We start from the raw sequence: 115,343 nt of genomic DNA on the forward strand, positions 1-115,343 counted from the left end.
ATACTAATCTTCAAGAATCTACAGCATCATAAGGTATTTCATTCGTTTTTTTAAGTAATCATTCAATATTCTGCACGTCTATGATTTTTTTAAAATACGTATTATGAAATTGATTCAATTAGGAATTATAAATATCTACTTCAATTGGATTTCATACAGCTCCACACGAACCACGTTCTTTATCAAACTACGTAATATGATTATTTATTTTTTACAAAAGGAAAGAATGATTGATTAGATGAATAGCATCTCTCCTATCTATAACTTTACATATTCTAGATTATAGAAAGGGGGAAATTTAATATGGGAAATGAAGTTTATGGTACAGACTATGGCAAACATGATAATTTATCATTCGCTCTAATCGTTGTCCTATTTATTCTTTTAATTATTGTCGGCGCTAGTTTCATGCATAATTAACACCTTCATTATTGGCAACAATCAATAATCTCTATTACTCCTTCTACAAACTATCATAATAATAGTATAATGCTTTTCTATAACCTTTATACACTGTTGTTATGACCAAAGGGTCGTCCTCCACCCTGGTGACCCTTTTATTAGTTTCTTTCCTCACATGCATACTTAGTCACAACTCATTGAACATTTTCTTTCAAAGATTCACTTCTTCCACCTACGCAATTTACTAATGTGCTCTAGTTCTTTCCCAATGTTTTTTAATTGCCTTTACGTCTTGCATCCTCTGCATTTTTTAGTAGGATCATAAGCTTTATGTTTCGAACAGATAGAAAATATGGTCCTGTTGATTTATCAATTTTGCTCGCTGTTGTCTAACTTCTTTTCGTGCATCTTTCAGGCACCTCATTCAATCGGTACCTCAGCTCTTGGTTGCTCCGAATAAAACTTCCAAACGTTCATTTCAACAATCTGCTAATCATTATGCCATATGGTTTTGCTCATGCCATCCTTAATACCCTTAATCAAGTTGTCGAGATCAGGCTTTGTTAAGGGAAGTACTTCACCACTCGCTATTAGTTTTCTCTTTGGCCCTGTGTGGTATTTCTTTGGTCATATGAGATAAATATCAGCTTGATACTCCTGAAACAATTTATAAAGTGTATGCACATTCATTTGAAAAAAAGAAGTTCAAGCATCAAATCTTTTGGATGAAATTATTAGCCTAAACTCATTTTAGAAACTGAAAATAACGAAATTGGGGTACAATTTGGGTTACATACTTTTAACTCCCTCCTCCATCAGGATGGCGTTAAAAATTACAACTTTTCGATTTACTACAAACGTTAATATTTCAATGTTCTCGAACAAAAAAACACTCGTGTTTTAAACGAGTGTTTCGTGATTTTTATGATAACCATTTCGGTGGTGTGTTCTTTTCCCAGTAAATATCGCCTAAGTTATTATGTGCCATAAAGTCGTCTTCGGCACTGTGGTAGTGAAAATTATAATAATAACCTTCTTGAGGTCGTTTCTCCGTACGTACATGGAAGCGGATTAAATCCGATCCTGTTTGACTGTTAGTAATATTGAAAATTTTTTCACCATAGTTGCCACTTGGTCTTTCTGTGATTGATAGAGACGATCCATCGTCTAAGCTTGCCACTGTCATAGCTATCGCTTCTTCCATTTTCGGAAAGATAATGGCATCAAATTCATTGCTAATTTTCGGCCCAATCTTTGTGCCAAACTTTATGTACGATTGCTCTTTTGCTGCATCAATTAGTAATGCACCGTAGTCAATCGCTTCTTGATATAATTCGGTATCTTCTTCTTGATTTGAATCTGGTTCAGCAGCTACAGCAGTGCTTGTACCAGATGACGGCCCGATAGCGGCACGATTTGACGAATTTTGGTCGAATGCATCCCATATTTCATGTGTTGGCGTAATTAATCCAAATGTTAAAAACGCAACCATGATTACGATACTTTTTTGAACCCACTTTTTCATTAATTAACACCTTCTCTTTATGTACAATTTGGTAATTATTCTATCTATATATACGTTTAGCCCAATAAAAGGTTTCATATTTCTATAATTCATTGTACAATATTTATGTATAAATGTGTCGTTTTTTAAAGGAGGTACAAAGCATGTCAATCGCAATGGGTATTGGACTTTTAATAATGTTAGGTTATTTATCATCTTTATGCTTCACGGACTAATTCATTTTCACTAAAAGACCGCGATCTTCACAGAGCTCGCGGTCTTTTCATTTTTATGTCCAATGTTGTGGTGTATTATCCCAATTTTTGAAAAATTCATCTTCCTTCACCATTTCATTATAAATTGGCCATAGAAGTGTTTGGATACGCTTCATAACTTCTTCAAACTTTAATGGCTTTTGTCCAATAAAAGCTAGCCAGGCTTTATTTCGTTGGGTATCTAGATAAAAATGCTTGGAAAATACCGGATGATCTTTTTCTAAAGTTGTTCTATGGTTATCAAATGTTTCTGCAATAGCTTCCTGCAATACACGTCCCTCAATTTTTTGCGTAGTTGACAGCATATAAATATCATAAAAATCTTTCATTCGACAATCTGAAGCTGGCAAACTAGTCATTTTTTCAAACTTTTCTGCAATAATGAAGGCTGTTGGATACACTAAAATCATTGGTGATGGCATATCCAATAATGATGGAAACGCCATTATTTTTGGTGTCAGTAGAAGACTGTCTCCAAAGCTAATGCTTACTTGTATGTATGTTTTGGTTTGAGCGAGTGTAACCGGCATATTAACTTGAATCTCTTCATTTTCCCAGGTAAACTCGAATTTATCTTCAAGAAAGTGAATACCGTCTTCGTGGGAGTGAATCGAACAAATTTCAATAATCGCTTGCTTGATAATCGTCATATCCTTAGGCATTTGTTTTGCTGCCAGAGCCATCTCTCGGGATGTTTTTACTGCGCCATTTGTTAATGCAAATAACAACACATCATCTTTTAGCAAAAATCGTTCTTGATATGGGGATACAGATAATCTATATAACAATCTTTCTTGAACATAAAGTCCTAGCAGTGCATCAAGACTCTCGCCTTTTTCTGTAGCCAATGTTTCCAAATGCTGTAATACCTCACTTGATGTAGTCTTCACATTTTCCATATTCCAGCCCCACCTTTATAGCAAAAATTTGATTTTTTCTAACATTCTATATTTTATTATTACGTAAATTTTAAATGGCGTAAACGGTAATATAATCCAATCGCTTTATGGTAATTATCATCTATTCTTAATGATAGCGTCGACATATGATTGACAATGCAAAAAAGCATCTTTTAGTCAAAAATCAACTTAGAGATGCTTGATCAATACCTCATATTAAATTCTTCTTTACTGAGCTTATTTGATGAACCCATGAATTGTATTATTGCAAGATAAATTAGGCAAGGGGCAGCCCCGCTATAAGCGAAGCCACCCCTTTAGTATTTAATAGGTAACATTTTTGTAAATTATAAAGTCTCAACCCAATCATCTGGGGAATAATATCTAGAAACGTCATTGTTTCCTTACCGCGGTAAAATTCCACTGTGTGCCTTCTAACTTAAGCAACGCAAACCCAACCTTCTTTTGCGTCCTTGCAGCCCCAAAGCATGCGCCAGTGTGAATAAGTATCCTAAAAAACAAAAAGCAGAATGCCAGATTACAGAAATTCGCTACCTAAAATAGCACCAAATCATTGTATCATAACATTTAAGAAAAGTAAAATTATATTTAAAATACTGCAAAGAACTTTTAAAACTCTTTGTGACTACTGTACTTTCGCTCTATCCATCACGTTATTTTCCATGTTAAAAATTCCTTATAGCGTCTATCCATCACTTCTTTGACTTTTTTGTAATTCACCTCTGAATACATTACACCATAAAACCTATCATCCATGTCTGGTAAATGCTCAAAATCGAGGTGACTATAGTCACTTAAATAATGGCCAAAGTTATTTTTGTCCTCATAATAATGATTCGCAAAATCCGCACCCGAATCATTCAAATCCTCATCTAACAATACTCCGTCTAAAAACTCAAATAGGAAATTCAAAACACTATATTGCCCTGCTTTTATCAGGTTTATCTCTTCCTTTGCATCCTCGAATAATTCATCACTAGCAAAATCATTCTCTAGCATCCAGCGATAAAAAAAGGCGATATGAACCCCTCCCTGCGTAATAGCCAGATTACTCGGAAAATCCTCTGCATCGAAATGCCATTTTGCTTTATCATATGCCATCAAAATCGACCCTTCCATTTGAGAATTAGTTTTTTGGATCTAATAAATTATTAGTAACTCCTTACTCATTCTTCTTCCAGTTGTATCAAACCTAAAAATTCTAAACTGAAAGTCCCTCATAATACTCATCATATAGTAAAATGATTGTATTATAGGCTGTTGGCAGGTCATTTCCTACCTTGCTTATCATTAGCTTTTTAAACTGTTCTGCATAGGAAAAATCATCATGTATTAATTGATCAAGTTTATTTGAAGCTATTGCATAACAGACTGCCTCACGAAAATCCTCTTCAAAGGTTAAGCCAAAATCTTAGGCAAACTGATTGTAAAATTCATCATAGAGCTCTCTAAATTCTCGTTCATAAGGTCGCTTTTGATTTCCGACCACGAAGAGTTGTGCTAACTTTTTCGCGAAATCCTCATCATGCTCTCCCTCAACTTGATATACTGTTTCGAGATAATCATTGATTTAACTGTTCATTATCGCTAAAATTGCCAAGCCAAATCGATACATATCCACTATTTTCTTGGTAATAATCGTAGATCATTTTGCCACTTACCTTTCTAATCCCAACTCCAATAGCTCTCAGGTAAGGATTTTATTGCAATACTATTCAACGAGAGAGGACAAAAGATTTTTATTCAAGGTTAAAATTGTTTTATATTACCATAATTCATATTTTTCATAATTAAAAGAGGGTTAGTTGCAAAGAACCTCCCCCCTTATCATTCCTATAAAAAATTATATATAAAATCCTAATCGCTCATACAGACGTCTAGCAGAACTTCCTTGTAAGACATTAAAAGATACACATTTGCCATGGACTTCATTTTGTGAAAATCAGGGCTTTAGATAAAAATGCTCAATAATCAAGCTCAGTCGTTGGTTTAAATGCCACACATTCAGCGAATGAAGTGTCTATTTCTATAATCCACTTATAGGACAAATCGAAAGCATAGCGAACGTTGCCTTATCTTCACTTCATCATGTGTGCACAATCTTGTTTAATCATCTCAGTACCTCTGCCCTTAATTCTGCAATTACTTCAACATCTACATTAAGAGATTGACGAAGCATCAATTGATTTTTTATATGTAAACCACCGTTCCTATTGTCTAAAACTTTCAGGCCTCAAGAACCCCATAATGGAATTTCGCGGTTATCCTCGTTAACTGTTGAAAACCATATGTTTCAAACCATTCCGAACGAAAATGCGCTTTTAGCACTACACGCTTTTTAGCCACACGTCTTGCTTCACTTACCCACTCTTCGGTTAATGTTAAATGCTCTCCAGCCGATCGTAATGCTTGAAAATTATTAGCCTCTTCAATGATTTCTTCAAACATCGGATCCATATATACAACATCGAATGCATTATCTGGTAATGATCTCAAATAGGTTACCGCTTCCGCCTGTACGACTTCTATTTGTCGCATACAAGCTGTTAATGGTAACTCAGACGTATCATAGGTCTGCATGCCCTGTTCCACAATAAAGGCTATGTTCGGATTTGCTTCAGTCCCAATTACACGGCCCGCACCTCCCACCGTGTAAGCCGCAAGCATTGCATCAGCCGCAAGACCAAGCGTACAATCTAGCACCGAATCCCCTGTTATAAGCTGCATTGCCTCTAAAAACGGGTCAGTCTCTCCACGAGCCACACGCTTTAAACGAAAAGCTGCGGAATTCGGATGAAAGAAAAACGGCTCACTCGCTTCAAACGCATAATAGTCATAACGATTTTTCCCAGCGACGATCACATTGGCCTGCATTTCGTGCGAAATTTTTCGCACAGAGCGCTTTTTGCGAGGTTCAAAGGAGATATTTAAATTTTTGCACGCAAAAGCAGCGAGCGCCATCGACACGTCGCCTGGTCTGCCCGCTGTAGTGACAATTGTTGTTATTTCTCGCATGTTTGCTCTAAAACACCCGTCAAATGCGCTGTAATTTGCTCCACTGGGAAGCCTTCAATTTGCTCACGTGCAATAAAGTAAGCTAATTCGCCATCTTTTAAAATCGCCATCGATGGTGAGCTAGGCGGTACATCCTCAAAGAAACCACGCATTGTTGCAGTTGCTTCAGGATCTTGTCCTGCAAACACCGTTACTAAATTATCTGGCTTCACTGCCGCAACTGCTTCACGCGCTGCTGGTCGTGCTAATCCAGCTGCACAACCACACACTGAATTAATAACCACTAATGACGTGCCCTTAGCCTCCGCCATAAATTCATTCACTGCATCTGCAGTCGTAAGCTCACTAAACCCTGCCCCCACTAATTCCTCACGCATCGGTTTTACCACTTGCTTCATATATTCATCGTAAGCGTTCATCTTTTTACCCTCTTTCATATGTATTCGCAAAGCCTATTATAGCAAGGTTTTATGTGGTTGTATAATGTTTCGATTTCACCGAAATTCACTTGCATTCAGATTTTTGGTTGCTTTTTTGTTGCTTTGGTTGCTTTTAATTCTTAGTGAAATGCATTATAAATAACCTTCACAGACAACAAATATAATAGATAGAAGAAAATCACTCATTTTTTTATGAGTGACTTTTTAAGTGTTCCAATATTATCTTAGTCTTTTCAAAACTAAACCCTTTAAACGATACTGTTCTTAGAGAGCCTGTGTTAGTTTTCTCTAGATGTTGAACCTTACAATTTAAATTTGGTTCCAACCAAGTCGTATTGCGGTCAACCTTTGTTGTAATTTGTTTGGCTATTTGACGAAAAGCTTCCTTTTCTCCAGGTTTGAATCCAAACTCGACATTAGCGAGTGGCTTGTATTTACCTTTGCTCAATTGTTTTCCTACCAGCATTGTAATAGGATTTTCTTACAAAATGATTTATGTACCTTTCTGCCCATATGAAAATGAAGGCATTAGTCCGGCAAAGTCTCCTGCCAAACTAGCAAGCGGCTTCCACTTATCGATAGCTATTTTATAGTTTCCTGCATAGATTGCTTCATCTATTTGGACACATTCAACTTTTCCAAGCACTAGATAATCTCCACCGACAGGAATAATTTGGTCTAACTTAAGTTCTATTGAGATTGGCGCTTCTAGCACTGCTGGTACATTCAAAAGTTTACCATTCCGAACAGTCACTCCTGCAAGCTCAAACTCATTTTTCTCTGGCTCTACACTAGCCGATGAACGATGCATCGCTTCCCCAAGCGGCTCAGGTACCATATTAATTATATATTCTTTCACTTCGCGAATGTTCGTTAACGTATCCTTAATGCTTCCCTTTCGTTCATTAACGCCCGGTCCTATTGAGATCAAAAGTGTTGGTGGATTTCGAGAAGCCACAGTAAAAAAACTGAATGGCGCTAAATTTAAAATGCCATCCTTACTTTTTGATGAAACCCATGCAATCGGTCTTGGTATCACAGAGCCAATTAACAATTTATACATCTCATCCTCGCTCAAATCATTTGTATTAAATATGAGTTTCTGTTCTTTAGACATCTATTCATTCTCCTTCAACTATATTTGATTAAGTAATATGTCGAATCTATAATAGAATTATTATAGAATTCTGAAATACTCATGAACCCATCCTAAATTATAAACTCGAATACAAATAAAACTAGTATGCACTTTTTTGTTAGATACTTACTTAAAGGAGAGTGATGTTATTGCCGGAATCAAGTAATAATTTTATGAAGCGCAACAAACAAAGACCATTTGACTTCACATTATCGTTAATCGGTGGCAAGTGGAAAATGAAAATAATGTATGAATTATCTTCCGATACGATTTTACGTTATGGAGAGTTAAAGCGGAAAATTCCTGCTATCACTCACAAAATGTTAAGTTCTCAGTTAAGCGAACTAGAGAACTCTGGAATTGTTCACAGAAAAGAATACCCTCAAATCCCTCCAAAAGTGGAATACTCCTTAACGCCAAAAGGAAAGAGTTTAATGCCAATATTAGAGGAAATGTGCAAATGGGGCGTGGCAAATCAAATATGAACTTAATTTTATAAGGAGTAAAAAGTGCTATGTAAATAATTTTTAGTGATAGATCGTAAAGTAATTATTAAACTGAACATGTTGATTAAAAAAGATATTGTAGCAGAAACCCCTTTAGACAAAACATATCTAAAGGGGCAATTAAACTATCTTGGTTATTTATTTTGGTAACTTAATAATAATTTTTCCACCTGCGTTTTCAATGCCATAAATAAGTAAACACTTGATCATCGCCAGCTGTGGCAACAACGAGATCGCTAAAGTATTCATCAGTCTTTTCCCAACGCACTACTCTAATTTTATCTTTGGCCAACAATGTCTTAGCGTTGTAACATTCTTGTGATATGTCGTCTAAAAGCTTATCAAGTATAGGCAAATATACTTTGCTCATTTTAAGGTTTTCAATCACCTTATAGTCTCGCTGTAAAGATTGAACGGCCATATCATAAACCACAAATTTATGAAGTAGTCGCCTTTGTTCAAAGCTAATCATACTACTTTACGCTTTTTATGAAGGACTGGAACAACCGCTAAAACATTATTGATAGTAAATGTACGCTTTGCATGTCTTGTAAAACAGAACGCTTGAAACGAATCACCGACGACTTTTATTATTTTGACTCGTCTTTTTGTGATTTCGCCACATTTTGATACATACATCATGTTAACTAATTGATTACGTTGCATTAGTTGTTCTTTCAACCTCTACACTCCCTTAACAAAATTAATTGAGTACTTGGGCATTTTTGTTATGTACATACATGATTAAATTTCTTAAAATGGAAAATAGTTCATCAAAAGTTAAGGAGGGGAAATTATGAAAAATTGCCCTAACTGTTTTGCCACAAATTCATATAAAAAAGTTTATAAGGAAGACAAGAATATATACGTATGTGAATATTGTGGGTCAGTATCGGAAGATTACACGATAAGGACAGAAAAAATTATTAAGGAATATGTTCCTGTAGAAACAATGTTAGAAACAGAAAAAAAAACCTATTATTATAGAGAGGTTACCCCATCAAAATGGCCAAAAAAATTAGCATTAATTTTGATTAGTATGTTAGGAGTATGGATATTTGGACAATCTATGGTATTGATTTTTTCAGAAGAAGAGAAGCCAACAAAACAGATCTCAACCATTACGCCAGAAGAATTTCAAAAGCTTAAAATAGGAATGAGTGAAGAAACCGTAATAAATATCGTAGGAGGTGCTCCATTGAACTCGGATAGAGACAAACGTAATTATAAAGGAGAAAACGGTGTAGAAGAAAATTCCAGGGTACTTTTAGAATTTTATTATGGAAAGTTAAAAGCTAAATATGAATTCGGATTGATTACAAAAAAGAAGTATGAATAGGGTTATACATAAATCATTTTTTACAATACAATACTCTAAAAAAAACTTTTTTAAAATTTGGACCAAGACGGCAATTAAGCTATTCTTGGTCTTTTTCTTGGTCTTTTTTATAATGTTCGTTTAACCACCGAAATCAGCAATCCTGACGCTTCGACATCTGTCATTGAGCCTACTCTATCACTGTGATTTACTTTTAAAATCCCTTGCTTATAAGTCTCTTTTAATAACCTCTTAAATCCTCTTTAGCTGTCGAAGTTAGTGTGTTTGTCACTTGTGGTTCCTCCTTTGGTTGTGTTGGCATTGTTGGCTCCATAGCCTGTTCAATTCGTTTCAAGAAGCTATTCCAGCGGCCCTCGGCTCTGATGCGGTGAGGACAATTCTTTTTAAACCAATCGTAGTGTTGTTTTACTCGGTCAATTCCCCAACCATACTCCTTGAGTAATTTTGCAATATACTGCACTGCATTTTCTTCAGCTATCTCATATCGGGCTCCGTCACTTTTGCTGTAGCAAATTTCAACACCGATTGACTTCTTATTTCCCGACCCTCTAGAAGCATCAATATTCATAGCTTCTTCTAAATAGCGTTGAATATTTGCTACAAATGGTTGGGCATTATCTAAAATGGCATTTAGTTCTTCACCTTGCAATCTCCCTGCTGCCATTGCTTGAGTCAATTGAAGCATGACTGAATTAACACCTTCAACTAAAGTACCAGCAATCGAAAATGTTTTGTTAATCTGCTCTGCAAAAGCTATGATCTCCGTAGTGTTAGCAAATGCTCCTGATGCTTACATCCCTAATTTACCTACCATATCTGCTGTTGATTGATAGGATGTAAAAGTACGTTGCGCGGAATCGAAAATCATATCTTGTAACTCTGCTGTTGTCATTAACATATTATTAATGCTACCAGCGGCTTCTGCATTTTTATGATAAGTACCATTCATTAGCTCTAATCGAGCTTGTGTATTAATCATTTCATCAGATAAAGCTACAATATTTTTTCCAGTTTGAAACGATAAGTAAGCTGCAGCAATACCTATTATTTTGCTTAGTAATCCATCAGCGGCGGTTGTTCCATCCCTGATATTATTATTAAAACCTCGTTGAGCATCACCTGCATTTCGAACTTCATCTTCCATTCGATTAAATTCATCTGCTGCACTTGCTAACTCTCGTCTTGCCCTAATAATTAGGATTTGATAAATACCAAGGGAGGAAACCTTTACCGCCCGTTCCTACCTCCAAGTTTACATTACCGTATGCAGAAAATAGAAGCTTTGGAACATCTAGAACATTTGTAACATATGTATCAGACATTATGTTGTCTCTCTATTTAGTTTGAATTTTTTTTATAAAACTCCATAGCTTCTTTTAAAAATTCTTGCTCCTTTTCTGTAAAAGGATTAGGAAATGAAAATGATTCTGTGGATGGTAGCTTTTCTTCAACCAAATCCAAATTTCCCTTCAAGGTTTCATCCATAAGCAATAGCAGTGTTTCAATAGTTTCTTGCGTTTCTTTCGAAGACGGTACAGCATCAGTAAACGTTAAATGTTTGATTTCAGATAAAACTTTAGTCCATTTTTTATCTAAATCGATTTCTTCGGATTTATTTATATTAAATAATTCATCAGTTATATCTTTAGAAAAGTGCTCTTTAAACCATTTTTCTGTATCTTCTTCAAACATTAATTTTTGAAGCATAGCACAAAATATTTCAATATTGATGATTTCCTCATCTTCTATTGTTTCAATAAGATGGTTTAAATCTGATAATATATTAATAATCTCAAGTTTTTTTGCTTCAAATAACTGCTTTTGGTATTTTAAAGATTTTAATATTGCCTCGCCTTTAACAGTGTTTTTTTGAAGCATGATTTTAATATCTTTTAGGGATAATCCAAGAAACTGCAAGGATTTAATGTTTTGTAGAATAGTTAAATCCTCTTTTGAATATAGTCTATGTCCACCCTCTGTATAATCACTTGGTTTAAGTAGGCCTATACTGTCATAATATCTAAGTGTTCTAATGCTAACACCAGACTTTTGCACAAGTTCCCCAATAGTAAATATACCTTTTCCCGACATATTACCCTCTCCTCTTGTTCCTATATTGAAACTTAAAAACCCTTGATTTTTCAGACTTTAAAGTAACGTATAACTGGGTAAGAAAACTTTTTTCCTCTTAAAGTATAAATTGCTGCAATTATAATTAATATTGTTTCAAGTATAATAAGTGCAAAAGAAAGAACGGCAGCCGCGCTCCATTTTTTAGAAATAAAAGTTAGTAACAAAAAGACTGGGAAGAAAGTAAAATGAAGGTTCATTCCTTCTTTTGCATGGTCGGAAAAATATTTATTTCTATTCTTTGATACCAAGTATACTAATATAGGTAAAACAAAAGTTAGTAATAGCGAGAACAAATGCATTAAACTTGCCAATCCCCTATTTAATAGACTCTCTTTTTTCATAATACTGTGCCTCCAATAGCGTAAATTATTTAGTTGTTACCTTTTAATTAAGTAACTAAATTCATCATAAAAGGTGACGCTACTAGAGATTCAAGTACAAAATTAATTTAATCCAATTAATCTTTATTTAACCACTTCTTTGTGGTTAGAAGTTAGATGTGCCAATAAAAAGACTCCGAAGATCACTTCAACATCATGTCTAAAATACGCTCGCGTATGCGTTGTACGCATGTATGGCTCATATTAAGCTTTGCTCCAATCCATCGGAAAGGGATGCCTTCTAACAACCAGTAAAGCACCTCTTGCTCAATGTCACCATAAACCTTGTCGATTAGATTTTGCACCACAATCAATTCATTTTTAGCTCTAATTTGAACATGTGCATGCACTGGATCACTGTTACCTCCAACAGCTTTTGGCATAGTTGCTTCAATTCCGTATGCAGCTGTAGATGCACCAACAGTCAATGAATCTAATTCATCCTTCATTCTGATGTACTTACACATGTTGTCATGATACTTCTTGATTGCCTTGTCCAACTGATAACGATTTAATTCTGTTTGCCCTTGTTTGCCCGTTTGCCCTCCTAAGTTGTGGTATGATGATGTTGTACGTACCATCAAAGGGCATGAACCAATTCTGGGCTGTAGCGTGTGGAGACGCTGCGGCTTTTTCATTTTCAAAGGCATACAAACCTATTCGAAACCTTTTCCATTTTCATCCGTAAATAAATTTGAACAGTTTTCCTTTATAAATATCAGGAGGTTTCCAATGAATACTTTTGCTTTAGTAGCTTTTACATTTGCGGCAGCTGCGTTTGCATTTGCATCATCAGCTGATGGTAAGATTAAAAAGCTAGAAAAACGTATCGAAGAACTTGAAAGAAACAAGTAATTTCTTTAATACATAATAGATTTATAGAGCGATGTTTTATTCGCTCTTTTTTCGTTTAATCCTCATATTGTGCAGTAACGTTTGACCACGCTGCGGCTTTTTTGTGTTACAATTTACATAAAATACATAATGAGGTGAAAATACGGAATTTGTCAGGAAATATATCTATATCATCTACTTCGTATCTCTGTTTTTAACCTTATTGGTTTGGGATTATTTCAGAGACCTTTATTTTCAGTAAATCTTCAAACAAACTCGATTCTAGTAAGCCTGTATCATAACCTTTTTTCACGGCAGCGTTCGTTAAAAAGGCTGGGTGTACTTTCTCGTTAACAAATCGCTTTTCAAATTCACCGTCAACAGTGACAATTTCCACTTCTTTTAATTCGAACTTTTGAATTTTCATATGATTATCCTCCATCTATTCAAAAATAAAAACACCTCAGTATAAGTGTTGGTTGGAATAAAGTTTGATTAAAGGTAATTCTAAAGATCATGTTTTATAGTAAATGAAATGAAAGCATTTTGAATAAAAGTTGATCAACATGCTTTCTTTTTGGTAATTTAGTATTAAGTTTTTATAAAAAAGTTTGACGATTTTTTAGTAGCTCTTTTTCAACTAAAGCACCCTATAGTTTAAGTATATTTGTTCACAATGTTATTCTTTTCCCACTTCATTTAATACAAGAACGCTGCCCCTTTAGCTACATAACAAAAGGACTCCTCTTTTTCAAGGAAAGCCCCTAAGTACAATACTGCTTTAGTAAATTAACAAATGTTTTAATTATTCATTAGAGATCTCATAATACGTATCATAAAGGTTTTTATAGTTACCTTTTAGCTTATTAATATTAGTGGAGTCATTTGAAATAATATCAATAACATCACTACTTACATATAATAAATATTCATTGGAATAGAATGAAATATATGCTCCTATTAATCTTCTTTTAACATTAAAACAGTAATTATATACATCTAAAGGATCTAAGTTTTTTATAGAAGCATAAATTACTCCATCATTTGTATCGCCTTCTAATACTACATCCTCTTTCCAATTTTTCAAATGAATAATTTGACCAATCTTTGTTTTGGCTGACTTACGTTTTTTATTGAAAATATATTCAGAAACAAAGATAGCATTAATATCTTTATTCCCATTAAATATTTGATTAATAATTAATTGTAGGTTAACACTACTTAGCTCCTCAATATCAAATCGTATCCGATTGTCTTCATGGACTTGAAAAAAAGGTGTCACTTGAGTACAGTCAAAATCAATATTAAAGTCTTTTAATTTTACCAAATTGTATCAATCTCCTATTCTATTTAATTCGGCATCATAGGTTCCTGAACGTGTTTTCTTTGAACCTAAATTTTTTATAGAGTCGGCGCCTTTCCATACTCCTCCATTATGACCATCTTGATCTATTGAAATATATTTAGGTTTTCCTTTTTTATTATAAAATATATCAATAGAATTACCATATTTATCATCTAATTTGGCACTTACTGTTATAGTATCTGTATCTTCATTAAACTCTAACATACTAATAATAGTAATTTCTTCTGTATTTAAACTAGATTCAACGTATTCAGTGTCGACTTCTATAAAATAATTATGTTTTACTATTGCACTATTAGAAACTAAATTATTCTCTTCAGTATTAAGTTGAACTAGTTCTGGCCCTTCATTTTCAATCGATATTGCATACCCTACACCACCATAAGCTATAAATAATGACACAGAAAGTAGTATCGCTATGAATTTTTTCATTATTTTTCCCCCTTATATTGTATTAACCCTTTCCCATAAATACTTGTAAGACCAAGTTCTAATGCTGTTCCATTTAAAAACTGGTTAAGAGAATAGACTGTAGTCAACACCACCAACATATGTCGAAAAGGAAAGATTTGTTGTTTTCATAAATATTTTTCATCAATAAAATTTATAAGAGATATCCTATTTTCATAAATCTGCTGCGTTAGTTTAAGTACATTTCTTCCCAAAATTGAAAATCACCTCTAACTAAAAAAACTGCAATAGGCGGTGCTCATTAAGGTGTATCTGGTTCAGATTTTTCAACTAACGCTCCTGTGAAGTTTGTATGCCAAGTTTCCGCAATTTCTGGATCTTCTAACTCAGCTGTAATCGCCTCATAGTAGAATTGGCCATGTGTATCAGCAACTGCACTAAATGCTAGTTCAAGCATCGCTAACTCTTCTTGTGACGTATCAATGTTGATGGTAAATCCACCCGCATTAGAATGCAAATGCTCAAACTCAAGTTTTTAATGAAAGTATTTATCAAGATGTCGATGTCACGGAAAATCCTCGGAAAATACAAATTATTAAATATTTAGCAAATGACTCCATTTCTAGCAGTCAAATGATTTTAAATTATTCAAATGCAAATTTAGACTTTGGTAATGCAAAATTTATAGATATTAACGATGATAAGAACAAATACACATCTATTACAATTCCTGTCATTGGAGATAAATATAGTTTGTTAAGTAACGTAACTTTAGTTTTTGATTCAAATACGATTGTCGTTAAGGTAGTTGATAACTACGGTGCAAAAGCAAGCAAGACGATAACTTGATGCTAAACTTACCGCAAAACAGAAAACCAGAGTTAATCTACAAAATGTAGAATCAACTCTGGTGACGAAGAAAGTAGAAAGTAACCTTACTTTTATTTGTGGTATATTATTATTTTATTAATTGTCTCATGATAATTTCTTCGCCGATACGTCCTATTAATCTCTCATTTGTATCTTCAAATCCTACTTTTAAATATAGTTTTTGTGCTGGTATATTATCTTTGTCTACAACTAAAACAATTTCATCGCAATTAGGAAATTCTGTTTTAACAAACTCAACTAGTAATGTCATTCCTTGTTTTGCGTAACCTTTTCCTTGTTCAGTATGATTAATTGATAGTGCAGTTAATAACATAGCATTCAAATTATTAGAGTATTTCTTTACTCTTTCATTTGAATTTAGGAGAAAGAAACCAACGGGTGTATTATCGCTTAAAATTACAATACGATACTGTCCTTCATTAATTTCCTCAAATTTGCTTGGAAGTGCAGAAAATTGTTTTTGTTCTTCTGTAAGTACAAAAGAGTTCAATTCTTTCATATATTCATTTGAAAAATGCTTTAATTCAACCCTTTTCAATTTTTCCATAACATAATTCTCCATTCATTTTTTCTATACTTTACCACCTAATTAGCTTTTGGTCATTCATTTGTTTGAAATTTCAAAAATATATTATCGACTTAAATATTTTGCTTTTTCAAAAGTCTATTGCTCCGTTAATTTAAAAACAAATAGGGGCACTACGCCCCCATCAATTCCTCAATCTCACGATGACTCATCTTTACTTTAGTTTGACGTCCTTTTAACACTTGCCCTTGTTTTTTGTTGCCTAATCCCTTTTGCACCAGCCTGTTTGCAAGGCTCTCACTATCCCATCCCTTTAAATATAAAAAGAGGCACCGACAAAACAGGTGCATTACCTGTCTGTAAGTGCCTCCGGTATTTTCCGTAAAGGCTGCTATTGAATTGTTGCTATAAGCCTTCTATCCATTTTATTCTGCTATAAAGTTCGAAGTAAAAAAAATTTTCTTCCCCAAAAGATTGTTTTGTCATTACTCCTGTTCTATTTAAAGAAAATACATCTTCTAAATAAATGATAAAATCCTTTTAAAAGCTACATCTGCAGCATTAATGGTTCTATCAATATCATTTATTGAATGGGCAGTCGATATAAATATACTTTCATATTGAGATGGAGGTAAAAGTATACCTTGTTTAAGCATTTCTACATAGAAACGCCGAAACATCTCAGCATCTATTTTTCGAGTATCATCAAAATTTTGTAAGGGATTTTCTATGAATGAGAAACCAATCATCGTTCCAGCTTTAGTTGTTTGAAGTGGGATATTATACTTAGTAGCGACTGTTGATAATCCTTGAATAAGTCTGTCTGCTAGCTCTTCTATATACTTGTAACTGCCATGATCTAATTTATTTATTGTGGTATAGCCAGCTACCATAGCTATTGGATTGCCCGATAAAGTTCCAGCTTGATAAATATCACCTTCAGGCGCAATTAGATTCATAATCTCTTTTCTTCCTCCATATGCACCAACAGGCATCCCTCCACCAATTATCTTTCCTAAACAAGTTAAGTCTGGTTTAATGTTATAAAGCCCTTGAGCGGAGTGGTAATCTATACGGAAACCAGTCATTACCTCGTCAAGAATAAATATCCCACCATATTTTTTAGTTAATAAACGTATAGCTTGTAAGAATTCGGGGTCAGCAGGTATTCCTGCCATATTACCAGCAAAGGGTTCTACTATAACTGCTGCAATTTCTGACCCAAATTTTTCAAATATTTTATTAAGTGCTTCAATATTGTTATATTGAACTGATAAGGTATTTTTTGTTATCTCTAAAGGTACACCAGGACTATCTGGAAGGCCTAATGTAGCAATTCCTGAACCTGCCTTTACCAATAGATCGTCACTGTGTCCATGATAATTTCCATCAAATTTAACAATAATGTTTTTGCCAGTAAAACCTCTAGCCAGCCTAATAGCACTCATTGTTGCTTCTGTACCCGAGTTAACCATTCTAATCTTCTCTATGGAAGGAATCCGAGTTGTTATTAATTTTGCTAGTTTATTTTCTTGCAACGTAGGCAACCCAAAACTTGTCCCACTATTTATTGCTTTAAGTAGTGCACTTGAAACCTCTTTATCTGCATGGCCATGAATTAATGGTCCCCAGGAAAGAACATAATCTATATAACTATTACCATCAATATCATATATTTTCGAACCTATCCCATGGCTAATAAAAATTGGTTCGATACCAACAGATTTAAATGCTCTTACTGGGCTATTTACTCCACCTGGCATAAGTTTGTTTGCTAATTTGAAGGCTTCTGTTGATTTGATTGTATTTATTTTAAAAACCACCTTTATTATTTAGATGTTTTGGAACGATGAAGTAATTTTTTGTCTAACAATCTTCTTCCTTACAGTTGCATACTGTCTTCAACTAAATAGACTAATATATGATGCCCCCTCTTTGTTCTTTGCCAGTTCTATGAAATGAACGCTCTAATCATAACGAATTAAGGATTGATAAAAAACATCCAAAAACATATTTTTCAGCAGTCCATAATTGGATTCATACTTTTCTCGTTTACAATCCACTTACCGGAAAATAGAACCTAAAGTATAAGAAAGTGAGAAAAGACGATTATTTTTACACATAAAGAAAAGCCACTCAATTGAGTGACCCAAAAATTAAACCTTTTGAATGTAAACTACACTTAGTATAGGTGCACTAAAAATCATGTCCCCATTTGTATCATATAAAAAGTATGCCTCATCTTCCACTACGATTTCATCTACACCATTTACAATTTTTTTAATTAAACCTTCATTCCCATAAGCAACTGCCACTTCATAATTCACTAGTATGCCCCCTAACTCACTTATAAAATAAAGTAAATTATACCATTTATTATATAACTAGGTAAATATCTTGCTCTGAAAATGATACCTAAATCTTTAAATGCTGTACTTGGTATATATCTGACGACGATAATCAAAAGATGAAAGTATCATTTTTGGCAGTGGTCGGTCGCTGGTCTGTCCTTCTCCAAATATTTTGGTTTTTATAAATACCAATGGAAGAAAACTTTCCACACCACTTACCTCAAACTATCGTACATGTATACCATCTGTTCCTTTTAGCCTTAGCCCATTGATATCTTTCCTTTATCTTTCAATACGATTATTAACATATATAGGCTAAATAATAGAAAGATTGCAATTGTTATTGCAAAAGAGTATGTATCGTTCATCTTAAAGTAAAAAGTATTTATAGAATTTAATAGACCAAGTATTACTAAAAATCCCCAAAAAGTGTTTTGTCTTTTGGAGTTATCTCTTTTTGATTTATTCATATAACTAGCAGAAAGCCAGATAAAGAAAGGTAGATAACATACAATTGCAAAAGTAAGAATAATCCATCCACTAAACGTCATAGTATACACCTCCTTGAACCTTCTTTATTTTATACGAATAGCAAGTTCAATAGTTTCATTTTATTATTCTAAAAAAACGAATTCACTCTTCGACTACTTCATATATTGCCTCTCACCTTGAATATTATCGTACTTGATAGTTTCATGTACTTGCCAATAGCTCGCATGCTATTCCTTTTAAGGAGTCAGTGAAGTCTCTCTATCCCTACGTATAACCGATACGCTATTGTAACTCAGCAACCTTAAATTCATATTTAAGAATGCGTTTGTTACTTGAATACACTCGTCGTTGTACCTCAATAAAAACTGGTCATGCGTACGAAATATTGCCTTTATTCCATACACCGCATAGAAAATGACTCCGGCACAATACCGAAGTCATTTAATTGCAGCTTAAACTATTAAGGTAGCTTTTATTAAACTATCCATCCAATGGATTAAGTGTGTTGCCTATCATCTCTTTAGGTATCATATGATAGATATTTGCACAGTGGCACCTCTACTATTGAAACTTAAACTTTCGTATACGCTTAAACATATAATTATTGTACTTCTACTGTATATGTCCCGTTTTCATTATCGAATTTATAAATACATAAATAATACTTTCCTGGTTCCGCTTTATAGTTAGCTTTTATAATATTTCCATCTTCCTGTCCATATGATGCGTAATTTTGCATATCAGACTCATGGAAAAGGACCCATGTCATGCCAATTTGATTTTCATTTACGACTGAAATATCTATGTCTTTTGGAGACGTAACATCGAATGTGTATACATCCGTTTCATCAGCATCAATCAAACTACCTTTGAGGAGCAGATTAAATGGAATCATATTCGCTTCTTCTGGACGATTATTTGGTTCTATCTCTGTTTGTGCTCCATTCCGTACATTTACTGTATATGTTCCGTTTTCATTATCAAATTTATAAATATATAAATAATACTTTCCTGGTTCCGCATTAAATTTACCTTTTATAGTATTTCCATCTTCCTGTCCATAGGTTGCGTAATTTTGCATATCAGACTCATGATAAAGCACCCATGTCATGCCAATTTGATTTTCATTTAAGACAGAAATATCTATTTCTTCTGGAGACGTAACATCGAATTGATATACATCCGTATTATCATCAACCAAACTACCTTTTAGGGGCATATTAAATGGAATTATCTTCGCCTCTTCTGGATGATGTGCTCCCTTCCGTACAGTTACAATTGCTTGATCTTTACTTTCTATTCCCATATCATCTTTCACTGTTAATGTAACATTATATGTTCCTTCTTTTTCGTATACATGAGTAGGGTTTGCCTCATCACTTGTTTTTCCATCACCAAAATCCCAAAGGTAAGAAACTATTTCCCCATCCTCATCTTTTGAACCATCGCTTTTGAACTGGATTGTTTCATTTTCGATTCCAGCATATGGACCATTTACATTGACAATAGGTGCTTGATTTTCTCCCTCATCCGTTGCAACGCCGTGGAAAACAATATCATATTCAAACTGGTTTGCTGCATTCACACGGTAGTTTACAAAATACGCTGTCAATGTTTTATAGCCGCTCCACTCTTTTTGCGATAGTTGCTCCAGTACTTGGTTCACTTGTTTACTCATCGTTTTCCAATCGTTTGATTCACCGTTTGTTTCACTTCCTACATAGGTACCTTCGACTGTAAATGTATCAAAAAATTGAGAGTTATGTTTTGTAATTTTTGCATCTTTTACGTTAGCAACATCGGCAATTTCTTGCTGCACTTCGTTTAACGCTTTCGGTTTATGTTCCACTAAATAATCTTCTGATACTTGTGGCACCTCGTATTTTTCTTGATTATCAATCAATTGCTGCATATAGGCTTGGTACTCCGTATTCAGTTGTGAATCTTTACTTAAAGCGTCACGATACGCATCATAATTTTTCACATCGTTCGCACGAATTAAATCTTGAATCCTATCAAATGTATCAAATTGATGATTATACATATAAGACTGTAGTGCAAATGAATAATTATAAAAATCCCATGATCCATATTTTGCAAACATTGTTTGCTCAGCTGTATAGCGTTGTGATGGTTCATCTGATAATCCACTAATAATGCTCTTACGTGGAACAACGTCATTTGTACGTGTTGATCCTGCAAAGAATTCTGCATTTCCTTCTTGGAACCATGTTAGTCGTTCATTTTGATACATATCTCCTGTTCCAAATAAACCAGGAACCTCATACCTTCCCTGTAAATAATGTGTAAATTCATGGCGGAACAACTCTTCTAAACTATAAATACTTTGCTCAGGCGTACGTTCATATGTAAAGAACGTTCCCTTCTCTTCAATATAAATACCACCATTATTTGTTTCATACCCGTACAATTGACGGTTTAATTGATATTGATCTGGAGAGTCATAAATTACAACTGTTAATACATCGTCAGCATTGCCTTGTTCTAATGCTTTATCATTCCCAATTACACGGTGATATTGTGCCTTTACTTCTTTTGCAGCCCAGTATAATCTTTGAATTTTGTCTTCTGTTACTTTATCTCCCGTCTTAAATACAATTGATCCATCATCAAATGTATATGTTTTCGGTAAATACTGCTTCTTTCCTTCTTCACGTATTTTCTGTAAATCTACTGTATTTCCACTATAGTCTTTTCCACCATAATTTGTTGTAATTTGCTCTACTGCTACAAAATAAGCTTCACTTAAATAAGGATACATATGCATCGCTTGTGTAACCACTTCTAAACCTTTATCCGGATTACTATGGAATCCTCCTAAACGTCCTGCATAATAAATGCCATTATTGATTAACCAACTATTGTCATCTGTCACATTATGCATAAGAGCAATTGTATTAACTTCATCTATGAAGCTATCAATCTTTCCATACCACATCGTCGTATTAGCTTCTTTACCTGTCTCATACAAATACGACTGCAAGTCATAATCAATCCCTTGCATTAAATCATATATAGCTTGTCCTTTTAAAGGATCGCTTTCATATGTAGGGAGATTTTCGTTATACTGTTTTAAAATCTTCGCAGCATACTGAACTGTTGCTGCATCACTTGAGGCATTACCTATTAATTTTCCATAGGCGGATACCACTTTATCTTGCTCAGCTGTACCAAGTTTAAAGCTTGGATTCTTAGCCATGTCCGTTAATGCTGATAAACACTTATCGTGAAAACTTCTGTCGTTTAAATAACCTAGTTCGTTATTATAAAATGCTACATAAAAAGCAGAACGTAATAGCTCAACAAATGTCTCAATACCCTTTGAATCATCTTTCGTAAAAGTACTTCCTCTTTTCCCTAACTCATTGATGATCACTTGCATGCGCTCTTCATTTTGATAAAAAACTTTTGTTTCCTCACTGAATTGGAATAAGTCTGTAATTTGATGCCAACGAATATTTCCTAGCGTATCAATTAGCTCACTATCGCTCATGCTATTAAGCTCTGCCATCGAGTACTGTTGCTGCAATTGCTTCATATCAGCACGTTCTATAATTGGAGCTGGATGTTGCGAAAAATCGCCAATTTCCAATCGTTTTTCAAATGATAATGTTTCATCAGCCTTTGTAGAATGTACAATTTCATCTTTCGTAGTTTCTATGCCAACAGGTTTCATTTGTAATACATTATAAGGCGTTTTTTCTGCTGCTGATACTTCTGCTTGTAACCCTCCTAAAGATAGTGCCATTGTACTGATCCCAATTAACACTTTATTGAATTTTAATTTTTTATTCATAACAAGTCCTCCTTTAGCACCACATTAGTCATTTGGCACTACATTCATTATTCGGTAATATATTAATTATTTGGTACTATATTACTCCTCTAAAAATAACATATTATGTGAATAAAACAATATAAAATGTTATATTTAGTAAAATTTTCTTGTATAATTTGAACGCTAAGACACAATTAGACCATATACATAAAAAAAGAATCCGAAATTCAGATTCTTTTTTTTTGTTAAAGCGAACTTTATAGCATTTTGATGAAAAATATGTAGAAAAATTTTAATATTATTCGAATAAGAGTCCTGTTTTATACATTGTACTGCTACTTCCAAGAGTTAAATGTTCATAGACGTCTAGCACTTAATAGAGCTTTCAATTCTATGGACTTGGCTTATATATACTTCATCTACATCCTTTTTAGATTAGTAGTATTAGTAGGTCAAAGTTTTATAGTTTTTACGCACCAGAACCAAGATTTCTTTTATATTTAATTGTTGTTGATTTTACAAGCTCTATCACTTTGTTATACCAATATTTAAAAAACAGGATTAACGAATACATTGAGGTATATAACACAAGAAGATATCTATGGGACTTAAAGGAAATGACTCCGGCACAATACCGAAGCCATTTAATTGCAGCTTAAACTGCACAGGTAGCTTTTATTAAACTGTCCATTTTTTTAGGGCGCAGTTCAATTAGCCACTTTATGGAGGTTTTTTTATATGAAGTTATACTAAATTTGTTTGCAGAGGTAACCTTTACGGTTGTTAATACGAATTACTTGGTCTATCCATATCTTACATTGTCCGAACAATTTAGACTATCTGTATCTTGTGAAGAAGCTATTGCGCTTGTTGAAAATAAATTCGCTGTAGCAGTTCTTGGATGGCCTGTTGATAGTGTTTTTTAAATAGCTAAATACATTTCTTTTACATTCTTGAATACTCATTTTGCCAATTTTCATTTGAGTCCTCGATATTATTTAATTCTATAGAATCCCCATTTGCGAATGTAGCTTTTAGATAATGTTCTTCATTTGAAAAATGAGGGATTTGAATTTCTTTCGTAACGACTCCGCTTTGATTGTAATGACAAACAAAGCTATTTTGGTTAACGAGCACTCTCAATATTCCTTTAGAACTAAAATAAAATAACTCAGTCTGTTTTTGATTTAAAAGATTCTTGGCATAAAAAGCTTTTATATCTTCTCCTAAAAGATCGTCTATGTATTTAATTACTTTATTAAGCGTAACTCGATCATCAAGTATGCCCTCAACTACATTTTTTCTAAAATCTTGGTATTCCATCTCCTTCACCTCTAACTCAATCATAATCCGAGAGGGACTAGATTGGAACAATTTTCTACAATAAAATAACCTCCATCCCCGCTCAGGATAAAGGCTCGTCTATTGTGGTAAACCTATTTAATTGACGATAGCTCATTTTTAGAAAAAACGTGGAGCTCGCCATATTTCGATGTATGGGCATTGTGTTTTTATCGTGCACTTTTAGTCAGTTTGGTTGGAAAATAGAAGAAGATCACATAATCTCTTAAAAAATATGAGCCGGCCAGGTATGTCATGCTCGAACACGTATATGGAGCGCTGGTCGGTCGTCAGTCTATCTATAACACCAAGGGAGGAAAACATTGCCTCGTCGTCCCCCCTCTTTACACTATAGATTGCTTAAAAAGTACGCTTGGAACATTTGTCATTCGCTCTTAAACTCACACCACTAATCAGACTTATTCGATATTTTGGAAATAAAAAATAGATTAAATTATAGGATTCTCCATAACAATCCCTGAAGAGACAAGATTTACGGTATTAGTAATCGTATCACCTACAGGGCAATGGGCTTCAATGAATTTTTTAAATTCCTCTACCTTTTCTTCTGATGCGTTCGTTTCGATATGAAAAGTATATCGAATTGCTAAAAATCCAGGTCTTACATCGGATTTCCCTAAAAAGCCATCTGTATCAAGGTCTCCTTCTAATTCAACCCAAAAATTTTGAAGGTCTATATCAAATTTTTTAGCAAAAGTTCTCGCTACTATTGATTGACATGCACCTAAAGCAGCAAGAAGGAGTTCTACAGGATTTGCACCTTGATTATCTCCACCTAATTCTTTTGGTTCATCTACAATAATTTTATGTCCTCTTACATTAGCTTCTACTAAAACCTTTTCTTTTAAATATGTGTTTGCCTTAAATGTTGTTACCGCCATTTAAAATCACTCCTAATTATTACAATTTTTTCCTCTATGTTACTTGTAGCTCTTTCTTTAGTCAACTACTAATTATTTAATTTAAATTGCAATAATACATATTATAATTTCTTACAACATCAAACATGCCCTTAAAATACAAAAATGATGAAGCATCTGGAAATTCACTTCATCATCAGATCAATTACTCGTTCCCGCACTCGCTGTACACTTGTATGGCACATATTAGGCTTTGCTGCAATCACTGAACAGGCATGCCCTCTAGCAATCGGAAAGCACTTCCCTGTTCAATGTCACCAACACCTTACCAGTTAAATTGTGTACCATCATCATTTCATCGTTGATTTATTGATACGAACTTTGCGTATGCTTTGATTGAACTTGTGCATGGATTAGATTACTTTGGCCAGCAATAGCTTTAGGCATTTTTGCTTAAATACCGTATTTGGCGTTGGCTGCAGTTGCCGTTATTGAATCAAGCTCGTCCTTCATTCTCATGACCTTACACATATTTGTCATCCTAGTCTAGTTGATAACGGTTTAATTCTGTTTCCCCTCCTAAGTTGTGGTATAATATCTTTCTGACTAACCGTCAAAAGGGCTTGAACCAATTCTAGGCTGCAGCGTCTACAAACGTTGCGGCTTTTTTTAATTTATTTCTCAGGCAATTAACTATACAAAAATAGCTATCACATCATATTAATAATGGGGTGGTGATGCTAATTTTGCCTTACTCACTTTTTATACTGAGGGTTACTTTCGTCGAGTGACCCTTTTACTATTTTCTTTTCTCGTGCAGCGCAATATCAATTCCCGAAACTTTTTTCAATTTCATCCGTACATTAACTAGGTATGGTTCTCCTCCCTAATTTCTTATTTAAAAATTACTTTCCCATATACTTCTGGCATTTGCACTTGCTACTTCGGCTGATTCTAATATTAAAAAGTTGAAAAATGAGTTGATGAACTTACAAAAAGGTAATCATCTTAAAATTACATAATGAGGTAATGCTATGGACATATTTTCATGGATTTCAGTTGTTGGAAATCTGCTACATTTTATACCACCTATGATTCTGCTACCTATTGTGATGGTAGTCTGTGTGGTCTTTTACAAGATGATATTCGGTAAAATCTTACCTACAAAGATCTATAATTTCTTTATTGGTCCCATCGCCCTTCTTGGTTTCTTCGTATGGGCTATACCAATGAATATGGGATTTTACGCATTCTTTAGAGCGATGTTTTGATCGCTCTTTTTTCGTTTCCCACATGTGCAGTAAAAGTGCATTTTTACATTGCTTTATTTACAACCTAAAACGACTTCAATGCTTGCTCCACCAAAATGAAAGTTTCTTTCAACCTTTATTGTCGCGTTAGATGTTTCCACTATTGAAAGATCAACCTGTTGATGCTTTATTTCGCATATTGTCTACGCTTTTCACCATTACTAAAAACCAATAGAGAGGTATTAGTAAAAGGCTGTAAATCGTAAGGCATTATTCCAATGGTATTTTGTCGTGAATTTTATATTTTTCTTACTTCTATTTTTGCCTATGACGGCATAAATCCTTTTTACGTGCATATGTTCTAAATAAGGAAATTAAAATATTCCATTCAACTGTATATTCAATACTTATTTATGATTTTTTGTCATTCTTAACAAATAATTATCTTTTTATGGTAATATATAGAATATATTATTAAATTCGACTATATAATTCCAGAGGTGAGAAATGAATACAATTAAATCTTTGATTTTCCCCCAAGACTTGAATAGATTAAATAAAGCCCTACTCAAAGAGGTCTGTAATGGTATGACTTTAGATTCAACAGGAAATGTAAATGAATTAACAAGTAGAGTGTGGACAGCGTTTGAGCATATTGAAGGTGATGCCCTGGAAATAATAAGCAATAACATTTTTTCAGGAGTTGTTTCTTTAGCTTGGTATCAAACTACAAATCAATCTGGTTTATCGGGGCTTAAACAAAGTATTATTGATAATATGCCATTTGATCCTTTTGAAACAGTAATTACGCCAAACAGCGAGAATATTCCAAATGAACCTACAATTATTGCTGCAGCCGAAATCGAAGGGTCACAGGCTTATTATTTAAGGTTTATTCATCGTACAGGGGTTAATGTTGATTACTTTTTAGCTAACCGTAGGGAATACGTTAAACACGAAATTACGACAGTTTATATTGATGAAATTAAGGGAATAATCGAAGTACGAGCAAGTTTAGCTGTTGCAAAGAAAATTATTGCTGGATTAGCCGAAATTGTGGATGAGGAATACGAATTCAAACAGTTTGATTTTTTAGAGAGATACGGTGGTACTCTTGATTCTTTAGTTGATGTTCTTGAAGGAAAGCTTATTGATGCTACAGGAAGACCAGCAGGAATAGTAAGTACATTTGAAGAAACACAAGGTAAATCTTTTGTAAGTATACTTTCTGCAATTGATGAATACTATACTAATGGTGAATTAGCCGTTCTTGAGCAAAATTTAAATAGCGAGAATATTACCGGTACATTACAAACCACACCTTTTACTATGTTACTTTTAAGTGGTCTTGAAACAATAGGATTAGGTAGTATTAGAGAACTAAGAGGGTTGCCATTATATGATTATTTAGAGCCTTACTTAGCCAAACAAAAAGGATCTATAATATTTGAACATAGTGTTGGTGGCGTAGTACAAGAATATTCTATAAGAATTGGCTTAACGACAAAGACATTTAAATTCAATGTATTTGCGTCTGAGCATGTATTGCATTATATTAGAGAAAAATTGATTTAACAAATTTATTCTGTGAGGTAAAAGTTGTGAGCAATTTAAAACCATGGGAAATTTCTCAAAAAATTGATAATGCACTTGAGGCAATTGCGAATAGTAAGATTGAAAAATTTTACCATAGTTATATTGCAAAAATAACTGACTTACCTCTCGGAGTAGTTATTGATAAATTATCTGAATTGGAAGAACAGGAAGCGCTTATCATAAAATTAGAGTTCCTCTGCGAGGAATGCAGTAGAAGCATCTTAACTACTACTAAATGTGAACTAGATAATATTGATTCTGAAATTACTTGCAAATATTGTGGAACAGAAAATTGTTTTAATCCTTTAGACACTATTCCAATAATTGAATTAAGTGAGGATTTCAAACAAAATTTTTCAAAAAAAAAACCAATAACAAAAGACTACATGGTGGTTTGAATCAACAAAATAAACCTAAGAGTTTAAGAGAAATGATCGATATTTTAGAAAAAGAAAATTCTAGTCAATTATTAGATTTAGTATCAAAGCTTGGGAGTTTAACTATAATTTTAGGAGATGGTTATATGAGTGAATCTAGTAAATATGGTGGGTTAACTTTTGGAGAAAACAAAGGGAATATAACTATTGAAAACAACGGTACCCTCAATCAAGGGATAGCTAGCCATTCTGATGATATTATCAATGCTTTACAACAATTACACGAAGAAATTCAACTACTATCAGATGAGCAACGAGAAATTGCAGAAGCCAATTTTGAGCTACTTCAAACTCATATAGAAAACGGAGATAAAGAGAAAGCTAAAAAACCATTAGAAAAATTGAGTAGTTTATTAGGTGTTATTACCTCTATTTTATCTATCGCTTCATTCGTAGGACTTAGAATACCTATCAAATAATATTTTAAACAATAACATGTTAGAAATGTTATTAGATAAGTAGCTTCGAAGGATTGAGTTCCGGTATTATACCGGACTTAATCCTTTTAATTTTGCCTTACTCCGTTACCTGTGCAGTTTCCTTTATGAGACATATTTTGTGAGTATATTGTTTCAACGTTTAAAACTCAACGCAAATATTGTTGTATCTCCTTGGATTTCCAGGCCAAATAAACCCGCCCATTTTGCTTTATTGTAGCCATGCGGATTTTTCAGCTTACTATTCTTCGATTCAATCTTATAGCCCTTTTCGCTAAGTCTTTGAATTTTTCCGTTTCTTGAAAAGCTGCTTGCTCTTCATGTTCGGTTTATTATATTGAAACTGAATACGTTTTGCTTTTGGCACCGTCTTTATAACAGCCATCTCATAGTGGACAAATCTTACATTTTTCTATGTGAGCGCCGAGGAGGCTCAAGGTTCTCCCCCAGGAAAGCGTCCGCAGAAACGGCAATCAAAGGCATCGAAGAAAAAGCTACGGCGGAAACGTTAATCGTTTCCGCCATGGCTAAAATTCATTTTATTGACTTTTTCAGTGTCCCACATTAGTGTAAGTGCCTGTTCACTCTGCCCATATCGTCCTCAAATTTAAATACTTTAGGCTGTCAAACACCTATCTCAATGTTTATACGCCATTATCATTCTTTCTCACTTTTTTGGCTCCCGCTCTATGTACAATAACCTAAATACTGTTTTGGCATCAATAAGACGTCACTCGGACTTCCTCAGTGTTTTATCAATACTGTCAATCAATCGGTCAACGCATTCTTTAGTGATTTTTGTATTACTCATGGCTTTACTGTTGTTCAGACTTTTATGCCCACTATGTGGTGTGTTGTTTACGTGATTGTTAAAATCTATTGTAATATCTTTCGCCATAAAATCACCTCATTAACAAAATAGCATAAAATCCACTATTAATCATCATAAAGTTTAGGCATTATATCCCCTTCATAAGCACGAATTCGTTTATTTAATAACAAGAGGATGTCTGCTTGCTGTTCACTTTTTAGAACAAAACAAAAACACCCTCATGGTTTTTATTATGCTCGAATTGTTTTTTAATAACATCCCGATTAAATTGAGCCTAATATTGCATCATTTTTATGTTAAAATTTACATAACGAGATGATATTATGGAAGACAGCAAATTAATTTGTAAGTCCTGTGGCAATGATTCCTTTTCTAAAGGTAAACTTGATGGTTATGCTGCCTTAAGACCAATTGACACGATATTTTCTTCAGGTTCTCCACTTATTTTTACGGTGTGTCAAAATTGCTGAGAAGTAGCTTCCATCAAGGTTTCAAAGCCTAAAAAATTCATTAGTACTTTGTAGTATGGTCTAGGGTCAGTCTCAGCCTAGTGATCCTTTCAGTACATCAACGTATGTCGATAATCGTAAAGTAAACACTCGGACAGATTTAACCCCTTAATAACAAAGAATTTAAAAAAACAAAGCTCTTATACTGGGGTTATTATATCCATTGTTGAACGCTTTAACTATGCCTATTCAAACGATTGCACTTGAATTATACTAAATAAAAAATGAAAACAGAATGGAGTGATTGATATGATGTTTTCACCATTATTTGAACAAGACGTACCAACAATCCTTCTTCCTTAACGGTAGAAGTGTTTTTCTCCGTTAAGGGCATAGATACCTATGAAAAACGGAGGAGAAAATATGAGCATTAAAGTAATAGGCGCCTTATTTTTATCACTTGCAGCAAGTATTTGGGGCGCAATGTATGTTGTTGTAAAAGTAGTGGTTGATGTTGTTCCACCTTTGGAACTTGTCTGGATACGTTATGTGATTGCTGTCATGGTGCTTGCAATTGTTGGTTTATGCATGAAGCAATCATGGAAAATAGCTAAAAAAGACTGGTTGATTATTTTTCTTGTAGGTCTCATCGGTAATACAATATCGATTGTCACACAAGAAATAGGCACGATGTTATCGACTGCTCAAATGGGTGCAATGATTACAGCAACAACACCTGCCTTTATGGTCGTGTTTGCACGCTTTATTTTAAAAGAAAAAATAACGATAAAAAAATGTATTTCCATCCTGCTAGCAACATTTGGGGTTGTCATTATTGTTGGAAATGGACAAATTGACGGGACGCAACAATTAGGCGGCTTCTCCTTATTAATTGCTGCATTATCATGGGCATTGATGTCCGTTTTAGTCAAAAAAGTTCCTGGTCATTATTCACAAATTGTTTTTACAACTTATTCAGCTATGATCGCAGTAATTTTATTGACGCCATTTGTTCTACCAAAGTTAAATGATTTAAATCTATCTAGCCTATTACAACCGACAATTTCAGGAGGATTACTGTATTTAGGCGTTATTTCAACAGCTGGTGGTTTTTTATTATGGAACAAAGGCCTACAATTAATGAATGCTTCTAGTGGTGGATTGTTCTTTTTCTTCCAACCAATTGTCGGGACCTTCTTGGGTTGGCTATTGTTAGGAGAGACAATAGGAATGTCTTTTTGGTTTGGTACAATTTTAATTTTTAGTGGTGTTTTTATAGTTATTAAAGACGAATAACTAATGTACGTACACTAGTTTATTGGAGCGCAGGCGGTGACTTCTGCAAGGAATAGCATGAGCGAAAAGGCCGCAGGAGCGTAGCGACGAGGAGACTGAAGCCATGTCAGCGAAAAGCGTCCGCCGTAGCGGAAAACAACGGATTCATATAGATACTTCTATTTGAAAAAAAATGACTGTAAACAAACTCCATTTTTGAGTTTGCTTACAGTCTGAAGTGCGTTTCTATATTATATAGAGACGCACTTTATTCATTACAAGTTTTATTGTCAGCTGCTTAGAGTTAATGACTGACTGGATGTATCTTTACTTCTTTCAAATAGTGAACTTTTTCATTTCTCCACTTAAAGTATCGGCAATTGTATTTAGATCCTTCGCTTTTTCTGAAACGGTTTCAATACTTTTTAGCTGTTCATGTGCTGAAGCAGAAACTTGTTCTGTGCCTGCAGAGGTTTCTACTGCAGAAGCTGATATGTTTTGAACTACACTAATGATTTGCTCCTTGCGTTCATTCATCTCATTTGATAAATGTTTCACCTCTTGCGCAACTTTACTTGTTTGGTCTAGAGCAGTCTTTATGGTATTAAATATCTCACTCGTATTTTCCGTAGCTTTAGCATTTTGTTCGACAATGCTAAGGCTCGTACCAATTTCATGCACAGCACTTTTAGAAATATCTTGAATAGCAGCTATTTTATTCTTAATATCTTCAGTGGCATTCGATGTCTGTTCGGATAATTTTCGAATTTCATCTGCAACTACTGCGAAACCTTTTCCAGCTTCGCCTACGCGAGCTGACTCAATAGATGCATTCAGTGCCAATAAATTTGTTTGAGTTGCAATATCTGTAATTGTATTAATAATACTTGATATATCAGATGAAGTTCTATCTACTTCTTGAACGATGCTACTTACCTGTTGTGAAGACACGCGATTCTTTTCTGACCAAATAGAGAGTTGGTTGACGGTTTCCACACCCTGATTACTTAAATTATCAATATCCTCTGTCATGGACGCTATCTTCTCTGTACGATTAATAACATTATCAATATTCACTGAAAGTTGATTCAATTGTTCAGCACCTTTTTCTGTATCATTAGCCTGTTCTTCTGTTGCTTTTGCTATTTCATTAATGGCAGAGCTAATTTCATCAGTTGTACGTACCGTATCATCTGATATTTGCATAAGGATTTTGGAGGAATCTGATAACTCGAAACTGGTATTTTGTATGTTAACGGTAACATCCTTTAATGCCGTCCGCATGCCAGAAATACCTTTTGACATGAGTCCAATTTCATCCTGTCGATTTAATAACGTTTCAAGTTCTGGGCTTTCTGTAAAATCTAAACTTGCGGTTTGATGAATGACGTTTTCAAGATTTTTAATTGCCGCTACAATGCGCCCGATAATCCACCACATTAAAGCACCTATAACTAAAAAACTTACGATGCCTGTAATAATCTGATAACTTAGAACAGAGTTGATAATTGATTTAATGCCGCTTTCAGGCACTCCAATGTCAATAACCCCATAAAGCTCGCCGTCTTTATATACAGGTTCCATAATGTCATACGTCCATATACCTTGGACTTCAGCATACCATCTTGTAAATTGGTTTTTCCCGTTTTTAGCACCATCTATCGTGTAGTCATCCTCATACACTTTTCCTAATTTTTGTTTATCACTATGCGCCACCGCCTGAACATTGGTATCAATGATAACAGCATACGTCACATTGTCTTGTTTTTCCTTTAATTCCACAAATTCTTGTAATGATGAAATGGGGTCGCTCTCTGAATTTAATATCGTTTCCACTTGCTTGGCCATTTCAAAAACCTGTTCCTTGGCTTTCTCAATTAATACTTCTTGACTATTCTTGCCAACAATCCATACACCTAATACAGAATTTAGTACTGATGACAATAACAGTAAACCTAATGTAAAAAACAATAATTGTCGCTTAATACTTTTGCTTTTCATCTAATCTGCCCCTTTCCAAACCGCTATATATCTTGTATCGTCATAATTCTTTATACCTAAAAAACTATAACAATTACTGAAGTATAGTATTATTCAAAAGAACTATAATGTCAACGTAAAATTATCAATATAGCGCCTTAAACTCTAATATTATTAGACAAAATAGTGGTAATATAATGTTAACTTTTTACTTATCAATAAATAAAAATACCTATATTTAGTGAATGAATTGGATCATGATAATTAAACTTAAATAGTAAAGTACACAAAAGCGGTTTCAGCTACCGCTCTACTGTATGGACAGCCTTGCGCTTAAAGAACATTGAATCCTGACAGCTTCCGTTGTTTCAGCTATCAAGCGATGCTTGGACTAATTGGAATCCAGTACCTATAATTCACGGATAACTACCAACTAACATAATAAACAGAAATAAGTTACTCATTTTTTTCAAATTTAAATGAGTGACTTTTTTTATATTAAATCATCGGAGAATATTTATTGAGATAAGTATCGTCGTTTTCATTACGTTTAATAGGTAACAAAAAAACTGCAAACATCTTGCCATGATGTTCGCTAGTTTTAGCGGCAATACAAGATGCGAAACTCCAAGGACCTTTAAAAGTTATTGAGTCCATTTCACAATCAATTTATTTAATCAGTCATATTCAGTACTGCTTCTATTATTGCCTCGGGCTGGTCATACATAACAGAATGACTACTATTAGGAACTGAAACGAAATTACTATTAGTTGATAATTTGGTCAATTGTTTTTGGGAATCATTCCATTGCTTGTTCAGTTTACTCTCCTCTTGTTGCGAAAAACCTAATTCTGACGCAAATAATTCTACCTCCATTGGTGTGATGATTGTTAATGGCTTATCCCCTAATGGCTGAATGTCTTTTAGTAACTTTTCAGAAACTTTAATTTCCTTAATTTCTTCATCTAATACTTTAAAAAATGGCGCGTCCCAATGAACATTGATATATTTATCTGCGGAAATGTAATCAGGCATAGAATTAGAGAACATATTTTTTCCAATTAGTCGTACGATTCCAAACTGAGATAAAATACGATTCATAGTTTGGTCTTGTGTCTCGAAAAACTTGTTATTAAATTCTGTAGCTTGATCTGCAAAATATTCATTCCTGGAATCCACAAGAACTAATCCAAATACCTTTTCTGGGTACTTGTCTGCAAAAAAACGAGAATAAATCCCGCCAACAGAATGACCAACTACTATCACAGGCGTGTCAATTTTAGAAGATTCGAGAATCTTACTTAAATCTTCTATCGTCTCATCGACAGAAAATCCATTGGGTGGTGGGTCACTCCAGCCATATCCTGCTCGGTCATATGTGATAACTTGGGTATGCTTTGATAATGCTTTCTGAACTTTTTCCCAATCATAGGACCAAGTACCTGTTCCCGTTTCAATGACAACGGGTGGGAGATTCGTTTTGGTTCCTTGAATTTTCACATGGAGTTCTCTATTTCCAACATCAATCATTTGTCCATCTGGTGGGAATTTACTTTTAACATTTTTATAACTGCTATACTCATAAAGGAACCCTGACATCAATGCGAGTGAAATGAAAATAATAAAAGCTAGCCCTAGCAATTTTAACCTTCGAAATGTTTTACTTACTGTCGAATACTGACTCACCAACCTACCACATCCTTTCCTAAACTCTTTCATAGATATCGCTATTATGTAAATCACTCTAATTATTTCAAAATTCATACTTTACATCAATATTTATTTCATAAATGGCAATACACTCCTAATTTTTGGGGATTCAAGCAAAGTGAACTCGCTATGTTTTCATACCAGTGTATGCAAAAAAGTGTTCGTGGTGACTTCGAACTGAGGCAATTGGCTATTAAAATACGTTGTTGATACTAAGGGTCACCTTCACCCGAGTGATCCTTAGTATCGATTACTTGATATAGATAGTTGAATAACACTGCTCATTTTTACAACGTTACATATTATAAAAAGCAGAGAGGAGGGAATTTCTATGGGTTACAGCTGTGGTTATGATGGTGGCGGTAGCAGCTATAGTGGTTCAACATTCGTTCTAATCGTTGTACTATTTATTCTGCTAATTATTGTCGGCGCTAGTTTCATGTATTAACAAAATGATTTTTTGCTAGCAGTTAGCCAAATAACAGTTTGGCACCTCCTGGTTGCGAGTTAGGGTCACTTTTCATCGTGACCCTTTTATAGTTGCCTTTTTTAGAATTTCATATCCTTACTAAAAGAGTTATGGAAATGAAGAAACTAAAGTATAAAAGATTCAGCATCTCAACAATACCGTATATTATATGTATCACACAAAAAGACCAAAACTCATTTAATTATGAGTGATTGGTCTTTTATGCCTATAAATAGCAGAAAAAATTAAAAAAATTTCCGTTATCCCTTAGACATTTTCTCTCCCACCTGCTTTTATTTAGATTGTGCTGAATACAATTTGCAAGGAAAATAGCTTAATAAATTTTATCGCAGTCATTATGATAATTACTTTGCTTTTCGCTCATTGACTTGGGATATTTTATTTTACGTACTTCAAATGCTTTTTAACAAAATTTACGATGTAATGTACTTCATCATCTGTAATGTTTAATAAATGACAAACTCTTTGTATTTTAGCAGGTGACTTTAATTGTTCTCGCACTTTATCAATCCACATGTATTTACACTTACGGGGATTTACACAATTTCTTATCTGCTTGTATCGAAAGTAAGCATAGCGAGCAAATGCATTCAGCATGTCTCGCTCATCCCCTTCTCGTTGTGGATTCTTGACAGCAGCTTCTATCTCTTCTGTATCAAATGTCCTTGTGTCATCTGTAAATTGCATCTTACCACCTCTCTTCATGAATAAACTTAGTGCTCTTGTTTAATTCCAAACGCTTATGCATATCGTTATAACGCTTGAAGCATAGGCATTGTCAGTTGCTTAGAGTCAATGATAGATGTGGATGCGTCTTTACTTCTTTATAAGTGCTGAACGTTCTCCGTCTTGTGAGAACGCCCAACTGCTTTACACAGTTGGTATCCAGGATGATTTTGTTGCTATGCTTTTTGCTGTACTACATCTATTCACTTACTCTTATAAAACCTCTTCAACTTTCCAGTCTGGATGAAGATGATGAGGTGTTGTTTGCGTGTTACCTTAATCATTTATCATCCCTTCACACATAGTTATTAAATGCACAATAAAAAGCCACATCTGGTTAGATGTGACTCTTTATGTATATTTATAATGACGCCTATATCGTAAAACGAAAACATATTCAGTCTAAAATTTTTTTAATATTGTCCTCAAAACTTTTAGGTTTATCAGTTGAAGCGAAGCGAGATACTACTTCTCCATTTCGATTGACTAAAAATTTTGTAAAGTTCCACTTAACGCTTCTTCCTAAAAATCCCTTTGAATGCGTTGTTAAATGCTCAAAAAGAGGATGTGCATCTTTACCGTTTACCTTTATAATTTCATGCATTGGGAAGGTAACTCCATATGTCAAACGGCAAGCTTCGGCAGCCTCTGTGGCAGAATCAACCTCTTGTTTAAACTGATCAGAAGGAAATCCTAGTACCTCAAAGCCCTGTGCTTGATATTTTTTGTACAATTCTTCTAACTCCTCAAATTGTGGTGTAAAACCACATTTTGTTGCGGTGTTCACAATGAGTAACGCCTTACCCCTGTATTGCTCTAAACTATATTCTAATCCATCTTCTAATTTTACATTGATGTCATAAATACTCATCTTTTTTCCTCCCTGTCATTCAATTGAGATAATGTCTCGTTTAAATTTTGTAACTGTGCTCTGAGATCTCCATCAATAACAGTTAATGCATCACAACGAGTCATTTTTTCAACTAGCTTTTCTGTAATAGCTGTTTCCATCGATCTGGCTTTCTCTGTTAATGAAATGACAACAGCCCTTTTGTCACTTGAAGAAGTTTCTTTCTTGACCCAGCCTTTAACAACAAGCTTATTTAATATTGGATTTAACGTACCTATTCCGAGACTCAATTTTTCACTAATTTGCTTTACGACAAGATTATCTTGTTCCCATAATGCAAGTAGCACCAAATACTGCGGGTAGGTCAAATCAAATGGTTCAAGTACTTGGCGATATAATTTTGTAAATTGATTAGCTGCTTTATATACCGCAAAACATAGCTGATTCTCTAGTAAAAATGCTTTAATTTTCAAGTCACCCCCATATATATCGTATGCGATTTATTATATATCGCACACGATATAATTTCAAGAAATAGCATTTTTGCTTCCCAATCGATATTATACTGTCGCCATTCAACAATCTAAGCAACTTGAACCAATCGGGCTTTTACGGTCAGTTGATAGACCACCACGTTAATTTCCATTTGAGGTGGGCGGCGGCTTACTGACCGTTCATGCGGGATATACACTGAAACACTTGTGTCATCACTTGCGGCAACTTGTAAACAAATGCTCCAACGCAAGATAAAAAAGCCATAGCGTCGTCAAACGCTACAGCTCAGATTTGTTTTTTTACCTAGTAAATAGGATAGTCAGTAACTGTATACTACCAAAATTGTAGTATGAGCAACCTGTTTGAGTAAACAAGCGCAAATCAAGCTTACAAAAGAGTATTTACTTCGGTGGATTGAAAATTGCCGTACCTGTTGTGAATTTATATTATTAATTTTCACAGGCAAAGAACTATACAAACATAACTATCCAATCATAGAAATAGTAGTGTAAAGCTAATTTAGCTTTGTACCTCCGAAACTTGTTACTAGGGTCACTTTCACCAAAGTGACCTTTTTTATCGACTCGTTTCTCAACCTTCGTAACCTAATTAACCATTTTTAAATAATTTATTAATTAGATTAATACCGTCTTTCATTTTTACAACTATACATACTATAGATTATAGAAAGGAGGTGAATTTTATGAGTAATCAAGGTTATGGCAACAGCTATGGTGGTTCATCATTCGTTTTGATCGTTGTACTATTTATTCTGCTAATTATCGTGGGCGCAAGTTTCCTGTATTAAGCCAAGAGTTTTACTAGCTAGCACTGCCTAGTTACAGTAGAGTAGTGGAAATAATGATTTGACATATCTGATTAATTAGGGTCACTTTCACCAAAGTGACCCTTTTAAAATTTTCTTCCCTTGTATTGTTCAGTAACTCATACATAAAATTCTTATCCATCTAAATAACAACAAATGAAGAAAGTACCGGTGGTTAAGCGTCTATCAGACCTACAGATGCTGTATTTCTTTTGTTCTCCATTCATTTATATTTTTTTGTATATATTGTGGAGAAGTAGCTTCACTCAAATAGTAAGTCCAAATAAGTTCAAATAGCCCGTTCGACAGTTTCATTATGGTTGGACACTGCGAAATTTTAAAATTTTTAAAGCTATTTCTCGGGCAATTAACTATACAAAAATAGCTATCACATCATATTAATAGTAGTGTAAAGCTAATTTAGCCTTACATCCCCTGATTTGTTGGTTTGGGTCACTTCGGATAGGGAAGTGACCCTTTTTAATTTCTTTCACATTGTTGTAAAGAGCACTGTATAGTATGATTTCATCCAACAAATATTAGGAGATAAACACATGAATAATTCTACACTATTCACTATTCTGTAAGTCCGCTTCTTCCAAATACATATTGAGATATACTATGGCTATTTTCTGATTTATCATTTGCTGGGAATTCTTTTTTTCAAACCACAGCTGACAAAAGTTGATAATTTCTTTGTTAGCCTGCTTGCTCTTCTTAATTTCTGTAAATAGGCTATACCAATGAAAATAGGCATTTACGATTTTTTTAGAGTGATGCTATAATTGCTCTTTTATCGTTTAATCCTCCTATTGTTCGGTAAAGATGAAAGTCTATTCTCCCTTTACTCCTCTATTGTCATAGCTTCCCTTTCCCTTAGCTATTCAAACAATATCAATTTCTATAGAAATAAATTAATTATCTTCTTACATTATGGACATATTACCAATCACTATACATTTTCAAATCATAGATTATTAGTGTAAGGCTAGCGCTAAGCCATAAACTAACAAAAAGGGAGATTGTTAATATATGAAACAAATAAAGTGGGATTTTAATAAATTCGAAAAATGCCATTGCGAATCTAAAAAATATTATTACGAATACCACAAATGTGATTGCAAACATGATAAACATGACTGCGAGTGCAAACATGATAAAAAACATCACAAAGATGAAAAACATAAAGAGCATCACTGTAAAGGTTGCGTTTGTAATTTACTAAAATGCTTTGAACCAGGAACTTTAGTAGACATTTTCCTGTCAAATGGCGGACGATTTACTGGTGTTTATTTCACTTCCCTAGATCCTCGAAATTGCTGTGCATACTTCCTTGAAATAGGAGATGATGATGCTACACCAGTTATCATTGACTGTCAAAAAATTGACGCTATTATCAAAAGAAATTCCGCGGCGTAACCTATAATCGGTCTCTTCTTTTGTGGAAGGGGCTCAGATTGTAGACAAATTCTACGTGATCAGTGAAGATAGACATAGTCAGTTTTAACCTCCTGATAAGGATTGAGTTCGGTATTGTACTGAACTTAATTCTTTTTGTTTTGTTTTAAATTGTTGGTAGTTTTAGTAATTTATCTATTCTTCAACTTCAGGTTTAGGTTTAAAATCATCCATTCGCTTAAATTCCTATAAGTAAAGTAATGCTGAATTCAATAAACCTAGGTAGTTCTCTAAACTGCCTTATCGTTTTTGCCAATAAATGAGTATCTTGTTTCATTTGCTTATGTCTTCCTTGAAAAAACTACTCCTTCTCACGCACGAACCGTCTAACCTCTCATTCGCTACGTTTCATACAGGAGATATCTCCCTCGTTCTTCCACAAGAGGTCTCACTGCTTTTACTAGAATTAAGGAATGTTGTGCATTGATGTCAACAAACTTACAGAAAGAACGTGGTTGAAAGACTTTGTATGGTCGTTTGATTTGTATATTAACAGATATCTAGTAGATTTTTCACAAAAAAACTGTAGGTTCAACTCAATTATTCTTGAGCATGCCAACAGTTTATGAATTACTATTTAATTGGAATTTAACACTTGGCCGTTTACGAAATACAGTTGCTTTTTTATTTGCTGTACACTTTATTTCTTCACTTTTGAAAGGGTCATCCCATCACCAATTGGAACAATGACAGATTCTAGTTGAGGATGATTAGCGACAATTTCATTGAATTTTTTCATTGTTTCAGTATAGCGTTTTGATATAGCTTTCGAGTCTGCAACACTACCGTTAGCAAGTACATTATCAGTTACTATTAAGGCACCCGAATTTGCAAGTCTAATACAGTAATTTAGATAATTTTCATAATTATCTTTATCAGCATCTATAAAGAAGAAATCGAATCGCTTATTTTCCTCAGCTAGTTTTTCGAGGCTCTGTAATGCAGGTCCAGTTAAATATAATACTTGATTACCAAAACCGGCTTTCGATAAATTGTTGTGTGCTAACTTCGCGTATTTCTCCTCTAACTCAAGGGACGTTAATTGTCCTTCACTACCAAAGCCTCTGGCAAGACAAATCCCGCTATAGCCCCCAAGAGCACCTATTTCAAGTACATTTCTAGCCCCTGAAATTGATGTAAGCATAGTTAAAAGTTTTCCTGAGGATGGCGATACCGAGATGGAAGGCATTTCGTTTGCCTCAATGGACGATATAACTTCTTCCAACAAAGTATCTTGATTATAAAATAAAGAATCGATATAACTATTAATTTGTTTCATTAATTTTATTTTCCTCTTTATCAATAACTAATGGTTTTTGACTATCCAGCTTCGAAATTGCTGTTTCTACATCTTCAGAGGATGAAACAATTGTTTCACTGTCATGTATTTCGAATAATTGAGTAAATTCACTGATAATCATATCAATTGCTTTTAATTCCCCGACTAAAATTGCTTGAATAGATTGAAACTCCGGTAGCTCTAACTGTTGCTTAATTGTCGAACGCTTCAGATTCATCATATCTAAAAAGGCAATTGCTCTCCCCCGGCGAAATGTTTTCGCCCCACGTTGATGTGACCCCTCTCTGCCTTTGTAGCGTCCACCACGTTGATGTGAACCTTCTCTGCCTTCGTATCGCTCACCACGTGAATGTCCCTCTTCCTTAAATCTATCATCTCTCAAGATAAAAAACCTCCCTTTGTATACAAATGTATACGTATATTTACATCAATATTGTATACGTTTGTATACACCGTGTCAAACCTAAGAACTTTTTCTTGAATTTCACAATGTTAAATGAACTAGCCCATGAATGAATGTCTTATCGTTAAAGCAGTTCTTAATCGAGCAAATTTCATTGAATTTCTTCTTAAAATAACTAAAAAACATTGTGTCCGTTCAGAGTTCTTCGTCATTCAAGAAGCGTTAATGTACACAAATCTTATTGTCGTCAAAACTATAATGAATCTCCTTGACTAAAAAATGACCAAAATAGCATTTTGCTATCTTGGTCATTGTAAAGTTTAATTTAAGAATTGCTGAGCAACTTACCTCTTATAAAATTCGTTTTACCATCGAAATGAGGTACCCGAGTGCATCACCATCACTCATACGGTCTACACGATCACTATGATCGATTTTTAAAATCCCTCTGGTTTTAGCTTCTTTAAATAGTGCTTTTAAATCCTCTTTTGCTGTACTTGTAATTGTCATGTGATCTTTCTCCTTTTGTTGCGTTGTTATTATCGGGTTCTAAGGTTTTTAATACAATAGCGAAACACCTCGGCTTGAATACGACGTAGACCTTTTTCTTTATTCCATCGTAATGTTGTTTTACCCGTTCCTTTTCCCCGCTAAACGTATAAAGTGAAACTTCAATCCGTGGTTTCCACTTGTAGTGAACGTTTTACTGACCGTTCATACGGGATGAAGTAATTTTCACAAGATTCAGTACAGCAACAGCTCTGATTCAAAGGAAGATTTATGCCCCGAAAAACGCATTTCGTTCTTTTGTAATCCACTCCCCTAAGTCATCTTTGCTACGCTTCACTAACCGATTTACGAGTACATCATGCCAAATATAATCCTCTAATAAGTAAATATGAATGGGGTCATCTGTAAAGAACGCAAGCTCACGGTTATCAGGGGATGGCCCATAAATCATTTCTTTTCCATCGATCGATAGTATAAACCAATGGTCCGTAGTAGTCCTTTCTGTAAAATCAGTCACACGATGTTGCTCTAATGTAACTAAAGGCTCCGTCACATGTAGCGTAATTCCATGTACTTTCACTTGCTGTGCAACCTTTTCCAAGTCCACTCGTAATTCCTCATACACATCATCCCACATCGATAACAGTACTCTTTTTTCCGCCTTTTTTAACATCGACTGACAATAAGCTAAAATGGTATTTCTATCTTTAATACTTAAAACTTTATTGTCCTCCACAGGCTCCTGCTGTTCTATGGTTTCTAAGTTATTTGACATCGATTTAAAACTCGACTGCCAATTCTTTTCTACCATTTGTAAAAACACGGATACCGCTAACGCCGTATAGGTTGTTATTTCTGGCGTTTCCTCTTTCATTACAAGACCTTTGTCAACTAATAAATCAAGAATCCCATAAATACGCGCACGGGGAATACCTGAATGCTTACTTACTTGATAAGCCGTCACATGATTATTCTGCACCAGTGCTATGTATGCCTTGGCTTCATATTCTGTATAGCCTAATTGTTTTAACTGGTTAATTAATTCCACTAGTGAATCCCTCCATTTCTTTTATTATAGTCAAATTCCCTATTATATTGCGATAAAACTTACACTTTACAAACGCGATTTATTTAGTTACTATTTCAGTAGTAACTAAACGAAAGAGTGATTTTATGCAACTAGATTTACAATTATTACTGATACTCATACTAATTGGCTTTCTCGCAGCGTTTATTGATTCAGTCGTTGGTGGAGGCGGGCTCATTGCACTACCTGCTTTATTATTTCTTGGTCTAAATCCAACTACGGCCATTGCTACAAGTAAACTAGCCAGTTCGATAGGATTAGTTACTTCGACCATTTCATTTTATCGTTCTGGAAAAATTGATTTTCATTCTGTCACAAAATTTTTTCCACTCGCATTTTTCGGCTCTCTTCTTGGTGCCTGGACCGTCACATTAATTAGTCCAGACATATTAAAGCCACTGATGCTATTTATGCTCGCTGCTATTGCTATCTATACAATTTTCAAAAAAGATTGGGGCAGCATCTCAGTCATTAAGAATTTATCTCCTATTCAATTAGCTGGGTTTATCATTCTTCTCTTTACCATTGGATTTTACGATGGTTTCCTTGGTCCAGGCACTGGCTCCTTTTTTATTTTTGCTTTTATCATGATTGGCACCGATTTTTTAAAGGCTGCAGGTAATGCAAAATTGTTGAACCTTGGTAGTAACATAGCTGCACTATTTTTGTTTATGTATCTAGGTCACATTCACTATTTTTACGGGTTAGTGATGGGAGCTGCTCAAATATTCGGGTCAATTGTCGGCTCTCAGGTAGCTATTAGAAAAGGAAGTGGCTTCGTACGACAGCTATTTATCATCGTATCAATTACTCTTCTAATCAAAAATTCGTATGATTACTTTTTTAGTTAAAGTAATCATACATGTTTTTACTTCTTAACCTCCGCCCTCTCTAAATTGATGCTCATCAATACTTAAGATATAATAAAGTATAATCATTTTTTACAATTATACTAATATAAGGATGATACGATAAAATGACTCAAGAACATATTCTAAATCGAAAAGGTGCTAGGAAGACCAGTGATATACCCAGTGAAATACTAGCTTCCCTAAATCGCGGTTTAATAGAAAGCGTCAATCTTATTGAATGGCAAGCTGTGGATCATCCTACTTTATTGGAGCATGTATTACCTGCATTCAATTTGAAGGTAAAATTGGATGTCCTATTAACTGAAATGGCCAATCAAAATGCTGTCACTGGGATGAAGGCGATACGTACCACTAGTGATTTACTAACAACAGCCATGATTGATGAAAGTAAAGCCAAAAAGCTAGAAATATTGACGTACTGCTCCAATCATATTTCAGATAGTGTAAGATGTTGGGCAGCCTTTATGCATAAACACTCCACACAAACTTTAGAGGAAAAACTGTTGTTTATCAGACATTTTGCGGCGGATCATCATTTTGGTGTTCGAGAAATTGCTTGGATGGCTATAAGAGAAGACCTTTCCGAAGACATAGATAAAAGCGTGGCATTGTTAACTGAATGGGCTATTGTCGATAATGAAAATATACGGCGTTTTGCAGTAGAGTCTATCCGACCTCGAGGAGTTTGGACGAAACATATTGATATCCTCAAGCAAGAACCACAAAAAGCACTTCCCATTTTAGATTTACTGAAAGCAGATACATCGAAATATGTTCAGGATTCTGTTGGTAATTGGTTAAACGATGCAAGTAAAACGCAAGCAAATTGGGTACTAGCTATTTGCGAAAAATGGAAAAAAGAATCTGACGTAAGCGCAACGGATAAAATTATCAAAAAAGCGACACGAACAATAATGAAAAATAATGCTTAATGACAGCAAAAAACCCAAATATCTCACTTTTTCAAGTGCATTATTTGGGTTTTTCTATTTAAAAATGTATTTTCTAAGTATTAGTATGCAATGCCGACGCGGGATTTCAAATAATCAGTACGTAGACTTTGTTGATAGGTGAATTCCGCCGTATCCGCCACTGAAATTTTAGTGCCGCCTTCAGGCAAGAAATTTCGCTCTATCCGATATACGCCAGTATATTCTCCGTCAGGCAGATATGTAGGACAGACAATTGTCCAATCAACATCAGATTGGCTTAACATATCAAAGACTTTGTGATGCTCTTCTGCGGCATTAGTAGTCTTACGTTTGGATTCACTTGACTGATATCGAAGTAAATGAGGCGTTAGCCGACTTTGTAAGATTCCAGCTGTACCAACCGTAATAATTCGTTTCACATTTGCTTTTTTCATCGTTTCAAGAATCAGTAGCATACTTTCCGATAGTGTATTTGTGCCATCTGTATTTAAAGCGCTAATAACAATATCTATCTCAGACATCACTGATTGCAGGTTATGCTGGTTTAATACGTTTCCATGAATAATGTGTAAATTTGAATCTATTGTGCTGATTTTATTGGGTGTGCGTACTAAGGCCATAACATGGTGACCATCACGTAGCGCAAGTGAAACAATATGGCTACCAACCCGACCCGTTGCACCTAAAACTAAAATTTTCACGAGAATCACCTCTTCATGTACATTATACCATATGGCATTTACCCAGGAAAAAAGACCAATTATTTTCTTTATGCTATCTTGATATTTATCATGTGAACAACAGTCTACTTAGTTTGATTCCTGTATATCAACAATGAATGAATTTATATTATTATTTTTCGCAACAGCATTTACAATTTTTTGAATCTCTTCCTTCGACGATCTTTCCAATTCAGCTGAGTTATGTAGATAAATTGAGATAAATTGATTATCAGGTGAATCGATCAAATAGCCCACGGTACTGTCAGGAAAATACCCTTCTGCTCTTAAAGCTACTAAGACTTCTTTAGTAAAGTTCGAACTTTGTAATCTTTCACCAATTTCCTGCGCATAATTTTGTCTAAAGTCAGTTTGAGGAGTCTGTGCAATTGGAGATGGTTTATTTTTAATCGCTATATCTGTGATAAATATCAAGAAAAGCAAAATAAAGCAGCACATTTTTAGTCCCTTCATCCATTCTCTCCATTTCTCCTTTTTACATAAAATACGTTTCATTTTACAAGTTAATACTAAAAGATTGATGAATTGCACATCTAGTGAAAGTAAGTTGAGACATTGTAAAACTTTCCTTGAATGGTTGACAATTATTTTTTAAATTGAAATTCAATCGTTCAACCATGAGAACTTATATGTTGAAAACTGTTTTATCTTCTGTAGTGCCAGTTGGTGAGGAGGCTATATTTCAAGACGCTAAGTCCAGTCACATAGCCTTTTCTAACTTGATTTTTTACATAAAAATCTTAGTTTTCTCACCATTTACTTATAGCATTCATACACACTTATTTTCCCAATCGTTGAAGTTTAAGTTGCTTAATTAAGGAAAAAGTCTATAGTCCTCTTCATTAAAATTCTCATTGTCCTAGTATTTATATCCTTTAGGTAATCATACAATTTAATTTTTAATGCAAAATCATTATATTTTATACTGTTTTCAGGACAAATTACCAGTCACATTTCATTCTAAATTCATAGATTATTAATGTAAGGCAGCGCTCGCATTACACAAAAAAACTAACACAAAAAGGGAGTTTAAAGTATGCAAGATAATAGATTTGTTAAGCACATGAATTGGAATTATAACAATTTAAATAAAGGTGACAAATGTAGTCATTATAAATGTTATTGTGAATATGAAAAAAAATGTTACTGCAAATTTGACAAGTGGGAACATAAACATGATAAATGCAAACATAAATGCGACAAGTGCGAGCATAAACATGATAAATGTTGGCATGATCACGACAAATGCGAACATAAACACGACAAATGTGATTGCAAGAAAAAGGAACACAAAAAAGATAAATGCGATGATAAATTTGACCACAACTGTAAAGGTTGCATCTGTAATCTTTTAAAACGCTTTGAACCAGGTACTTTAGTAGACGTTCTCTTATCAGGTGGAGGCAGTTTCCTTGGCGTTATTTTCGTAAGCTTGGATCCGAAAAATTGCTGTGCTTACTTCCTTGAAGTAGGGGCTGCTGCTGCAGCTACACCAATCGTTATTGATTGCCAAAAAATAGACGCTATCCGAAAAAACCCAGCTGCATAACAATAAAAGGCATCGAGAAGTCTATTCTCGATGCCTTTTATTGTAAACAAACTAAAAAAATTGAGTTTGTCTACAGTCTGAAGGATCTCTTCTTAAAATGGAAGAAATCCTTTATAAATTAAACAATTTTTCAATTCTAGATACACAATTACCTGTTCTAGTACTAAACCTTTTGTGGTCGTTTGGATTAGATAGAAACAAAGCTACTTCATATTCGCTCAAACAGCATATTTGTATATCTGGAAGGTCCGCAGATTGAATCTACTCCCCTCTCCTAGATGTTTTATTCATTCACAATTACTTTTACTACAGGTTCTAATTTGCCAACAAATATGTCTCCAAGATAATCTACATCGATAACAACTGCACGTGGCTCAAAACGTCTAATGCTATCAATTATGCGTGCGGTATTACGTCTCTTTGTAAGGTAAAAAGGTGCGTCTGTATTTGACTTCTTACCATATAGAGGACAAGATATTACAAATGTGGATAAAATATAAGCTACATTTTGCAATATTTCATCAACGCCTGTAGCACCGAAATCAATATTGCTCGTAGCAGTAACTTGATGTGTCATCTTATCAACCCTTCTTCAATGATGCAGTCTTAGTTGTATGAAATTTGAAACATGCCTCCTGATAGTGAATGGCATCCATCCTTTTTTCCGAATAGTGTGAGCTTGTTATTCCAGATGACAATAACCAGCACTTAGTTATTTATGCCAGACTCGCTTCAAATATGAACGGTATATACTATTTCATTCTTCAATTAATACAACCTCTCTTATTTTTACCCGCTTCAAAATTCATTTAAACTTTTGCACGAAGACTTGTTGCTATTGAGTAAAGATTATATTGTAATCACCTCAAATTACTGTGAAACTTCAATGCGTGGGGGTTCTCTTCATCCCCCATGGATTGCTAGTGGATTCAATCGAGCTTTTACGATCAGTTGATTGTACTTGTCAGCTCTCACTTGTGGTGGACGCCTTACTGACCGTTCATGTGGGATCCGATTACCTTGTCAAAGCATAGTAAATAACATATAACCAACTGAAACACCCATGAATAATAGCCCATAATATTGAGTGATGAACACTCCATGAGATTGTAATAGCTAATACTGAACCAAAGCCTATTCCATTTTTCACAACCGATTTATTTTCCAATTTATTCACCCGCTTTATCTTTTTACTATTCATTATCTGTTTATTCAGTAAATTCTTACTCCTTTCTGGTTTTGCTTTAAAGATGGATATCACATTATATGTATCTCATAGTCAAATAAAGTTAGTTAGGTCGAAGTGATGAGATGTCCCTTAAAACATGAGCACCTAACAGTAACAAGAACATATTATGTACTGAAAGGAGTGACCATTATGCACTGGCAACATAAAATTCGGTTTTTAATTGGTCAACCAGTTGGAATATCATTGTCAAACGGTCAAGGGACTTCAGGCATTTTATGTGGTGTAGCAGAGGGCAAGTTACTTGTCCTTGAATACTTGTATCAATCTCAATTTGCTTTAAAACAATATGATTTTCATATGATTCAAGATGTCAATGGATTTCCTTCATGCCATAACCCACAACCATTATACTAAGAGACAAACTTTACATTACCCAAGCCTTACATCCTCTATCCATACCGTTCATTGTGCAAGCAATGGCACCGACAAAAGAAAAGTAATGAGTCGTCGGTGCCTGCTTCGGTATACTTTATTTGTTAGTCGGCGTTCACTCATCAATCAAAGGGGATAAGATACAAATTTATACTTTTTTTGAAGTATACAATTTGGCAAATTGTTGGCCATTTTTGTATATTTCATAACTGAAGCTTTGGACAACCCTATGCTATGCTTTTACATATACACACTTTAAATTTTAAGTTTAGTTAATATGTCCAAAAATGTTTATTACCCTCTTGTGATTATGTGCAATTTTTCAAGGGCATAATGGCAAAAAGGACGTGATGTTTTGAAAGTGTTAATAATTGCATCTACCATAGCTGTACCAACCCTTATGCTTTACTTACAATATTTAAGTGATAGATTTCGCCTCTTTTTTAATGTTGTAGCCATCATCTCATCCATCATCTTCGGTTGTATTGCGGCCACATCCATCTATCAAATCATTGTTGATGATGCTGTATTTATGACAACCATTCATGCCATATTTTTAAATCCGCTATTTTTAGTAGTTGGTTCTTACATAGGGATGTTCATAATTTATCGATTGTTGTTACTTACAGTCGACGAGAAAAAACATCCTGCTGGCATGTAAGTTCTTTAAGAGTCTATGGTCAGTTAAAAATGCAGTAAAGGATTTGATAATGCATTTAAAATCTCCTATGCAAGATCTTCACCCGTCGATGTACATAAAAAAAGAAGCATTCCCTAAGGATGCCTCTTTTTTATGTGTTAATTAAAGTTTAACGATGTTTTTAGCTTGTGGTCCGCGGTTACCGTCTTCCACTTCAAACTCAACTTTTTGACCTTCGTCAAGTGATTTGAAACCTTCGCTTTGAATCGCTGAGAAGTGAGCGAATACGTCTGCTTCACCTTCAACTTCGATAAATCCAAAACCTTTTTCTGCGTTAAACCATTTTACTGTACCTTGTTTCATTTAAGAAAACCTCCAAAAAAATAAAATTGTAATATATAATTTCTTCTATAAAATAAAAAAATTCACATATTACAAAAAGTACCGAATAAACACGATTACTTTTTGTAATAGGTGAATTCAATATTTCCACTAAAGGAATGTATTTATTAGTTTCACTATACACCATTTTTTTTTATTTGTCTAATGAAATAATTTTTAATTGAAGATAAATACTTAATCAAAAAATGAAATCCTCCATTTTGAGATTTCATCTTTCACTAAGTAATGGCACTTGCGATATCAACATTCGGAAAGACCCTTTTGTCTTTTACCCGGCTCACTTGCATACTTTTCTATATATATGGCTGATTGAACCTCTTCTTTTTATTGAAGCAATAAAAATGCCCATTCAAAAAACAAATGAATAGTTCTCACCAAAATCGCTGCACTTTGACATAAAGCTGGGTCTATTGATTTTATGGAGACAGCGTAGGTCTCCTATATTTTAGCCTATCTCATTCATTCCGCTTTGATTTCATCAATGACCATTCCCCTGTACTTCACGGCTGACATGACGACAAAGACAATCAACTACATGATCATTTATCATTCCCGTTGCCTGCATAAATGAATAACAAATCGTACCACCCACGAATTTGAATCCGTCTTTTTTTAATTGCTTGCTCATGCGTTCACTTAGTTCTGTTGTCACCGGCACTTGGGCTAAGGTAGACCACTGATTGATTATAGGTTGATGGTTGACGAAGCCCCAAATATAAGTAGAAAATGAACCATATTGTTGCTGTATTCGAAGAAATGCTTGTGCATTCGTAACAACACTTGCGATTTTGAGTTTATTGCGAACAATTCTTTGATCCTCTTTAAGCGCTGTCAGCTTGTCCTCGGTATAGAGCGCAATTTTCGTCGCATCAAATTGATCGAAAGCATCTCGATAGCCTTGTCTTTTCTGTAAAATTGTCCACCAGCTCAGTCCTGCTTGTGCCCCCTCTAAGCATAGCATCTCAAATAAGTGCTGATCTTCATAAACTGGCACACCCCATTCCTTGTCATGATAGTCGACATATAGTGGTTCATCCAGTTTCACCCATGCACATCTCTTCATCAATTCTGCCTCCATTTCTAAGTATCCCCGTAAATTAGATACTACCTATTTAACTCCTATAATACATAACCAACCTTTTTTTGTATTTTCTTTTATGTCCGCCTCTTTAAATCCAATATTTTCTAATAGCTGCTTTATTTCCATTTTGGTTTTATAGTCGCTCATGTGATAATTGATTTTATAAAACACGGAAATTATTATAAATTGTCCGCCAATTTTCAACAACCTAAATGATTGATTTTAGCCAATGACTGTAGTGTTTCCCCACCCACACAACCAATATCTCCATCTTTAATAACCCCACTGTCAATTAACCATTTATTCATTCCACGATGAGCTACATTCATAATATGTAACATGGAAAATCCTACAAATCCTTTAGGACTCTTGGCTTGTTCAATTAATCATTGTAACAGTGTCATTTACTTCATTCCTTTTACTATAAGGTGAATTGTTCTGATAATTCGAGGGAATCTATAATCAATGCACATTTGGTTGCTAATTTAATTTGGTGCTTTGCTACAGATATTTTGACTTGTTTACATATGCGGTATGATTGGTTATGTCTTATTTCTAATCTCGAAAAAATGGTTTATGACCATTGATTGGTGGAAAAAGATGATTAGGGTTAATAATTAAAACATTTAGGTTTTCTTACCAAGAACCATTTAATAAAAAAGAAAAAATCACAAGTGTTTAGGTTTTGTAGATAATATTAAACACTGTGATTTTCTTCTATGTATCCTATTTGATTTATCGATTTATCGATCTAAGGTAAATTTAGGTAAAACGCAAATACGACACCTTTTTCTATGTCCATCATTTTATTTTCAGACATAAAGTGATATGTATTATGTCAAAGACAGATTCCTCTTACTTTCGACAAAATGTTTACGTTTAATTTAAATATGTATTGTTTGTTAAGTTTCGTTCGCGCTCATCTATCACTAAGTGGATAATAAATGCTAGCTGTTGCTCAATTCGCATATTGTTAAGATGAAAAATATCAGCGATTGCATTTTTTTGACTATCTGCCAACTCCACTTTTTCGAGCATCATCATTATTTCTTCTTTCGAAAGCCCAAACATTTTCCTTTTCCACCTCCATTTCACTAAGCCATTTTATTATTCCAAAATTATTATCTAAAGATCTAGAACATTACATCCATACTGCTATTAATGAATCATTTTTACTAATTATAGGATAAAACATAGAAATTAATCAATCTAAAAACTAAATTTTCTAACAACATTTTCTACTGGGGTAATTCATCATTAATATTTTTGCTATAATTTTCTCACTCAATAAATCCTTCTTCTAGAATAACAAGGTTTATAATAGTAAAAATTTCTAAATCGAACGGATAATTACCACTCTTCCATTATAACGGAAAAAATCACAAAGCCTTTAGGTGTCGAAATTAAATATTTTTTGTAAAACGATTTATACACAATTCACATAAAAGCGCTCACATTCAATTCATTCTAACATGATACATTTAGGAAGGACCTTTTTCACGCTTCTTCAAAATTAACAGCTAGGCTAGTTAACATTACCCGTAATTATAAATTTGTAAACATTACCCAATAATTTCATCTAAACTTCCAAATCATTCAAAACCACCCAAACGCAGCTCTACTACCGATGCATCTTTTTTGTTTTCACAACAGAAAAAAGTAATTTCAAAATTTGAAACTACTCGTTTTAGTGAAGTTTTAAGCATTAAATTGTTTTCTTAACATCTGTGCTTTTAAGCGTTGTATATATTTCCTGTAATACTTCAGCTGGTATTTGCAATTCTTTATTTAATTCCTGAATGGATTTTGAACTGCTTAGCATGCTCACGATGTGTTGTATTTTTTCATTAGATGTAGTTAGCTTAACGTCCCTATCGACAATTTTAGAAGAGGTATCTCCATGCCATTTAGCGGTATTTGCATAGCCTCGTACATATAGTTGACTCTGATCCTGAACAATTGCTGCCGTCTTTACATTGGCAAGATTCGTGTTCACAATTTCAAGCAGTGACTGATTTGTCATGGCTAAAAATATTCGCTCAGTGTCTTCGACGAAGCACTGCTCTATGCGGCCCATTGACTTATCAGACCAAACGATTGCGTAAGGGCTCTGTCTAGCATATATAAAATCACTACTTATAATTTCAAAAATGGCATCGATGCAGGTGATACCATTCCCAATGATATGAGCAAATGTACTATTTTCCACAAATAATCGGGCATTATTGATATAAAGATGGTGGCTGTCTACCTCTCGAATCGTTGTATGCTTTAGCGTAATTTTCGCATGTTCATTTCCATAAATACCACCCGCCTGACCAGACTCAATGATGGACTCATTTAATTGTAGACCACTAGCATCCACAATAAAATGGAACTGCGGATGTTGCTGTATCTTACATGCTGTCATCATCACGTCGGCCTCATTAATAATAGTAACCCCTGAAGTAACTCCATTTCTTATAGAACATTTATGAATCTCAGCTTTACTATTTTCTATAAAAAGCTGTGGCTTGTTATGCTCACTCAACTGACAGTCATAGATTACCGCCTTCGAATGCTCCCCCACATAAATACCGTTTCCTTGCCCCTCTGCAAAAATTGAATGCGAGACCTTTAACTCACTTTCATGTACTACTATATTTGTGCCTATATGTTGTTTGACTTCACAAAACTCCATTATCATCTGAGAATGATCCACTATTTGAATGCCTAAATCCTGTCCTTGATGAATGAGCGTATCCTTCATAGAAATCGTACTGGAGGCTGCAACCATTTGCGTTTTTTGGTGGCCGTGCATCTCACAATTTACTATGTCCATTTTCACATTGCTAATAGCAAAAATTGCATTCATTTGCCCCTCTAACAACAGACAATTCGTTAAGACAAGCTCACTATTTTGTGCTATGATTTGAGCTTTTGTATGGTGCTGAATCGTTGAATCTGTCAGCATAACACTCGAACCATTATCGATCCGCAATCCATATTGATTTAATGGGCTCGCTATTATATCAACATTTTTCAACATCAAACTTCCATAGTTGACAGTAACTTGGGTCCTTATCATTTGTTGCTCTATTATGCAGTTTTCTAGCTGTAAATCCCCTTTAATATAAATTCCCTGACCCTGACTAAAACGGAGATTTCGCATTGCCACATGTGTATGGTAACGAATAAACACTCCGCCTTTAATGGTTACATCCCCCACTCCATAAATGGTCAGTCTTTTAGGAACATCAATGTTTTCTTCGTAAACACCATCTCTAATTTCTATAAAATCCCCCGCTTCAGCATCTTGTATTGCTTGTCCAACACTTTGATAACGGTGCATAATGTTCTTCTTTACAACAAGTATTGCCATCTTCACGCTCCTCCTGTCTAAACAAAGCTCCCTATTCTTACAGACATTTTATTTTTACCTCGTTTTCATTCTATTTATATACCCAATGATCTTCCTGTTATTCAATTATGTACAAATAATTTACAAATGGCTCTAAAGAACTGCTTTTACATAAAAAGAGAGCAAAGGCTGGTAACCTTGCTCTCTTTTTATGTAAAATATGACTAATTTAGTATTGGAAAACTCCGTTGTTTATCGTTATGCCTCTACTTCTATATGCTGGAATGTTGTCACATTAAATAGACCTGTGTCTGTTAGTTTTAGGGCTGGAATAACAGGTAACGCGACAAATGAGAAAGTCAATAAAAAATGGAAATCTAAATGGGGATTTAGCTCATATAGGGCGTTGTGCAAGCCTGCTAATTGTGCTTTAGCCTCATCTGCTGGTGCATCCGTCATTAAGCCGCCAATTGTTAAAGGCATCTCCGCTATAATTTCACCATTTGCTACGATGACAAAACCACCTTGGATTTCTTGAATCCGCGTGAGGGCAATTAACATATCTTCATCATTTGTTCCAACCACTAATGCATTATGCGAATCATGCGCAACGGTTGTCGCAACTGCACCTTTTTGCAAGCCGAAGCCTTTGACAATACCAAGCCCAGTCGTATGCAAATTGTGGTGACGTTCAATAACAGCAAGCTTCAGTAGATCCTGTTCCACTGATGGTTCGAATACGCCATCTTTAACTGGTACATCTACTACCAAATGATTGGTAATAAGTTGATTTGGCACGATTTCCATCACATTGGCCTTCGTACCTTTTATAAACGGTATCGATAGCATCTCTTTCGTCACTATAGGCAAATGAACAGATTGCTGGATATGCGCAGGTACATCCGTTTTTATACGAGACGTTAGCATTACGCCATTTTCAGCAACCTTCACACCATTTTTCCAAACTACTTTCGCACGCATTTCCTTTATATCTTCTAGTAAAACAAAATCCGCTTTATATCCCGGTGCTAATGCACCTCGATCATACAAACGATAGCACTCAGCTGTATTGACGGTTGCAAGCTGAATAGCCTGTAATGGATCCATCCCTTCATTAATAGCCATAGCTACATCAAAGTTGATGCTCCCTTCTTCTAACAATTCATCCACGTACTTATCATCCGTACAAAAACCAAAACGACGAGCATTGGCTAGATTGACAGCGGGCAATAGATCGCGTAAATTCTTTGCCGCAGAACCTTCACGAATTAAGACGTACATCCCTTGCTCCACACGGTCTATCGCTTCGTCTGCCGTTACACATTCATGATCGGTATGAATACCAGCAGCACGGTAGCCTGTAATTTGCGCACGATTTAAGCCTGCACAATGTCCATCAACAACAAGATTTGCTTGCTGTGCAAGCATGATTTTTTCAAGCATGTTTTCTTCACCATTCAATACAGCTGGAAAATCCATAACCTCCGCTAATCCACGTACATCTTCATGGGATAAAAATGGCGCTAAATCGCTGGCTGTTAATGTAGCACCTGCGTTCTCGAAACTAGTGCCCGGTACACTCGAAGGCAACATAACAAAAATATCCATGTCTGCTTTTTTAGCGTCATCTAGCATAAAGTGAATCCCCTCAGTCCCAGCAACATTTGCGATTTCATGTGGGTCCGTTATGACTGTAGTTATTCCGTGTGGCACGAGCACACGACTAAATTCAGCAGGGGTTAGCATAGAAGATTCAATATGTATATGCCCGTCAATAAGTCCTGGCACAACATAGTGTCCTGCTGCATCCTCTTCATATGTAGCTTTAAATCGATTGTCGGTATCAAGGGCAACTATTAGTCCATTGTTTACGACGATATCGGCCTTTTTCCAAGTCAGTGTAAAAACATCCGCAACCAATGCGTTACGTAAGATAAAGTCTGCTTCAACTTGTCCTTGAGACGTCAATATGTTTTGTGCGAGCTGTTGTAGTTTTGTTGGCATTCAATGCACCCCTTTTTTTCTTTAAGAATTATCATGCATGAATTGCCGCATAGATTCAAGTCATGTATAATTTTTTTCTTCTAATTTGAACTTTATATTAAACTTTTGCACATTTCATTGACCTTACTTCTATATATAGCAAGAACTATTTAATAAATTCACTCCAACTTTCAAAACTGAAAATATAACTATATTTTGATGGTCGTTACAGATTGACGACAATAGTCATTCACAATGTTCATATTCTGAATGCCTTTTTCCATTTCGTTTAAAATTGCACATGAAATCAGCCATGATTAACGAGAGTAGAACGCTGCGAGTTGACCTATTATGCCATATCTGGACTTCACCATGTCCAGTTAGCAAGTTTCTTCAAATTCTTTGCAGCAAAACTAAGCATCGCCTGCATGGACCATTTTTTTAAGCCCTCTGAGGGTAGTCCAACGTATACCATGACGGCTGTAAAATTAGCCATAAAAAACACCCCTAAATCGTTAGATTTGGTGTCTAACAATTTAGGGGCAGTTCAAACCCAAATGTTTAAGTTTGTCTACAGTCTTGAGCGACCTCATCTCAATGGTCGTTAAGTACTAACTATTCTGCTGTAAATTCTAATTCTTTTGGGGACTCCCCTTTTTTATTCATCAAGCGCATCCGAATGGGTTCAATTTTTAGGGTCACCATTTCATCTTTGTTGCCAATGAAAATACCCGTGAAAAATTCAGCCAATTTGTTTTTTAAGCCTTCCTCATGAATTTCAGTTAGCTTACCTTCTATTTCCACAAAAGTATCACCAAAGCCTCTATTTTCATAGCCATATAAAATATGTGTATACGGATTTTTTTGTAACTCCTCTATCTTTTCTGAGTGTTTATTTGTCACTGTATACAATACAAACTCATCGTTTTGAAAAGTCATATAACGTGAGTACGGTTTCCCGTTCTCAACGGTTGCCATCGTTCCTATTTTTTCACGATTTAACACTTCTAAAATTTCATCTCGTACAGAAGTCATTTATCTCATCCTCTCTCTTGATTCATTTTTATATTGCCCTTCCTGTGTTAAGATAAAACCTCTTTTTTGAAAAATAAGAAATGTTAGTCTTTGGTAATATGCACAATCTCTTGTTATAATGTTTTTTTGGACAACATGAATTTTGAGAATGAGGGTATTAAGTATGAAGCAAGCATTTTTTACGCGATGTCTATTCTTCTTTACAGGCATCTTGGTCTTATCCTTTGGTATAACTTTGACAATAAAGGGTCAACTTTTTGGCGTAGGCTCTTGGGATGTTTTACATATCGGACTAACTAAAACTCTCGGTTTATCTATTGGCACTTGGTCTATTTTAATTGGACTAGCCATCTTAGCATTTGATATGCTGGTGACAAAGAAATGGCCTCTTCCTGGTACATTTGTAGATATGTTTTTAGCTGGTATTTTCATAGATATTTTTAACTATTGGTTACCAGATATTGATGGTTTTTGGATGCAGTTACTATCCTACCTTACTGGACTTGTATTGCTTGGTTGGGGCTGTGGGATGTACATGGTTGCAAGTTTAGGCATTGGGCCACGAGATACATTAATGCTTCTTTTTGTCCATAAATTTGGTTGGAGTGTGACACGCGCTCGTACAACGATGGAAGTAACTGTCGCTATACTAGGTTTCTTGCTTGGAGGTCCTGTTGGAGTTGGTACAGTACTGATGGCATTCGGGCTTGGACCAATCGTGCAATTCGCCTTAACTTACAATGAAAAATTATTTACAAAATGGACTGGCATTAAAAGTGCAGTTGTATAAGAACACAAAAGGAGCTAACTCACATTTAAGTTGGCTCCTTTTTCTTATAGACAATGACTTTTCTAAGAACCAAAAAACGTCATAAATCAAAACTTTGACTGATGACGTAGCCTGTTCAAACTTTTTTATTTCTTTGGTTCAGATGTATTTTGCCCTGTTGCTTCTATTACTTCTGGCGTTTCATCTACCATATCTTCTTGTACATTTTGTGCAGGTGGTGGTGTGATTGCCACTAATGTAAAGTCGTCTTCGTTTAAAATTTCAAAGGAACATTTATGTCGAATATCTGCAACATAAAGAGAAGTACCAATTGCTACATCCGAAACATCCACTTCTATCGTTTCCGGTATTTCAGCAGGTTTCACTTTAATGCGAACTTCACGATTTGGCTGTAATAGGAAACCACCATCTGCAACTCCAATGGCATCTCCTACTACTGTAATTGGGATATCGACTTCTAATTCTTCAGACATATTGATTGATTTAAAGTCTACATGCTTCACAAATCCCTTTAAAGCACTACGCTGCATTTCTGTTAACACCGCATTTACCTTTGTTCCTTCAACATCTAATTGAAACACACTTTTACTTCCTAATTCTGCAAGTACTTTTGCAAACGCTCTTGCATCAAGAGATATCGAAGTTGACTCCATTTGGTAACCGTAAACAACTCCAGGAATAGCACCATTTTCTCTAAGTTGTGTTAATGATGAGTGTCTTCCTTTATCACGTTTTTTGGCTTTTAATACTGTACTCATTACTTTTTCTCCCCTTTCATGAAACTAGTCTCATAAAAGGTTTTGCCCGTTAAACAGATTTTTATACCTCCTATGCACTCGTTTACAATCTACAAAACCACAGTAAAAAGCCGAAGACAAAAAGTGTCCTCGGCTTTTACGTTTTTATTATACAATTATAATCTCCCTGAAGCCTCTAAAGTTACCGCTAGCATTTTAGCAAATTGGCCACGAGTAATGTATTGATTTGGCAATAAATCTGTATTATCATCAAGTGCACCAATGCCATACAATGTTTTTGTGTAACGTAATAATTCACCTTGGAAATCATTGCTATCTTCATAGGGTAGTGCACCATATTCTTCTGGTACAAAATCAACTACATCTAATGTTCGTCCAAGCATCAAAATGGCTTGCTGACGAGTAATTTTACCATTTGGATCAAATATATTTGGCGTTTTCCCATTAATAATCCCTAATGAATGTAAGGCACCAACATGACCACCATACCATGATTTTTTTGCATTGACGTCTTTGTACTGTTTCGTTTGTTTCTGTTCGAAGCTAAATGCACGGACGAGTAAGGCACTAAACTGCGCACGTGTTAAGGAATCATTGACCCCGAAGTACTCAGGCTGACTTCCTTGAACAATGCCGCGTTGTGCTAATGTTGTAATGTATGTGCTGTATGCCGAATTTTCTATATCACGAAAATAAATTTGTGCAGGATATTCAAACTTTAATTCGGCATTATAATGAATCGTCGCAATCACTCGGTCCCCTTCATCTCGATAGGCAACTGGCTCCATTACACCTTTTTTAACCATTTGCTTTAAGACTCCAGATTGCCCATTTTTGAAAATTTCTACCTCAAGTGGTTGACGATTGTTGACTATATTAGCTTTCACACTATAAGTTCCTTGTTTTTCAGATGCGGCAATTTTAGCCCCATATGCAGAGTAAACCGTCATATTTTCCGTTTTCATATGTACATAATCCGTTGGCTCTTGATATGCATGGGTTTGTATTGGAATGGTTATTGATGTGCATAACAGTGTCACCATTATCGCTTTTCGGAATTTCGCATTCATATTACCCCTCCCTTTCATCTTTCTGTAACTATCATAATAGATTTTTTCGTGTAAAAATATAGTATTATTTGCACACAATACCATTAGCTGCACTAGTTCTATTTTGGCAATTGCAATCTAACGTGTGTCAGAGTTAACTGTCACTTCCTACTATCCGTTAAAAACTATAAATCCCCGCAAAAGTAACATTGTACTCGCGGGGATGCATTATTTTTCTAATACCGTATAAAGTTCGTGTAACTTTTTTATCTCATAGTTTGGCAGGATATCACTTGTATTTTCGATATCGTGAATATTAAACCAACACGTATCAATTCCTGCTAATAAGCCACCCTTCACATCAGAAGTTAGTGAATCCCCAACAATAAGTGCTTTTTCTTTGCTTATTCCTTCAATTCGGTCAAAAACATAATCGAAAAATGCTGGCATTGGCTTCTGATAACCTGTCTGCTCCGAGATAAAAATCCCTTTAAAGTATTTCGCTAAATCTGCATCTACCAATCGTTTATTTTGTGTGATCGTTTTACCATTTGAAACGACATATAAATTATAGTTGTCTGAAAGCTGCGCAATCAGTTCATATGCTCCATCAACGTAATGGTGCGCCTCTTGCAAATACTTTTGAAAGATCGCTTCAAAATATTCACCGTCTACTTCTAAGCCAAATTCTTTCAGCGCTATCGAAAATCTTGTATTATGTAGGACATTCTTTGTCACTTCGCCTCGTTCAAAGGCACGCCACATTGATTCATTAATTTCTTTATAGCGAGCAATCATCGTTGGTGTTGTAGCAATTTTTTCCTGTGCAAATAATCGGTCAAGTGCTGCATTTTCAGCTAAATCAAAATCTAATAATGTATCATCTACATCAAACAATAGTGTTTCATATTTACTCAACTTATTTCCTACTTTCTTCTAAACGGTCTTGCCGTCTTGCTCCTTCTATCATAACGTTTTTTGCAAAAAATAGCAGTAAAATTACTCCATATTACCTATTTACGGAATTGTTAGAAAAATCCCGCTATTAAAATCAGAAGCAATACTACCTTAGAAAGGTGACAAAAATGTTCCCCTAACCGTAAAAAAATCCTTTCAAGAATTTCATATTTGAAAATATCCTTGAATATGAGACAATAGAATGCTAGAAAGGAAGATGTACGAATTATGACGACCTTACAAAAAATTACGCCCGTCTTTGATCCATGGGAAGCCTATTTAGATGTCGAACAGCATGGACAGATGACACTATCAAATATTGAATTTACCACAACAAACCTTTGTAATATGCGCTGCGCACACTGTGCAGTTGGCTATACACTACAACATAAAGATCCCGAAGCATTATCAATGGAGCTAATCACAAAGCGCCTTGATGAAATCCCGCATTTAAAAACACTGAGCATTACTGGTGGAGAACCGATGATGAGCAAAAAATCGGTGCAAAACTATGTATTGCCGCTGTTAAAATATGCACATACACGAGGCGTACGCACACAAATCAACTCGAATCTAACAATAGAGCCTGAACGTTACTTACTTATTGCACCGTATCTGGATGTGCTTCATATTTCACATAACTGGGGCACAGTCGATGAATTTGTCGAAACAGGCTTTGCGATGATGGACCGTAAACCAACCTATGAACAACGCGCTGCACTTTTCCAACGCATGATCGATAACTCAAAAATGCTCGCGCAGCACGGTGTTATGGTATCGGCAGAAACGATGCTCAACAAAAAAACATTGCCATACTTAGATCATATCCACAACCAAATCATTCATGACATGAAATGCGCTCGACATGAAGTACATCCAATGTATCCCTCAGACTTTGCAAGTACACTGTCATCACTTTCGCTAGAAGAAACACGCGAAGCCATTCATCATCTTCTTGATGTGCGTGATGACAGTACTTGGATGTTGTTTGGTACATTACCATTCTATCCTTGTAGCTCAAACGAGGAGGATCAAAGGTTATTAAAACGTTTGCGTGAGGCGAAGAACGTTACAATGCGCAATGATCCGGATGGTCGCTCACGCTTAAACGTTAATATTTTTACAGGCGATGTCATCGTCACAGACTTTGGTGATACTCCTGCTCTTGGCAATATCGTCAACGACGAGTTACCTGCCATTTTCGACAAATGGATGGAAACGGATTTAGCAAAATCACTAAATTGCCACTGTCCAGCGGTGAAATGCTTAGGTCCAAACGTTCTAGTCAAAAATATGTATTATAAAGATGCCCCTTTCGTAAGTGGCTCAGCGATAGGATAAAGTGAAACTTCAAACTGTGGGGGGTTCACAGTTTGATAGTTGAACCAATCGGGCTTTTACGGTCAGTTGATCGCCCACCTCGTATCTTTCACTTGAGGTAGGCGGCTTACTGACCGTTACTGCGGGATAAAGTGAAACTCAATCCGTGGGGAGTTCTTCATCCCCGCGGATTGGTAGTTGAACCAATCGGGCTTTTACGGTCAGTTGATCGCCCACCTCGTATCTTTCACTTGAGGTGGGCAGCTTACTGACCGTTACTGCGGGATAAAGTGAAACTTCAATAATATTGAGTCGTTCAAGATCAAATAGGATAGAAAAAAGGAGCGTTCACTCTTTTTCTATAAAAATAGCTACCACATGCCGAAGCATTAGGTAGCTATTTTCTATAATAATTCTTTTGCCAGTAGTTTATAGCAATTTAATCGACTTTCCTGTGCATATTGATTGCAATTTAGCATCACTTCATCAAAACCATACTGTTGTTGTTCTGCTACTAAGTATTGGGCAATAGCCTTCGGTGTACCAACAAGATTTGCCTTACGATTATTAGCAATCGTCATTTTATCCATCTCAGAGAGCGGGTAATCCTTCGCCTCTTCAGGTGACATCGATTGGATAATTTGTCCCTTCATCAACTGGAGACGTGTAATATCTATTGGCTTTGCCAAATATTCGGCCTCTTCTAATGTATCCGCAACCGTAGTCGCATAGGTAACGATAACTTGTGGCTTTTCCATATAATAAGAAGGTGTAAAGGTTGACTTATACGTATCAAAAATATCTTTTGACATATTACCGGTGAAAAATTGAGCAAATGAATAACCAACACCTAGTTGTCCAGCCTGCATGGCACTTTGGCCACTTGAGCCAAGTAACCATGCCTCGGGTAACTGAATATTTGTCGGAGACGCAATCACCTGATCATATACATACTCACCTGATTTTTGCTCGTTCATGAGCATCAAAATAACATCAAGTTTGTCGTACTGCTCTGTCATACGTTGTCTACGTCCTTCTGCAAGCGCATAAATGGATGGATGGTCACCACCAGGAGCACGTCCTACACCAAAGTCAATACGATTAGGTGCTAGCGCGCTTAATGTTTTAAATACTTCGGCCAGCTTATACGGCGAATAATGCATCATCATGACGCCACCTGTACCGATGCGCAGACGTTTTGTTTTTGCAGCTAAAAACGCAGCTGTAATTTCTGGCGCCGAACTCGCAAGGGATTCACTATTATGATGCTCCGCTAGCCACATACGATGGAAACCAAGCTCTTCACCTAACAGTGCTAACTGCTCTGTTCGCTTGAAGGCGTCCTCAGCAGTATGTCCTTTAGGTACAGGAATTTGATCTAAAATACTTAATATCATCGAAAAACACCCTTTCTGTATGTAGCTCTCCTTTCTACTGTAATATAGGAACCTCTTTTTCCAAAGTAAAAGGCACTAGTGATAGGCAAGTTGCTTCATCTGCCATGTTTCATAAACCGTCACTACTAGTGTCCATCTTTGTTCTAAATCTAACACGGAGTCGTTAAACTTCATGGCAAAGAGGGTAAATTCTGTAGCCTCTTCATTCACTACAAACTGTAAAACGGCATGGCCCACTTCCCCTGAATGTGAAGTTTCCCCCGATAATTCCACAACATGTTGACCTGTTTTTGCCTCGTAATATCGCCAATAAGGCTCTATAAACGCGTAGTTAAAAGCATCTCGGACAGTTACATCCGTGTAATTAGCTAAGTAACCTTGCTTTACTGCATCAATATATACATTATCCGTTACATCTTTTTTGGTGTTATAAACATATCCAACAAGTACACCCATGAACACAACACAAACAAAAACCCTAAAATGATTTCCTAAACTCAATGTCATCACGTCCCCTTTACGCAAAAACACTATTTCCTTTATGATACATTAAAATAATTACTTAAAATAGAATATTATTGTTTTTTGCAGAATTTTTCATATTTCTTCAAAAATCGACACATACTATTTATGAGAAAAAAATCTATGATGTTCTAGTAGTTGAAAGTGAAAAATCTTACAGACTATTTACAGTCACTCTTAGTTCCGATAGTATCAGATTATTCTAATAGAAAAGAGTTGACTGTTGTGCCTTTTGATTTAGATTTAAATGTCTTATTGATTCTTATTCTTTTTGGTTTTTTAGCGGCTTTCATCGATTCTGTTGTCGGCGGTGGTGGACTGATTTCTTTACCAGCCCTTATGTTCGTCGGATTACCACCATCAGCAGCTGTGGCAACAAATAAACTAGCAGGTACGATGGGCTCCCTAACAAGTACGATTACGTTTTATCGTTCTGGTAAATTAGATATTAAATCTGTTTATAAGCTGTTCCCATTTGTCTTTTTCGGCTCGATGATTGGAGCGTGGATTGTCCATTTAATAGACCCTAGTGTCTTAAAGCCATTAATGCTTGTGATGTTAGCAGCTGTAGCCGTCTATACGATTTTCAAAAAAGACTGGGGCAGCATTTCCACTTATAAAAAACTAACACCAAAGCGCTATGCGTTTTTCATCGTTATCATTACATTAATTGGCTTTTATGATGGCTTTTTAGGTCCTGGTACGGGTTCATTTTTTCTATTTGCCTTTTTAATCGTCGGTTTTGACTTTTTAAAATCTGCTGGCAATGCTAAATTTCTAAATTTCGGGAGCAATGTTGCCGCACTTCTTATGTTTATGTACCTAGGTCAGATACATTATGCTTATGGTTTATCAATGGGCCTCGCACAAATTGCTGGTGCGATTGTTGGCTCTAAATTTGCTATTAAACGTGGTAGTGGTTACGTACGTAAACTCTTTATTGTCGTAACAATTCTATTACTACTGAAAAATACATATGACTATTTTTCGTGATCTATCAAATACAGGACGTAATTGAAAAAAGATACAATCTTACCTCGCTACGGGGTAAGTTTTTTTCATTCCATCAACTTTTTCTCCCCTTTCACACGTCTAGTAGTTGTATACAATGAAATGATAAATACGCCAAAGTTTAATTGCGTCCAGATTTTCACCAGAGCTTGCTCTGAAAAATCTGTGACAAATCTGCCGTAAGCATGAACTTGTTTCAGATGGCGCATTACTACCACTGAATCAAAAGCTTATAGTATTCATTTCAACACTCTATAAAGAGTGGAAAATTCAGCTGAATTAAGTTATAAAGGAGCTTCTTTAAACATGAAAACAAGAAATGCATTTCAACATGAAGAGGTGTTTGTCCAGTTTATTCGTGAACAGAAAGATCGTTTTTATTTGCTCGCGTATAGCTACACAAAGAATGAACAGGATGCCCTCGATGTTGTACAAGACAGTATTCAAAAAGCTATGCTTTCTCTCGACCGACTAGAAAATGTGGATTACATGAAAAGCTGGTTTTACAAAATTGTCGTTCGTACAGCAATTGATTTTTTACGCAAGCATAAACGCTTACAGGTGACGGATGATGACACAATGCAATATTTAACGCCCCCTCAAGAGGATGTCTACGAAAACGTTGACTTGGAGCATGCGTTAGAAGAGTTGCCTCAGATGTTTCGTGAAGTTGTCATTTTGCACTATTTTGAGGATTTAAAGCTCGCAGATGTTGCCAACATACTCGACATTAAGTTAAGTACAGCCAAATCGCGACTTTATAAAGCGTTAAAACTACTAAAAATACAATTGCAAGATGTGAAGGGAGAAACATCACATGGATAAAAAATTAGAAGAGTTAGAAAAACAATATAATGAAGTACCTATACCAAAGGAGCTAGATTTCATCGTGGAGAATGCATTAAAACAAGGGAAAAAAAAGAAAAAGAATCGCACACCAAAATGGTTACTTGGCTCTGCTGCTGCCGCTATGCTTTTTACAGCTGGTTTAAATGTCAGTCCTGCAATGGCACGTACCCTTTCTGACATTCCTGTTGTCGGAAGTGTTGTAAAGGTTTTAACATGGACAGAATATGAGGTAGCAGAAGACACATACGATGCCAACATTAAAGTACCTTCCATAGAAAATTTAGAAAATAAAGATCTTGCCAATACATTAAATGAAAAATACCGTTCAGAAGGTAAAGCCCTTTATAATGACTTTAAAGCAGAGGTTGGCGATTTAAAGGCAAATGGAGGCGGTCATTTAGGTGTTGATAGCGGCTATGAAATTAAAACGGATACCGAGCAGATTTTATCGATTGGTCGATATACTGTGAATACTGTCGGTTCATCTTCAACCGTTATGCATTACGACACAATTGATAAAGAAAATGAAATTTTAATCACGTTACCAATGCTCTTTAAAGATGATAGTTATATGCAGGTGATTAGTGAAAATATCAAAGAGCAAATGCGTGCAGAAAGCGCAAGTGATGAAGATAAAGTGTACTGGGTCAAAGGTGCTGGTATAGCTGATGAGGAACTTTTTGACGAATTTACGAGCATAAAAACACAACAGGAATTTTACATTAACGATAAGGGCAAACTCGTGATTTCCTTCGATAAATATGAAGTGGCTCCGGGATATATGGGCGTTGTAGAGTTTGAAATACCTACAGATGTCCTCCAAAAAGAACTTGTAAGCAATAAATATATACATTAGTAACAAGCACTAATAATATCAATACTTGATTGGAGCGCAGGCAGCGACTTCTGCGGGAATAGCATGAGCTGAAGTCATGCTCGCGAAAAGCGTCCGCCGCAGCAGCGGAAATCAACAGCTTCATATAGATACTTCTATACTTTGAGTTTATCTACAGTCTGAGGCACTATCTCAATTAATATGAGATAGTGCCTTTTTCATTACTTATAATCCTTCAACTTTTTGTCAAGGCTATATGGTATCAATATAGGTTAGAGGGTTTTCATATGAAAAACGTAGGAACTATTAGTATATTACATGTTATCTTCCTATCAATGACAGTTATTGGCTTAAAAAATCACGTTACGATTCTCCCCCCACTGTTAGATGTTGCTGGTAGGGATGGTTGGCTATCTGTGATTATTGCGGCTATCATTATATTCTTTTGGCTATTCTTATTAGTTTATATTCAAAATAAGACAAAGCAAGAACCTTTAAAAGATTGGTTAGAGCAAAAAATTGGGAAAGTTAGCTCTAGGATTATTATTTATATTATAGTGGGTTATTTAGTCATTATTACTGCCTTCACAATGGTTGAAACACTGCAATGGGTAAATACCACCTTTTTACCACAAACACCAGTTATTCTCTTGTTATTTATCTATACAATTCTCTGTATACTACTGGTTACCACAAACCTACAAACAATTGTTATTTTAAATGTTTTTGTATTATTTGGAGTTGTAGTCTTTGGATTTTTTGTGGCCTTTACAAATATGCAGGTAAAAGATTATTCATTATTGCGACCATTTTTCGAGCATGGCTTCAAACCTATTGTTAATGGCTTCATCTACCCTGCATCTGGATTTGTGGAACTGCTGATGCTTTTGTTTCTTCAGCATCAAATTAAAACTCGTATTCGTTGGTATCATTTTTCCATCATGCTTTTTATTTTGATGGGGCTGACAATCGGACCACTGATAGGAGCAATTACAGAATTCGGACCAAGTGAAGCAGCCAAGCAACGCTATCCAGCCTATGAAGAATGGGGACTTGTAACAATCGGACGCTATATCGAGCATCTAGATTTTTTCTCTATCTATCAATGGCTTACAGGCACATTTATACGCGTCGGCTTCATTTTATATATTGTTACCGATTTGTTAAATATGACTGGAGATCCTAAACGCATATGGAAATTTCTCGCTCCTCCCTTCTTCTTCCTGTGTTTACCGCTAATGATGTTGAATGAAAACATATTTTTAAAGGTTAAAGGGAATTATATATTGACATCTACTTTTATTTTCTTTTTACTTTTATCAATTTTTTTCGTCATTGTAGCATTCATATCAGATAAGTCATCTAAAAAGGTTAATCCGGATAAACAAGAAATGGAAAGCGGTGAATCATAATGCCCCAGTTAGAAAAGGCCATAGATTTATACACCTTGAAACAATTATTCCAAAAATCCGCCGATATTGAATTTCAAGAATATACATTTCACCAACATAAAGTGCAGTTCATTACGTGTCAAGCAATGATTGATCAGCAATTACTCAATGATGTGATTATTCAACGTGTTCAACACTTTTTTGACAATTTAGCTGATACATCCATTGCAGAAAACATATTTTCTCAATTACACATTCCGCACTTCAAACAAGTAACTGACAAAGCAGAGGCCATTACTCTTGTATACACCGGAAATCTACTGCTGTATTTTGAAGACGAGGGACTTTTATACGCAAGTAATATCGCCAAAAAACCAAATCGAAATCCCGAAGAGACAAGGTTAGAAGTACTTATTAAAGGGCCGAGGGATAACTTTATTGAAGACATCTCCGTTAATATCGCTCTATTACGGAAACGGCTCCCTACTAATTCTTTATGTGTCGAAAAAATGGATTTGGGAGAACGTTCGAAGACAACAGTGGCTATTCTTTATTTTGATGATATTGTTGATTTTGAAATTTTACATGGCATCAAAAGGCAATTAGCTGCCGTAGACACAGATATTGTATTTAGTGGAGATTTATTGATGGAACGGATTAATAAAGACTCAAAATTATTCCCCAAATTCGATTATACTGGTAGACCCGATTATGCAATTCAGGCTCTTGTCAGAGGACGTTTCTTAATATTCGTAGACGGTGTAGCCTATGTCATGATTACACCTGTTAATTTATTTTTACTTTTAAAATCCGCTGAAGATAATGAGTATCCCGTTATTTTCAGCTCACTTGAACGGTTATTACGAATCGTTGGTATTTTAATTGGTTTGCTTTTACCGGCATTTTGGCTTGCTTTAACGACTTTCCACCAAAATCAGTTACCATTGCAGCTATTAGCAACTATCGTACAAGCAAAAACAGGCCTGCCCCTCCCTTCGTCTCTTGAAATGCTACTGATGCTACTGATGTTTGAACTGTTTCGCGAAGCAGGCTTACGACTCCCCTCTGTTATTGGTGGTACGATAAGCGTCGTTGGTGGGTTAATTATTGGTGATGCAGCTATACGAGCAGGTGTTACGAGCCCGGAAATGGTTGTTATTATTGCTGTATCCACTATTGCATCATTTACACTTGTCAATCAATCACTTGTAACTACAATTAGTATACTACGGGTCGTTTTTATTCTTTTAAGTGCCTTTTTAGGCCTATTTGGATTTTTCATTTCTCTTTATTTTACACTTCTTTATTTATGTAACATCCGAATATTCGGTTTCCCTTACATGAATCTTGCTGGTGATTTGGATTGGGCAACCATCAAAAAATCCATTTTTAGAGTATCTCCAAAAGGCTATGCAGAGCGACCTGAGGGACTTGCCCCTCAAGATAACACTCGTACTTCTAAAGGCGAGGATAAAAAATGACAAAAAAAATCATCTTGCTTCTATTTCTTGTCGTTACATTACTTTCTGGCTGTTGGGATGTAGCCGAGCCACAAAGAATGTACTATGTTCATGGAGTCGGTATAGATTTCAAGGATGATGAATATGAAATATTTATGCAAATTATTGACTTTACAAAAATAGCTATATCTGAGCAACCGAATCCACAAGCAACATAGGCTGAAATTGGACGTGCCAAGGGTAAAACGATGGAGAGGCATTTTTTAAATTATTTCGTTCAATCGATCAAAAAGTTTTTTGGGGACATATGACTTACCTTATTCTGTCTGAGGACATTTGCTGAGACGATATATGAATAGTCGCATATAAAGAAACAAGGGGCCCTCTAGCAAGCCCCTTGTTTCTATTAATTGTTTTTTCCCCTACTTGCTATCCAAAAAATGAAAATGTAGGGCTATCGAGGAGTTATGACCTCATGTCAACAACTTCTTGCATGGTTTGTTGTCCTTGCCCTTTTCGGAACTGGATATGGTGAAGCTTAGCAAAAATGCCATTTTGAGCGACAAGTTCATCATAAGTACCATCCTCTTCAATCCCTTTCGGTGTCACAACAAGGACACGGTCAGCATTACGAATCGTAGCAAGACGATGGGCAATGACAAGTGTAGTACGATTTTCTGCAAGTTCTGCTAATGACTGCTGAATAATCATTTCCGTTTCTGTATCCAACGCTGAAGTCGCTTCATCCAAAATTAATATTGGTGGATTTTTCAAAAACATACGTGCAATCGCTAAGCGTTGTTTTTGACCGCCCGATAATTTTAAACCACGCTCACCGATTTGTGTATCATAGCCATCTGGAAGCTCCGCTATAAACGCCTCTAAATGCGCTTTTCTAGCGGCTTCTTGTATGTCTTCCTCACTTGCATCTAATCGACCATAGGCAATATTTTCACGAATAGTACCTGTAAATAAAAAGACGTCCTGCTGCACGATGCCGATTTGTGCACGCAGTGAGGCTTGTGTCATATTACGCACATCCAAGCCGTCAATTGTAATAGCACCACTGCTGACATCATAAAATCTCGGAATAAGAGAACAAATCGTCGTCTTCCCTGCTCCTGATGGTCCAACAAAGGCGATCGTTTGTCCAGCTCGGACGTTAAATGAAATATCATGTAATACCGATTTTGATGTATCGTAATTAAAATGAACATCTTTAAACGCTATATCACCACATAAATGTGTAACTGCCTTTGCTCCCTCTCGGTCTTGCACCTCGGGTTCCTGCTCCACAAGCTCACGGAAACGTCTAAAACCTGCCATACCTTTCGGGTAAAGCTCTAGTAATGCACTAATTTTGTCAATTGGCTTTATAAGCACATTTGTGTATAACACAAAACTTACAAGCTCTCCATACGATAATTTTCCATTAAAGCTCAACCATGAACCGACTACCAGGACGACCAAAGTTAATAAACGTGTCATCATGTAAATACTCGAGTGTGTCCCCGACATAATTTTATAGGCATATAATTTTGCCGAGCGGAAAAGTCCATTTTGTTCTTTAAAGCGCTCCATTTCAAAAGCTTCATTTGTAAATGATTTCACAACCCGTGCTCCAGATACACTATCTTCCACACGTCCATTGACATCGGCAATCTTTCCGTACATTGTTTTCCATGCTTTGTTCATTTTCACATTACTAAATGTGACAAGCCAAGTTAAAAATGGCACCATGACTGCAGCGATTAACGCAAGTGTAGGATTCACATTGAACATAATAGCGAAAGCTCCAATAAACGTCATGACTGCAATAAATAAATCTTCGGGTCCATGGTGGGCAAACTCACCAATATCAAATAAATCATTCGTAATACGACTCATAATATGACCCGTTTTTGTATTATCAAAGAAACGGAATGATTGACGCTGCACATGATTAAACAATTCTTGCCGCATGTCTGTTTCAATATTAATCCCAAGTTTATGCCCTAGGTAGTTGACGATAAAGTTTAGTACTGTGCTCAGTGCATAAACGAGCAATAACAATATACTCACGTTGACAATCATACCCCAATCCCCTGTTGGCAGTAGCCCGTCAATAAACCATTGAACAGCTAAAGGAAAGGCAAGCTCTAAAATCGCTACAATTATGGCACTTGAAAAATCGATGACAAATAATCGTTTATGTGGTTTGTAATATGAGAAAAATTTTTTATACATGTATGACTCCCCTCTAAGTTGTTAAAAATTTCACTTATCATTTAATAGTACCATTTGTTAGAACTGTTCGGAAAAATAATTTTCAATTTATTGCTATATTTCCTTTTGCTTTTTACCGCACACATGATATAATTCTATGTAAGAGAATTGAATAGCTTTTGACAATTTTGTCAAGGGGGAGTAGCTAGCAGATGTGAGCGATACATCTGGTTTCACATTCGTCATTACATGGCAACTGCCATCGGGTGTGATAGCAAAACCATCTACGCTGTTGTGTAGATGGTTTCTGTACCGACAGCGGTAGCAACAAGTACAAAGATGTTTGTCTATAGAGACAGATGTCATTTGTATCAAAAGCATCGCAAAAGGTACGAAATATTTATCTGGAAAAATGCCAGATAATTGCTTAGCAAGACCTTTGCCTATTTTTTAGGCATGGGTCTTTTTCTTTTGCCTAAAAAATAAAAAATTGGTAGAAAGCAATATATTCTATTCTTTTCCAATCATAAAGGAGGAAACATATTTGGAAGCAATAATATTAGAATACGCATGGGTACTTGTCGTATTAATCGTTCTTGAGGGCTTGTTAGCTGCAGATAATGCGGTCGTAATGGCAGTCATGGTGAAGCATTTGCCTAAACCACAACAACAAAAGGCATTATTATATGGTTTAGTCGGAGCATTTGTTTTCCGATTTGCTGCATTATTCCTAATCACAGTACTTGTTAACTTTTGGCAAATTCAAGCAATCGGAGCCGCTTACTTATTATTCATGTCAATAAAGCATATTTATGATTCTCGGAAAGCCTCTCAGGAAACCGAAGAAATTAAGGAGCCGAAAAAACAATCTGGCTTCTGGATGACTGTTGTAAAAGTTGAACTTGCTGATATTGCCTTCGCTGTCGATTCCATTCTAGCAGCAGTTGCGATTGCGGTCACACTACCACATTTAGGTGACTTTGATATTGGTGGCATTAATGCTGGACAATTTGGCGTCATGTTCTTAGGTGGTATTATCGGCGTAATTATGATGCGATTTGCTGCACGTTGGTTCGTTCGTGTCCTTGATAAATTCCCATCACTTGAAACAGCAGCCTTCTTAATCGTTGGCTGGGTTGGTGTGAAGCTAGCTGTTCTTACATTAGCACATGAAAAACTAGGTGTAATCCCTCATGAATTTCCTCACTCTACAGTCTGGAAGGTCACTTTCTGGGTTGTACTAGTTGGTATTGCATTAGGTGGCTACTTAGTAGGTGTGAAAAACCAAAAGAAAAATGCATAATCGTACTTAAAAAATTCGCCCCGACAAATCGTCTGGGCGAATTTTTTTCATGAAGCAATCTATATGTAGCCAAAAATACAAACTTTAAGAATCTTTTATTCATGTCACTCGTATACATACTATAAAGTTATTTCACAAAAGAAAGGACCTTATAAATGGCGTATGCTAAAGGTAATCAAAACTTAAATAAAATATTAAAACATTTTACCTTCATGTGGATATTGACCGTAGTAGGAATGTTGGTGGCAACTCAGTTACCCCCTTCAATTGTGATGCCATTATCCCTAATTTGCATTATCCTACTTATCATTACATGCTTTGTTAAAAGCTTAAAGCTCACTCATTCCATCATGTACACGATCCCCTTTTTAATGGGTATTTTACTATTTTGGACAACTCAATTTTACATTGGTGAGCTAGGACAACAATTCGTTTTACTTGTTTTCGGAGCAACCGTTGTCATCTTCATAGCACTGGCACTCATCGGCATCATGATGAATAAAGATATTTCAAATTGGGGAAGCTACATATTCACTGTGCTAATTGTCGTACTTGTATTTTCTGTTATTTTTATGTTCGTACCTGTCAGTAATATGGTAGGACTAATTATCGCTGCTATAACTGTACTACTCTTCAGTATCTATACGGTGTATGACTTTAACCAAATTCGACATAATCATGTGTCAGATGAGGCAGTCATTGGCATGGCATTAAATCTCTATCTGGATTTTATTAATTTATTTACCAATCTCTTAGAGGTTATTTGGCGCTTAAAAAATGACTTTGACTAAATATTCTAATTGAGAACCAATATCAATTGTTTTTTGCAGCGATTACTGTGAAAAACAAATTTTTTTGTACGAAAGCCCATATTCAATTATACTAGAAGAGTAAGTAGAAGGTATTTACTACTAAGGGAGGAAAACTTTTATGTTATCTGAAAAACTACACAAAGCACTGAATGATCAAATGAACTTTGAATTTTACTCTGCACATGCCTATCTGGCAATGGCAGCATACTGTACGGATGAGGCCTATGACGGTTTTGCCAATTTCTTTTTAGTACAGGCTGAAGAAGAACGCTTCCATGCCATGAAATTTTATAATTTTTTAAGTGATATGGGCTACCGTGCAACTATCTATGGTTTTGAAAGTCCAGATAATAACTTTGATTCTCTTTTAAATACTTTTAAATCTGCCCTGAATCATGAAAAAGAGGTCACTCGTCGTATTTACAACCTATCTGATATTGCATTAGACGAGCGCGAACATGCAACAATGGCATTTTTAAGATGGTTTATTGACGAACAAGTAGAAGAAGAATCTACTTTTGATACATTAATTCATAAAATTGAACGTATCGAAAACGATTCAAATGCAATTTTCATGCTCGACGGCGAATTAGCAGCACGTACATTTACACCTACAAACGAAGCCTAGCGCATAACACGTCAATATTAAAAAGATAGATAGTCATTTCCAACCTAAAAAGGCTTACCGTATGCGATTTTGCTTATGGTAAGCCTTTTAAATTTGTAGCCATATTGTCATGACCGTATTCAATATTTATTTTAAAGATACTACAATTTTTGCCTCACCATAAATAATTTTCGAACTGCTAAAAGTAAATGCGCACTGGATTGACCGCTGCTATCATAGCCAATGTATAGGTGGAATATGTGAGCTTATTTACATTCGAGCCTGCGTGACTACTTGTATTCGGGTAAAAAGTTTTTCCGTTTATATCTACAGCTTCATAATAACTTAGGGTAGTAGGAAACTCTACTTCTATTGTATTATGAGACATTACTTGAATTGCCAATACTTTAAATGGTGGTGCTGTATGTACTTTTTTCTTCATGAAATCTACTTCGATATACTCTTTGCCAATGACACATTTATCTATTAATTTCGTTCAATTTTTTTATTAAGATTTCTGTTGCTTTTATTTTCAATTGTCTTTATTCAACGTACAATACGTACAGAAGGAGTGAATTTTATGCTTGTACGTGATCAATTATTTGCCTTACAAGATAGAGGCTATCAAAAATTTTCAAGTGCATTGATACCCACTATTGATGCTAACACGATTATTGGTGTTCGAATACCATTACTACGAAAGTTAGCCAAAGAAATTGCCAAAGAGAACCATTACAATTTTTACAAACAGCGGAAAGCGTTTATTTTGAAGAGTTATTGCTCCAAGGGCTGGTCATAGGCTCTATAAAGCAAGCACCACAAGAAAAGCTACCACTGATCGCACAGTTTATCCCTAAAATCGATAACTGGTCGGTTTGTGATAGCTTTTGCTCAGGGTTAAAATTTACAAAGACGAACCAAGCCCTTGTCTGGGATTTTTTACAGCCTTATTGTCAATCAACAAACGCCTATGACGTCCGCTTTGCTGTCGTTATATTACTTAATTATTATGTCGATGAACAGTATATTCAAAAAACATTACAGTTACTAGACGACATATCCCATGAAGACTATTACGTGAAAATGGCCCTTGCTTGGGCAGTGTCCATCTGCTATATTAAAATGCCCAAGCAGACGATGCCCTACTTAAAAAACAATCACCTTGATTTATTTACTTACAATAAGGCATTGCAAAAGATTACGGAGTCACTACGTATTGACGCCGATACTAAGCAAATAATTCGCGCTATGCGTCGTAAATAATGAAATAAAGATGTTGTCAGAAATCCTCTCCAAATCAGAAATATTAATTAAAAATAGCCCTTATGAACGTACGCTTCGTGCAACTATTTCTGCCATTTTTGGCCTTTGCCATGTCCAATTAGCAAGCTTCTTCAAATGCATGGCAGCAAAAGTAAGCATTACCCAAATGAACATTTTTTTAAGCCATTCGAGGGTTGGCGAACGCATACAATGCTTTGTCTTCAGGCACCATTTGGTCAATTGGCAGTATTTCTGATTGATGTTGTTCATTATTACCATTTTCCGTCACCCTATCCATCACCTCCATCAATATAGACGTACCTAGTTGATTGGAGTGCAGGCGGCGACTTCTGCAAAGAATCGGATGAGCGAAAAGGCCCCGCAGGAGACTGAAGCCATGCCCGCCGGAGCGGAAAGCAACGGGTTTATATAGATACTTCTTTTTGAAAAGAAAAAAGACTGAAGACAAACTAAATAAATTGAGTTTGTCTTCAGTCTGAACATATCCATCAAATTTATGGATATGTTTTCATCTTGGCTATCAAGAAGAAGCTATTTATACAAATTACTTTCTTCGCTCATACGGCTTCACTGCTTCACTCGCTTTGAAATTATAAACAGGTTTAATAATTTTTAAAATATCAACTGTATCTTCGATAACTGACGTTATTTCACTCATCGGCTTATAGGCCATCGGAGCTTCATCTAGTGTCTCTTCGTTAACGGAAGTTGTCCATATTCCCTGCATCATTTCTTTAAAATCATCCATATTCAGCGCTTGTTTTGCGACACGACGAGAGTACATACGTCCAGCTCCATGCGGCGCAGAATAATTCCACTCAGCATTTCCTTTCCCCATACAAATAAGTGAGCCATCTCGCATATTCATTGGAATAACAAGTTTTTCTCCTTTATTGGCACGTACCGCTCCTTTTCGAAGCGTCATTGTATCCGTATCTATATAGTTATGAATAGTATCAAATGTTTCTGTAAAATCCCAACCCATGTGTTTAGCAATCGTCTCAGCAATAGTCAATCGATTCATGCGAGCGTATTGCTGGGCAATTTTCATATCATGTATATAATCATTAAAATACTCGCCCTCTAAATAGGCTAGCTCTTTTGGCACTAAAGGATTCTTCTCTTTATAAGCTTTAATCATCGCTTGAATTTCCTGTGCACGTCCCTGATTTTTCAACGCAATAATTTTTTCCGTTAAATCCTCACGACATAACGTTTCAAAGGCACGTTTTTGATGCCAATTAGCGACCTTCGCCCCTACATAACGTGAACCTGTATGAATTAATAAATAATGAGTATCCTGATCATCCTTCGCAAGTTCGATGAAATGATTACCTCCACCGAGCGTACCAAGTGATAAATTCGTGTAATCATCTTTGAAACCACTTGCGATGAATTGTTTTCCTTCAAATTCTGCAAAACCACGTGAAGGTCTTACTTCTTCATTTATATCTTGCCCACTTGGAACAAATTCTCGAATTGTTTCATCAAGCTTTGCAAAGTCTATTTTCGACTCCTTAATCTCCGCTACAAAAACACCACATCCCACGTCTATACCTACGAGATTGGGTACGACACGATCTTTTAGTTGAATCGTTGTGCCAATGACACAGCCTTTGCCTGCATGATAATCTGGCATAATACGTACCTTCGTCCCAGCCATAAAAGCTTGATTTGTTAATTCCTGTATTTGATCAATGGCTGTTTGAAGAGGTGTCACTGCATAAATTTTCGCATCCGTAAAGCGTCCTTTAATATGAATCATCACATTCCCTCCTTTTTTATATACGTTTAACTACCACATTTTGTTTCATTGTTTCTAATTATGCTATGGAAGGTTTTTATGAAAAGTCCGCTCCCCCCTCAGTTTGCCTGTTGCCTCACAAATATTAATGATTTTTAAATCCTTACGCCAATAATGCCTTTAAGGATTTCTTTTTCCAGACAAAATGATGATACGTAGCTTGCACAATCAGGTTGACTATAAACGCAACAGGGTACGCAATCCAAATTCCTTTAATACCAAGTTCGGTATAATGTGATAAGAAATAGGCAGTCGGTACTTCAATTAGCCAAATACTCGTAATCATAAAGACAGTTGGCCACAAAACGGTACCTGTTGCGCGCATGGTTGCAGACAAAGCTTGCATATGACCAAACAGTACATAACCCCAAAACGAAATTATGACAAGGCTTTTAGCCATTTCAATTGCCGTGACATTTGTTAAAAATATTTTTAATATAGGGTCAGCAAAGAGATAAACAAAAAGTATGAGTCCCCCACCAAGTAGATAATTCAGTTTAATCCCTAATGTTGTTATATGTTGGATAGTAGCTGTTTTTCCAGCTCCAATGGCTTGTGCAACAAAAACGGAAATTGCAATGGAAATACTCATTGCTGGAATTTGTATATAGCTTACAAGTTGATTGACAATGCCATAAGCTGCAGTGGCATTGGAACCATAATCATTGACAAATGTAATGACAGCTATTTCAGACATAGCGATTGCCATATTAATACTAGTTGGAATCGCTAATGTCAAAAGTTTTTTTAATATCACACCTTTAAAATAGAGATTTTGCAAAATTGTACGATCGGGTTTTAACACATGCTTTGTTTTGTATAAGTACGCTATTAATATTACAAAGGTAATGAAGTTGGCTAATACAGCAGCATATGCAGCACCATTTAATCCAAACGCAGGTAATCCTAGCCAACCGAACATAAGAATCGGCAACAGTGTGATATTTAATACCGTATTAATAATTAAAGAGTTCAAGGGAGTTTTGGAATCTCCGACACCCCTCATAAAAGTGGTATATGTCATATACATAAAAGTAATGGGCAACGAAACAAACAAAATTCTCGCGTAGTCTATACTTTCTTGAAGAATATTCTCGGGTGTTCCCATCCATCTCAAAATACTATCTATAAACATACTACCAAATATGGCAACAATAGCCGAAGCGAGCATTGTAAAAGCCAGCGTAACACCAACCACTTCTTTCATTTTGGAAATATTGCCTCCACCATACGTTTGCCCAATTAGAATTGAACTCCCTGAGCCAATACCAATGGCAAAGGATATAAGAAAAAATAATAATGGAAAAAATGCCGAAATGGCTACGAGTGCATCAACACCTAGTATTTGACCAACAAGAATAATACCAAACACCTGACCCAATGATTGTAAAACACTTGCGAAAATGACAGGAATCAAAAAAGCAATCATTGGATTAGCCATTAGTTTTTTTGGACTTTCATTTTTTTGCTTCATTTACATTACTTCCTTAAAAATAAGTGTAATTTCCATATATTGTGGATAAATACCCCCTTTAGAAATGCGTTTAGTGAATAAAAAATTGATAAGTATTCCCCCTAGTTTAGACCTGTTTAAGCTCACTGCCTGATTCTTGATCCAAGACTTTTAATCAAAAAAGCAAACGAATTTAATTTTTGTTTGCTTTTTTATAAACACAATAATACAATGTTTAAATCCAGTCAATAACCCACTTTATAAAAATTGTTATTTTTCCTCTTCATAAATGATAAAAAATGCAATTGACTGACCTCTTATATCTAACATCCTTTAGAAGCTAAACAATGAAATGGCAGCTTTTTAATGCAATAATCAGTTATTGTATCCGATCAATATAAACATGCTGAAGGAATATACGAATTGCGATGTTTAAACACTTATGTTGGGAATAAATTCCAAAATAGTGAATAAAACAAAGTAGAATTTTAAAAAAATGTGGAAAACAACCTAAAGAGGAACTAGCTATGAAAAGAAATGAGTAATTAAAAATCCTAGGCCTGCAGGTGAACATGCCTACTACGAAAAACAATATTGATTACCTACTAGAAAACTAAATTATGTGGAAAAGGCTATTAGGAAAAGTCACGATCTCACAAAATAAGCGAAGAACAACAGTGTATTTAAACAAAAAAATACCCTAAAAGTAAAATCATACTTTTAGGACATCTTCTTTACATGAATAATTATTCTTTATTGTATTGTATATCTAATTTTTGGGGTATTTCTGGTATATCGTTTGACACTACATCTGTTTCCGTTAAAGCTAAAGCATATAATGGATATTTTGCTTTCACCTCAAATGGAATTATTTTATTTTCCATCTTGTGATTCATTTGGCTACGCGCAAGCAACCCATTACTGGATAAATCGATGGTCATGATGCTATTAATGGTTTCTTTAAGCATTTCTTGATCCTTCGTTCTTAGCGGCAGTTTATCGTCCATTAAAAACGGCTGAATTGCCTCTTTAATATAACCCTGTGCTTCAATTAAACATGAAAATTCATTTAATTTTTCAGCATATAATTTTAATTGGTGCTTTTCTTTAGCACGTTGATGATTAAGTTCTTGAACTTTTTGCTCTATCCGTGCTAAACGTCTTTTCACTAAATCCATCAAATCATTCTGTACTGAATGGACTAGCTGAAGCATGGATGTTTCCGCTTCCTGCACCTTCTTAAATTGTGCAATGCACACTGCTTGCTGTTCATTTAGCTTATTAACACGTTCTTTAAAAAATTGGTTTTGCGTATGATGGCCAAAAATAGCTTTCATTAGGCCTTTACCATGAATTTTTTTATGCTGCGCGTCCAATCGTTCATATTCACGCATATATTCACTATGCATATTTCGATATTCACGTAACATTTGCTGATAGCTGATTGCCTTTTCCGTAAAGCTTTCTACTATCTCGTTTTGTAAATAATCATTTTGTGAGACAGTTTGCAATAGTTGATATAGCGTTTGAACTTTTTTAAATACATTTGCAACCTGTTCATACTCTTGTTCATATTCTTGCACAATTGCTAAATCACGTTGGTAACGTGAAAACTCATATTGGGTATCGCCAGCGTATTTTTCAATGTTTTCAACAGCAGATTGGAATGGGTCACGTTGTGGAATAACTGTTAGTTCGAAGCGGAATCGCTCTAGCCATTGTAAGAAGCGAATTAAAACGGTATACGTTTTCTTATCACAATTTGCAGCAACACGATGAACTTGTGCAATCAAATCATCGTAGTGGCTCTTTTTCCATAGCTCTATATTATCAGTTTGTCTTGCTTCCAGAGCATTTGTTGCAGAAATCGAGACGAAATCACTCATTAAATGACCGATGCGTTCTTTTTCAGCCATCATAAACGCCTCTGAATCATCATTTGTATCAATGCCATTGATTATACAGAGCGGTTCAACACCTTTATTTTTTAACGTTTCGATCAATAAAATTTCTGCATCGATAGCCTTTGAACCAGAACGCAACACCCAAAAAATCTCGTCGACTCTGTTGATTAGCGATTCGGAGAAATAAGCCATTTCCCCAGCTCCTGCTTCCAGTGAAACAGAATCAATAATCGTGACAGATTTCAGTAAATCATTCTTCAGATACACCTCTAAATAATCTAAATGTTCACGTAAAATTTGTGATGCAAATGTATCGCCAGTTGTGAGTAACTCCAATTTACTCATATCGAATACTGCTACCACGCCATCTAAGAAATACGCCTTTACTTCCTCCTGCTCTCCGTATCGTAAAAATGTATTGACGCCTGTCGGATTTTGATCATTTACAGGTAAAACACAACGTCCAAGAAGACCATTCACAAGTGTAGTTTTGCCCACACGCTCTTTGCCAACAATCAGAACCATTGTTTGGTTGTTGGCATCATGGATGATTCGATTTAAGTGTTTAGCCGTATCTTTTACATATGTATTTTGCACAATAATGCCATACAGTTGACGCAAACGGTCTACAAGCTGTGGCAAAATATTATTCGCTGAGGCTGTATGTTCGAGTGGCATATTGTCGATATTTGTCATTCCTAAAACCTCTTTCCGTATATATCTATAGTTCCATTATAAATGAAACTAATCGATTTCCTATACATGGTACTAAGGAGAATAAACAAAAAGGACAATATACTTATATCTAGTTGTCACAAATAGTAGTTATTTCTTATGATAAATAACCATCTTCGTTAATATTTATGCGTTAACCAGACATAAAGAAATGATATTTTTAATTCAATCATGGTCGGGCAATGTTACTCGAACTTAGCTAATTAGGCAACAACTACATAAAGACCTACACCAAAAACTCACATAAGGACTTTTGTATTTACTCTTCAAAGCCACCCATGCGAGCGTAAACCGCCCCAAGTGTTGGCATGCCACCTTGTGCGCCAAATTTTTCAACAGATAAAGAGGCTGCTATATTCGCAAAATACACTGCCTCATCCAATGATTGTCCCTCTATTAATGCATGAGCTAATGCACCGTTAAACGTATCGCCAGCACCTGTTGTATCTACGGCATTTGTCATATAACCGGGTACATGAATAGGATACTCACCATCAAAAAAACGTGCACCATCACTACCAAGTGTTAGTATCATCTTATTCGGGTATCTTGTCAGCACCTCATCAAAATCATTACCAAATAAAAGTGAACACTCTGTTTCATTTGGTGTAATATACGTAATGTCCTCCATCCATCGTATATCAAAATTCGCCGCTGGTGCTGGATTAAATAATACGGGTACATTCGCTTCTTTACATAACTTTAATGCATAATTAGTCGTCTCCATCGGAATTTCAAGCTGCATAATCACCATTTGACTTTGCTGAATAATCTCTCTTGCAGCCTCTATGTGAGCTGGTCTCAACTCATAATTAGCACCTGGTACAACAATAATACGATTATCGTTGTTGTATATTAAAATATTTGCAATACCTGTGGGTACTGAAGCTGTTACTAAGTTTTCTGTGTGAATTTGCTCTTTTTGTAATACGTTACGTAAAGTATGACCAAAGTCGTCTGTACCCACACACCCAATCATGTTTACTTGACTTCCTAATCGCGCCGCAGCAACCGCCTGATTTGCCCCCTTTCCACCTGGAATTGTTTGAAATTGGTCTCCGAGTACTGTTTCACCCTGCTTTGGGAAAACATCCATTTTTACTGCTAAATCCATATTTAAACTACCAATAACAGTTATCATTTTTCTGCCTCTTTCCTCTAAAGTATGTAAGCGACTTGATAAGCCACGATAATTACTAATTAAATTGTTCAAAACACATGATTATTTAAATGGAAATGTATTTTTTTCTAGAGTAATTTCGTCATCAGAAGTTTTGACAATAATATCAAAATGCTGGCTGTATGGCTGCATAAAGACCTCATACTGAATACGACGTTCTTTGTGTGACTGCCTTAAATAATTTATATCCATCCCCCTTTCAACAATATCACGACTGGATCTTCTCATTAATTCCGTTTCACCATCGGTATAGAAATAAATTTTTAAATCAAATAATGCTGGATTCATAAATGCAACACTCATCCCTTCTACAATCGATACGCTGTTTTGCGAAGAAAGTAACTCGCTTTCCATATAATGTGTATCGATTGTATATAGTTCTAAACCATCTCTAAGCATCCGAACATCTCTTTCCAAAGAAGGTAAATGATGCGCAGATGGATGGCAAGCTGTCATTTTATAACGATGATTTTCGTTTTGATATGTATAGTCGATTATTGCTTGATTTCTTATGTTTGAACTAACAATATATGGATCTGTATTCATATAATTCACTTCATGTTGATTTAGTTGGTTTACGAGCCTATTGGCAAATGTTGTTTTCCCAGCAGCACCATGACCTGAAATACCAATAACAATCCGTTCACCCGTTGTGCTGAGCCAATTTGTTATTTCTTGTAATAATGTATCCATCTTTCTCTCCCCCTTATACTAATATAATAAGCTTATTTTTATGAAATGAGTATCGGAAAAGCCTGTTATCTATAAAAAGTGCACAATCTTCAGGTAAGATTGTACACCTTCTAACAATAAAGGAGTCATCTCAAATGTTTCCTGAGACAACTCCTTTACCTATTAGTACGCTAGTCGTTTTGCTTCATACGTAGTAATTTGTTCTTCGTATTTAAATGTTAGAGCAATTTCATCCCAACCATTTAATAACGTTTCTTTATAATAAGAATCGATGTTAAAACGATAAACCTGGCCATCTTCACCCGTTACTATTTGAGCTGCAAGATTTACTTCCACGCTATAAGGCTTCGCTAACCCTTTTGCTAAAATCTCATCACATTCTGCTTCGGTTAATTTGATAGGCAAAATGCCATTTTTGAAACAGTTATTATGAAAAATATCTGCAAATGATGGTGCGATAACTACGTTGAAGCCATAGTCTAAGATTGCCCATGGTGCATGTTCACGAGAAGAACCACAGCCGAAGTTATCTTGTGCTACTAGAATTTTGGAATCTTTAAACTCAGGTTTATTTAATACGAAGTCTTTGCTTTCATTCCCTTGAGCATCAAAGCGCCAATGGTAAAATAAAAACTGACCAAAACCTGTACGTTCAATCCGCTTTAAAAATTCTTTTGAAATAATTTGGTCTGTATCTACATTTTTACGATCTAGTGGTGTAATGACACTAGATACGATATTAATTGGTTCCATTTTCAATCATCCTTTCCGTGTTAAAGGCCCCTACACCGTTTCCTTTACGAATTCGCGTACATCCACGAAATGACCTGCAATTGCTGCCGCCGCAGCCATCTGTGGTGATACTAAATGTGTTCTTGCACCAGTACCTTGACGACCTTCGAAGTTACGGTTTGATGTTGATGCACAGCGTTCACCAGCAGGTACAACATCATCATTCATGGCTAAGCACATGGAGCAACCAGATTCTCGCCATTCAAAACCAGCATTTGTAAAGATTTTGTCTAATCCTTCAGCCTCTGCTTGCTTTTTCGTTGTATGAGATCCCGGTACTACGATTGCTGTCACATTTCCATGTACTTTTCGTCCTTGGATGATGCTTGCTGCTGCGCGTAAATCACTTAAACGTGAGTTTGTGCATGAACCGATAAATACGTGTTGGATATCAATTGAAGTTAGTGGTTGGCCTTCTTCTAAGCCCATATAGGCAAGTGCTTTTCGAAGTGCAGCTTTATCTGACTCATCCTGATAATCTGCTTGCATTGGTACATTTTTAGAAACGCCTGAGCCCATAGAAGGATTTGTTCCCCACGTGATAATTGGCTCAATTTCTTCAGCTTTGATAATGCGTACTTCATCATACGTCGCGTCCACATCAGATGCTAGACTTAACCAGTATGTTGATGCTTCTTCAAATTTCTCGCCTTGTGGTGCGTAGCGACGACCTCGAATGTAGTCAACGGTATTTTGGTCAGGCGACACGAGCCCTGCCTTTGCTCCTGCTTCAATGGACATATTACAAATTGTCATACGTTCTTCCATAGAAAGTTTGTGGATTGCCTCTCCAGTGAACTCCACAATATGACCTGTACCTACGCCGATACCAAATTTAGAGATTATCGCTAAAACAATATCTTTTGCAGCAACGCCTTCAGGAAGCTCTCCTTCTACACGAATTTCCATCGTTTTTGGCTTGTTTTGCCACAACGTCTGTGTAGACATTACATGTTCTACCTCTGATGTACCGATACCGAATGCAATGGCACCAAAAGCACCATGAGTAGATGTATGAGAATCACCGCAAACAATTGTTTTACCAGGCTGTGTTAACCCTAGCTCAGGTCCAATCACGTGGACAATCCCTTGATCGGGGTGTCCCATACCCGCAAGCTCAATACCAAATTCAGCAGCATTTTTCGCTAATGTTTCAATTTGGTTGCGAGCAATCGGATCAGTGATGGTCGGTAAATTTTTTGTAGGTACATTATGATCCATCGTTGCAAAGCTTAAATCGGGACGACGTACTTTACGACCGTTCATGCGTAGCCCTTCGAAAGCTTGAGGAGAAGTTACTTCATGAATTAAATGAAGATCAATATATAACAGGTCCGGTTTGCCCTCTTCCTGATAAACAACATGTTTATCCCAAATCTTTTCAATTATATTTTTGCCCATTGTCTTCACCTATTTCTTAAATGTATGTTGTCATAATACTTTCTGATACAAAACTAGTATCAATCTCGTTAATTATTTTATCTGTCCATTCATTAGTAGATAGTGTTCGACCACCATCACGCGCAAGATCAGCAGTGAAGTAACCATCATCAAATACAGCACTAACTGCTCGTTCAATTTCTGCCGCTTCCTCTTTTAGACCGAATGAGTATTGTAGCATCATAGCAACAGAAAGAATCGTTGCAGCTGGGTTTGCTACACCTTGACCAGCAATCTCCGGTGCTGAACCATGGACAGGTTCATAAAGTCCAAAGTTATCGCCACGGATTGATGCTGATGGTAATACACCGAGTGAACCTGTAATAACGGATGCTTCATCACTTAAAATATCTCCAAACATGTTTTCAGTAACAACAACATCATAGTGGCTAGGATTTGTAATCAATTTCATTGCCACAGAGTCCACTAGATTATGCTCAACCAGTACATCTGGATATTCTTTTTTCTTTGCTTCTACAACTTCGCGCCATAAGCGACTTGTTTCAAGTACGTTTGCTTTATCGACAGAGCATAATTTGCCTCCACGTAAACGTGCTAATTCAAAGGCATTTTCAACAATACGTTCAACTTCTGCTGTTGAGTAAACTGTTGTATCAATTGCGCCATTTTCAGTACGCATACGTGGTTCCCCGAAGTATACGCCACCTGTTAGTTCACGTACGATCATTAAATCTACGTTTTCGGCTACTTCACGTTTTAATGGTGAAGCATCTAGTAAACTCGGGAACGCCTTTACCGGACGTAAATTTGCGAATAAGTCAAAGTACTTACGAATACGTAATAAACCTTTTTCAGGGCGTAACTCAGGTGGGTTATTATCCCATTTAGGGCCACCTACAGCCCCAAGCAAAATGGCGTCACTACCTTCACACATTTCAATTGTTTCATCTGGTAGTGGATTATTGTGTTGGTCGATGGCAGCGCCTCCGATTGTTGCATAGCCTAAATGGAATGTATGGTTGAAGCGCTTGCCAATTACTTGTAATACACGTACAGCAGAAGCAACAACCTCTGGTCCAATTCCGTCACCAGGAAGTACTGTAATTTTTTTCTCCATCGTAAAAACACCTTTCTTTATATAGTGTAAATGCCTCATAAGGTTATGCTATTTTAGTAAAGACTCTCACCTGCTTTTGCAGATGAGAGACTTTTTGTAAAGCAAGTACAATTAGATTTCTTGTAGGGCACGAAGGCTTACTTGAATTAAATGACGGTTAATGGCATTTAAATAAGCTTTCGCAGATGCTTCTAAAACATCTTGGGATGAGTTTCGACCAGTCGTTGATACACCATCGTAACGAATATTAATAACGGCCTCACCAAGTGCATCACGTCCCTTACCGACGGATTTCACGCGATAGTCGATGACATGAATGTCTCCCGGAACAAGCTGTTCAAGTGTATTGAAAATAGCTTCGACTGAACCTGAACCAGTAGCCACAACATTTTTGACATTACCTTCTGGCGTAATTACTGTTGCTGTCGCAGTTGGAATATTTTCTGTCCCATATTGTACTTGAACCATTTTCAATTCAAATAGCGGCACATCCTCAATTTGCACTTGTTGCTCTGTAAGAAGTGTTAGTAAATCTTCTTCTGTAATCTCTTTTTTGCGGTCTGCAAGCTTTTTGAATTCAGTAAATGCTTTATTTAGCTTGTCGTCAGAAAGAGTAAAGCCCATTGTTTCCGCACGGTCACGGAATGCAGCGCGTCCAGAGTGTTTACCGAGAACAAGAGGAACTTCCCCCTCACCAATAAGTGCTGGTGAAATAATTTCGTACGTTTCAGGATTTTTCAGCACGCCATCTTGGTGAATACCAGACTCATGAGCAAATGCATTTTTCCCAACAATTGCTTTATTTGGTTGAATGACCACGTTTGTTAACTTACTTACTAATTGAGACGTACGTTTAATTTCTTGTAAGTGAATGCCTGTTTCCACAGGATAAATATCTTTACGAATATGAAGAGCAACAGCGATTTCTTCAAGCGCAACGTTTCCAGCCCGCTCACCAATACCGTTAATCGTCCCTTCCACTTGCATAGCACCATTGTCGATGGCAGCGATTGTATTAGCAGTCGCCATTCCTAAGTCATCGTGACAGTGCGCAGAGAATTTAACGTTTTCAGCGCCTTTCACATTCTCAAGTAGGAATTTGAACAATGCTCCGTATTCCTGAGGAGATGCATAGCCAACTGTGTCTGGCACGTTAATGGTAGTAGCGCCGGCCGCAATGACTTCATTGATAATACGGACTAAAAATTTACGATCTGAACGGAATGCATCCTCTGCAGACCATTGCACAAGCGGGAAGAATTTTTTTGCATATTTCACTGCTTCTACTGCTTGTTCAACCACTTGATCTGGTGATTTTTTTAACTTGTACTCCATATGAATTGGTGATGTTGCTAGGAAAATATGAATATGTGGCTGCTCTGCTACTTTAATCGCTTCCCATGTTGTATCAATGTCTTTTTGCACACAGCGTGCTAGACCTGTCACGATGGAATTTTTAACAGTGCCTGCAATACGATTGACCGCATCGAAGTCACCAGGTGATGAAGCAGGAAAACCTGCTTCAATAATAGTGACACCTAGACGTTCTAATTGCTTGGCGATTTCAATCTTCTCAGCTGTATTTAGGTTAATACCTGCAGATTGCTCGCCGTCGCGAAGTGTTGTATCAAAAATATCAATTTTTCGCACTTACGCTCACTTCTCTCACTACTTTTTCTTTACCTTCGTTGATGAACGGCATCATAGCTCGTAATTTAGTACCAACTTCTTCGATTTGGTGGTTGGCACCTGCTTCTTTGAATTTCGTGTAGTCAGGGCGACCGTTTTCGTTTTCTTGAATCCAACGACGAGCGAATGTACCATCTTGGATGTCAGTTAATACGTCTTTCATGCGTGCTTTTACTGAATCGTCGATGATGCGTGGACCTGCTACATAGTCACCCCACTCAGCTGTATCGGATACTGAGTAACGCATTGTAGCCATACCACCTTCGAACATTAGGTCAACAATTAGTTTTAATTCGTGTAATGTTTCGAAGTAAGCAAGTTCTGGTTGGTAACCAGCTTCTACTAATGTTTCAAAACCAGCTTTTACTAATTGAGTTGCTCCACCACAAAGAACGGCTTGCTCACCGAATAAATCAGTTTCAGTTTCTTCTTTGAATGTTGTTTCAAGTAAACCACCACGAGAAGCACCAATTCCTTTACCATAAGCAAGCGCTAAATCTTTTGCTTGACCAGTTGCATCTTGATGGATTGCGAATAGACCTGGTACACCAGCACCTTGTTGGAATTGACGACGAACTAAGTGTCCTGGACCTTTTGGTGCTACTAAGAATACGTCAACATCAGCTGGTGGTGTAATTTGACCAAAGTGAATGTTGAAACCATGAGCAAACATAAGTGCTTTACCAGCTTCTAGGTATGGTGCGATTTCAGTTTCATATACTGCTTTTTGACGCTCATCAGGTAGTAAAATTTGGATTACATCTGCTTCTTGTGCAGCTTCAGCAACAGTTTTCACGTCTACTCCGTCAGCTTTTGCTGCATCGAAAGATCCGCCTGGTCGAACACCTACTACTACATCGAAACCTGACTCTTTAAGATTTAGTGCATGTGCATGACCTTGTGAACCGTAACCGATGATTGCGATTTTTTTACCTTTTAATACGTCCTCGTTGATGTTTTGTTCATAGTACATTGTAGTCATTGTTTGTTTCCTCCTAATTATGGGTTTGTTTTTTGGGGTCCAGCTTTAAATGCATACCACTTATCTGTAGGATGCGCATCCAAAGCTTTCTTTTATATGCAAACTATTTTAAAATAGAGAGCTGCGTATTTGGTATTTTTTGTGTTTCACGAACAGATGCTGTTGCACCCGTACGTGTTAACTCTTTAATGCCATATGGGCGAATCAACTCGATAAAAGCATCAATTTTTTCTGGCTGTCCCACCACTTGATATGTGACAACATTTTTCGCTGTATCAATAATTTGTGGTCGGAACGGCTCAACAATCGAGTTCATTTCAAGACGTAAATTTGGTGGTGAAATGACCTTCACAAGCGCTAACTCACGAAGCACGATGGATTTATCTGTAATGTCATTGACCTTTAACACGTCAATTTGCTTCGATAATTGCTTGACAAGCTGTTCAATTTTGCTCTCATCTTCTACATGTACTACAAATGTCATTTTTGAGAAGTTTGGCTGTTCAGTATGACCAACTGTAATCGATTCAATATTGAATTGACGTTTCATAAGTAAGCCTGTTACGCGGTTTAACACACCGCTCTGGTTAATCACCGTTACTGTAATTACTCGTTTCACTTCTTTTTCACCCCAATCATTTCATGTAAACCTTTACCTGGTGCTACCATTGGGTATACGCACTCAAGTTGTTTTACGCGACAATCGATTAACGCTGGCTCATCAGAAAGAAGTGCTTCACGGAAGATACTTTCTGCTTCGTCAATTGTGTTAATAAGATAGCCTTTAATGCCATATGCATCCGCTAATTTCACAAAATCCGGTTGAATCGGCATAAGCGAAGATGAATAACGTTCCTCATAGAATGTTTCTTGCCACTGGCGTACCATCCCGAGGCAACTGTTATTTAAAATCACAATTTTTACTGGTAAGTTGAATTCTTTTAGTAGTGAGAGCTCCTGTGCAGTCATTTGGAAACCTGCATCCCCTACAATTGAAACAACTTTTTTGTCTGGCTTCGCAAATTGGGCGCCAATTGCAGCTGGAAAGCCGAACCCCATCGTACCAAGTCCACCAGACGTTACCCATCCATGGTCATTGTTTAAGCGATAATATTGAGCAGCCCACATCTGATGCTGACCAACGTCTGTTGTAACAATCGCTTCACCTTCAGTAATTCGATGCACGAGTTCTAGCGCTTCCTGCGGTAACACTTCTGTATCACTCGCTGCTTTCGAATACCACAGTGGATTTTCGTTTGCATGATTTGCTAAAAATTCTATCCAATCAGCTGAATCTGGACCTTCAAAGTCTTTTTTAAGTAATGATTTTAATGCTTCCTTCGCATCTGCTACAATTGGAATATCTGTCGGAACGTTTTTACCAATTTCTGCTGGATCAATATCAATGTGGATAATGGTTGCATTTGGTGCAAACGTCGCTAAATTACCCGTTAAACGATCATCAAAGCGAGCGCCAATATTTAGTAGTAAATCTGATTTTGTAATGGCAATATTGGCTGTCGCTGTACCATGCATACCTGCCATACCAATAAATAATTCATGCTCGCCGTGGAGTGATCCAAGACCTAGTAATGTATTCGTTACTGGGATGCGGTATTTTTCAGCAAAAGTCGTTAATTCTTCGCGTGCATCTGCAAAAAGTACACCTGCTCCTGCTAGGATAACCGGCTTTTTCGCTAAAGAAATTGCTTGGATAGCCTTTTGGACTTGTAAGTAATTCGGTTTGTATGTTGGTTGGTATCCAGGTAAATAAATTTCTTCTGGTGCTTTAGGCGGATTTTCCACTTCAAACAGCATTTGTGAAACATTTTTTGGGAAGTCAACAACTACTGGACCTTTACGCCCCGTATTCGCAATATGGAAAGCTTCTTGGACGATACGCGGAATGTCATTTACATCTTGTACTTGATAGTTGTGCTTTGTAATTGGTGTAGTAATCCCCATAATGTCAGCTTCTTGGAAGGCATCTGTACCAATAACTGAAGTTGCCACTTGACCTGTGAAAATAACAAGTGGAATGGAATCGATCATCGCATCTGCAATACCAGTTACTAAGTTCGTGGCTCCTGGTCCACTTGTAGCAATGACAACTCCTGGTTTATTTGAAACACGCGCATACCCTTCTGCTGCGTGAATTGCGCCTTGCTCATGTCTTGTTAAAATATGTCGAATTGGATTTTTGTACAGCGCATCATAAATTTGCAGTACTGCACCACCTGGGTAGCCAAAGATAATTTCTACACCTTGATCATGCAACGCCTTAACTAAAACGTCGGCACCATCTTTCGGTTGAAAAATCTTTTCAGCTTCTGCTGTTGTTACTAATTCTTCTTTTTCATTGATAGAAACATTCGCACTCATCAAAATAAGCCTCCTTCATGTAGTTAAAATAGTGAAAAACTATTTTAATATCGTGAAAAATAATAAAAAGCCCTTTTCTCCACACGCAAAGAACTACCTTACGTAGGGATGAAAAAGACTTTTCATGGTACCACCCTTGTTTATAGCAATAAAATTGCTACCTCGCGAATAAATGAAAGCATTTATGAACCAATGCAAGTAAACTTACATCCAATACGGTGTCATAAATCATTTATTCATTAATAACGAGCACTTCGATTATGCCCGGAGCTATCTAATGGCGTACACGCGTTTAATAGCTCACTCCGAGGGGATGTCGGATCTAGTTGTATCGCCGGCTTCCAGCACGACCGGCTCTCTGGTAGATACAGGACTCTAGACCCTTTAACCTCATCAACGTTTTAACATATATATATTTTCAGTTAAATCTTCATGACGCCGCCAGTAGAGGCGCTTGTGACTAATTTCGAATATCTCGCTAACCAGCCACGTTTGATTTTCGGTTCAAATACTGGCAATCTTTCAAGACGCTCAGCTAATACTTCCTCTGAAACTTCTAAATTAATTGTACGATTTGGTAAATCAATTGTAATAATGTCACCATTCTCTACTAAAGCGATTGGACCGCCTTCTGCTGCTTCTGGTGAAATATGACCAATTGAAATACCGCGAGATGCACCTGAGAAACGTCCGTCTGTAATCAGTGCAACCTTGGTTCCTAAACCACGACCTTGAATAGCAGACGTTGGTGCAAGCATTTCAGGCATCCCTGGGCCACCTTTAGGTCCTTCATAGCGAATGACGACTACATGGCCTTCCTTAACTGTGCCATTATCAATGTTTTCCTGCGCTGCCTCTTGTGAATCAAAGACAATTGCTTCACCCTTAAACACTTTAATAGAAGGATCTACAGCACCTACTTTGATAACAGAGCCATTTGGTGCAATATTACCGAATAACACCGATAAGCCACCGACAGGACTATAAGGATTGTCTTTCGTACGAATAACTTGATCATTAGTAATCTGATAATCTTTTACAAGTTCCCCCATCGTTACACCTGCAACAGTTGGACGATTTGGATGAATTGCACCAGGAATAGATACTAATTCGTTTATGATGGCACTAACACCACCAGCTTTATTAATATCATCCATTGACACATCCGAAGCGGGCATAATTTTCGCTAAATACGGTACACGCTCTGCAACTTTATTTATATCTTCAATGTTATAGTCGATTTCCGCTTCATTTGCGATGGCAAGTGTATGAAGGACTGTGTTTGTAGAACCGCCCATTGCCATATCAAGTGCAAATGCATCATCGATTGCTTCTTTTGTAATAATGTCACGTGGCTTAATGTCCTCATTCACCATACGGACTAATTGTTTAGCAGCTTCTTTAATGAGCTTATGGCGCTCATCGGATGTTGCTACGATTGTGCCGTTACCTGGAAGCGCTACTCCTAGCATTTCCATCAAGCAGTTCATAGAGTTCGCAGTGAACATTCCCGAACATGATCCGCATGTCGGACACGCGTTGTTTTCAATATCTAACAGCTCTTCCGATGACATTTTGCCTGATTTATGAGCTCCGACACCTTCAAAAACGGATGTTAGTGAAAGTTGTTTACCTGTGGCAGATGTCCCCGCCTCCATTGGACCTCCTGATACGAAAATTGAAGGTACATTTGTACGAACCGCCGCCATTAACATTCCTGGTGTGATTTTGTCACAGTTTGGAATGTAAAATACGCCATCAAACCAGTGTGCATTAATAACTGTCTCAGCAGAATCTGCGATAATTTCACGACTTGGTAAAGAATAACGCATACCAATATGTCCCATTGCAATCCCATCATCTACACCAATTGTATTAAATTCGAATGGAATTCCACCCGCTTCGATTATGGCTTCCTTGACAACATCAGCAAACGTACGTAAATGAACGTGACCTGGAATAATGTCGATATAAGAGTTACAAACCCCAATGAATGGTTTGCCTAAATCTTTTGCTTTTACTTTGCCTGTTGCATATAAAAGACTTCGATGTGGCGCACGATCTACGCCTACTTTAATCATGTCACTTCTCATTTTAAACGCCCCTCATTTATTGCTATGTTCGTTGCTATATACAAAATGTTCTGTCTATTTTGTTTTTGTGTATAAGTTAATTGCTGTAAATGCAACTAACTACTGTAACGAACGTATTAAATTGTTGTTATCATAGTACGAATAAGAGGGTCTCGTCAACAGTATTTTTTGAATTGTTTAAACAATTCAAATACTCCGTAAAATTTGAAATCGTTTTCATGCTGATTAAGCATCACTTTTATCTCGCTTTGATAAATATTTTGACATTTCGTTCAAATTTAAATTTTTTTATAATAAGCAATATTTACATAGTTCCACTCTTTAAAAATGATAATAGTCTTTAGCTATTTTCGTAGACGATCCCGCTACTCCATGCAGAATATTTCTAATGCAATAAGTACAAAGATTTTACAAAATGAATAATTTTTTTAAGTAACCTGTGAAAAAGACATCATCCGGATCGTACTGCGCTCGAACTTTTAAAAACTTTTCGATATCTGGATACAATTCGTGCACATATTCAGCAGTCAAATGACTTTGTTTCCCCCAATGCGGCCGTCCATTATATTTTTGCATCATTGTATGCACCCACTTAAAATAAGGCTCTTCTGACATCCCTTTATACATGTGAAAAGCAATAAATGCAGATTCTTGCCTTTGCGTTGGACTTAAATAACCTGCTTCACCTGCTGTCGTACGACATTCTAAAGGAAAATGTACGTTTAAATGGCCTTTTTTAAAGGTCGCATGGATTTCTTCCATACATTCTTCAAATTGTATTATGGGAATGGCGTATTCACTTTCCTGAAACTTGACACTACGAGGAGAAGGATAAATTTCATAACAAATCCCAATTTTTTCACCCTCAACGACATTTGCTGCCGCTAATCTACTCATCGCACCACTTAATGCAGGCTTCCATTTGCACAGCTCAGACATAGCAAAAAACGCACCATTTTCAACTATTTGAAGCTTTAAAGTTTCCACACGCTTACTCCATTCAGATTGATAGACAGGTGCCACAGCATTCATACGCTTGACTTGAATCGTTTCACTGTTAGGGAAATAAAACCACTCAACATGCCTATGCTGACGAATATCCTCACTAAATGTCGCGAGCCCATTTGCTAATGTTTCCCGTGTTCCTACATAATGTAAACTATAGAGAGGCATCACTTTTATCGTTACTTTTACAAGTACACCAAGCATACCGAGTGATACATGTATTGCCTGAGATAATTCATCCGCTCCCCTTATATGCTCTCTGTAAATACCGGTACCATCTACAAAACCCCATGTTGTCACTGTTGATGATAAAGAACCTAATGTAACACCAGTTCCGTGTGTGCCGGTAGATACCGCACCGGCAATTGTTTGCTCTTGAATATCGCCCATGTTCATTAAAGCAAAGCCATGTTTCGCAAGCAGTGGGCCCATTTCATATAAATATGTTCCAGCCCAAAATGTTGCCTCTTGCCTTTTTGAATCGACAGCAATTAGACCGCGCATGTTATGTAAAGAAAGTGCAATATGCTCCGGCATCGCAACAGCGCTAAAAGAATGAGCCGCCCCTGTTACACGAATTGTTTTCTTCGTATCACGTGCATGACTTACCACGTTTACAACTTCTTCAATAGATCGAGGTAAATACATCTCACTTGGATAAGAAATCATATTGCCAGCCCAATTTGTCCACTTTTCACCATTTTTCCATTTGTCTATAGAAAACATTGGCCATCCCCCCTGTATGTTGCATAAGTTCCGATATACTTGTCCTCTCTTATTAAGTGCAATACTTGAAATCTTTCACAAAGCTCACCGGCCTTGGCATGTCGAAAATACATTGTGTCCCCTATATTGACTGTTTTCCCTTTTACCTTCACGGGCGTTTGAACTTCTCCTGCACCTTCTAAGCTAAGAAATGAAAAATAGTTGGGTTCATAAAACGTTGGCAATCGGTCCCCTGCCATTGCACCAGACGCCGTATATCCACCACCATGACAAACCACAATGTTTTTCTCAGGCTTTCTAGTTACTCTCAGTGCAAACCCAGCTGCCTTTGAGAGCTGTAAATGTGTAAACTGATCAAAAAGAGCTGGCGCATAAAATGCTGAACCAACCGTAATTTCCGTCACCTCTTTTTGTTGAGCAGTATAAGTCATACTGCCTGAACCACCACCATTAACAAAATATAGATGAGGAAAATAAGCTTTTATATGAGCGATGGCCAGTCTACGAAACTGGGTTACTTGCTTTTTAGCTTGTATCTGCATTGTTTCAATTAATCTTCCTTTCACAGCATTTGCTGGTCGATTACCAACACCGGCAATTTGAGCCTCATAGCCCATAGCTCCTACAACTTCAATAAATGATTGATTTTTTATAAATTGTAAAAATGGTGTTAAGGACTCAAGTGAATGAAGAGATGAACGTTTCGTACCAAAGTAAAGGACTTTAAAATCATTCGATAAATTAATATCAATACAAACCTTCACTTGTACGTCAAGCTCTGCTCCTAGTTTCTCCAAAAATGCTACATGCTCTTGTTTATCCACCATGAATGTGACCGTTTTCCCTTCTTTCACAAACTGTAACAATTGACGAACCGCTAGTTCCTCCATCACTGGATAGCCAAGCAATAAATCATCAAAATGATGCTCTAGTAAAAAAATCGTTTCTGCCGCTGTGAACGTCATTAAACCTACAGTATTTGAGAGGTTCTGCTGTAAATAACTTAGCACCTCTAGCGAACGAATCGATTTGGTCGCAATGCGAATTTTTTTCTGTCCACAAGCTTGCTGCACTGCCGCTATATTGTCATCGAGTGCATCTAAGTCCAGCCAGGCAAATGGACATTCTAGTTCGCGAAATGCACGTTCAAATCTCATTGTCATCCTATCACCCCTTCATATGTTCTGTGTATTTGACATTTTCAAAAAAATTCCTTTTAATGAAAAAACATTTTTGTCTAGACAACAAAAAACAACCGTGGACTACGACGAAATTGCCTTCACGGTTGTTTTAGTATTGGACGAGCATTAAACTCACCTTTCTATTATATTTTTACGAGACTACGATACGAATAAAAATTCTACTGCCAAGTTTAACATTACTAGCATATGCAAAGATGCAATTAGCAAACCTTGACGATCTAAACGTTTCATAACAGTCATATTCATAAATATCACCTCGCCTTTTTTTCACATTATACGCCCACACAAATCAATTTTCAAACTATTCTTAACATTAAAATATAACTATTTTTCTGACAAACCGACCCAAATATGGCATGATAAAAATAAATTTATACTTTTTAGGGGTGTGAAATAATTGAAAAAAGCATTGCTTGTTATCGATTATACGTATGATTTTGTAGCAACTGATGGAAAACTAACATGTGGCCAACCTGGGCAAGCTTTAGACGCAAAGATTTCCTCATTAATTGAACAATTTCTTGTAGAAAATGACTTGGTTGTTTTTGCTAATGACCTACATGAAGAAAATGATCCTTTTCATCCTGAAACTAAACTTTTCCCCCCACATAATATTCGTGGTACTAATGGTCGCCACTTATATGGCCAAGTTGGGGAAGTCTATAATGCGCATAAAGAAGAAGTACTTTGGCTTGATAAAACGCGCTATAGTGCCTTTGCAGGTACAAATTTAGCGCTTACATTAAAAGAACGTGGCATTGAAGAAGTGCATTTAGTGGGTGTTTGTACAGATATTTGTATTTTGCACACTGCTGTTGATGCTTATAATCTTGGTATTTCGACAGTTGTTTATGCGCACGGTGTTGCAAGTTTTGATGCAGCCGGTCACGACTGGGCATTACGTCATTTTGAACAGACATTAGGTGCAAAAGTCATTCAATAAATCATTAAATGGAATGAACGCCGTTTATTTACTGTAATGTAAGAAAACTAAAATCAAAAAAGCAGCTTATTTATGTTTATTATTCTCCAGAAAGGATATAACTAAGTAATCGCCATTTTATATCTTAAATTTTGAGGAGATGAATAATTATGATAAGTTTCATTTGGTTTTTAATCATCGGAGGAATATTAGGTTGGTTAGCTGGCGTCATTTTAGGTAAAGATGTACCTGGCGGCATTATTGGTAATATTATTGCAGGTATTGTCGGTTCTTGGATTGGTAGTATGGTTCTTGGTAACTGGGGTTGGAAAGTCAGCGATTTCTACGTGTTCCCAGCTTTAATCGGTGCGATTGTCCTTATCTTTATCGTAAGCATGATTTTAAAAACTATGCGTAAAGCAACATAAATATGAATAAAAAGAGCCATCTTTATTGGATGGCTCTTTCAGACTGTAAACAAATTCAAAAAATTGAGTTCGTTTACAGTATTTTTTTTCAAATAGGAGTATCTATATGACGCCGTTGATTTCCGCTACGGCGGACGCTTTTCGCGGGATGGCTTCAGTCTCCTTGTCGTTACGCTCCTGCGGCCTTTTCGCTCATGCAATTCCCATAGAAGTCGCAGCCTGCGCTCCAATCAACTAGTGTCATTTATAAATGATGGAGGTGATGGATGGGATGACAAAAAATAGTAATAGTGAACGAAATCCAAGTGACATGAAACAAATCTATGTGCCATGAATTTGAGGAAGCTAGCTAATTGGACATGGCAAAGTCCAAAAATGGTGGAAAATAGTTGCTCGTAACGTACTACTGTCGTTAATAGGGGCAATTTGGTACGAATATTTCTCATAAAAAATTTCAAAAGGTATTCGGCATGTGAATCATTCCGAATACCTTTTGTCGTCAATCTGGCTGTCTAAAGAGCCCTTCAAACAGAGCATGTTGTTTTTATTTTTAGGACAGCCATCTTTATTTTTTTGTATTTATAAGTACCGCAGCTTTTAATTCATCATGATAATCATTATACACTTTGTAATAATGCAAAACATTTTCTACATATTCGTCGCTATGATTATAATTAAACACAGCACGTTTTAAGTCACCTTTAGCTGCACCGTACTTTGATAAATAATTGGCGGCACTATACACAGCATCTTCAATATCATACGGGTCTGCTACACCATCCCCATTCGCATCTACCCCGTATCCACCGTACTTTTGGATTGCAGCCGGATTCATTAGTTCAGACTTGGTAATTTCTCCTTTGCCCAATCCCGAACATGTTGGATGTTTCCATCCAACAAAGGTACAAGGCATAAACTGCATGTGCCCTTCTGCCCCGGCTGGAGAAACAAGGGATTTCATGGAGGAAAATCGCGTTTCGATGCGATGATGCGCCGCCAACAATGTCCAAGGCACACCATATTTCTCCTCGGCCGCTATATATACGGGAATATATTGCTCTGGAATTTTTATATCAAAATTTTGTTGTATTTCTTCTATCGCCTTCTGCTGTGCAAGCTTTTCAAAAATCGGGAATGTTTGTAGTTCCTTCCATGCAAAAAAAGCGAGAACATACACTGTTATAGCAATTGGAATTAATAATGCAATCATGCCCATTTTCACAGCTGGTGATAGCAATTGTTTTTTCTGTTTTTTTTTCGCCATATGTCACACCTAATCATTCATTGTCTTCTTCTATATTACCAAATTTACCGTTTATATGTAGGCAATTTTCAGCTATTTTCTTTTCACTACTATTATGGTTGAATAGATAGAGAGAAATATAGTAAAATACAATTTGATTGTTTTTGATTGGATAAATACAGGAGGAATCATTTTATGTGGAAAGACTTTAAGGAATTTGCTATGAAAGGCAATATTGTCGATTTAGCAGTGGCAGTCGTTATTGGTGGTGCCTTCGGTAAAATTGTTACCTCCTTAGTAGAAAATATCATTATGCCATTAGTTGGTGTACTAACAGGTGGCGTTGATTTAACTAAGAGCTTTGTTTATGGCTCAGGTGAAGCGCAAATTCAATTGGGTGTGTTTTTACAGTCGATTATCGACTTTTTAATTATCGCTTTTGCGATTTTCTTAGCACTAAGAATCATGACGAAGCTTTCTAATAAAAAAGAAGAGGCTGTTGTGGAAGAGCCCATTCCAGCACTTGATGCAAAAGAGGAACTGTTAAAAGAAATTCGCGATTTACTTAAAAAAGAACAATTGTAAAGTGGGAAGCAATTGCTTCATATCTGTAGACAAAATTTGAGTGCACCCAAATTGTTAGAAACCTATCTAACAATTTGGGTGCTATTCTTATAGCTAAATTCACTTTACAGTGAAAAGGCAAGCAATTAATCACTCTTTTAAATGGTAATGATTCTTTCCGAACAATTGCTTCTACTTATTATGTACATCATGAAACTGTATCCAATTCATGGTGAAAAGCTTTTTATTTTTCTCTATTATATTTTTTCTAGATATCCTACTAAATGTCCCCCCATCGAACCTAACCATGTTCTGACAGCAAAATAATTAAACACCTACTATTCCTACATGATTTTACCACAATAATCTATCAAATTTTCTGAAATCATCTTGTCCTACCGAAGTTTACATGTTAAATTGGTAACAATTATAGAGAATACTATATACGTAATCTAATTATCCAATAAGAACCTGGGTCCATTGGTGATACGTGGACCCTTTCTATATTATGATAAAGAAAAGAGTGACGACATGACAAACAACAGAAGTATTGAAACAAAACTTGTACAACTAGGAAATTTAAGTGACCCAACAACAGGTGCTGTAAGTCCCCCAATCCATTTATCGACAGCTTACAAACATACAGGTATCGGTGAATCTACAGGTTTTGACTATGCACGTACTAAAAACCCAACACGTGCCATTTTAGAAGCAGGTATAGCTGATTTAGAAGGCGGCGACATGGGCTTTGCTTGTAGCTCGGGCATGGCGGCCATACAACTAGTACTTTCCCTTTTCAAACCTGGTGAGGAATTAGTAGTACCTGATGATCTATATGGAGGTACATATCGTCTTTTTAACTTTTTTAAAGAAACATACAATATTAAACCTGTTTATTCAAAATTCGAATCTGTTGAACAGGTAGAGGCTTTGATGAATGAACATACACGTGCTATTTTCATTGAAACACCAACAAATCCACTCATGCAGGAATTTGATTTGAAAACGTATGCTGAGCTGGCACATAAGCATGGCGCTTGGTTAATCGTTGATAACACATTTTACACACCCTATTTCCAACGACCAATTGAATTAGGGGCAGATATTGTACTACATTCAGCAACTAAATATATCGGTGGCCATAATGACGTGCTGGCTGGTCTTGTTGTAGCAAAAGGGGCTGAGTTATCTGAACGTATAGGTTTTATTCATAATGGTAGCGGTATGGTACTCGGAGCAATGGATTCCTGGTTACTTATTCGTGGCTTAAAAACAATGCATCTTCGCTTAAAACAGCATGATGCTAATGCCAAAGCCATTGCAGCTTATTTAGAGGAAGAAGAACTGGTGACTGATGTACTTTATACAGGTAAAGGGGGTATGTTGTCATTCCGACTGCAAAAGGCTGAATGGATTGATCTGTTCCTACGTAATATTAAATTAATTACCTTCGCTGAAAGCCTTGGCGGTGTAGAAAGTTTTATTACATACCCAGCAACTCAAACACATGCGGATATGCCGTACGAGGAGCGTGTTGAACGTGGCGTTTGTGACCGTTTACTTCGTTTTTCAGTTGGCATCGAAGAAGCTGAGGACTTAATTGCGGATTTGAAACAAGTATTTGAAATCCTTCGAAAAGAGGCTTGAAAATGACACAACATATCGAAACAGCGCTTATCCATGCAGGTGTGCGTGATGGTTATGACAATAAAAAAGGTGCGGTGAATGTACCTATGTATGTCTCATCTACATTTCACCAAGAAAGTATCGATGAGTTCGGCGAATACGACTATGCTCGTTCTGGTAATCCCACACGTGATGCTTTAGAAAAAGCAGTCGCAGAGCTTGAGGGTGGCGTTCGCGCGCATGCCTTCGCCTCTGGTATTGCAGCAGTTTCTGCAGCGTTAATGTTATTATCACAAGGTGATCACATTGTTATGACTGAGGACGTTTATGGTGGTACATATCGCTTCGTGTCAAAGGTGTTACCGCGTTTCGGCATTACGCATTCCTTTGTTGATTTTACGGATTTAGCAGCGGTGGAGGCAGCCATTACACCTGCAACGAAGCTATTATATATGGAAACACCATCGAATCCGACACTGGGCATAACAGATATTCGCGGTGTAGTCGCTCTAGCGAAACAGCATAAATGTTTAACCTTTTTAGATAATACGTTTATGACTCCTTTACACCAGCGACCACTTGATTTAGGTGTAGACGTTGTCATTCATAGTGCAACGAAGTTTTTATCGGGACACTCAGATATTATCGCTGGCTTAACAGTCACTGCCGACGAACAGCTTGGCAAGGACTTATACTTTATTCAAAATTCATTTGGTAATATTTTAGGGGTACAGGATTCCTTTACTCTACTACAAAATATGAAAACAACCGATGTACGATTTAGTCGTTCGAGTGACTCCGCACAGAAGATTGCCGCATTTTTAGATGCTAACCCACTAGTCGAACAAGTTTACTATCCAGGACTTGCAACGCATCCTGGCTATGACATTCACCAGAGCCAATGTACAAGTGCAGGTGCTGTCTTATCGTTCCGTCTGCCAAATTATGATGCGGCAAAGGCACTTGTAGAGGCGATGAAAATCCCTGTATTCGCAGTATCTCTTGGTGGAGTTGAATCCATTCTTTCCTATCCAGCTAAAATGAGTCATGCAGCAATGGAACCTGAAGAACGGGCAAAACGTGGCATTACAGAAGGCCTATTACGTTTTTCAGTTGGTCTTGAACATGTCGATGATTTAATCGCCGACTTTGCACAAGCATTAGAAATTGCCGCCGCTAAGGCATTATAATCACCGCATCTCTATGTTGAGATGCGGTCAGACTGTCAACAAAATGCCCCGAGAGTTTTACCTCTCGGGGTATTTTGTCGTTTTTGAAGGTAAGATATTCGTAATCGCAGATGTTTTATAAGCAGCACGAGCTGTCGTTGCATGGAAAGAGTAGCCGATACATGTTGATTTGAGTGGAAGGCGCAACACTCCTGCAGGAACAGCACGTGCGAAAAATCCATTTCTGCGGCGACCGGCCGCAAAAATTAGTTGGAGCCGTGCCTGCGAAAAGGGTGCGCCTGGAACGGACATCAAGCAAATATGTGATTATAAATTTTCTATGCTTGAAAGGTCCTGTAACCAATTTTCAATCGTCACATTAAAAAAAGCTGGTTTTGCTAATGAAATACCATGGCCAATATCGGCAACGAGCATCCCTTTACACTGCCTGTTACTATTCACCAAATCCATCATGGATTTTTTCATCATAGATTTTTCTTGTTCACCCACCATAACTAGCATAGAGGTCTGTACATCTTTAAAGTTTTCAGGTATTGTAAATGACAAATTTTCTTCTAGTATACGCGTCAATGTCTCTTGGCGCATTTGGCAACTCTCTTCATAATATTGTTCGAATTTTTGTGAAGGAATAGACAGGGTCTTCGCTTGAATTTTTGAAAATGCCCTCATTGCTATTAGTGGTGAAGTCATTTTCATCGTTGGTCTGATCCATTTTGTCATCAACGACATTGGTCTTACTAAAGCACTAGTAATAACAGCATAATCAACCAAGTTAGGTCTCATGCTTAATAACTGCACAAGTATTTGAGCACCCAGTGAAAAGCCAACAACAATTATTTTCCGATTTCCAGAGAGGCTTTCAAGTTGCTTAATCGTTTTTTCCGCTGCATCTTCTATTGAAAAGTATGTATCTTTGGTATTCCTGCCATGCCCTGGTAAGTCAGGTACGACACAATAATAATGTGAAGCAAAATGTTGAATTTGCTTTTCCCACATCCATCCACTTACTCCACCTCCATGTAAAAACAGCATAAGTGGAGCTGATTTATCACCATATTCTTCAAAATATACAGTCAAATTTTCTCCTCCTATTTAAGTTGTACTGATTTACAACTCGATTACTAATTACGAAAAAAATCCCCCTTTTTAATCTGTTTCAGACAATTAAAGAAGGGATATAAATATTAGTTTTTCACACTTTCTAATACACGATACACATAATCCCCATGCCCATTAGCTAGCGTCACATCATGCTCTTCCTCTATCCAATAAAACGTAAATTCCAAGCCTGCCCCGTTGACTCCTGTGGGACAATGTTGCCATGTATCACGCTGCTCATTCGTCGTTAAATGGTAAAAATAGCGTTTTTGTAAAGCGCCCGAATAATGATTGTAATAGTCTTGTGCAATTAATTCTTTCACCTCTAAATACGTCAAGCCAGTCTCTTCAAACATCTCTCGAGCTACTGCCTCAAGCGGTGTTTCCCCTTCCTCTACAGTGCCTTTAGGAATTTGAATACTTGCTCCGTTCGTATTTTGTTCAAATACAAGCACTTGCAGCCGTCCCTCACGCTCTCTTGTAATATAGCCAAATGCCTTTTCTAATACTTGCATGAGATCATCCCTTCCACATAGTTTTAAGTTACAATTTTAAAAAACTTTGGAATTGCAGGTGAAAAGTATTGACATTAATTATACGATAGATGCAAGAGGACGACATCTTTTTTGTGCAAGAAATTGCCAAGAGTAGCTGGTATGATACATACGAGGGAATTATTCCAAAGCAGTTACAGGATCGTTTTTTACAAACAGCTTATAGTAAAGAAACACTAATAAAACGACTCCAAAAAAGCCCCTTTTTAGTTGCTGAACTCGGTGAGTCACTAGTCGGCTTTGCAAACTTTTCAAATACTAGCGATGGACAAGCTGAACTATATGCTATTTATCTTTCTCCAAATTTGCAACGTAAAGGTATCGGTACTGCTCTACTAGAGAAAGGCATTCAACAGTTAGAGGGAGCAACTAATCTCACAGTCTGTGTAGAAAAAGACAATACAATTGCCATGCGCTTTTATCAGGCAATCGGCTTCCAATTTATAGAAGAATTTGATGATTTGTTTGATGGACATATGTTAAAGACAGTTCGCATGGCGTTATCATTGTCTAAATGAAAATAGCGGAGTGAACTACGACTCCGCAGAAATATAAAGTAACATCTTTTCAAAACAAGCAACATTGCGATGCTGCAATACCTATTTTCCCATTTACTTATTGAGAGGAACTTCGATTTGCTTGGATTGAATCACTAGTGCTGTTAATCCTGTGTCACTCCCTGAAGCATGTGATTGCCCAGTTTGCCAAAGAACACCTTCACCATTCGATAATGCTATCTTCTTTCTATCTTGGTTCACCATGAATAACAACGAATAACTGCGAAACAGGCGCTTCATGATGCCCGACAACGCCACCTAGCTCTATGTAAATCAAACCAATATTAGTAGGCTCTTCAGTTTATTACCAATAAATTCAAATAAATCTAACATTTAATTGGTGATTATTAATTTTTTGGATTAAATAAAAAAGCCCGGAAATATTTTCCGGACTCGATGACACTTAATTCACTAGCATGATTAAAACTGTCGGGCTTTCGCTTCACTTCTCAAGATACGGTTATGCAGAGTAATCTCCGTTTCACCATTTACTTGAGATTTTGAATGCTTAATCCTTGACCAGTTGCGGTGGATTTTTTGAGATTTGGGGTCTAATTGTTCAGGCCTACTCATTTTACATCCTCCTCATCATTATAGACTTCATAAGTGAAATCTGTATTATGATGACCACTTCATACAATGATTATACATGGTTATGAAAAATCGTTTACGACATCGCCACAATAGCGTAAAAAGAACGTACATTATGCAATAAAGTGTTTCCCTTTGTTAGTAGACTACTTTTTTTGTAATAGAATATTAACAATCGTTTCAAGTTGAAGTTCTAAAGAGTACGGATCTTCCATCACAAACTCATCATCAAATTGACCGTACATATAAACATTGTCATTTTTTACGGCTGAAGCTCCCTTCCAAATAGCGCTGTTTAAAATTTCCTCCGAATCTTCTTTAGAATTCACATAAACAAATACATGATCCCCCAGATAATCAGGCAATACCTCAAGAGAGATATTTTCAAACCCTTCCTTCATATTTAAAGCTTGTTCTGTAGGAGGGAGTTTCAACATCTGATAAATCGTTGTACTGCCATAGTTACCTCCTTCAGCAGCTAACACATATATACCTGTGGAGCTTAGTTGAACTACGGATACCGTTTCTCCTTCTTTAATGATACCTTCAATTTGTTTTCGAGCATCCTCAACCTTTTGTTTATATTCATTTATCCACTGATCTGCTTCCTGCTCTTTCCCGAATATTTCACTAATTCTTTTGAACTTTTCTAATGGTCCTGCAGTAGACAAACCTTCCCAATACGGTAAAAACACCGTTGTGCTAATTTTTTCGTATTGTTCTATATTTTCTTCTATTGAGCCAATAATTAAATCCGGTTCTAACGAAATCAATTTTTCTGGATTCATCGGAAAGCCACCTAGATTTTCAATTTTAGCAAGCGTCTCTTTGTGAATCCCTGATTTTTCAATCCATCCTTCACTCAACATGCCTTCTCGCACACCTATAGGAATAATCCCCAGTTTTAATAGCTGTCCCATATATTGATCTGCTGCTACACGCTGTGGTTCTGCTGGTACTTCTACATCACCTTTCATTGTAGATACAGTTCGTGTCTTCGCTTGTTGTGTACTTTCTTGGCCACTATTTGATTGTGTTTCCACATTATTTGTCGATGATTGCGAGCCTCCATTGGTATTCGTAGCGCCAGAACATGCGCCTAGCAGCAATGACAGACACATAAACAACGTCATTGCTTTTAATTTCATGTTTTTGTACTTAGACATTTCCATTTCTCCTTTGTATTGATAATGATTTTCAATTTCATCATCAATATACCATTGAAATTTATGCGGGAGAATAGCATATCTTCTTCCCAATAAGGGCAAATCTTCATTTTGATGCCTTTGTTTCCATTGCGTTTTAAATTGTACAGGAGATACACCCTTATGGCGTTTAAAACTGCGACTCAATGAATGTCCATCAAGATAGCCCACACTTTCAGCTATGTCCTGCAAAGTTGCATCAGTCTGTAACAGTAGTTTTGCCGCTTTGTTTACTCGGATTCCACCCAAATATTGAATTGGACTTGTATGCATTTTTTCTTTAAACAACTTCGATAAATAGCCGATACTACACGCAAGTTCCCTCGCTATGGATTCTAGTGTAATGGGCTTACTGTAATTTTCTTCTATATATCGAACAGCCTGTTCTACTAAATCAGACTTGAACGGTTCAATTCCTTGTACATGCATTTGTCGTAACAGTTCATAAACAAATTGATAGAACAATGACTTGATATGCAATTTTTCCAATTCATTGTTATTTGATTGGGGCCAATCATTAATGATTTGCTCCATCGTATCAAATAGAGAAAGCGGATAAAGTGGTGCAAAAGCGTATTGATATTGGAAAGGATTATTATTATCCAATAATGCTAAAATTTCTTGACGATAGGGCAACGGGAGTGTTGCTTTATATAAAATCATACAGTATTCAAAATTTCTCTCAGCAATGATGTCTAAGGACACTCCTTTGCCTCCGTGAAGAACATGAAATTGTTTAGCTATATGTATATTGCTATCCATCCGCACTTGGGCACTACCTCGCATTGTGTACAGGAAAGCACTTGCTGGTAAACGATAGGCACGTAAATCCTCCCCTTGCCCCATAACCGTATAACGTACATCCATTATTTTTATGTAAGCGTGATTCCACAGTAATAGATGATCACTTAGTTTCATCGAGTTCATGCACTCCTTCTGACCTAAACCATTGTTATCCATATATTTTAACAGAAATTCACCTAATTGATAATCGTTCTCAAATAAAAAATGAAAATATATTTGAATTTCTTCAACATTCGAAATAAGTAGTATTACTATATAGCGGCGATGAAATGGAGTTCTTCTAAAATCATTTCCAAGAAAAAAGCCCAGAAAAATCTCTGGGCTTGTTGTCATTTATAAAATGTCAGTCTTTTATCGAAGCAATGCTAGCAATTTTTTCAAGTTGCACCACCAACATTATATCCAACTGCTAACGCTCTGCAATTTTACCAGCACTATCATACACTCTAAGCTGATTTCGACCACTTTCTTTTGCGACATAAAGGGCTTGGTCGGCTTTATCAATCATTTCATAAAGTGTTGATATATCCCTAGATGAAGTATATTCAGCAATGCCAATACTTACTGTCATTTCAATCAATTGGTCAGCCATTTTGTATGGATGTTCTTCAACATTTTTTCTTATTTTTTCCGCTATTTTCTTAGAACTTTCTAAGGATGTAGCTGGTGACAAGATGACAAATTCTTCTCCCCCGTATCTGGTTACAATATCTATACTTCGTACAGATTCGGTAATTATTTTAGCAACATGCTTTAACACCTCATCACCAATTAGATGTCCATAAGTATCATTTACCTTTTTGAAAAAATCGATATCAATGGCTATACAGGAACAATGATTTTCTTTTTTGACACATTCGTGAAATACATGCTCCCCATGCTCAATCAGATAACGACGATTATATAACTTCGTCAGCTGGCAAGTGATAGATAGTTCCCTCAGTAAAATTGTATCTTCTTCTACTTTTGCGCTCATTTCATTGAAGGACGCACAAAGCTCCTGAAACTCTTTAGCATAAGGTGCCAACTGTTGTTCATTAATTTTATAATCGTAGTGTCCTTGTTTCACTTGTACAACTCCTTTAAGCAGTTGTTGAATCGGCTCCTCGATACTACTATTAATAAGCAGCATGATTTTAATGGTGAAAAAAGTGCCCAATACAATACAGATTGCTAACAGCGCGAATCTTTTTACCAATGGCATATACGTTTCCAGCACTTTGACTTCTGAAATAATGTACCATGTCCCTTGATTAATCGGCTTGTTTTTAGCCAAAACCCATTCGCCCTTAGTGTCTTTGTAGATATTGAGCGCTTGTGTAGAATAATCCTGAACAGTCGCAAGAATATGCTCATCAATCAAATAATTTTGCGTTAACACATCTAGATTTTGGTCATTTGCTAACTTTTTTTTGTTATTGGATTCGAATTCCGTAAGCAATGTCCCATCTTGATTGACGATATATGCATGCCCCAAAATTCCAACTCTTGATTCATGTAATAACTGATCGATTGTTTTTAAATTAACGGTTCCAAAAACAACACCATTAAATTGATGTTTCTCATCCAGGATAGGTGAAGCAAAAGCAATAATTGGTTGCTTGGTTACTTTACTAATTAGAATATCCGTTATATATTGCTGTTTCTTTTCCTTAGCGATTTGAAAATACTTCCGATCATTCACATCAACGCCTACACCATTTTTACGATACTCGGTAACTGTATCAAATTGTACAATACCTTCTTTATTGACAAAGATTAAATCAGCAAAATCTGATTGCTCTTTAAACTCTTGAAAAAAAGACCGGGATATTTCATATTTATAACCTCTCACAAAATCTAAATTGGCAATGGTATGAATATCTCTTGATCGCTCCGTTAACCAGCTTTCAAAAAAATAGGTTTGGGCGTCTAAATAATTAGTCATCTCTTCATTCTGATGTTTAATGGTTTGCTGATATTCGATAAAAAGAGTAGGAATAAAAATAAATAAACTAATGATAAAAGTAATAAAAATGTGTCCTCTACGAAGTTGACTTTTTATCGTATTGTGCCATTGAAATTTTTTAAAAATTTGCAAGCCTTTCCCTCCATAAAAAACTAACCATATATAACAAAATTATTAAAAATTTTTAATTCATTTATTAAAAATACCACAACCTAATGATTGTGGCAGTGAGAAAGTTAATAGTCCGTCATTTTTATTGCAGTAAAATTTGCAGGATTGTCATAAATATGGCTAATACTAAAGGTACTATTTTTAATAAAGTAAATCCGACTGAAGATGTGCAGATTGGCTCCAAAGGGTCTTTCGTGGGATAAGCTAAATATTGAATGAAGCGCTGCCAACGACTTTTCTTAAAATTGATTAGTTGATTTGGTATTACCACTTCATATTGATCTAAGCTGGTTGTTAATTGGGGGTCTTTGTGAAATTCATCATTTAGCATCGAAATCCTCCTTTAGTTCCTCTTTTAAAAACTTCATGGCATTATGTAGCCTCGATTTAACCGTACCTATTGGAATAGATAATATCATCGCGATATCATGCTGGGGTAAATCATGATGCACATCCTGATTATCGAAGAAGGTCTGTTGGGCACCAATATAGATGCAGTACGTTCTCTGCTCCTTGAGCTTACGAACGCAAAAATAGCATGCTCAGACTATGGTATCTAAGCATGCTTCTTCTTTACTCTTTACTTACTTAAAACGATACTCCATTTGCTTATACGAAAGTGCAAACCGTGAGACCAATCAATACGACGAGATTCCCCTAATTATAACCACTCCGTAAGCGTGAAATTTCACAACTAGTCACTGACAATAAATCTGTGAATAGCTGGTAGTAAATCCTGATGTAGTGGCAATGCTGGATTTGCATACGTCGCTAAATTGCCCTCGCGATCTGCTGGTGCCGTTTTCAAGACGTGATTCATCCCCTCAACAGATAACAGTTCAGCGTCCTTTTTTCCATTCTTTAATGCTTCAGCATCTGTCCCTTTCACTTGAATATCAGTTGTTCCTTGAATAATTAAAACTCGGCTATTGAGTTTTTGAAGTTCACTAATTGGATTATATTTTAACCAAGACATCATGTACGGTTGCACAGAAGGTCTAAACAAAGCTTGTAGCTCTGGAGAAACATTTTCTACGAGCAAACCTTTTTTTAACGAACTAAGAATATTCGTTGTTTCTTTCATTAATGCTGGCGTTAACTGACCTGCTAATTGCTCTTCTAATATTTCATCAATCGGTCTACCTGCCCCTGCAATTGATACGAAAGACTCTACACTTGTTTTTTGTGCCGCGAGCATGCCAATAAGAGAGCCCTCACTATGTCCAATAATGTGAACGCTAGAATAGGCTTTATCTGCTAAAAGGGTATTAATCACTTGCACAGCATCGTCTACGTATTGATCGATTGACACATCCTCTTCCTTTGTCAACAAGGACAGATTATCACCAATACCACGTTTATCGTATCGAACAGTAGCAACACCTTCGTTCGCTAATCCTTCGGCAAGCATTTTTAAACTATTATTTTTACCAGCAATCGCTGAATTACCATCCTTATCTGTTGGACCAGAACCTGCTAAAATAAGCACTACTGGTGACGGCTTCTTACTAGTCTTTTGAAGCGCCACTGTTAAATCACCATTATTAACAGGGACTGTGATTGTCTCGTAAGATACGGGCTGTTCTTCATATGGTTTTAATAAAAGTGTAAATTTCCCACCATTTTGATTGAAAGTAGCTTCGATTTGCTGTCCCTTTAATGCACCATCAATTTTAATAGCTGAGCCATTTAAGTTGATGGAGACACTTACCTGATTACCATCATACTTCACGCTTTTAAATGGATAATTACTTAAACCTTGCGCTGGCACGGAAAACGAACCATCGTTTTTTTGTAAGTCCACAATAATTGCTAGCGGACCGTTTGGAATCTCGATATCACCTGCCCATTTCCCTATTAACTGTTCATTCATGTCATTGACCTCCTCTGTCTTATCGACATGAGTTTCCTTTTCTTTTTGCGTACAGGCAACTAATAATAATGCGATAAAGCATACTACTAAAAGTTTTTTCATAACATTTCCTCCCTTATATAAAAATGATTAATAATATAGGTAACAATGTAAGAAGTATAATGACGAAACTCCATTTATTCCCAAGATTAACTGTCCAGCCAATACCAAATTTTTTTTGTATAAGTAGCGCTGGATCATCCTTATTTATGTAAAAAATACCCCACTTCCAGTACAGATCATCCCCTGGGACCGTTTCATTTGTATTAATCGTATCAAAACGCTCATTACTTTTTCTGATTCGCCAAATAAAGAGCAGTAGCCCGCTAAATGTTAACATCATGAAACCGATAAAAAGAGGGAAAAAATAAGAGGCTGTTTCGTTTTGCAAAATGATTGTTGTATACTGTAAAACAACCAACAAAATGGTAACACCTAAATTAATAGCTGCTAAATACCAACTTCCATATTTTCTCTGATGACGTTCTCGATTAGCTGATGCTTCCTTTTCCTGTGCACTTAATTGTATCTTGGCACCTTTCATACCTATACCCAATAGTAAATACGTAAGTTGCATACCAAGCAAAAGAAGTGGTAACTCAATGACAGAAATCCAAGTCTTCTCTGTCCAACCGTCTATCTCCCCCTGGGCATTCCAATGTGTAGCGAATACATCAGGAATTGTAGCGTAATGCATATATGTATACGTTATTAGTGCTAACGTAATTATAATTGGTACTGTATAGAAAATTGGTAGTAAGGTCTCATCTTGTGCTCGCAACGAAACATCCATAACATGCACAGTCTTTACATGACCCTCCCAATCCTCTTTTTGCTTCAACTTCTTCGTTCTGGCATGATAGACCATATACAATAGTGATGATAATATCAGCATCATATAAAGCAGGATGAATGATATAAAAATCCATGTTCCTTCTGAGATAGATGTAAAAAGTAATATGATTTGTAGTAACGTAAAAACGCCACCAAGACTTCCCAACCACTTACTATATTGCTTTTTGAATTTTAGTAGTTGGTGATGTTGTACAAAAGGTTCTGGAATGAAAACACCAAACACTGCCGTTTTTCTTGTGAAATAAGGTGTCATGGCTTGTAAGATTGTCAAAAAGATAAAAATAGCTAATTCAAAACGCATCGAATCCCTACTTCCATTGTTTTAAAATGCGATTGAAAAGCGTCGTGATTTGATCTTTTTCAAGACCACGTGCATAGGCCTCTGCTACAATGGGCTTTAACGCTTTTTCTATTTCACCTTCCTCTATCTCCCGCTGTTGTCCACCTATAATGATAGCCTTTGCTTTTGGCTTTAATGCAATGAGCCCTTTGACTTCAAGCTCATGGTAACTTTTACTAACTGTACTAACGTTAATGCCTAAATCTGCAGCCATTGTTCGAACAGAAGGCAATGTATCACCATTTTTCAGCTCCCCCATGGCAATTAACTCAATCAGCTGATTCGCCAATTGTTTATATAGCTGTAATTCACTGCTTGTATCTAAATGAATGTGCATCATTTCCCCTCCCATCTGTATTGCATTATACCAAACAGAATCTGTCGTACATAGAGTAATACAGTTTTACACGTAAAGTCAAATAAATTTGGAAAAACATAAAAAAGACCCAGAATCATTCTGGGTCCGAGGACACTTATTACCTCTAGTTGATTGTTACTGTTCGGCTTCTGCTTCAGACCTCAAGATATAGCAAGACAGAGTAAGCTCTGTGTTACCAATTCATTGAGTTTTTTGAAGCTCCACCTTATACAGCTGTGGCGGACTTTCCTGAGATTCTTTGTCTACTGGTGTTGGACTACTCATTCTGCATCCTCCTCATCACAATAGATGAATAAGTGTAACCTTTAACAGTATGAGCGCTATTTATTGAAGTCATACACGTTATTCACAATTTTTTTATTTCAGTATTTGGTTAAACTTTTATCGCATTATAATGTGGATTTACTGGTTTAGCGATTTATCTCCGTTTAGCATTGTATCGATCACCTTAAACCAAAACAGCACATAGTTCTACGCCTCGTGCTATTAACACTACTATTTTACCATTAGTTGCTTTTCTTGAAAAACTTGCTGTGCTATCGTAAGTGCATTTTGCACACGTGGAAAGCCAATGTATGGCACTAATTGCAACAGTGCTTCCACAATCTCTATTGGTGTTAAACCTGCATGTAAGCCTCTTGTAATATGTGTTTTTGTTTGTGGTGTAGCACCTTGTGTAACAACTGCAGTTATCACGACAAGTGCACGTTTTTTTGCATCTAGCCCTGGTCGTGAATAGATATCACCATAGGCAAAAATCAATAATCATCTTGCGTAAATCTGGCGCTATATCAGAAAGTGCGTCTGATTCTACCATGTGAGTGGCTTCTTCTTCAGTGATATATTGTTTAATCGTTACTAACCCCCTTTGTAAAACGTTCAGTCATTTCAAATACCTCCCAGTTTTAAGCTAAGTAAATTTTTTATACAAAAACCCCAATTCCGCGTCTCCAGAATTGGGGATTGTCCTTCACATATGTAAGGTGCTCTTTTTCGTGTCACCCTCTGGCTCCAGCGAAAAAGGAAATGGTTTGTTCATAGTGCCTCACGGGACAGCTTTAATGAAGTTCTATGCAAAAGTCACGAGGACATGCACGCAAAGTTATGAATTGTGTGTAAATTGTGTGGGTGCCAGGCACTTCTTGGCTTTTTCAATTTGGATCTTTACTTGATCAAAGCCAGTTCCACCCAATGAATGACGACGGCGAACAGCCGCTTCAGGCGCTAGCACATCGTAAATATCCGCTTCAATGAGCTTACTTTCTTTTTTCATGTCTTCAATTGGTAAATCTAATAAATAGATACCCTTTTGAATACATGTAAAGACTAGTTTGCCTGTTACTTCATGTGCTTCACGGAATGGCATCCCTTTTGTTGCAAGGTAATCCGCAAGTTCCGTTGCATTTGAGAAGTCTGAGTGTACTGCCTTGTGCAGACGCTCAGTGTTGACAGACATCGTGCGTATCATACCTTCAAAGATTTTCAATGAGCCAAGAATGGTATGCACGGTATCGAACATGCCTTCTTTGTCTTCCTGCATATCTTTGTTGTACGTTAACGGTGTACCTTTTAACACTGTTAATAAGCCCATTAAGTTACCGTAAACACGACCAGTTTTTCCGCGAATTAACTCTGCCATATCAGGATTTTTCTTTTGTGGCATAATCGAAGAGCCGGTTGAAAACGCATCGTCTAGCTCTATAAATTTGAATTCATCTGTTGACCAAAGGATAATTTCCTCAGCAAAACGCGATAAATGGGCCATTAGTAATGAAGAATTACTTAAAAATTCTACGATAAAATCACGGTCGCTTACCGCATCCATTGAGTTTGCATACACTTGTGAAAAACCAAGTAGCTCCGCAGATTTTAGACGGTCGATTGGGAAGGTTGTCCCTGCCATCGCTCCAGCACCTAAAGGTAGAATATCAATGCGTTTTACAGACTCTGTAAAGCGTTGCTTATCGCGTTCAAGCATCCAAAAGTACGCCATTAAA

General features: G+C 36.3%; 114 protein-coding genes and 8 pseudogenes (1 of these 122 only partly in view). 35 read left to right on the forward strand and 87 right to left on the reverse strand.

All coding sequences use genetic code 11. The annotated features are described in order from the left end of the window. The first annotated feature begins 303 nt into the window (after window positions 1–303). Window positions 304–420, forward strand: coding sequence for a YjcZ family sporulation protein (locus tag H131_RS23700; RefSeq protein WP_010859527.1), 117 nt, complete (start codon window positions 304–306; stop codon window positions 418–420). Window positions 421–891: 471 nt separating this feature from the next. Here the strand turns inward: H131_RS23700 and H131_RS25405 are convergent. From H131_RS25405 to H131_RS12595, 9 genes and pseudogenes are all read right to left on the reverse strand, one after another. Then, window positions 892–996: pseudogene (locus tag H131_RS25405) on the reverse strand (RusA family crossover junction endodeoxyribonuclease); the annotation flags it as partial. Window positions 997–1,324: 328 nt separating this feature from the next. After that, entirely contained in the window at window positions 1,325–1,927 is a 603-nt protein-coding gene (locus H131_RS12565; RefSeq protein WP_010859528.1) for a YpjP family protein, read from the reverse strand. A gap of 268 nt (window positions 1,928–2,195) precedes the next feature. Next, complete coding sequence (locus H131_RS12570) at window positions 2,196–3,080, reverse strand: nucleotidyl transferase AbiEii/AbiGii toxin family protein (RefSeq protein WP_010859529.1); 885 nt, start codon at window positions 3,078–3,080, stop codon at window positions 2,196–2,198. Between the two features lie 669 nt (window positions 3,081–3,749). Then, a complete protein-coding gene (locus H131_RS12575; protein ID WP_010859530.1) occupies window positions 3,750–4,202 on the reverse strand; it encodes a DUF7832 domain-containing protein in 453 nt (150 codons plus the stop codon). Window positions 4,203–4,302: 100 nt separating this feature from the next. Further along, window positions 4,303–4,500 (reverse strand): annotated as a pseudogene (locus H131_RS26255) (hypothetical protein); the annotation flags it as partial. Window positions 4,501–5,327: 827 nt separating this feature from the next. Further along, entirely contained in the window at window positions 5,328–6,116 is a 789-nt protein-coding gene (locus H131_RS12580; RefSeq protein ID WP_010859531.1) for a class I SAM-dependent methyltransferase, read from the reverse strand. Next, entirely contained in the window at window positions 6,104–6,535 is a 432-nt protein-coding gene (locus H131_RS12585; protein WP_010859532.1) for a BrxA/BrxB family bacilliredoxin, read from the reverse strand. The genes H131_RS12580 and H131_RS12585 overlap by 13 nt, the downstream gene beginning before the upstream one ends. Window positions 6,536–6,746: 211 nt before the next feature. Beyond that, window positions 6,747–7,004, reverse strand: coding sequence for a hypothetical protein (locus H131_RS12590; RefSeq protein ID WP_155242436.1), 258 nt, complete (start codon window positions 7,002–7,004; stop codon window positions 6,747–6,749). A gap of 45 nt (window positions 7,005–7,049) precedes the next feature. Next, complete coding sequence (locus tag H131_RS12595) at window positions 7,050–7,673, reverse strand: flavin reductase family protein (protein ID WP_010859534.1); 624 nt, start codon at window positions 7,671–7,673, stop codon at window positions 7,050–7,052. Window positions 7,674–7,837: 164 nt separating this feature from the next. On the opposite strand from H131_RS12595, the gene H131_RS12600 reads away from it, so the two are divergent. Further along, window positions 7,838–8,179 carry a winged helix-turn-helix transcriptional regulator gene (locus H131_RS12600; protein WP_329600450.1) on the forward strand — a complete coding sequence of 114 codons (342 nt, stop codon included), beginning with the start codon at window positions 7,838–7,840 and terminating at the stop codon, window positions 8,177–8,179. Between the two features lie 199 nt (window positions 8,180–8,378). Here the strand turns inward: H131_RS12600 and H131_RS12605 are convergent, their stop codons facing one another. After that, entirely contained in the window at window positions 8,379–8,672 is a 294-nt protein-coding gene (locus H131_RS12605; protein WP_010859536.1) for a YhjD family protein, read from the reverse strand. Beyond that, on the reverse strand, window positions 8,669–8,881 hold the full coding sequence (locus H131_RS12610; protein ID WP_010859537.1) for a hypothetical protein: 213 nt from the start codon (window positions 8,879–8,881) through the stop codon (window positions 8,669–8,671). The genes H131_RS12605 and H131_RS12610 overlap by 4 nt, the downstream gene beginning before the upstream one ends. 115 nt (window positions 8,882–8,996) lie before the next feature. Between H131_RS12610 and H131_RS12615 the strand changes: the two genes are divergently transcribed. Further along, complete coding sequence (locus H131_RS12615; protein ID WP_010859538.1) at window positions 8,997–9,539, forward strand: TFIIB-type zinc ribbon-containing protein; 543 nt, start codon at window positions 8,997–8,999, stop codon at window positions 9,537–9,539. A 220-nt stretch (window positions 9,540–9,759) separates the two neighbouring features. Here H131_RS12615 and H131_RS25960 read toward each other — a convergent pair whose 3' ends face one another. The 7 genes and pseudogenes from H131_RS25960 to H131_RS12640 all read right to left on the reverse strand — a co-directional run bounded on the left by H131_RS25960 (window position 9,760) and on the right by H131_RS12640 (window position 12,636). Then, window positions 9,760–10,107: a peptidoglycan recognition protein family protein gene (locus H131_RS25960; RefSeq protein ID WP_329600451.1), complete on the reverse strand. Its 348-nt coding sequence runs from the start codon at window positions 10,105–10,107 to the stop codon at window positions 9,760–9,762. Window positions 10,108–10,122: 15 nt separating this feature from the next. Then, window positions 10,123–10,305 (reverse strand): annotated as a pseudogene (locus tag H131_RS25875) (tape measure protein); the annotation flags it as partial. Window positions 10,306–10,329: 24 nt separating this feature from the next. Continuing rightward, window positions 10,330–10,683, reverse strand: a complete 354-nt coding sequence (locus H131_RS12625) for a hypothetical protein (RefSeq protein ID WP_010859540.1) — start codon at window positions 10,681–10,683, stop codon at window positions 10,330–10,332. Between the two features lie 43 nt (window positions 10,684–10,726). Continuing rightward, window positions 10,727–10,861 carry a hypothetical protein gene (locus H131_RS25880; RefSeq protein ID WP_268891034.1) on the reverse strand — a complete coding sequence of 45 codons (135 nt, stop codon included), beginning with the start codon at window positions 10,859–10,861 and terminating at the stop codon, window positions 10,727–10,729. 16 nt (window positions 10,862–10,877) lie between these two features. Beyond that, entirely contained in the window at window positions 10,878–11,630 is a 753-nt protein-coding gene (locus H131_RS12630) for a MerR family transcriptional regulator (protein WP_010859541.1), read from the reverse strand. Window positions 11,631–11,680: 50 nt separating this feature from the next. Further along, window positions 11,681–12,013, reverse strand: coding sequence for a DUF4870 domain-containing protein (locus tag H131_RS12635; RefSeq protein ID WP_010859542.1), 333 nt, complete (start codon window positions 12,011–12,013; stop codon window positions 11,681–11,683). A gap of 182 nt (window positions 12,014–12,195) precedes the next feature. Next, window positions 12,196–12,636 (reverse strand): hypothetical protein, encoded by a 441-nt coding sequence (locus H131_RS12640; protein WP_230491849.1) that lies wholly within the window; start codon window positions 12,634–12,636, stop codon window positions 12,196–12,198. Between the two features lie 148 nt (window positions 12,637–12,784). Between H131_RS12640 and H131_RS25885 the strand changes: the two genes are divergently transcribed. After that, window positions 12,785–12,907, forward strand: a complete 123-nt coding sequence (locus H131_RS25885) for a hypothetical protein (protein WP_268891035.1) — start codon at window positions 12,785–12,787, stop codon at window positions 12,905–12,907. A gap of 199 nt (window positions 12,908–13,106) precedes the next feature. Here the strand turns inward: H131_RS25885 and H131_RS12645 are convergent, their stop codons facing one another. The 9 genes from H131_RS12645 to H131_RS12685 form a co-directional block, all read right to left on the reverse strand. Then, on the reverse strand, window positions 13,107–13,313 hold the full coding sequence (locus tag H131_RS12645; protein ID WP_010859544.1) for a hypothetical protein: 207 nt from the start codon (window positions 13,311–13,313) through the stop codon (window positions 13,107–13,109). Between the two features lie 378 nt (window positions 13,314–13,691). Continuing rightward, window positions 13,692–14,213 carry a hypothetical protein gene (locus H131_RS12650; RefSeq protein ID WP_010859545.1) on the reverse strand — a complete coding sequence of 174 codons (522 nt, stop codon included), beginning with the start codon at window positions 14,211–14,213 and terminating at the stop codon, window positions 13,692–13,694. Window positions 14,214–14,219: 6 nt separating this feature from the next. Then, a complete protein-coding gene (locus H131_RS23720; RefSeq protein WP_230491899.1) occupies window positions 14,220–14,687 on the reverse strand; it encodes a toxin C-terminal domain-containing protein in 468 nt (155 codons plus the stop codon). A 277-nt stretch (window positions 14,688–14,964) separates the two neighbouring features. Continuing rightward, the gene (locus H131_RS12660; protein ID WP_010859547.1) at window positions 14,965–15,180 is read right to left on the reverse strand and encodes a hypothetical protein; all 216 of its coding nucleotides are present in this window, start codon (window positions 15,178–15,180) and stop codon (window positions 14,965–14,967) included. 441 nt (window positions 15,181–15,621) lie between these two features. Next, on the reverse strand, window positions 15,622–16,101 hold the full coding sequence (locus tag H131_RS12670; protein ID WP_010859549.1) for a GNAT family N-acetyltransferase: 480 nt from the start codon (window positions 16,099–16,101) through the stop codon (window positions 15,622–15,624). A 497-nt stretch (window positions 16,102–16,598) separates the two neighbouring features. Then, complete coding sequence (gene hemL, locus H131_RS12675; RefSeq protein ID WP_230491900.1) at window positions 16,599–17,891, reverse strand: glutamate-1-semialdehyde 2,1-aminomutase; 1,293 nt, start codon at window positions 17,889–17,891, stop codon at window positions 16,599–16,601. A 345-nt stretch (window positions 17,892–18,236) separates the two neighbouring features. Beyond that, the gene (locus H131_RS24500) at window positions 18,237–18,407 is read right to left on the reverse strand and encodes a hypothetical protein (protein WP_155242438.1); all 171 of its coding nucleotides are present in this window, start codon (window positions 18,405–18,407) and stop codon (window positions 18,237–18,239) included. Window positions 18,408–18,691: 284 nt separating this feature from the next. After that, entirely contained in the window at window positions 18,692–18,982 is a 291-nt protein-coding gene (locus H131_RS12680; protein WP_010859551.1) for a hypothetical protein, read from the reverse strand. A gap of 542 nt (window positions 18,983–19,524) precedes the next feature. Beyond that, window positions 19,525–22,740: a collagenase gene (locus H131_RS12685; RefSeq protein WP_010859552.1), complete on the reverse strand. Its 3,216-nt coding sequence runs from the start codon at window positions 22,738–22,740 to the stop codon at window positions 19,525–19,527. Between the two features lie 530 nt (window positions 22,741–23,270). Here H131_RS12685 and H131_RS24995 point away from each other — a divergent pair. Then, window positions 23,271–23,381, forward strand: a pseudogene (locus tag H131_RS24995) (IS3 family transposase); the annotation flags it as partial. Window positions 23,382–23,667: 286 nt separating this feature from the next. On the opposite strand, the gene H131_RS12690 reads toward H131_RS24995, so the two are convergent. Further along, the gene (locus tag H131_RS12690) at window positions 23,668–24,045 is read right to left on the reverse strand and encodes a DUF3908 family protein (RefSeq protein ID WP_010859554.1); all 378 of its coding nucleotides are present in this window, start codon (window positions 24,043–24,045) and stop codon (window positions 23,668–23,670) included. 467 nt (window positions 24,046–24,512) lie between these two features. After that, window positions 24,513–24,965, reverse strand: coding sequence for an OsmC family protein (locus H131_RS12695; protein WP_010859555.1), 453 nt, complete (start codon window positions 24,963–24,965; stop codon window positions 24,513–24,515). 1,736 nt (window positions 24,966–26,701) lie between these two features. Here H131_RS12695 and H131_RS12705 point away from each other — a divergent pair. From H131_RS12705 to H131_RS12715, 3 genes are read left to right on the forward strand one after another with little or no spacing between them, the layout of a single operon-like run. Next, a complete protein-coding gene (locus H131_RS12705) occupies window positions 26,702–27,769 on the forward strand; it encodes a hypothetical protein (RefSeq protein WP_155242442.1) in 1,068 nt (355 codons plus the stop codon). Between the two features lie 26 nt (window positions 27,770–27,795). Next, entirely contained in the window at window positions 27,796–28,188 is a 393-nt protein-coding gene (locus H131_RS12710; protein WP_010859558.1) for a hypothetical protein, read from the forward strand. Continuing rightward, on the forward strand, window positions 28,185–28,646 hold the full coding sequence (locus tag H131_RS12715) for a hypothetical protein (RefSeq protein ID WP_155242444.1): 462 nt from the start codon (window positions 28,185–28,187) through the stop codon (window positions 28,644–28,646). The genes H131_RS12710 and H131_RS12715 overlap by 4 nt, the downstream gene beginning before the upstream one ends. A gap of 153 nt (window positions 28,647–28,799) precedes the next feature. Here the strand turns inward: H131_RS12715 and H131_RS25420 are convergent. Further along, window positions 28,800–29,080: pseudogene (locus H131_RS25420) on the reverse strand (transposase); the annotation flags it as partial. Window positions 29,081–29,394: 314 nt separating this feature from the next. Next, entirely contained in the window at window positions 29,395–29,562 is a 168-nt protein-coding gene (locus tag H131_RS24505) for a hypothetical protein (protein WP_155242446.1), read from the reverse strand. Window positions 29,563–30,368: 806 nt separating this feature from the next. On the opposite strand from H131_RS24505, the gene H131_RS12720 reads away from it, so the two are divergent. Further along, window positions 30,369–31,241, forward strand: a complete 873-nt coding sequence (locus H131_RS12720) for a DMT family transporter (protein WP_010859560.1) — start codon at window positions 30,369–30,371, stop codon at window positions 31,239–31,241. A gap of 315 nt (window positions 31,242–31,556) precedes the next feature. Here H131_RS12720 and H131_RS12725 read toward each other — a convergent pair whose 3' ends face one another. Both H131_RS12725 and H131_RS12730 read right to left on the reverse strand, forming a co-directional pair. Continuing rightward, window positions 31,557–33,221 carry a methyl-accepting chemotaxis protein gene (locus H131_RS12725; protein ID WP_010859561.1) on the reverse strand — a complete coding sequence of 555 codons (1,665 nt, stop codon included), beginning with the start codon at window positions 33,219–33,221 and terminating at the stop codon, window positions 31,557–31,559. Between the two features lie 652 nt (window positions 33,222–33,873). Next, window positions 33,874–34,887, reverse strand: coding sequence for an alpha/beta fold hydrolase (locus H131_RS12730; RefSeq protein ID WP_010859562.1), 1,014 nt, complete (start codon window positions 34,885–34,887; stop codon window positions 33,874–33,876). Window positions 34,888–35,242: 355 nt separating this feature from the next. Here H131_RS12730 and H131_RS23730 point away from each other — a divergent pair, with 355 nt between their 5' ends. Continuing rightward, the gene (locus H131_RS23730) at window positions 35,243–35,359 is read left to right on the forward strand and encodes a YjcZ family sporulation protein (RefSeq protein ID WP_010859563.1); all 117 of its coding nucleotides are present in this window, start codon (window positions 35,243–35,245) and stop codon (window positions 35,357–35,359) included. A 420-nt stretch (window positions 35,360–35,779) separates the two neighbouring features. Here H131_RS23730 and H131_RS12740 read toward each other — a convergent pair whose 3' ends face one another. From H131_RS12740 to H131_RS12750, 3 genes are all read right to left on the reverse strand, one after another. Then, window positions 35,780–36,088, reverse strand: coding sequence for a hypothetical protein (locus H131_RS12740; protein WP_036130254.1), 309 nt, complete (start codon window positions 36,086–36,088; stop codon window positions 35,780–35,782). 436 nt (window positions 36,089–36,524) lie between these two features. Next, window positions 36,525–36,998 (reverse strand): glutathione peroxidase, encoded by a 474-nt coding sequence (locus H131_RS12745; protein WP_010859565.1) that lies wholly within the window; start codon window positions 36,996–36,998, stop codon window positions 36,525–36,527. After that, window positions 36,995–37,450: a MarR family winged helix-turn-helix transcriptional regulator gene (locus tag H131_RS12750; RefSeq protein ID WP_010859566.1), complete on the reverse strand. Its 456-nt coding sequence runs from the start codon at window positions 37,448–37,450 to the stop codon at window positions 36,995–36,997. The genes H131_RS12745 and H131_RS12750 overlap by 4 nt, the downstream gene beginning before the upstream one ends. A 725-nt stretch (window positions 37,451–38,175) precedes the next feature. Here H131_RS12750 and H131_RS23735 point away from each other — a divergent pair. Next, complete coding sequence (locus H131_RS23735; protein ID WP_080647666.1) at window positions 38,176–38,280, forward strand: YjcZ family sporulation protein; 105 nt, start codon at window positions 38,176–38,178, stop codon at window positions 38,278–38,280. A gap of 1,050 nt (window positions 38,281–39,330) precedes the next feature. Next, the gene (locus H131_RS23740; RefSeq protein ID WP_010859567.1) at window positions 39,331–39,717 is read left to right on the forward strand and encodes a hypothetical protein; all 387 of its coding nucleotides are present in this window, start codon (window positions 39,331–39,333) and stop codon (window positions 39,715–39,717) included. Between the two features lie 679 nt (window positions 39,718–40,396). On the opposite strand, the gene H131_RS12760 is transcribed toward H131_RS23740, so the two are convergent. From H131_RS12760 to H131_RS12770, 4 genes are all read right to left on the reverse strand, one after another. Continuing rightward, the gene (locus H131_RS12760) at window positions 40,397–41,035 is read right to left on the reverse strand and encodes an O-methyltransferase (protein WP_010859568.1); all 639 of its coding nucleotides are present in this window, start codon (window positions 41,033–41,035) and stop codon (window positions 40,397–40,399) included. Continuing rightward, window positions 41,022–41,438 (reverse strand): hypothetical protein, encoded by a 417-nt coding sequence (locus tag H131_RS12765; RefSeq protein WP_010859569.1) that lies wholly within the window; start codon window positions 41,436–41,438, stop codon window positions 41,022–41,024. The genes H131_RS12760 and H131_RS12765 overlap by 14 nt, the downstream gene beginning before the upstream one ends. A 372-nt stretch (window positions 41,439–41,810) precedes the next feature. Next, on the reverse strand, window positions 41,811–41,969 hold the full coding sequence (locus H131_RS24510; RefSeq protein ID WP_155242448.1) for a hypothetical protein: 159 nt from the start codon (window positions 41,967–41,969) through the stop codon (window positions 41,811–41,813). A 268-nt stretch (window positions 41,970–42,237) separates the two neighbouring features. Beyond that, on the reverse strand, window positions 42,238–43,017 hold the full coding sequence (locus H131_RS12770) for a TrmB family transcriptional regulator (RefSeq protein ID WP_010859570.1): 780 nt from the start codon (window positions 43,015–43,017) through the stop codon (window positions 42,238–42,240). A 125-nt stretch (window positions 43,018–43,142) separates the two neighbouring features. On the opposite strand from H131_RS12770, the gene H131_RS12775 reads away from it, so the two are divergent. Both H131_RS12775 and H131_RS12780 read left to right on the forward strand, forming a co-directional pair. After that, window positions 43,143–43,907: a TSUP family transporter gene (locus H131_RS12775; RefSeq protein ID WP_010859571.1), complete on the forward strand. Its 765-nt coding sequence runs from the start codon at window positions 43,143–43,145 to the stop codon at window positions 43,905–43,907. 125 nt (window positions 43,908–44,032) lie between these two features. Next, window positions 44,033–44,860, forward strand: a complete 828-nt coding sequence (locus H131_RS12780) for a DNA alkylation repair protein (protein ID WP_010859572.1) — start codon at window positions 44,033–44,035, stop codon at window positions 44,858–44,860. Window positions 44,861–44,940: 80 nt separating this feature from the next. Here the strand turns inward: H131_RS12780 and H131_RS12785 are convergent, their stop codons facing one another. Together H131_RS12785 and H131_RS12790 are read right to left on the reverse strand one after the other, a co-directional pair. Beyond that, window positions 44,941–45,561 (reverse strand): NAD(P)-dependent oxidoreductase, encoded by a 621-nt coding sequence (locus H131_RS12785; protein WP_010859573.1) that lies wholly within the window; start codon window positions 45,559–45,561, stop codon window positions 44,941–44,943. 108 nt (window positions 45,562–45,669) lie between these two features. Further along, window positions 45,670–46,053 (reverse strand): hypothetical protein, encoded by a 384-nt coding sequence (locus tag H131_RS12790; protein WP_010859574.1) that lies wholly within the window; start codon window positions 46,051–46,053, stop codon window positions 45,670–45,672. Window positions 46,054–46,636: 583 nt separating this feature from the next. Between H131_RS12790 and H131_RS12795 the strand changes: the two genes are divergently transcribed. After that, complete coding sequence (locus H131_RS12795) at window positions 46,637–47,149, forward strand: hypothetical protein (RefSeq protein ID WP_010859575.1); 513 nt, start codon at window positions 46,637–46,639, stop codon at window positions 47,147–47,149. Between the two features lie 283 nt (window positions 47,150–47,432). Here H131_RS12795 and H131_RS12800 read toward each other — a convergent pair whose 3' ends face one another. Further along, a complete protein-coding gene (locus H131_RS12800; protein WP_010859576.1) occupies window positions 47,433–47,726 on the reverse strand; it encodes a GPW/gp25 family protein in 294 nt (97 codons plus the stop codon). Between the two features lie 801 nt (window positions 47,727–48,527). On the opposite strand from H131_RS12800, the gene H131_RS12805 reads away from it, so the two are divergent. Both H131_RS12805 and H131_RS12810 read left to right on the forward strand, forming a co-directional pair. After that, window positions 48,528–48,752, forward strand: a complete 225-nt coding sequence (locus tag H131_RS12805; protein WP_010859577.1) for a hypothetical protein — start codon at window positions 48,528–48,530, stop codon at window positions 48,750–48,752. A gap of 379 nt (window positions 48,753–49,131) precedes the next feature. Next, window positions 49,132–49,431, forward strand: coding sequence for a transposase (locus H131_RS12810; RefSeq protein ID WP_329600452.1), 300 nt, complete (start codon window positions 49,132–49,134; stop codon window positions 49,429–49,431). Between the two features lie 141 nt (window positions 49,432–49,572). Here the strand turns inward: H131_RS12810 and H131_RS12815 are convergent, their stop codons facing one another. From H131_RS12815 to H131_RS12840, 8 genes and pseudogenes are all read right to left on the reverse strand, one after another. Beyond that, window positions 49,573–49,773 carry a cold-shock protein gene (locus H131_RS12815; RefSeq protein WP_010859579.1) on the reverse strand — a complete coding sequence of 67 codons (201 nt, stop codon included), beginning with the start codon at window positions 49,771–49,773 and terminating at the stop codon, window positions 49,573–49,575. 517 nt (window positions 49,774–50,290) lie between these two features. Continuing rightward, window positions 50,291–50,875, reverse strand: a complete 585-nt coding sequence (locus tag H131_RS12820; RefSeq protein WP_010859580.1) for a DNA-3-methyladenine glycosylase I — start codon at window positions 50,873–50,875, stop codon at window positions 50,291–50,293. Window positions 50,876–51,093: 218 nt separating this feature from the next. Beyond that, complete coding sequence (locus H131_RS25430; protein WP_010859582.1) at window positions 51,094–51,234, reverse strand: hypothetical protein; 141 nt, start codon at window positions 51,232–51,234, stop codon at window positions 51,094–51,096. A 538-nt stretch (window positions 51,235–51,772) separates the two neighbouring features. Beyond that, window positions 51,773–51,964, reverse strand: a complete 192-nt coding sequence (locus H131_RS12825; RefSeq protein WP_010859583.1) for a hypothetical protein — start codon at window positions 51,962–51,964, stop codon at window positions 51,773–51,775. 634 nt (window positions 51,965–52,598) lie between these two features. Then, complete coding sequence (locus H131_RS12830) at window positions 52,599–54,254, reverse strand: right-handed parallel beta-helix repeat-containing protein (protein WP_010859584.1); 1,656 nt, start codon at window positions 54,252–54,254, stop codon at window positions 52,599–52,601. 237 nt (window positions 54,255–54,491) lie between these two features. Further along, entirely contained in the window at window positions 54,492–56,237 is a 1,746-nt protein-coding gene (gene ade / locus H131_RS12835) for an adenine deaminase (protein WP_010859585.1), read from the reverse strand. Window positions 56,238–56,583: 346 nt separating this feature from the next. Continuing rightward, a pseudogene (locus tag H131_RS25000) lies at window positions 56,584–56,695 on the reverse strand (transposase); the annotation flags it as partial. A 136-nt stretch (window positions 56,696–56,831) separates the two neighbouring features. Next, window positions 56,832–57,251, reverse strand: a complete 420-nt coding sequence (locus H131_RS12840; protein WP_010859587.1) for a pyridoxamine 5'-phosphate oxidase family protein — start codon at window positions 57,249–57,251, stop codon at window positions 56,832–56,834. Window positions 57,252–57,414: 163 nt separating this feature from the next. On the opposite strand from H131_RS12840, the gene H131_RS12845 reads away from it, so the two are divergent. Then, window positions 57,415–58,041 (forward strand): YczE/YyaS/YitT family protein, encoded by a 627-nt coding sequence (locus H131_RS12845; RefSeq protein ID WP_010859588.1) that lies wholly within the window; start codon window positions 57,415–57,417, stop codon window positions 58,039–58,041. Window positions 58,042–58,166: 125 nt separating this feature from the next. On the opposite strand, the gene H131_RS12850 is transcribed toward H131_RS12845, so the two are convergent. From H131_RS12850 to H131_RS12860, 3 genes are all read right to left on the reverse strand, one after another. After that, window positions 58,167–58,799, reverse strand: a complete 633-nt coding sequence (locus H131_RS12850) for a 50S ribosomal protein L25/general stress protein Ctc (RefSeq protein WP_010859589.1) — start codon at window positions 58,797–58,799, stop codon at window positions 58,167–58,169. A 155-nt stretch (window positions 58,800–58,954) separates the two neighbouring features. Next, window positions 58,955–59,869, reverse strand: coding sequence for an S-layer homology domain-containing protein (locus H131_RS12855; protein WP_010859590.1), 915 nt, complete (start codon window positions 59,867–59,869; stop codon window positions 58,955–58,957). A 207-nt stretch (window positions 59,870–60,076) separates the two neighbouring features. Continuing rightward, entirely contained in the window at window positions 60,077–60,766 is a 690-nt protein-coding gene (locus H131_RS12860) for a YjjG family noncanonical pyrimidine nucleotidase (RefSeq protein ID WP_010859591.1), read from the reverse strand. A gap of 267 nt (window positions 60,767–61,033) precedes the next feature. On the opposite strand from H131_RS12860, the gene yfkAB reads away from it, so the two are divergent. Continuing rightward, a complete protein-coding gene (gene yfkAB, locus H131_RS12865; RefSeq protein WP_010859592.1) occupies window positions 61,034–62,146 on the forward strand; it encodes a radical SAM/CxCxxxxC motif protein YfkAB in 1,113 nt (370 codons plus the stop codon). A 383-nt stretch (window positions 62,147–62,529) separates the two neighbouring features. Here the strand turns inward: yfkAB and H131_RS12870 are convergent, their stop codons facing one another. Both H131_RS12870 and H131_RS12875 read right to left on the reverse strand, forming a co-directional pair. Continuing rightward, complete coding sequence (locus H131_RS12870; protein WP_010859593.1) at window positions 62,530–63,522, reverse strand: LLM class flavin-dependent oxidoreductase; 993 nt, start codon at window positions 63,520–63,522, stop codon at window positions 62,530–62,532. A 75-nt stretch (window positions 63,523–63,597) separates the two neighbouring features. Then, window positions 63,598–64,029, reverse strand: a complete 432-nt coding sequence (locus H131_RS12875) for a hypothetical protein (protein WP_230491850.1) — start codon at window positions 64,027–64,029, stop codon at window positions 63,598–63,600. A 240-nt stretch (window positions 64,030–64,269) separates the two neighbouring features. Between H131_RS12875 and H131_RS12880 the strand changes: the two genes are divergently transcribed. The 6 genes from H131_RS12880 to H131_RS12905 all read left to right on the forward strand — a co-directional run bounded on the left by H131_RS12880 (window position 64,270) and on the right by H131_RS12905 (window position 69,808). Beyond that, a complete protein-coding gene (locus H131_RS12880; protein ID WP_010859595.1) occupies window positions 64,270–65,037 on the forward strand; it encodes a TSUP family transporter in 768 nt (255 codons plus the stop codon). A gap of 324 nt (window positions 65,038–65,361) precedes the next feature. Beyond that, entirely contained in the window at window positions 65,362–65,880 is a 519-nt protein-coding gene (locus H131_RS12885; RefSeq protein ID WP_010859596.1) for an RNA polymerase sigma factor, read from the forward strand. Further along, on the forward strand, window positions 65,873–66,760 hold the full coding sequence (gene rsiV, locus H131_RS12890; protein WP_010859597.1) for an anti-sigma-V factor RsiV: 888 nt from the start codon (window positions 65,873–65,875) through the stop codon (window positions 66,758–66,760). The genes H131_RS12885 and rsiV overlap by 8 nt, the downstream gene beginning before the upstream one ends. 266 nt (window positions 66,761–67,026) lie before the next feature. Continuing rightward, window positions 67,027–68,151 carry an endospore germination permease gene (locus H131_RS12895; protein ID WP_010859598.1) on the forward strand — a complete coding sequence of 375 codons (1,125 nt, stop codon included), beginning with the start codon at window positions 67,027–67,029 and terminating at the stop codon, window positions 68,149–68,151. Next, window positions 68,151–69,611: a spore germination protein gene (locus H131_RS12900; protein WP_010859599.1), complete on the forward strand. Its 1,461-nt coding sequence runs from the start codon at window positions 68,151–68,153 to the stop codon at window positions 69,609–69,611. The genes H131_RS12895 and H131_RS12900 overlap by 1 nt, the downstream gene beginning before the upstream one ends. Continuing rightward, window positions 69,608–69,808 (forward strand): germination protein, encoded by a 201-nt coding sequence (locus H131_RS12905; RefSeq protein WP_010859600.1) that lies wholly within the window; start codon window positions 69,608–69,610, stop codon window positions 69,806–69,808. The genes H131_RS12900 and H131_RS12905 overlap by 4 nt, the downstream gene beginning before the upstream one ends. A gap of 247 nt (window positions 69,809–70,055) precedes the next feature. On the opposite strand, the gene H131_RS12910 is transcribed toward H131_RS12905, so the two are convergent. After that, window positions 70,056–71,816, reverse strand: coding sequence for an ABC transporter ATP-binding protein (locus H131_RS12910; RefSeq protein ID WP_010859601.1), 1,761 nt, complete (start codon window positions 71,814–71,816; stop codon window positions 70,056–70,058). 523 nt (window positions 71,817–72,339) lie between these two features. On the opposite strand from H131_RS12910, the gene H131_RS12915 reads away from it, so the two are divergent. The 3 genes from H131_RS12915 (at window position 72,340) to H131_RS12925 (ending at window position 74,538) form a co-directional block, all read left to right on the forward strand. Continuing rightward, entirely contained in the window at window positions 72,340–73,098 is a 759-nt protein-coding gene (locus tag H131_RS12915; protein WP_010859602.1) for a TerC family protein, read from the forward strand. Between the two features lie 155 nt (window positions 73,099–73,253). Next, on the forward strand, window positions 73,254–73,889 hold the full coding sequence (locus tag H131_RS12920; protein WP_010859603.1) for a Bax inhibitor-1/YccA family protein: 636 nt from the start codon (window positions 73,254–73,256) through the stop codon (window positions 73,887–73,889). Between the two features lie 139 nt (window positions 73,890–74,028). Further along, window positions 74,029–74,538, forward strand: coding sequence for a ferritin (locus H131_RS12925; RefSeq protein WP_010859604.1), 510 nt, complete (start codon window positions 74,029–74,031; stop codon window positions 74,536–74,538). 178 nt (window positions 74,539–74,716) lie between these two features. Here H131_RS12925 and H131_RS12930 read toward each other — a convergent pair whose 3' ends face one another. Then, window positions 74,717–74,959 carry a hypothetical protein gene (locus H131_RS12930; RefSeq protein ID WP_010859605.1) on the reverse strand — a complete coding sequence of 81 codons (243 nt, stop codon included), beginning with the start codon at window positions 74,957–74,959 and terminating at the stop codon, window positions 74,717–74,719. Window positions 74,960–75,097: 138 nt separating this feature from the next. Here H131_RS12930 and H131_RS12935 point away from each other — a divergent pair. Continuing rightward, window positions 75,098–75,780 (forward strand): annotated as a pseudogene (locus tag H131_RS12935) (DNA alkylation repair protein). A gap of 565 nt (window positions 75,781–76,345) precedes the next feature. Here H131_RS12935 and H131_RS12945 read toward each other — a convergent pair. The 15 genes from H131_RS12945 to H131_RS13015 all read right to left on the reverse strand — a co-directional run bounded on the left by H131_RS12945 (window position 76,346) and on the right by H131_RS13015 (window position 96,920). Next, complete coding sequence (locus H131_RS12945; RefSeq protein ID WP_010859608.1) at window positions 76,346–77,566, reverse strand: RtcB family protein; 1,221 nt, start codon at window positions 77,564–77,566, stop codon at window positions 76,346–76,348. A 142-nt stretch (window positions 77,567–77,708) separates the two neighbouring features. Next, window positions 77,709–79,079, reverse strand: a complete 1,371-nt coding sequence (locus tag H131_RS12950; RefSeq protein ID WP_010859609.1) for an MATE family efflux transporter — start codon at window positions 79,077–79,079, stop codon at window positions 77,709–77,711. A 725-nt stretch (window positions 79,080–79,804) separates the two neighbouring features. Beyond that, window positions 79,805–81,658: a dynamin family protein gene (locus H131_RS12955; RefSeq protein WP_010859610.1), complete on the reverse strand. Its 1,854-nt coding sequence runs from the start codon at window positions 81,656–81,658 to the stop codon at window positions 79,805–79,807. A gap of 298 nt (window positions 81,659–81,956) precedes the next feature. Beyond that, the gene (rbsK, locus tag H131_RS12960; RefSeq protein ID WP_010859611.1) at window positions 81,957–82,838 is read right to left on the reverse strand and encodes a ribokinase; all 882 of its coding nucleotides are present in this window, start codon (window positions 82,836–82,838) and stop codon (window positions 81,957–81,959) included. An 81-nt stretch (window positions 82,839–82,919) separates the two neighbouring features. Beyond that, complete coding sequence (locus H131_RS12965) at window positions 82,920–83,570, reverse strand: uridine kinase family protein (RefSeq protein WP_010859612.1); 651 nt, start codon at window positions 83,568–83,570, stop codon at window positions 82,920–82,922. Window positions 83,571–83,732: 162 nt separating this feature from the next. After that, window positions 83,733–84,323 (reverse strand): 3-isopropylmalate dehydratase small subunit, encoded by a 591-nt coding sequence (gene leuD, locus H131_RS12970; RefSeq protein WP_010859613.1) that lies wholly within the window; start codon window positions 84,321–84,323, stop codon window positions 83,733–83,735. A gap of 30 nt (window positions 84,324–84,353) precedes the next feature. Then, entirely contained in the window at window positions 84,354–85,763 is a 1,410-nt protein-coding gene (leuC, locus tag H131_RS12975) for a 3-isopropylmalate dehydratase large subunit (RefSeq protein ID WP_010859614.1), read from the reverse strand. 16 nt (window positions 85,764–85,779) lie between these two features. Continuing rightward, window positions 85,780–86,880 carry a 3-isopropylmalate dehydrogenase gene (gene leuB / locus H131_RS12980; protein WP_010859615.1) on the reverse strand — a complete coding sequence of 367 codons (1,101 nt, stop codon included), beginning with the start codon at window positions 86,878–86,880 and terminating at the stop codon, window positions 85,780–85,782. Between the two features lie 111 nt (window positions 86,881–86,991). Then, window positions 86,992–88,530: a 2-isopropylmalate synthase gene (locus H131_RS12985; protein ID WP_010859616.1), complete on the reverse strand. Its 1,539-nt coding sequence runs from the start codon at window positions 88,528–88,530 to the stop codon at window positions 86,992–86,994. After that, window positions 88,517–89,551 carry a ketol-acid reductoisomerase gene (gene ilvC, locus H131_RS12990; protein ID WP_010859617.1) on the reverse strand — a complete coding sequence of 345 codons (1,035 nt, stop codon included), beginning with the start codon at window positions 89,549–89,551 and terminating at the stop codon, window positions 88,517–88,519. Before ilvC ends, H131_RS12985 begins: the two co-directional genes overlap by 14 nt. 103 nt (window positions 89,552–89,654) lie before the next feature. Next, the gene (ilvN, locus tag H131_RS12995) at window positions 89,655–90,170 is read right to left on the reverse strand and encodes an acetolactate synthase small subunit (protein WP_010859618.1); all 516 of its coding nucleotides are present in this window, start codon (window positions 90,168–90,170) and stop codon (window positions 89,655–89,657) included. Next, window positions 90,167–91,933 (reverse strand): biosynthetic-type acetolactate synthase large subunit, encoded by a 1,767-nt coding sequence (ilvB, locus tag H131_RS13000; protein ID WP_010859619.1) that lies wholly within the window; start codon window positions 91,931–91,933, stop codon window positions 90,167–90,169. Before ilvB ends, ilvN begins: the two co-directional genes overlap by 4 nt. Before the next feature lie 422 nt (window positions 91,934–92,355). Continuing rightward, the gene (ilvD, locus tag H131_RS13005) at window positions 92,356–94,026 is read right to left on the reverse strand and encodes a dihydroxy-acid dehydratase (RefSeq protein ID WP_010859620.1); all 1,671 of its coding nucleotides are present in this window, start codon (window positions 94,024–94,026) and stop codon (window positions 92,356–92,358) included. A gap of 408 nt (window positions 94,027–94,434) precedes the next feature. After that, entirely contained in the window at window positions 94,435–95,757 is a 1,323-nt protein-coding gene (locus H131_RS13010) for a D-arabinono-1,4-lactone oxidase (RefSeq protein WP_010859621.1), read from the reverse strand. Further along, entirely contained in the window at window positions 95,745–96,920 is a 1,176-nt protein-coding gene (locus H131_RS13015) for an amino acid deaminase/aldolase (protein ID WP_010859622.1), read from the reverse strand. The genes H131_RS13010 and H131_RS13015 overlap by 13 nt, the downstream gene beginning before the upstream one ends. A 436-nt stretch (window positions 96,921–97,356) precedes the next feature. Here H131_RS13015 and H131_RS13020 point away from each other — a divergent pair, with 436 nt between their 5' ends. Together H131_RS13020 and H131_RS13025 are read left to right on the forward strand one after the other, a co-directional pair. Next, window positions 97,357–97,902 (forward strand): cysteine hydrolase family protein, encoded by a 546-nt coding sequence (locus H131_RS13020; RefSeq protein WP_010859623.1) that lies wholly within the window; start codon window positions 97,357–97,359, stop codon window positions 97,900–97,902. A 149-nt stretch (window positions 97,903–98,051) separates the two neighbouring features. Continuing rightward, window positions 98,052–98,309, forward strand: coding sequence for a GlsB/YeaQ/YmgE family stress response membrane protein (locus H131_RS13025; RefSeq protein WP_010859624.1), 258 nt, complete (start codon window positions 98,052–98,054; stop codon window positions 98,307–98,309). A gap of 565 nt (window positions 98,310–98,874) precedes the next feature. Here the strand turns inward: H131_RS13025 and H131_RS13030 are convergent. Continuing rightward, window positions 98,875–99,573, reverse strand: a complete 699-nt coding sequence (locus H131_RS13030; protein WP_010859625.1) for a lytic transglycosylase domain-containing protein — start codon at window positions 99,571–99,573, stop codon at window positions 98,875–98,877. A gap of 174 nt (window positions 99,574–99,747) precedes the next feature. Between H131_RS13030 and mscL the strand changes: the two genes are divergently transcribed. The 3 genes from mscL (at window position 99,748) to H131_RS13045 (ending at window position 102,932) form a co-directional block, all read left to right on the forward strand. Next, entirely contained in the window at window positions 99,748–100,137 is a 390-nt protein-coding gene (mscL, locus tag H131_RS13035; protein ID WP_010859626.1) for a large conductance mechanosensitive channel protein MscL, read from the forward strand. A gap of 510 nt (window positions 100,138–100,647) precedes the next feature. Next, window positions 100,648–101,763, forward strand: coding sequence for a methionine biosynthesis PLP-dependent protein (locus H131_RS13040; RefSeq protein WP_010859627.1), 1,116 nt, complete (start codon window positions 100,648–100,650; stop codon window positions 101,761–101,763). Between the two features lie 2 nt (window positions 101,764–101,765). Next, window positions 101,766–102,932: an aminotransferase class I/II-fold pyridoxal phosphate-dependent enzyme gene (locus H131_RS13045; protein WP_010859628.1), complete on the forward strand. Its 1,167-nt coding sequence runs from the start codon at window positions 101,766–101,768 to the stop codon at window positions 102,930–102,932. 306 nt (window positions 102,933–103,238) lie between these two features. On the opposite strand, the gene H131_RS13050 is transcribed toward H131_RS13045, so the two are convergent. Continuing rightward, window positions 103,239–104,009: an alpha/beta fold hydrolase gene (locus tag H131_RS13050; protein WP_010859629.1), complete on the reverse strand. Its 771-nt coding sequence runs from the start codon at window positions 104,007–104,009 to the stop codon at window positions 103,239–103,241. Window positions 104,010–104,116: 107 nt separating this feature from the next. Further along, window positions 104,117–104,545 (reverse strand): NUDIX hydrolase, encoded by a 429-nt coding sequence (locus H131_RS13055; RefSeq protein ID WP_010859630.1) that lies wholly within the window; start codon window positions 104,543–104,545, stop codon window positions 104,117–104,119. Window positions 104,546–104,658: 113 nt separating this feature from the next. On the opposite strand from H131_RS13055, the gene H131_RS13060 reads away from it, so the two are divergent. Continuing rightward, a complete protein-coding gene (locus H131_RS13060; RefSeq protein ID WP_010859631.1) occupies window positions 104,659–105,102 on the forward strand; it encodes a GNAT family N-acetyltransferase in 444 nt (147 codons plus the stop codon). A gap of 93 nt (window positions 105,103–105,195) precedes the next feature. Here H131_RS13060 and H131_RS13065 read toward each other — a convergent pair whose 3' ends face one another. From H131_RS13065 to argH, 11 genes and pseudogenes are all read right to left on the reverse strand, one after another. After that, on the reverse strand, window positions 105,196–105,381 hold the full coding sequence (locus H131_RS13065) for a hypothetical protein (protein ID WP_010859632.1): 186 nt from the start codon (window positions 105,379–105,381) through the stop codon (window positions 105,196–105,198). Window positions 105,382–105,561: 180 nt separating this feature from the next. Next, the gene (locus H131_RS23760; protein ID WP_010859633.1) at window positions 105,562–105,714 is read right to left on the reverse strand and encodes a YpzG family protein; all 153 of its coding nucleotides are present in this window, start codon (window positions 105,712–105,714) and stop codon (window positions 105,562–105,564) included. Between the two features lie 164 nt (window positions 105,715–105,878). Beyond that, the gene (locus H131_RS13070; RefSeq protein ID WP_010859634.1) at window positions 105,879–107,855 is read right to left on the reverse strand and encodes an AraC family transcriptional regulator; all 1,977 of its coding nucleotides are present in this window, start codon (window positions 107,853–107,855) and stop codon (window positions 105,879–105,881) included. A gap of 295 nt (window positions 107,856–108,150) precedes the next feature. Then, entirely contained in the window at window positions 108,151–109,821 is a 1,671-nt protein-coding gene (locus H131_RS13075; protein WP_010859635.1) for a sensor domain-containing diguanylate cyclase, read from the reverse strand. A 121-nt stretch (window positions 109,822–109,942) separates the two neighbouring features. Then, window positions 109,943–110,191 carry a hypothetical protein gene (locus H131_RS13080; protein ID WP_010859636.1) on the reverse strand — a complete coding sequence of 83 codons (249 nt, stop codon included), beginning with the start codon at window positions 110,189–110,191 and terminating at the stop codon, window positions 109,943–109,945. After that, a pseudogene (locus H131_RS25435) lies at window positions 110,181–110,309 on the reverse strand (sigma factor-like helix-turn-helix DNA-binding protein); the annotation flags it as partial. The gene H131_RS13080 and the pseudogene H131_RS25435, both read right to left, overlap by 11 nt. A gap of 245 nt (window positions 110,310–110,554) precedes the next feature. Further along, entirely contained in the window at window positions 110,555–111,835 is a 1,281-nt protein-coding gene (locus tag H131_RS13085; RefSeq protein WP_010859638.1) for an alpha/beta hydrolase, read from the reverse strand. Window positions 111,836–111,848: 13 nt separating this feature from the next. Continuing rightward, complete coding sequence (locus H131_RS13090) at window positions 111,849–112,928, reverse strand: DUF1648 domain-containing protein (protein ID WP_010859639.1); 1,080 nt, start codon at window positions 112,926–112,928, stop codon at window positions 111,849–111,851. Window positions 112,929–112,935: 7 nt separating this feature from the next. Continuing rightward, window positions 112,936–113,304, reverse strand: coding sequence for a GntR family transcriptional regulator (locus H131_RS13095; RefSeq protein WP_010859640.1), 369 nt, complete (start codon window positions 113,302–113,304; stop codon window positions 112,936–112,938). Between the two features lie 537 nt (window positions 113,305–113,841). Beyond that, window positions 113,842–114,108 carry a carboxymuconolactone decarboxylase family protein gene (locus tag H131_RS13100; RefSeq protein ID WP_010859641.1) on the reverse strand — a complete coding sequence of 89 codons (267 nt, stop codon included), beginning with the start codon at window positions 114,106–114,108 and terminating at the stop codon, window positions 113,842–113,844. A 340-nt stretch (window positions 114,109–114,448) separates the two neighbouring features. Next, on the reverse strand, window positions 114,449–115,343 hold the 3' portion of the coding sequence (gene argH / locus H131_RS13105; protein ID WP_010859642.1) for an argininosuccinate lyase. It continues 503 nt past the right edge of the window; only the last 895 of its 1,398 coding nucleotides appear in the window; the start codon falls outside the window, past its right edge; it ends in the stop codon at window positions 114,449–114,451.

This window comes from Lysinibacillus sphaericus OT4b.31 (assembly GCF_000392615.1).
Taxonomy (GTDB): domain Bacteria; phylum Bacillota; class Bacilli; order Bacillales_A; family Planococcaceae; genus Lysinibacillus; species Lysinibacillus sphaericus_B.

What these genes read in the sequence shown, in the direction of transcription:
- H131_RS23700 (WP_010859527.1), top strand. Translation starts at nt 304, where the DNA reads ATGGGAAATGAAGTTTATGGTACAGACTATGGCAAACATGATAATTTA.
- H131_RS12565 (WP_010859528.1), bottom strand. Translation starts at nt 1,927, where the DNA reads ATGAAAAAGTGGGTTCAAAAAAGTATCGTAATCATGGTTGCGTTTTTA.
- H131_RS12570 (WP_010859529.1), bottom strand. Translation starts at nt 3,080, where the DNA reads ATGGAAAATGTGAAGACTACATCAAGTGAGGTATTACAGCATTTGGAA.
- H131_RS12575 (WP_010859530.1), bottom strand. Translation starts at nt 4,202, where the DNA reads ATGGCATATGATAAAGCAAAATGGCATTTCGATGCAGAGGATTTTCCG.
- H131_RS12580 (WP_010859531.1), bottom strand. Translation starts at nt 6,116, where the DNA reads ATGCGAGAAATAACAACAATTGTCACTACAGCGGGCAGACCAGGCGAC.
- H131_RS12585 (WP_010859532.1), bottom strand. Translation starts at nt 6,535, where the DNA reads ATGAACGCTTACGATGAATATATGAAGCAAGTGGTAAAACCGATGCGT.
- H131_RS12595 (WP_010859534.1), bottom strand. Translation starts at nt 7,673, where the DNA reads ATGTCTAAAGAACAGAAACTCATATTTAATACAAATGATTTGAGCGAG.
- H131_RS12600 (WP_329600450.1), top strand. Translation starts at nt 7,838, where the DNA reads ATGTTATTGCCGGAATCAAGTAATAATTTTATGAAGCGCAACAAACAA.
- H131_RS12605 (WP_010859536.1), bottom strand. Translation starts at nt 8,672, where the DNA reads ATGATTAGCTTTGAACAAAGGCGACTACTTCATAAATTTGTGGTTTAT.
- H131_RS12615 (WP_010859538.1), top strand. Translation starts at nt 8,997, where the DNA reads ATGAAAAATTGCCCTAACTGTTTTGCCACAAATTCATATAAAAAAGTT.
- H131_RS25960 (WP_329600451.1), bottom strand. Translation starts at nt 10,107, where the DNA reads ATGAATATTGATGCTTCTAGAGGGTCGGGAAATAAGAAGTCAATCGGT.
- H131_RS12625 (WP_010859540.1), bottom strand. Translation starts at nt 10,683, where the DNA reads ATGGAAGATGAAGTTCGAAATGCAGGTGATGCTCAACGAGGTTTTAAT.
- H131_RS25880 (WP_268891034.1), bottom strand. Translation starts at nt 10,861, where the DNA reads ATGTCTGATACATATGTTACAAATGTTCTAGATGTTCCAAAGCTTCTA.
- H131_RS12630 (WP_010859541.1), bottom strand. Translation starts at nt 11,630, where the DNA reads ATGTCGGGAAAAGGTATATTTACTATTGGGGAACTTGTGCAAAAGTCT.
- H131_RS12635 (WP_010859542.1), bottom strand. Translation starts at nt 12,013, where the DNA reads ATGAAAAAAGAGAGTCTATTAAATAGGGGATTGGCAAGTTTAATGCAT.
- H131_RS25885 (WP_268891035.1), top strand. Translation starts at nt 12,785, where the DNA reads ATGAATACTTTTGCTTTAGTAGCTTTTACATTTGCGGCAGCTGCGTTT.
- H131_RS12645 (WP_010859544.1), bottom strand. Translation starts at nt 13,313, where the DNA reads ATGAAAATTCAAAAGTTCGAATTAAAAGAAGTGGAAATTGTCACTGTT.
- H131_RS12670 (WP_010859549.1), bottom strand. Translation starts at nt 16,101, where the DNA reads ATGGAAAAATTGAAAAGGGTTGAATTAAAGCATTTTTCAAATGAATAT.
- H131_RS12680 (WP_010859551.1), bottom strand. Translation starts at nt 18,982, where the DNA reads ATGACGTTTAGTGGATGGATTATTCTTACTTTTGCAATTGTATGTTAT.
- H131_RS12685 (WP_010859552.1), bottom strand. Translation starts at nt 22,740, where the DNA reads ATGAATAAAAAATTAAAATTCAATAAAGTGTTAATTGGGATCAGTACA.
- H131_RS12690 (WP_010859554.1), bottom strand. Translation starts at nt 24,045, where the DNA reads ATGGAATACCAAGATTTTAGAAAAAATGTAGTTGAGGGCATACTTGAT.
- H131_RS12695 (WP_010859555.1), bottom strand. Translation starts at nt 24,965, where the DNA reads ATGGCGGTAACAACATTTAAGGCAAACACATATTTAAAAGAAAAGGTT.
- H131_RS12705 (WP_155242442.1), top strand. Translation starts at nt 26,702, where the DNA reads ATGAATACAATTAAATCTTTGATTTTCCCCCAAGACTTGAATAGATTA.
- H131_RS24505 (WP_155242446.1), bottom strand. Translation starts at nt 29,562, where the DNA reads ATGGCGAAAGATATTACAATAGATTTTAACAATCACGTAAACAACACA.
- H131_RS12720 (WP_010859560.1), top strand. Translation starts at nt 30,369, where the DNA reads ATGAGCATTAAAGTAATAGGCGCCTTATTTTTATCACTTGCAGCAAGT.
- H131_RS12725 (WP_010859561.1), bottom strand. Translation starts at nt 33,221, where the DNA reads ATGAAAAGCAAAAGTATTAAGCGACAATTATTGTTTTTTACATTAGGT.
- H131_RS23730 (WP_010859563.1), top strand. Translation starts at nt 35,243, where the DNA reads ATGGGTTACAGCTGTGGTTATGATGGTGGCGGTAGCAGCTATAGTGGT.
- H131_RS12740 (WP_036130254.1), bottom strand. Translation starts at nt 36,088, where the DNA reads ATGCAATTTACAGATGACACAAGGACATTTGATACAGAAGAGATAGAA.
- H131_RS12745 (WP_010859565.1), bottom strand. Translation starts at nt 36,998, where the DNA reads ATGAGTATTTATGACATCAATGTAAAATTAGAAGATGGATTAGAATAT.
- H131_RS23735 (WP_080647666.1), top strand. Translation starts at nt 38,176, where the DNA reads ATGAGTAATCAAGGTTATGGCAACAGCTATGGTGGTTCATCATTCGTT.
- H131_RS23740 (WP_010859567.1), top strand. Translation starts at nt 39,331, where the DNA reads ATGAAACAAATAAAGTGGGATTTTAATAAATTCGAAAAATGCCATTGC.
- H131_RS12760 (WP_010859568.1), bottom strand. Translation starts at nt 41,035, where the DNA reads ATGAAACAAATTAATAGTTATATCGATTCTTTATTTTATAATCAAGAT.
- H131_RS24510 (WP_155242448.1), bottom strand. Translation starts at nt 41,969, where the DNA reads ATGACAATTACAAGTACAGCAAAAGAGGATTTAAAAGCACTATTTAAA.
- H131_RS12775 (WP_010859571.1), top strand. Translation starts at nt 43,143, where the DNA reads ATGCAACTAGATTTACAATTATTACTGATACTCATACTAATTGGCTTT.
- H131_RS12780 (WP_010859572.1), top strand. Translation starts at nt 44,033, where the DNA reads ATGACTCAAGAACATATTCTAAATCGAAAAGGTGCTAGGAAGACCAGT.
- H131_RS12790 (WP_010859574.1), bottom strand. Translation starts at nt 46,053, where the DNA reads ATGAAGGGACTAAAAATGTGCTGCTTTATTTTGCTTTTCTTGATATTT.
- H131_RS12795 (WP_010859575.1), top strand. Translation starts at nt 46,637, where the DNA reads ATGCAAGATAATAGATTTGTTAAGCACATGAATTGGAATTATAACAAT.
- H131_RS12800 (WP_010859576.1), bottom strand. Translation starts at nt 47,726, where the DNA reads ATGACACATCAAGTTACTGCTACGAGCAATATTGATTTCGGTGCTACA.
- H131_RS12805 (WP_010859577.1), top strand. Translation starts at nt 48,528, where the DNA reads ATGCACTGGCAACATAAAATTCGGTTTTTAATTGGTCAACCAGTTGGA.
- H131_RS12815 (WP_010859579.1), bottom strand. Translation starts at nt 49,773, where the DNA reads ATGAAACAAGGTACAGTAAAATGGTTTAACGCAGAAAAAGGTTTTGGA.
- H131_RS12820 (WP_010859580.1), bottom strand. Translation starts at nt 50,875, where the DNA reads ATGAAGAGATGTGCATGGGTGAAACTGGATGAACCACTATATGTCGAC.
- H131_RS25430 (WP_010859582.1), bottom strand. Translation starts at nt 51,234, where the DNA reads ATGTTACATATTATGAATGTAGCTCATCGTGGAATGAATAAATGGTTA.
- H131_RS12825 (WP_010859583.1), bottom strand. Translation starts at nt 51,964, where the DNA reads ATGTTTGGGCTTTCGAAAGAAGAAATAATGATGATGCTCGAAAAAGTG.
- H131_RS12830 (WP_010859584.1), bottom strand. Translation starts at nt 54,254, where the DNA reads ATGGCAATACTTGTTGTAAAGAAGAACATTATGCACCGTTATCAAAGT.
- ade (WP_010859585.1), bottom strand. Translation starts at nt 56,237, where the DNA reads ATGCCAACAAAACTACAACAGCTCGCACAAAACATATTGACGTCTCAA.
- H131_RS12840 (WP_010859587.1), bottom strand. Translation starts at nt 57,251, where the DNA reads ATGACTTCTGTACGAGATGAAATTTTAGAAGTGTTAAATCGTGAAAAA.
- H131_RS12845 (WP_010859588.1), top strand. Translation starts at nt 57,415, where the DNA reads ATGAAGCAAGCATTTTTTACGCGATGTCTATTCTTCTTTACAGGCATC.
- H131_RS12850 (WP_010859589.1), bottom strand. Translation starts at nt 58,799, where the DNA reads ATGAGTACAGTATTAAAAGCCAAAAAACGTGATAAAGGAAGACACTCA.
- H131_RS12855 (WP_010859590.1), bottom strand. Translation starts at nt 59,869, where the DNA reads ATGAATGCGAAATTCCGAAAAGCGATAATGGTGACACTGTTATGCACA.
- yfkAB (WP_010859592.1), top strand. Translation starts at nt 61,034, where the DNA reads ATGACGACCTTACAAAAAATTACGCCCGTCTTTGATCCATGGGAAGCC.
- H131_RS12870 (WP_010859593.1), bottom strand. Translation starts at nt 63,522, where the DNA reads ATGATATTAAGTATTTTAGATCAAATTCCTGTACCTAAAGGACATACT.
- H131_RS12875 (WP_230491850.1), bottom strand. Translation starts at nt 64,029, where the DNA reads ATGACATTGAGTTTAGGAAATCATTTTAGGGTTTTTGTTTGTGTTGTG.
- H131_RS12885 (WP_010859596.1), top strand. Translation starts at nt 65,362, where the DNA reads ATGAAAACAAGAAATGCATTTCAACATGAAGAGGTGTTTGTCCAGTTT.
- rsiV (WP_010859597.1), top strand. Translation starts at nt 65,873, where the DNA reads ATGGATAAAAAATTAGAAGAGTTAGAAAAACAATATAATGAAGTACCT.
- H131_RS12895 (WP_010859598.1), top strand. Translation starts at nt 67,027, where the DNA reads ATGAAAAACGTAGGAACTATTAGTATATTACATGTTATCTTCCTATCA.
- H131_RS12900 (WP_010859599.1), top strand. Translation starts at nt 68,151, where the DNA reads ATGCCCCAGTTAGAAAAGGCCATAGATTTATACACCTTGAAACAATTA.
- H131_RS12905 (WP_010859600.1), top strand. Translation starts at nt 69,608, where the DNA reads ATGACAAAAAAAATCATCTTGCTTCTATTTCTTGTCGTTACATTACTT.
- H131_RS12910 (WP_010859601.1), bottom strand. Translation starts at nt 71,816, where the DNA reads ATGTATAAAAAATTTTTCTCATATTACAAACCACATAAACGATTATTT.
- H131_RS12920 (WP_010859603.1), top strand. Translation starts at nt 73,254, where the DNA reads ATGGCGTATGCTAAAGGTAATCAAAACTTAAATAAAATATTAAAACAT.
- H131_RS12925 (WP_010859604.1), top strand. Translation starts at nt 74,029, where the DNA reads ATGTTATCTGAAAAACTACACAAAGCACTGAATGATCAAATGAACTTT.
- H131_RS12930 (WP_010859605.1), bottom strand. Translation starts at nt 74,959, where the DNA reads ATGAAGAAAAAAGTACATACAGCACCACCATTTAAAGTATTGGCAATT.
- H131_RS12945 (WP_010859608.1), bottom strand. Translation starts at nt 77,566, where the DNA reads ATGATTCATATTAAAGGACGCTTTACGGATGCGAAAATTTATGCAGTG.
- H131_RS12950 (WP_010859609.1), bottom strand. Translation starts at nt 79,079, where the DNA reads ATGAAGCAAAAAAATGAAAGTCCAAAAAAACTAATGGCTAATCCAATG.
- H131_RS12955 (WP_010859610.1), bottom strand. Translation starts at nt 81,658, where the DNA reads ATGACAAATATCGACAATATGCCACTCGAACATACAGCCTCAGCGAAT.
- rbsK (WP_010859611.1), bottom strand. Translation starts at nt 82,838, where the DNA reads ATGATAACTGTTATTGGTAGTTTAAATATGGATTTAGCAGTAAAAATG.
- H131_RS12965 (WP_010859612.1), bottom strand. Translation starts at nt 83,570, where the DNA reads ATGGATACATTATTACAAGAAATAACAAATTGGCTCAGCACAACGGGT.
- leuD (WP_010859613.1), bottom strand. Translation starts at nt 84,323, where the DNA reads ATGGAACCAATTAATATCGTATCTAGTGTCATTACACCACTAGATCGT.
- leuC (WP_010859614.1), bottom strand. Translation starts at nt 85,763, where the DNA reads ATGGGCAAAAATATAATTGAAAAGATTTGGGATAAACATGTTGTTTAT.
- leuB (WP_010859615.1), bottom strand. Translation starts at nt 86,880, where the DNA reads ATGGAGAAAAAAATTACAGTACTTCCTGGTGACGGAATTGGACCAGAG.
- ilvC (WP_010859617.1), bottom strand. Translation starts at nt 89,551, where the DNA reads ATGACTACAATGTACTATGAACAAAACATCAACGAGGACGTATTAAAA.
- ilvB (WP_010859619.1), bottom strand. Translation starts at nt 91,933, where the DNA reads ATGAGTGCGAATGTTTCTATCAATGAAAAAGAAGAATTAGTAACAACA.
- ilvD (WP_010859620.1), bottom strand. Translation starts at nt 94,026, where the DNA reads ATGAGAAGTGACATGATTAAAGTAGGCGTAGATCGTGCGCCACATCGA.
- H131_RS13010 (WP_010859621.1), bottom strand. Translation starts at nt 95,757, where the DNA reads ATGTTTTCTATAGACAAATGGAAAAATGGTGAAAAGTGGACAAATTGG.
- H131_RS13015 (WP_010859622.1), bottom strand. Translation starts at nt 96,920, where the DNA reads ATGACAATGAGATTTGAACGTGCATTTCGCGAACTAGAATGTCCATTT.
- H131_RS13025 (WP_010859624.1), top strand. Translation starts at nt 98,052, where the DNA reads ATGATAAGTTTCATTTGGTTTTTAATCATCGGAGGAATATTAGGTTGG.
- H131_RS13030 (WP_010859625.1), bottom strand. Translation starts at nt 99,573, where the DNA reads ATGGCGAAAAAAAAACAGAAAAAACAATTGCTATCACCAGCTGTGAAA.
- mscL (WP_010859626.1), top strand. Translation starts at nt 99,748, where the DNA reads ATGTGGAAAGACTTTAAGGAATTTGCTATGAAAGGCAATATTGTCGAT.
- H131_RS13040 (WP_010859627.1), top strand. Translation starts at nt 100,648, where the DNA reads ATGACAAACAACAGAAGTATTGAAACAAAACTTGTACAACTAGGAAAT.
- H131_RS13045 (WP_010859628.1), top strand. Translation starts at nt 101,766, where the DNA reads ATGACACAACATATCGAAACAGCGCTTATCCATGCAGGTGTGCGTGAT.
- H131_RS13055 (WP_010859630.1), bottom strand. Translation starts at nt 104,545, where the DNA reads ATGCAAGTATTAGAAAAGGCATTTGGCTATATTACAAGAGAGCGTGAG.
- H131_RS13065 (WP_010859632.1), bottom strand. Translation starts at nt 105,381, where the DNA reads ATGAAGCGCCTGTTTCGCAGTTATTCGTTGTTATTCATGGTGAACCAA.
- H131_RS23760 (WP_010859633.1), bottom strand. Translation starts at nt 105,714, where the DNA reads ATGAGTAGGCCTGAACAATTAGACCCCAAATCTCAAAAAATCCACCGC.
- H131_RS13070 (WP_010859634.1), bottom strand. Translation starts at nt 107,855, where the DNA reads ATGAAACTAAGTGATCATCTATTACTGTGGAATCACGCTTACATAAAA.
- H131_RS13080 (WP_010859636.1), bottom strand. Translation starts at nt 110,191, where the DNA reads ATGCTAAATGATGAATTTCACAAAGACCCCCAATTAACAACCAGCTTA.
- H131_RS13085 (WP_010859638.1), bottom strand. Translation starts at nt 111,835, where the DNA reads ATGAAAAAACTTTTAGTAGTATGCTTTATCGCATTATTATTAGTTGCC.
- H131_RS13090 (WP_010859639.1), bottom strand. Translation starts at nt 112,928, where the DNA reads ATGCGTTTTGAATTAGCTATTTTTATCTTTTTGACAATCTTACAAGCC.
- H131_RS13095 (WP_010859640.1), bottom strand. Translation starts at nt 113,304, where the DNA reads ATGCACATTCATTTAGATACAAGCAGTGAATTACAGCTATATAAACAA.